Annotated in this window: 89 protein-coding genes and 2 tRNA genes (1 of these 91 running past the window's edge); 33 read left to right on the top strand and 58 right to left on the bottom strand. The window is 41.2% G+C overall.

What is annotated here, in order from left to right:
• Positions 1 to 825: the 3' portion of a TolC family protein gene (locus K7X70_RS22525; RefSeq protein ID WP_222539163.1), read on the top strand. The gene continues 570 nt to the left of window position 1, outside the view; only the last 825 of its 1,395 coding nucleotides appear in the window; the start codon falls outside the window, past its left edge; the stop codon is at positions 823 to 825.
• 17 nt (positions 826 to 842) lie between these two features.
• Here K7X70_RS22525 and K7X70_RS22520 read toward each other — a convergent pair whose 3' ends face one another.
• The 5 genes from K7X70_RS22520 to K7X70_RS22500 form a co-directional block, all read right to left on the bottom strand.
• The gene (locus K7X70_RS22520; protein WP_222539162.1) at positions 843 to 1,262 is read right to left on the bottom strand and encodes a DUF2141 domain-containing protein; all 420 of its coding nucleotides are present in this window, start codon (positions 1,260 to 1,262) and stop codon (positions 843 to 845) included.
• A gap of 102 nt (positions 1,263 to 1,364) precedes the next feature.
• Complete coding sequence (locus K7X70_RS22515) at positions 1,365 to 2,393, bottom strand: NAD-dependent epimerase/dehydratase family protein (protein WP_222539161.1); 1,029 nt, start codon at positions 2,391 to 2,393, stop codon at positions 1,365 to 1,367.
• A gap of 170 nt (positions 2,394 to 2,563) precedes the next feature.
• Positions 2,564 to 3,880, bottom strand: a complete 1,317-nt coding sequence (chrA, locus tag K7X70_RS22510) for a chromate efflux transporter (protein WP_222539160.1) — start codon at positions 3,878 to 3,880, stop codon at positions 2,564 to 2,566.
• A 351-nt stretch (positions 3,881 to 4,231) separates the two neighbouring features.
• Complete coding sequence (locus tag K7X70_RS22505) at positions 4,232 to 8,158, bottom strand: Dyp-type peroxidase (RefSeq protein WP_222539159.1); 3,927 nt, start codon at positions 8,156 to 8,158, stop codon at positions 4,232 to 4,234.
• Positions 8,159 to 8,289: 131 nt separating this feature from the next.
• Positions 8,290 to 8,994 (bottom strand): peptidase associated/transthyretin-like domain-containing protein, encoded by a 705-nt coding sequence (locus tag K7X70_RS22500; protein ID WP_222539158.1) that lies wholly within the window; start codon positions 8,992 to 8,994, stop codon positions 8,290 to 8,292.
• 165 nt (positions 8,995 to 9,159) lie between these two features.
• Here K7X70_RS22500 and K7X70_RS22495 point away from each other — a divergent pair, with 165 nt between their 5' ends.
• Positions 9,160 to 9,480: a hypothetical protein gene (locus K7X70_RS22495; RefSeq protein WP_222539157.1), complete on the top strand. Its 321-nt coding sequence runs from the start codon at positions 9,160 to 9,162 to the stop codon at positions 9,478 to 9,480.
• Positions 9,481 to 9,581: 101 nt separating this feature from the next.
• Here the strand turns inward: K7X70_RS22495 and K7X70_RS22490 are convergent, their stop codons facing one another.
• The 8 genes from K7X70_RS22490 to K7X70_RS22455 all read right to left on the bottom strand — a co-directional run bounded on the left by K7X70_RS22490 (position 9,582) and on the right by K7X70_RS22455 (position 27,234).
• Positions 9,582 to 12,950: a DUF7379 domain-containing protein gene (locus tag K7X70_RS22490; protein ID WP_222539156.1), complete on the bottom strand. Its 3,369-nt coding sequence runs from the start codon at positions 12,948 to 12,950 to the stop codon at positions 9,582 to 9,584.
• Between the two features lie 9 nt (positions 12,951 to 12,959).
• A complete protein-coding gene (locus K7X70_RS22485) occupies positions 12,960 to 13,730 on the bottom strand; it encodes a hypothetical protein (RefSeq protein WP_222539155.1) in 771 nt (256 codons plus the stop codon).
• Between the two features lie 22 nt (positions 13,731 to 13,752).
• Positions 13,753 to 18,375, bottom strand: coding sequence for an nSTAND1 domain-containing NTPase (locus tag K7X70_RS22480; protein ID WP_222539154.1), 4,623 nt, complete (start codon positions 18,373 to 18,375; stop codon positions 13,753 to 13,755).
• 289 nt (positions 18,376 to 18,664) lie between these two features.
• Positions 18,665 to 20,299 carry a RagB/SusD family nutrient uptake outer membrane protein gene (locus tag K7X70_RS22475; protein ID WP_222539153.1) on the bottom strand — a complete coding sequence of 545 codons (1,635 nt, stop codon included), beginning with the start codon at positions 20,297 to 20,299 and terminating at the stop codon, positions 18,665 to 18,667.
• 29 nt (positions 20,300 to 20,328) lie between these two features.
• Positions 20,329 to 23,298, bottom strand: a complete 2,970-nt coding sequence (locus tag K7X70_RS22470) for a SusC/RagA family TonB-linked outer membrane protein (protein WP_222539152.1) — start codon at positions 23,296 to 23,298, stop codon at positions 20,329 to 20,331.
• Positions 23,299 to 23,599: 301 nt separating this feature from the next.
• Positions 23,600 to 24,037 (bottom strand): tail fiber domain-containing protein, encoded by a 438-nt coding sequence (locus tag K7X70_RS22465; RefSeq protein ID WP_222539151.1) that lies wholly within the window; start codon positions 24,035 to 24,037, stop codon positions 23,600 to 23,602.
• A gap of 80 nt (positions 24,038 to 24,117) precedes the next feature.
• The gene (gene glpK, locus K7X70_RS22460) at positions 24,118 to 25,620 is read right to left on the bottom strand and encodes a glycerol kinase GlpK (protein ID WP_222539150.1); all 1,503 of its coding nucleotides are present in this window, start codon (positions 25,618 to 25,620) and stop codon (positions 24,118 to 24,120) included.
• Positions 25,621 to 25,671: 51 nt separating this feature from the next.
• The gene (locus K7X70_RS22455; protein WP_222539149.1) at positions 25,672 to 27,234 is read right to left on the bottom strand and encodes a glycerol-3-phosphate dehydrogenase/oxidase; all 1,563 of its coding nucleotides are present in this window, start codon (positions 27,232 to 27,234) and stop codon (positions 25,672 to 25,674) included.
• 546 nt (positions 27,235 to 27,780) lie between these two features.
• On the opposite strand from K7X70_RS22455, the gene K7X70_RS22450 reads away from it, so the two are divergent.
• Positions 27,781 to 27,853 (top strand) — tRNA-Lys (locus K7X70_RS22450).
• A gap of 227 nt (positions 27,854 to 28,080) precedes the next feature.
• Complete coding sequence (locus K7X70_RS22445) at positions 28,081 to 28,704, top strand: phosphoribosyltransferase (protein WP_222539148.1); 624 nt, start codon at positions 28,081 to 28,083, stop codon at positions 28,702 to 28,704.
• Positions 28,705 to 28,850: 146 nt separating this feature from the next.
• On the opposite strand, the gene K7X70_RS22440 is transcribed toward K7X70_RS22445, so the two are convergent.
• The 5 genes from K7X70_RS22440 to K7X70_RS22420 all read right to left on the bottom strand — a co-directional run bounded on the left by K7X70_RS22440 (position 28,851) and on the right by K7X70_RS22420 (position 32,978).
• Positions 28,851 to 29,528, bottom strand: a complete 678-nt coding sequence (locus tag K7X70_RS22440; protein ID WP_222539147.1) for a potassium channel family protein — start codon at positions 29,526 to 29,528, stop codon at positions 28,851 to 28,853.
• Positions 29,529 to 29,691: 163 nt separating this feature from the next.
• Entirely contained in the window at positions 29,692 to 30,648 is a 957-nt protein-coding gene (locus K7X70_RS22435) for an MlaD family protein (protein WP_222539146.1), read from the bottom strand.
• A complete protein-coding gene (locus K7X70_RS22430) occupies positions 30,645 to 31,415 on the bottom strand; it encodes an ABC transporter ATP-binding protein (RefSeq protein ID WP_222539145.1) in 771 nt (256 codons plus the stop codon). The genes K7X70_RS22435 and K7X70_RS22430 overlap by 4 nt, the downstream gene beginning before the upstream one ends.
• Before the next feature lie 9 nt (positions 31,416 to 31,424).
• On the bottom strand, positions 31,425 to 32,180 hold the full coding sequence (locus tag K7X70_RS22425) for an MlaE family ABC transporter permease (protein ID WP_255607572.1): 756 nt from the start codon (positions 32,178 to 32,180) through the stop codon (positions 31,425 to 31,427).
• A 159-nt stretch (positions 32,181 to 32,339) separates the two neighbouring features.
• Positions 32,340 to 32,978: a nitroreductase gene (locus tag K7X70_RS22420; protein ID WP_222539143.1), complete on the bottom strand. Its 639-nt coding sequence runs from the start codon at positions 32,976 to 32,978 to the stop codon at positions 32,340 to 32,342.
• Between the two features lie 141 nt (positions 32,979 to 33,119).
• On the opposite strand from K7X70_RS22420, the gene cfa reads away from it, so the two are divergent.
• The gene (gene cfa / locus K7X70_RS22415) at positions 33,120 to 34,280 is read left to right on the top strand and encodes a cyclopropane fatty acyl phospholipid synthase (protein WP_222539142.1); all 1,161 of its coding nucleotides are present in this window, start codon (positions 33,120 to 33,122) and stop codon (positions 34,278 to 34,280) included.
• A gap of 49 nt (positions 34,281 to 34,329) precedes the next feature.
• Here cfa and K7X70_RS22410 read toward each other — a convergent pair whose 3' ends face one another.
• Positions 34,330 to 35,517, bottom strand: coding sequence for an acetate/propionate family kinase (locus tag K7X70_RS22410; protein ID WP_222539141.1), 1,188 nt, complete (start codon positions 35,515 to 35,517; stop codon positions 34,330 to 34,332).
• 268 nt (positions 35,518 to 35,785) lie between these two features.
• Between K7X70_RS22410 and K7X70_RS22405 the strand changes: the two genes are divergently transcribed.
• A complete protein-coding gene (locus K7X70_RS22405; protein ID WP_255607571.1) occupies positions 35,786 to 36,877 on the top strand; it encodes a class I fructose-bisphosphate aldolase in 1,092 nt (363 codons plus the stop codon).
• 56 nt (positions 36,878 to 36,933) lie between these two features.
• On the opposite strand, the gene K7X70_RS22400 is transcribed toward K7X70_RS22405, so the two are convergent.
• On the bottom strand, positions 36,934 to 38,313 hold the full coding sequence (locus K7X70_RS22400) for an MBL fold metallo-hydrolase RNA specificity domain-containing protein (RefSeq protein ID WP_222539140.1): 1,380 nt from the start codon (positions 38,311 to 38,313) through the stop codon (positions 36,934 to 36,936).
• Between the two features lie 175 nt (positions 38,314 to 38,488).
• Here K7X70_RS22400 and K7X70_RS22395 point away from each other — a divergent pair, with 175 nt between their 5' ends.
• Complete coding sequence (locus K7X70_RS22395; protein ID WP_222539139.1) at positions 38,489 to 39,442, top strand: 1-phosphofructokinase family hexose kinase; 954 nt, start codon at positions 38,489 to 38,491, stop codon at positions 39,440 to 39,442.
• Entirely contained in the window at positions 39,439 to 40,404 is a 966-nt protein-coding gene (locus K7X70_RS22390) for a 2-hydroxyacid dehydrogenase (RefSeq protein WP_222539138.1), read from the top strand. The genes K7X70_RS22395 and K7X70_RS22390 overlap by 4 nt, the downstream gene beginning before the upstream one ends.
• Here the strand turns inward: K7X70_RS22390 and K7X70_RS22385 are convergent.
• Positions 40,401 to 42,893 carry a cation-translocating P-type ATPase gene (locus tag K7X70_RS22385; protein WP_222539137.1) on the bottom strand — a complete coding sequence of 831 codons (2,493 nt, stop codon included), beginning with the start codon at positions 42,891 to 42,893 and terminating at the stop codon, positions 40,401 to 40,403. The genes K7X70_RS22390 and K7X70_RS22385 overlap by 4 nt on opposite strands.
• 180 nt (positions 42,894 to 43,073) lie before the next feature.
• On the opposite strand from K7X70_RS22385, the gene K7X70_RS22380 reads away from it, so the two are divergent.
• Complete coding sequence (locus K7X70_RS22380) at positions 43,074 to 44,123, top strand: response regulator (protein ID WP_222539136.1); 1,050 nt, start codon at positions 43,074 to 43,076, stop codon at positions 44,121 to 44,123.
• On the opposite strand, the gene ppsA is transcribed toward K7X70_RS22380, so the two are convergent.
• From ppsA to K7X70_RS22355, 5 genes are all read right to left on the bottom strand, one after another.
• Positions 44,107 to 46,497, bottom strand: a complete 2,391-nt coding sequence (ppsA, locus tag K7X70_RS22375) for a phosphoenolpyruvate synthase (protein WP_222539135.1) — start codon at positions 46,495 to 46,497, stop codon at positions 44,107 to 44,109. The genes K7X70_RS22380 and ppsA overlap by 17 nt on opposite strands.
• 74 nt (positions 46,498 to 46,571) lie before the next feature.
• Positions 46,572 to 47,411: a universal stress protein gene (locus tag K7X70_RS22370; protein ID WP_222539134.1), complete on the bottom strand. Its 840-nt coding sequence runs from the start codon at positions 47,409 to 47,411 to the stop codon at positions 46,572 to 46,574.
• Positions 47,412 to 47,431: 20 nt separating this feature from the next.
• Complete coding sequence (locus K7X70_RS22365) at positions 47,432 to 48,322, bottom strand: universal stress protein (protein WP_222539133.1); 891 nt, start codon at positions 48,320 to 48,322, stop codon at positions 47,432 to 47,434.
• Positions 48,323 to 48,359: 37 nt separating this feature from the next.
• Positions 48,360 to 49,673, bottom strand: coding sequence for a L,D-transpeptidase scaffold domain-containing protein (locus tag K7X70_RS22360; protein WP_222539132.1), 1,314 nt, complete (start codon positions 49,671 to 49,673; stop codon positions 48,360 to 48,362).
• 66 nt (positions 49,674 to 49,739) lie between these two features.
• Positions 49,740 to 50,582: a universal stress protein gene (locus tag K7X70_RS22355; protein ID WP_222539131.1), complete on the bottom strand. Its 843-nt coding sequence runs from the start codon at positions 50,580 to 50,582 to the stop codon at positions 49,740 to 49,742.
• Positions 50,583 to 50,774: 192 nt separating this feature from the next.
• Between K7X70_RS22355 and K7X70_RS22350 the strand changes: the two genes are divergently transcribed.
• Together K7X70_RS22350 and K7X70_RS22345 are read left to right on the top strand one after the other, a co-directional pair.
• Positions 50,775 to 51,809, top strand: coding sequence for a lysylphosphatidylglycerol synthase transmembrane domain-containing protein (locus tag K7X70_RS22350; protein WP_222539130.1), 1,035 nt, complete (start codon positions 50,775 to 50,777; stop codon positions 51,807 to 51,809).
• Positions 51,810 to 52,014: 205 nt separating this feature from the next.
• Positions 52,015 to 53,055: a response regulator gene (locus K7X70_RS22345; protein WP_222539129.1), complete on the top strand. Its 1,041-nt coding sequence runs from the start codon at positions 52,015 to 52,017 to the stop codon at positions 53,053 to 53,055.
• Between the two features lie 12 nt (positions 53,056 to 53,067).
• On the opposite strand, the gene K7X70_RS22340 is transcribed toward K7X70_RS22345, so the two are convergent.
• Entirely contained in the window at positions 53,068 to 53,589 is a 522-nt protein-coding gene (locus K7X70_RS22340) for a YciE/YciF ferroxidase family protein (protein ID WP_222539128.1), read from the bottom strand.
• A 184-nt stretch (positions 53,590 to 53,773) separates the two neighbouring features.
• Here K7X70_RS22340 and K7X70_RS22335 point away from each other — a divergent pair, with 184 nt between their 5' ends.
• Genes K7X70_RS22335 through K7X70_RS22325 form a run of 3 tightly spaced genes read left to right on the top strand, consistent with a single transcriptional unit; the run spans position 53,774 to position 55,718 of the window.
• A complete protein-coding gene (locus K7X70_RS22335; protein WP_222539127.1) occupies positions 53,774 to 54,133 on the top strand; it encodes a hypothetical protein in 360 nt (119 codons plus the stop codon).
• A 51-nt stretch (positions 54,134 to 54,184) separates the two neighbouring features.
• Complete coding sequence (locus K7X70_RS22330) at positions 54,185 to 55,045, top strand: universal stress protein (protein ID WP_222539126.1); 861 nt, start codon at positions 54,185 to 54,187, stop codon at positions 55,043 to 55,045.
• A 37-nt stretch (positions 55,046 to 55,082) separates the two neighbouring features.
• Complete coding sequence (locus tag K7X70_RS22325) at positions 55,083 to 55,718, top strand: 2,3-bisphosphoglycerate-dependent phosphoglycerate mutase (RefSeq protein ID WP_222539125.1); 636 nt, start codon at positions 55,083 to 55,085, stop codon at positions 55,716 to 55,718.
• A gap of 4 nt (positions 55,719 to 55,722) precedes the next feature.
• On the opposite strand, the gene K7X70_RS22320 is transcribed toward K7X70_RS22325, so the two are convergent.
• From K7X70_RS22320 to K7X70_RS22280, 9 genes are all read right to left on the bottom strand, one after another.
• Positions 55,723 to 56,442, bottom strand: a complete 720-nt coding sequence (locus K7X70_RS22320) for an LOG family protein (RefSeq protein WP_222539124.1) — start codon at positions 56,440 to 56,442, stop codon at positions 55,723 to 55,725.
• A gap of 12 nt (positions 56,443 to 56,454) precedes the next feature.
• Positions 56,455 to 58,983, bottom strand: coding sequence for a magnesium-translocating P-type ATPase (mgtA, locus tag K7X70_RS22315; RefSeq protein WP_222539123.1), 2,529 nt, complete (start codon positions 58,981 to 58,983; stop codon positions 56,455 to 56,457).
• Between the two features lie 103 nt (positions 58,984 to 59,086).
• The gene (locus K7X70_RS22310) at positions 59,087 to 60,208 is read right to left on the bottom strand and encodes an ABC transporter permease (protein WP_222539122.1); all 1,122 of its coding nucleotides are present in this window, start codon (positions 60,206 to 60,208) and stop codon (positions 59,087 to 59,089) included.
• Positions 60,205 to 61,308, bottom strand: a complete 1,104-nt coding sequence (locus K7X70_RS22305; RefSeq protein WP_222539121.1) for an ABC transporter permease — start codon at positions 61,306 to 61,308, stop codon at positions 60,205 to 60,207. Before K7X70_RS22305 ends, K7X70_RS22310 begins: the two co-directional genes overlap by 4 nt.
• Complete coding sequence (locus K7X70_RS22300; RefSeq protein ID WP_222539120.1) at positions 61,305 to 62,048, bottom strand: ABC transporter ATP-binding protein; 744 nt, start codon at positions 62,046 to 62,048, stop codon at positions 61,305 to 61,307. Before K7X70_RS22300 ends, K7X70_RS22305 begins: the two co-directional genes overlap by 4 nt.
• Position 62,049: 1 nt before the next feature.
• Complete coding sequence (locus tag K7X70_RS22295) at positions 62,050 to 62,970, bottom strand: ABC transporter ATP-binding protein (protein WP_222539119.1); 921 nt, start codon at positions 62,968 to 62,970, stop codon at positions 62,050 to 62,052.
• Entirely contained in the window at positions 62,967 to 63,935 is a 969-nt protein-coding gene (locus K7X70_RS22290) for an HlyD family secretion protein (protein ID WP_222539118.1), read from the bottom strand. Before K7X70_RS22290 ends, K7X70_RS22295 begins: the two co-directional genes overlap by 4 nt.
• A gap of 13 nt (positions 63,936 to 63,948) precedes the next feature.
• Positions 63,949 to 65,298, bottom strand: a complete 1,350-nt coding sequence (locus K7X70_RS22285; RefSeq protein ID WP_222539117.1) for a TolC family protein — start codon at positions 65,296 to 65,298, stop codon at positions 63,949 to 63,951.
• A 21-nt stretch (positions 65,299 to 65,319) separates the two neighbouring features.
• Positions 65,320 to 65,520, bottom strand: a complete 201-nt coding sequence (locus K7X70_RS22280; RefSeq protein ID WP_255607578.1) for an SHOCT domain-containing protein — start codon at positions 65,518 to 65,520, stop codon at positions 65,320 to 65,322.
• Between the two features lie 246 nt (positions 65,521 to 65,766).
• Here K7X70_RS22280 and K7X70_RS22275 point away from each other — a divergent pair, with 246 nt between their 5' ends.
• The 4 genes from K7X70_RS22275 to K7X70_RS22260 are packed head-to-tail and all read left to right on the top strand — an operon-like array spanning position 65,767 to position 69,111.
• Positions 65,767 to 66,402, top strand: coding sequence for a PIG-L deacetylase family protein (locus K7X70_RS22275; RefSeq protein ID WP_222539115.1), 636 nt, complete (start codon positions 65,767 to 65,769; stop codon positions 66,400 to 66,402).
• Positions 66,399 to 67,541, top strand: a complete 1,143-nt coding sequence (locus K7X70_RS22270) for a glycosyltransferase family 4 protein (RefSeq protein ID WP_222539114.1) — start codon at positions 66,399 to 66,401, stop codon at positions 67,539 to 67,541. The genes K7X70_RS22275 and K7X70_RS22270 overlap by 4 nt, the downstream gene beginning before the upstream one ends.
• Positions 67,542 to 67,551: 10 nt before the next feature.
• Positions 67,552 to 68,736, top strand: a complete 1,185-nt coding sequence (locus tag K7X70_RS22265) for a glycoside hydrolase 100 family protein (protein WP_222539113.1) — start codon at positions 67,552 to 67,554, stop codon at positions 68,734 to 68,736.
• A 51-nt stretch (positions 68,737 to 68,787) separates the two neighbouring features.
• Positions 68,788 to 69,111, top strand: coding sequence for a DUF6799 domain-containing protein (locus K7X70_RS22260; RefSeq protein WP_222539112.1), 324 nt, complete (start codon positions 68,788 to 68,790; stop codon positions 69,109 to 69,111).
• Positions 69,112 to 69,174: 63 nt separating this feature from the next.
• On the opposite strand, the gene K7X70_RS22255 is transcribed toward K7X70_RS22260, so the two are convergent.
• The 4 genes from K7X70_RS22255 to K7X70_RS22240 form a co-directional block, all read right to left on the bottom strand.
• Positions 69,175 to 69,594, bottom strand: a complete 420-nt coding sequence (locus tag K7X70_RS22255) for a hypothetical protein (protein ID WP_222539111.1) — start codon at positions 69,592 to 69,594, stop codon at positions 69,175 to 69,177.
• Positions 69,595 to 69,648: 54 nt separating this feature from the next.
• The gene (locus tag K7X70_RS22250; RefSeq protein WP_222539110.1) at positions 69,649 to 70,527 is read right to left on the bottom strand and encodes a universal stress protein; all 879 of its coding nucleotides are present in this window, start codon (positions 70,525 to 70,527) and stop codon (positions 69,649 to 69,651) included.
• 103 nt (positions 70,528 to 70,630) lie between these two features.
• Entirely contained in the window at positions 70,631 to 71,059 is a 429-nt protein-coding gene (locus tag K7X70_RS22245; RefSeq protein WP_255607569.1) for an Hsp20/alpha crystallin family protein, read from the bottom strand.
• 53 nt (positions 71,060 to 71,112) lie between these two features.
• Positions 71,113 to 71,787, bottom strand: a complete 675-nt coding sequence (locus K7X70_RS22240; RefSeq protein WP_222539109.1) for a BON domain-containing protein — start codon at positions 71,785 to 71,787, stop codon at positions 71,113 to 71,115.
• Between the two features lie 326 nt (positions 71,788 to 72,113).
• Here K7X70_RS22240 and K7X70_RS22235 point away from each other — a divergent pair, with 326 nt between their 5' ends.
• Positions 72,114 to 72,674 carry a chemotaxis protein CheB gene (locus K7X70_RS22235; protein ID WP_222539108.1) on the top strand — a complete coding sequence of 187 codons (561 nt, stop codon included), beginning with the start codon at positions 72,114 to 72,116 and terminating at the stop codon, positions 72,672 to 72,674.
• A 92-nt stretch (positions 72,675 to 72,766) separates the two neighbouring features.
• On the opposite strand, the gene K7X70_RS22230 is transcribed toward K7X70_RS22235, so the two are convergent.
• The 4 genes from K7X70_RS22230 to K7X70_RS22215 form a co-directional block, all read right to left on the bottom strand.
• Positions 72,767 to 72,964 carry a hypothetical protein gene (locus K7X70_RS22230; RefSeq protein ID WP_222539107.1) on the bottom strand — a complete coding sequence of 66 codons (198 nt, stop codon included), beginning with the start codon at positions 72,962 to 72,964 and terminating at the stop codon, positions 72,767 to 72,769.
• A 97-nt stretch (positions 72,965 to 73,061) separates the two neighbouring features.
• Entirely contained in the window at positions 73,062 to 73,598 is a 537-nt protein-coding gene (locus K7X70_RS22225) for a serpin family protein (RefSeq protein ID WP_222539106.1), read from the bottom strand.
• A gap of 119 nt (positions 73,599 to 73,717) precedes the next feature.
• Positions 73,718 to 75,388 (bottom strand): phage tail sheath family protein, encoded by a 1,671-nt coding sequence (locus tag K7X70_RS22220; protein WP_222539105.1) that lies wholly within the window; start codon positions 75,386 to 75,388, stop codon positions 73,718 to 73,720.
• Positions 75,389 to 75,683: 295 nt separating this feature from the next.
• Positions 75,684 to 76,724 (bottom strand): linear amide C-N hydrolase, encoded by a 1,041-nt coding sequence (locus K7X70_RS22215; RefSeq protein WP_222539104.1) that lies wholly within the window; start codon positions 76,722 to 76,724, stop codon positions 75,684 to 75,686.
• Between the two features lie 281 nt (positions 76,725 to 77,005).
• Between K7X70_RS22215 and K7X70_RS22210 the strand changes: the two genes are divergently transcribed.
• From K7X70_RS22210 to K7X70_RS22160, 11 genes are all read left to right on the top strand, one after another.
• Positions 77,006 to 77,887, top strand: a complete 882-nt coding sequence (locus K7X70_RS22210) for a heparin lyase I family protein (protein WP_255607568.1) — start codon at positions 77,006 to 77,008, stop codon at positions 77,885 to 77,887.
• 78 nt (positions 77,888 to 77,965) lie between these two features.
• Positions 77,966 to 78,703: a FadR/GntR family transcriptional regulator gene (locus K7X70_RS22205; protein WP_222539103.1), complete on the top strand. Its 738-nt coding sequence runs from the start codon at positions 77,966 to 77,968 to the stop codon at positions 78,701 to 78,703.
• Between the two features lie 143 nt (positions 78,704 to 78,846).
• Positions 78,847 to 80,916 (top strand): heparinase II/III domain-containing protein, encoded by a 2,070-nt coding sequence (locus K7X70_RS22200; RefSeq protein WP_255607567.1) that lies wholly within the window; start codon positions 78,847 to 78,849, stop codon positions 80,914 to 80,916.
• Positions 80,897 to 81,241, top strand: a complete 345-nt coding sequence (locus tag K7X70_RS22195; protein ID WP_438268968.1) for a cupin domain-containing protein — start codon at positions 80,897 to 80,899, stop codon at positions 81,239 to 81,241. The genes K7X70_RS22200 and K7X70_RS22195 overlap by 20 nt, the downstream gene beginning before the upstream one ends.
• A gap of 79 nt (positions 81,242 to 81,320) precedes the next feature.
• Complete coding sequence (locus K7X70_RS22190) at positions 81,321 to 82,154, top strand: alpha/beta hydrolase (RefSeq protein WP_255607565.1); 834 nt, start codon at positions 81,321 to 81,323, stop codon at positions 82,152 to 82,154.
• A 25-nt stretch (positions 82,155 to 82,179) separates the two neighbouring features.
• Positions 82,180 to 83,466 carry an MFS transporter gene (locus K7X70_RS22185; protein WP_222539100.1) on the top strand — a complete coding sequence of 429 codons (1,287 nt, stop codon included), beginning with the start codon at positions 82,180 to 82,182 and terminating at the stop codon, positions 83,464 to 83,466.
• 11 nt (positions 83,467 to 83,477) lie between these two features.
• Positions 83,478 to 84,230 carry an SDR family NAD(P)-dependent oxidoreductase gene (locus tag K7X70_RS22180; protein ID WP_222539099.1) on the top strand — a complete coding sequence of 251 codons (753 nt, stop codon included), beginning with the start codon at positions 83,478 to 83,480 and terminating at the stop codon, positions 84,228 to 84,230.
• 107 nt (positions 84,231 to 84,337) lie between these two features.
• A complete protein-coding gene (locus tag K7X70_RS22175) occupies positions 84,338 to 87,541 on the top strand; it encodes a SusC/RagA family TonB-linked outer membrane protein (protein WP_222539098.1) in 3,204 nt (1,067 codons plus the stop codon).
• 25 nt (positions 87,542 to 87,566) lie between these two features.
• The gene (locus tag K7X70_RS22170; RefSeq protein WP_222539097.1) at positions 87,567 to 89,156 is read left to right on the top strand and encodes a RagB/SusD family nutrient uptake outer membrane protein; all 1,590 of its coding nucleotides are present in this window, start codon (positions 87,567 to 87,569) and stop codon (positions 89,154 to 89,156) included.
• Between the two features lie 34 nt (positions 89,157 to 89,190).
• The gene (locus tag K7X70_RS22165; RefSeq protein ID WP_222539096.1) at positions 89,191 to 90,474 is read left to right on the top strand and encodes a hypothetical protein; all 1,284 of its coding nucleotides are present in this window, start codon (positions 89,191 to 89,193) and stop codon (positions 90,472 to 90,474) included.
• Positions 90,474 to 92,774, top strand: a complete 2,301-nt coding sequence (locus tag K7X70_RS22160; protein ID WP_222539095.1) for a polysaccharide lyase 6 family protein — start codon at positions 90,474 to 90,476, stop codon at positions 92,772 to 92,774. Before K7X70_RS22165 ends, K7X70_RS22160 begins: the two co-directional genes overlap by 1 nt.
• An 83-nt stretch (positions 92,775 to 92,857) precedes the next feature.
• Here K7X70_RS22160 and K7X70_RS22155 read toward each other — a convergent pair whose 3' ends face one another.
• The 9 genes from K7X70_RS22155 to K7X70_RS22115 all read right to left on the bottom strand — a co-directional run bounded on the left by K7X70_RS22155 (position 92,858) and on the right by K7X70_RS22115 (position 107,965).
• Positions 92,858 to 95,026: an alpha-N-acetylglucosaminidase gene (locus K7X70_RS22155; RefSeq protein ID WP_255607563.1), complete on the bottom strand. Its 2,169-nt coding sequence runs from the start codon at positions 95,024 to 95,026 to the stop codon at positions 92,858 to 92,860.
• Complete coding sequence (locus tag K7X70_RS22150; RefSeq protein WP_222539094.1) at positions 95,026 to 96,159, bottom strand: family 20 glycosylhydrolase; 1,134 nt, start codon at positions 96,157 to 96,159, stop codon at positions 95,026 to 95,028. The genes K7X70_RS22155 and K7X70_RS22150 overlap by 1 nt, the downstream gene beginning before the upstream one ends.
• 56 nt (positions 96,160 to 96,215) lie before the next feature.
• Positions 96,216 to 97,115: a DUF1735 domain-containing protein gene (locus K7X70_RS22145; RefSeq protein ID WP_222539093.1), complete on the bottom strand. Its 900-nt coding sequence runs from the start codon at positions 97,113 to 97,115 to the stop codon at positions 96,216 to 96,218.
• Positions 97,116 to 97,126: 11 nt separating this feature from the next.
• Complete coding sequence (locus tag K7X70_RS22140) at positions 97,127 to 98,776, bottom strand: RagB/SusD family nutrient uptake outer membrane protein (protein ID WP_222539092.1); 1,650 nt, start codon at positions 98,774 to 98,776, stop codon at positions 97,127 to 97,129.
• An 11-nt stretch (positions 98,777 to 98,787) separates the two neighbouring features.
• Positions 98,788 to 102,084, bottom strand: coding sequence for a TonB-dependent receptor (locus tag K7X70_RS22135; RefSeq protein WP_222539091.1), 3,297 nt, complete (start codon positions 102,082 to 102,084; stop codon positions 98,788 to 98,790).
• A gap of 256 nt (positions 102,085 to 102,340) precedes the next feature.
• Positions 102,341 to 103,543, bottom strand: coding sequence for a FecR family protein (locus tag K7X70_RS22130; protein WP_222539090.1), 1,203 nt, complete (start codon positions 103,541 to 103,543; stop codon positions 102,341 to 102,343).
• A 101-nt stretch (positions 103,544 to 103,644) separates the two neighbouring features.
• Positions 103,645 to 104,262, bottom strand: a complete 618-nt coding sequence (locus tag K7X70_RS22125; protein WP_222539089.1) for an RNA polymerase sigma factor — start codon at positions 104,260 to 104,262, stop codon at positions 103,645 to 103,647.
• Positions 104,263 to 104,764: 502 nt separating this feature from the next.
• Positions 104,765 to 106,546 carry a PAS domain-containing sensor histidine kinase gene (locus K7X70_RS22120; RefSeq protein WP_222539088.1) on the bottom strand — a complete coding sequence of 594 codons (1,782 nt, stop codon included), beginning with the start codon at positions 106,544 to 106,546 and terminating at the stop codon, positions 104,765 to 104,767.
• A gap of 78 nt (positions 106,547 to 106,624) precedes the next feature.
• Positions 106,625 to 107,965, bottom strand: a complete 1,341-nt coding sequence (locus K7X70_RS22115) for a hypothetical protein (protein WP_222539087.1) — start codon at positions 107,963 to 107,965, stop codon at positions 106,625 to 106,627.
• A gap of 166 nt (positions 107,966 to 108,131) precedes the next feature.
• Here K7X70_RS22115 and K7X70_RS22110 point away from each other — a divergent pair, with 166 nt between their 5' ends.
• Positions 108,132 to 108,284, top strand: coding sequence for a lmo0937 family membrane protein (locus K7X70_RS22110; protein WP_157262315.1), 153 nt, complete (start codon positions 108,132 to 108,134; stop codon positions 108,282 to 108,284).
• A 174-nt stretch (positions 108,285 to 108,458) separates the two neighbouring features.
• Here the strand turns inward: K7X70_RS22110 and K7X70_RS22105 are convergent, their stop codons facing one another.
• The 5 genes from K7X70_RS22105 to K7X70_RS22085 form a co-directional block, all read right to left on the bottom strand.
• Positions 108,459 to 109,295 (bottom strand): DUF6266 family protein, encoded by an 837-nt coding sequence (locus K7X70_RS22105; RefSeq protein WP_222539086.1) that lies wholly within the window; start codon positions 109,293 to 109,295, stop codon positions 108,459 to 108,461.
• Between the two features lie 200 nt (positions 109,296 to 109,495).
• Positions 109,496 to 110,194 carry a class I SAM-dependent methyltransferase gene (locus tag K7X70_RS22100; RefSeq protein ID WP_222539085.1) on the bottom strand — a complete coding sequence of 233 codons (699 nt, stop codon included), beginning with the start codon at positions 110,192 to 110,194 and terminating at the stop codon, positions 109,496 to 109,498.
• A gap of 99 nt (positions 110,195 to 110,293) precedes the next feature.
• On the bottom strand, positions 110,294 to 111,157 hold the full coding sequence (locus K7X70_RS22095) for a helix-turn-helix domain-containing protein (protein WP_222539084.1): 864 nt from the start codon (positions 111,155 to 111,157) through the stop codon (positions 110,294 to 110,296).
• Positions 111,158 to 111,176: 19 nt separating this feature from the next.
• A complete protein-coding gene (locus tag K7X70_RS22090; protein WP_255607560.1) occupies positions 111,177 to 112,805 on the bottom strand; it encodes a serine hydrolase domain-containing protein in 1,629 nt (542 codons plus the stop codon).
• A gap of 101 nt (positions 112,806 to 112,906) precedes the next feature.
• Positions 112,907 to 113,716, bottom strand: a complete 810-nt coding sequence (locus K7X70_RS22085; RefSeq protein ID WP_222539083.1) for a helix-turn-helix transcriptional regulator — start codon at positions 113,714 to 113,716, stop codon at positions 112,907 to 112,909.
• Between the two features lie 248 nt (positions 113,717 to 113,964).
• Between K7X70_RS22085 and K7X70_RS22080 the strand changes: the two genes are divergently transcribed.
• Together K7X70_RS22080 and K7X70_RS22075 are read left to right on the top strand one after the other, a co-directional pair.
• Positions 113,965 to 114,037 (top strand) — tRNA-Lys (locus K7X70_RS22080).
• 249 nt (positions 114,038 to 114,286) lie between these two features.
• On the top strand, positions 114,287 to 115,300 hold the full coding sequence (locus K7X70_RS22075) for a site-specific integrase (RefSeq protein ID WP_222539082.1): 1,014 nt from the start codon (positions 114,287 to 114,289) through the stop codon (positions 115,298 to 115,300).
• The last annotated feature ends 43 nt before the right edge of the window (positions 115,301 to 115,343 follow it).

The raw sequence follows: 115,343 nt of genomic DNA, 5'->3' as shown, positions 1-115,343 counted from the left end.
TACCTGACTTTTGCCGAAAAACGGGCAGAAGGAATAAAAAAACTGATTAAGGCGGGAGATAAAGCAGCAGTAGACAGTATAGAGGCAGGAATTGTCATTAAAAACAGGCAGTTAAATTTAACAGAGGCCGAGCTGAAATTGGCTAAAGCGAAACTAGAGCTTTCCAATTACCTATGGATTGAAAACATTCCGATGGAATTAAAGGAAACGATGGTTCCGGAAGCAGCGCTGGAAAACGACCTAAAACCTGCACTCAATTTTGATGCGCTGATCCCCGACAATGATGTTTTAGCCAGCCATCCCAAGCTGATGGCCATGCAGCAGAAAATAGAAATCCTAACCATTGAGCAGAAATTAAAGCGCAATATGTTATTACCGAAATTAGATGTTGGCTACAGTTACTTGTCTGATCCCTCCTATTTTAATGACTTTCAATTGGGCAATTATAAGTTTGAATTGAAGTTTAGTGTACCCCTTTTCCTGAGGAAAGAAAGAGGTGCTTTGAAGCTGGCGCAACTTAAAATATCCGACAGTCAGCTGGACCTCAATCTGGAGCGCTTACAACTGAAAAACAAAATTACTGCGCAGCAGGCGGAGATCAAATCTATACAGCAGCAAATGGCGATTACCAATTCACTGGTCAGTGATTATGATCAGATGCTGCAATTTGAAGAAAGGTTATTTTTAATGGGAGAAAGCTCTGTATTTCTGTTAAATTCCAGGGAAAACAGCCTTATAAGCACCAAATTGGCCAAAATTGGGCTGCAAAACAAGTTCTTAATTTCTAACGTAGACCTGTTTAGGATAAGGGCAAATACAGAATAGAGTGGTCTTATCACTACTTAGTAGTGCATTTTGATCACCATATTGGTTCCCTGCTCCTGCTTAAACTTCGTATCTTCAAACTTTGGCGCAGACAATTTAGGGATGAAATTTCTAGAGAAAGCGTAGCCTTCTTTAGGGATGCCCAGCATATTCGTATTACATTTTCCGTCGCCATTTTCATCATGATAAAGTGCCACTGCATATTCTCCGGCAGGCAAATCATTAAAAGTGAAAGTCTCCGTTCCTGCTTTTACCTCCTTGATCATCGTTTTATACTCCTTCCCCGGTTTAATAAACGAGGCTTTGCTGTTGTACAAACTCACTTGAATTTTTCCTTCCAGATGGTTGATATTGGTGACCGTTATTTTTAATGGCCCTTTTTGTGCGTAGCCGAACTGAACGGCAAAAAGCAATGCGATTCCTATGATATTTTTCATATAAGTTTTCATTTTTTGATCATTTATTTAATTGAGAATCTGCTCCATTGTATATTTAGAGCAGCATCTTTTCTATAAAAAGCGGGTCTTTGCGGTGATTGGCTAAAGCTTATTGAAGAACCGTGCAGACATCTTTTTGTCTTTGTGCAGCAAAGCATGAAAAGGTTCTGATTTTTTCAGCAGATGACGTTTAATAGAACCCCTAAATACGGAGGCCATTGTTTTCTTTAAGGGTGATACGGATTGCTTTAACTTTGTAAAATAATGTTCCAATGTATCCCTTCTGAAATGAAGCAGTTCTTCCAATTCATCACCATCCGCATAATATCCGCAATGAAAATTCTTCTCCGCGAAAGCGTTTGAGGGGAAATCCAGGGCTCCTAAACCGAAGGCTTCAAAGGATCGGGTAAGGAAATCCTGATAACTGATCCGGCAAAGCGCTCCGCCACCAAGGTTAAAAGTCTTACCAGATAATTCGCTGCGTTTTGCCAGTCCATTGACGAAAGCTCTGGCAGTATCTTCGGGTGTTAAAATCTCCATAGAAGTGGCCAAAGGCATGTGGAACATGATCCCTGAGGGCTTGTGGTTACCTGTACCCATAATTGCAGCCAGTCTGAAAATACAAAAATCCAGTCCACTGTTTCGAATGTGCTGTTCCGATTCTATTTTGGTGACCGCATAATGGTCTTCCAGACTTGGTGATAAAGGGTCTGAAGTTTTAATCCAGGGCGTATTTAGACGATCTCCATAAACAGAAATCGAGGAGCTGTACATCATAAATGCGTCCGGAGAATATTGCTTTAAAGCCTGGATCAGGTACCTTGTCCCATTTACATTTACATCATAAGCCAGTCCTGGTTGTTCATCTGCTAAAGGTGGTATAATCGCCGCCAAATGAATCAGGAAATCCTTTTCTACACAAACTTCTGCGACCTCTTCTGCATTGGTCAGGTCCCCATAAACTACGTTTACCTGTTTTTCATAAGGAGACAATAGTTTAACAGCGTTTTTCGTCTTTTGATCAAAGGCAGTGATCTCATATTTATCAGCTTGCAAGACCAGTTGTTTCAATACTTCAAAACCCACAGTTCCTGATGCTCCTGTCAATAAAATTCTCTTTTTCACTTTCATAACCACTAATTAATTTTGTAGACAAGAATTTATTTTTCATTCCTAATCATTTATTAATAAGCATTTATTATTCCAAAAAACTTAAAGCACCAGTATAAGGGTTCATTTTTGACTCTTACATCCACCGTCAATCCACTTAACATCAACTAGATACCACATCAAAACACCCCCTAATAAATAATATGCCCATAATGCAGCAGGCCAAAGATTAAGCTCATTCCAATGATGATCAGCTGATTTACTTTATATTTTTTCATTAGGATCAAGCTGATGATCACCCAGATGACAGCGGCTATATCCAGGTTTTCAAATCTGACTCCTCCGGGGAAAACAACATCTTTCCCCAGGAATAACGTGAGGTTAAGAATCACTCCTACTACCGCAGCAGTAACAAAACTGAGGACATTGGAGACTGCGGTATTTCCATGCACTTTTTCAATGATCGGTCCGCCTACAAATATGAAAAGAAATGAAGGTAGAAAAGTGTGAAAGGTAGTCAGCCCCAAGCCCAGCACCCCCATGGAAATGGAGGCATCAAAATGATGGTATGCCGCCATGAATCCTACAAACGCAACCACAATGATCAAAGGTCCTGGCGTGCTTTCGGCCAATGCAAAACCATCGATCATTTGCATTTTACTGAGCCAATTAAGCTTGGTAACCGCATATTGCGCGACATAAGGCAGCACCGTATAAGAGCCTCCAATGGTCAAAAAGGCCGTTTTAGAGAAAAAGAGAGTCAGTTCTCTCCAAAAGGCAAAATCACTCGTAAAGTAGTATAAGAGAAAAGAAGGTGCCATCCAGATCAGTATAAAGACCAGGATTTGCAGGACCGCAATTTTCCAATGAGTTCCAGTTCCAAGGGCCACTGAATCCTTGTTGAAATGGTACTCATTTTCGGGAACCAACACCAGCTGTTTATTGCTGTGGTCCTGACGAATTAAATCAGGCCATAAAAAGTGAAGGGCGATGGCTAATCCGATGGTTCCCAGAATGATAAATACCATAGCAGTATTAAAAAAGAAAATGCAGGAAAAAGCGATGGCTGCGAGCACTACATGATAAGGTGTACGCAGTGCTTTTTTACCGATGCCCAGCAGTGCCACGATGATCATGGAAATTACGGCCGGCTTAAAGCCATCAAACATGGCAAACATCAAAGGCTGATTTCCAAAATAAACATAGCAGATGCTCAGCAGCAGCAGGATCAACATGGCGGGCAGCACAAATAAGATTCCTGCTGCCAAACCACCTTTTTTACCATGAAGCTGCCAGCCCATATAGATGGCCAGCTGCTGCGCTTCCGGCCCCGGCAGCAGCATGCAAAGGTTTAGTGCATGAAAGAAACGGCTGCTGCTGATCCATTTCTTTTGATCTACGAGGTAATCGTGCATGATATTGATGTGGCCGACGGTTCCGCCGAAGCTGATCCATCCTAATTTAAACCAAAATTTTAATGCTTCTTTGAATAAGGGTTTTATGGTCATGTTAATTTTTTCTGCCCATAGCAATACCCCTTCCCCCTAATGGGATTTTTAAGCTGATGCTAAAATTATGCAGGTTACGAAAAAATAAAACTGAGCCGCTGTTTCCGGAATTAGCGGTAGTTTTAATTGATTATTTGTTGTTTCTGGCCTGAAATTAGGCATAAACATTGGAATAACAAAAGAATCAGGAAGGTATTTTAAGCTTGATTTTAAGGGTAAAATGCAGCCTCACAAGACAACAACGGCGCTGCGTTTTACACGGATATCACTATAGCCCGACCGGGCCTTAGAGCGTTTTAAAACAGCAGCTCAAAACCGAATGATTTTTGAGCTGCTGCAAGGTGTTTTTATTTATTCTGCTGCCATTTTCTTATGGAATGGACATCCAGTTATTGCATTTCCTTCTTTTTTTATCTCAATTGGTGTAGAAACCGGCCTTCTGCGGTGCTGATCCTGTACGAGTGGGAAAACAGAAGTAAAGAAATTAGACCAGCCACCGGTCCTAACCCTCAACAGGTTGTATTGTTCTGGCGAGACTACCGCTTTCTCGAAAGTATCTGCATTGGCCACGGTAATCGTTAAAATATTGGATGATTGTCCAGCGGCAAATTGCTGCATAATTCGAATGATCTTATCTACCGGAAATTCCTCGTCTATGTTAAAATCGGTAGGTGCTCCATCGGTCATCAGTTCTGCACCTTTTCCCTGAAATCCAGCCAATGCTTCTTCAAAGCCGGCATATTGAGGTTCGATTGGTAAATCCGCCGGACTTGGCGCTGCACTTAAATCTCCGGCTACCGTTGTTCCCAGTCTGCGGCCATCGGCACTTGCGCCATTCCAGGCTCCCATTTCCACATGGTTTTCAAAGGTTCCTACACCTGGCTGAATCTGAATTCCAAATGGAAATTCTTCGCTGCCATAGGCCTGTGCCAGGTCTTTCAGCCTGATGTACATTTGCGGCAGAGGATTGGTAAAAGTTTGCACAGAAATCCTGGCAATGCCTTCTACAATTTTGTTTCCAAAAGTATCAATTCCTTCATGCCCCCTGCCGTAACGCGGTAAGGAAAGTGCAATTTCCCTCAGGCGTTTAAATCGGTCTGAGCGACCAGTGATGCGGGATTCTCCGGCCAGGTTACTGATAAAAGGCTCGGTCATTTTATGACCCCAATCGCAGCATAGGCATTCCAGTAATTCTGGTAATGTAGTCACTGCATTTTTATCATCAAACACCATTGTTTTAATGGCATATAAGGAATTGATGGTGGAACTTAAGGCAATGTAACAAGGTCCATAAATACTGTATTTTGTACCACCGCTATAGAAATCCTGTCCTTTTGCCAAACAATCATCCATCAGCACATTTAATATTGGCGAAGGGCAGAATTTTGTATTCGCACCATAGCCCATCAATTGTCCGTTGAATGCTTTACGATTCAGCAATTCAAAATGTTCAAAGTAAATCCGGAGTAATTCGTCGAAGCTTTTAATCTGATCAGCGGGTTTCGAATTGAGGGAAACCGTTTGTCCGAATAAATAGGATTGCCCGGCAGAAGAATAAGTCCTTCCTTGGTTTAACGCACATTCCAAGGGTTGCAAGGTAGAGAATCCGCCTAGAGAAAACCAGTTTTCTCCTGGGAACTGTGGTTCATAACAGCCATCACAGGCATAGTTCTGTGCCGATTTCATTGTCACCGCAGGATTCCAGTTTTTCGTTTCCTCTTTTAAGTTGCCGCCTACGCCGTCGCCGCTATGGTAAAGTCCTTCAATGATTTTCTCATCGTTGAGCAGGATGGGATGCGCTCCGCCCGACAATACCGCATGTGCTGCCGCTTCCAGTAATTCCTGTGGAATGTCTTTTCTGGTACGCAGGGAAAGGCATGGCGCATTTAAAGGGAGCCTTCCTGAAGCATGAATAAACAGCTTTGTGAGCTCATTATATGCAGGTTTTGTTGCTTCAAAATCCAGTGTTCCATCGGCAATAGTCCCACCCACAGTAATTTGCTGGATCCATTGCCCCAGGGAAGCTCCTTGTGGATATGGGCCGGAACTGCCTCCCATGGCTAGATTTCCAAATGGCTGATGATCTTCCATAAAGATGCGGTTCTGCTGTACTTTCTCATCAAGTTTGATGTAGAAAGCGTCGATAATTTCCTGTGCTTCTGCTGAAGATATCTCTCCTTTCTCATAGAAAGGCAGTAAAAGCTGGTCCATCCTACCGATCGCTGTCGGCTCCCCATTCAGGTGCAGACAACTGTGCAGAGTAAAGATAAACTGTACAGCTTCCAGAAAAGTATCTGGCTTATGATCGGCCAGTTTATACATCCGGTAGGCGATAAATTCCAGGTTTTCTTTTTCCCAGACCTGTCCATCCGACATTTTTGCCGCGGTTGCTCTGGCCAGTTTCCCATAGTTGCGGAAGTATTCAGAAATCCCTTCCAGCGACAAGTATGCCGAACGGTAAAAGTCGCTTTTCTCCCGGCTTGTGGCTTCTTTTTCGTAGGCCAGCACCTCCTCTTTCATTACTGACAGGCCTTTATGAAGTGCTTTCTCATAATGTGGGATCACGTGACCTACTCCAGATGCCTCAGAAAGATTGCTTAAAAATCCATCCATACGCTCTTTTTCAGAAAGATATTTCATCACATAACGTCCTTCTCCTAAAGACAGGTTTGGCATGGCGCCCACAATAATTTCTTCCGGGGAGATCCGGTAGGTATCGGAACCATAGACCACTTCTCCTTTATTTTCAAGGAAGGAAGAGTATGGGACTAAAGTACCATCTTTCATCCTTATTTTCCTTCCTCTGAAACCGTAGGATGGATCACTGAAGAGGTGCAAACTGAGCCTGACGGCCCAGCCTTTCCTCACCATAATGGATTCTTTCATGATGTCGGCAGGCTTGTCTGCCCCTTCATATTGATCCATATAATAGCGGAGATCTTCTTTAATTTCTTCCTGTTTGCGGTTGAAATACCAATTGTCCTGCCACAGGGAAAAGATATTTTCCAGCAGGCTGAGGATTCGGTTTGATGGCGGACTAAAAAATTCATTGCTTCTGTTGATGCCCGTAGACATCGTGAAAAGGTAATTTTGGTGGCTGTAATACATCAGGCCATTTGGCGATGCATCCTGATAATGTCGGTCTAATCTTGACCAGTCTACGCCTGGAAACCTGGACCAGTCTCCATCCTCTACAGCACTAAAATCATTGGAATAACCTTTGATAATGTTCAGTTCCAGATCTTCTATGCTGGGAATATAAAATAAGCCCCCAAGATCTGATTTCAAATGATTGAATAAACGGTCATTCATAAAGCCATGATCTGCACCGATCTGGTTACTCATAATATTTTCAAGGATACTTGCTTCTTTAGAGAAACCCGCGAAATAAATCCCTTCTTCATCGGAAAGGGTGACTGATTTAGGTGCTCTAAAGCCATTGGCCGATTGTTTGGCCCTTCCAAAAGGGAGGCCTAGGCGGAGTACTGGTGTAGTATTTCCATTTTCATCCTGAATCCTTGCTGATTTGATATGACTTCTCGAATCACGGTCTGGAATGATGGTATCATCAGTTTTCCGGCCAATCAAGTCTTCGATCTGATCTTCTGTGAGCATATTGATCTGGTTCCAGTTGATTACGAAACGCTGTGCCAGCACAAAAGAACCTCCAAAATGCGCCATATCTTCCCCACCAATCAAGGTATGTTTGGCTACTGTAATCGGATCGGAAGGATTGTTCAGGTTTTCCGAGAACCGGCAGCCCAGTACCTTGCCTTTATGTCCGTCTTTTTCATTTGATTTTGAGGCTGCTTTTTGTGCAAAATGATCTTTGGTATCTTCTTTTAATCCTTTAAGGATCAATTCCAAGACCAGATCGCAGGCCTTTTCATCGTCACTTTTAATGTGGAACCAAATATCGCCCTGCGCATTGTCAAATACACCTTTAGAGGCATCGAATACTTCGGAGGTAAAAGGATCCTCTTTTTCAGGAAAATTGAGGCGCATTCCTTTGGGTAAGGTGCTGCCATCTTCTTCACAGATTGCCGCCCAGTTTTTAAACGAAATCCCCAGGATTGCGGAAGTGTTTTTACTGGCCAGTGCTTCATTGTTGGTGATTTCTTGTCTCAGGTCTGCCATTAAATGGGCAAGCTGAGTTTTGTCGACTGCCTTTTTCATCCAGAAGGTACTGAAAATAGCATAAGGAGAGGGGTAAACTAGTCCACGCTGGCAATGTTTCCAGACTTCATCCAACCTTGCGTCGAAATTTAGTGTTTTCATAATTGAGAGTTTTTAGGAATGATTAGTTCAATGCGTTAACTACGTATTTCAAGTAAAAATACGTAGTTAAATTAATCATTATTTTCCCTAAAAAAACGGATACCACTACTGTGTTTTAAAAACAAGTAGATCTACCTGTATTTTAAACTAGGCAGTTTTTTCTGTGCTTCCGGAAGCTGTTTGAATTCTTTGTAGGCATCCATAATGTATAATTTCAGTTCATCATGGCCCATCTTTTCCAGGGCTTTAAAGGTTGGCCTGTACATGACCATAAAGCCATCCAGCTCTGCACCTTCCAATGGGCAAATTGCTTTCACCGAAAAATTATTGAAACGCTGGTCAATCGCTCTTTCATTCGGTTCTTTTTTCATCCGGCGTACAAATTTCCTGGCATACCTTCCTTTTTTACTGAAATAAGTTAAAGGGCTGAACGACAGTGGGCGGTTCACATTGAAAACAAAAGCTTTCGCAGCGCGATAGGCATCCGCATATTCCTGTTCCGGATTAAAGGCTGTTCCTTTGATTTCTATGGTCTGTAAATCGTATTTATTCTGCTGTAAATATCGCCTAACTGGTTTTAAATTGACTAGAAACAAAGTATCTATCCGGTAACCAGGCTGCATAAAAACTAAGACATCATTTGGCATTGCAGGAATCTTAAACTCCCCTTTCTTGTTGCTGATTGTTTTTTGGTGGTTGCTGATATTGAATATTTCCACATATTCCTGTAATTCCAGCGTATCTCGATCTGCAACTGTCCCTTTAATTTCCTGCGCCAGTACGGAGCTTGTCAAAAGAAAAGAAAGGCAGAGAAAAAAGAAAAATTGAGCGCGCATAAAATCTTTTAACTTATTTTAACAAAAAGCGCAATGTTTTATTCCGCTATTTCTCCGGGATATTACATTCGGGATAAGTCCTTTTGCTTGCCAAAGACGTCTGAACGCGTAAAAAAATAAAGGAATTATATAATCTTCCACAAAACTGGTATATTCGTGGCAATTATGGGTTACGCAAAAGAAAGAGGAAAGCTGGAGAAGCTATCAGGAAAAATTGTTGGTCTGGATATTTATAATGAGAAAAACTTCGCTATTCTCGTTGACAGCCATGAAAAATACTCGCATACCATCAGGATTCTAAAAAACAAAGAGCCTGAATTGTTTATGGATTTATATACCAACGAGTTACAACAAATCAAAGAAAGCAGAAAAGCAGTTAAAGAAAGTGAAACAGATGAGGCTCGTCAGTCGACTTTCATTCTATATAGAGATACACTTGTAAGTGTGATGGAAAAAACCATTAACATTACAAAAGAGACCAATTAATTGGTTTAATGAAAAAATAAAAAGCCTCAGATAAATCTGAGGCTTTTGTGTTTACAAGCATGTTATTCTTTGGAATGCTGAGCTTATCATTCCAGGATAAATTAACGGATGATGTCCAGCGCTTCTTTTGTTAAAAAGTAATTCAAATGATCACATGCTACGGTATGTAATGTCGGTTTGTGTTCCGCCCAAGCCTCCGCTCCTTCCAATACGCTGATACTTTCATCAGTAACCGCAATATCGTTGGGCTTTCTAAACAGCAATACGTCTAAAGAATCATAGACCCCACGGGTCTTGATCCGGGCAAACAGCTTCCCTATTCCGCTGGCAATCTTATCGAAATCAGGAACAATTAACCGGGTGTCTCCAGCAATGATCGTATAGGGAATTTTTGGACTGGCTCCGCTGTTTAGATGTCGGTAAAATTCACTTTCCGCATCCATTTGTTTGAGGGTATGCTGAACGCCATTCAGCAATTTCCCTACTCCTGAAAGCAGGAACATCCAAGGCTTCAAAAATGCGGCACCGTTCATGGCGTAAGTCAGCAGCACCTCTGCCATATCCCTCACATCGGCCCACGGGGTGCCATTATTTGGCGTTCCCAGCATCACCAGATGATCTACCACCTGGTCGCCATCCAGTTTTTCAATAAAGTAACGGCTCAGCAGGCCACCCATAGAATGGGCGACTATCGTTAGCCGTTTATGATCGCCTGGTTTAATGCCAGCTTCATTTAACCTACTTTTAAGTAAAGCAGCAGTATCTTCGAGCGGTGTATTTAAATTTTCATAATCAAAGGCCATTATCAAGTCAAAAGCATCCGATAATTTACTGCCATCTGATCTTGTAAAATGAACACTTTTCAGCATGCCTTCTGTATCTCCGATAATGCCATGGATAAATAGCAGGATATTTTCAGCAGCCGCGACCTGATCAGCTACCTCTTCAACATGATAGGTCACTTCCCCGGATTTGCTGACCATTGCTACTGCCAGACGCGGATAATTATAACCGAATCCCAAAGTATCTCCAATTACCTTTTGAAAATAAATCTTAATCGATCCGAACAGACTTTTATCGGTAACCAGCGGATCTGCACCTGTTTGTGAGGGCAAAGTATCCACTACAATATTCCCCTGATTATTGGTATATCCTACAGGATAATATAAGCCAAATTCCGTATCAAATCCTACCGGAACCACACGTTCTTCGGCCATGGATCTGGTTTTATCCGGTACAATGATCAGGGGATTTTCTGTATTAACCACTTCTGGATTTTGGACTTCCGTTAGCTCCAGTGCATCAAGTACATTTCCCGTTCCAGTAGCAAAAAGCAAATCAAAAGGCGCAGTATTCGAATTTTTTCTGAGCAGATCTGAAGCGATCCCTTTCTCTGCAGATTTGAAAACAAAAGAAGAACTGCTGAGCTTAACTTTTGCTTCGAGTTTAGCCGGGTTTTCAATTTTGAGTCCATTGATTTGGGTAATTTGATCCGCCGACAAAGGGACTTCCTGTAATGGCCTGGAAATACAAAAACCAATGAGCTCGGTTTTCCAGTCGTTCAGAGGTAATGTCTTCAGTATTTGACTGCCAAAGCCCCTGGAGTTGATCTCGAACTCCTGTCCCTCTTGCATTTGCTGTGCCAATTCAATCCCTTCGACATCATAAATCCCTAAGTCAATTTTATCTGTGGAAACGAAAACTTTTAGATACTCTGTGATCTGCTGATAGCCTAGTTCCATGAACTTATCCTGGAGGTGCAGTGGAATCACATCGGTTGGCACAGCACCCATATTGAAAGTCAGCCATGCGGTTCTCCCCGCGCCTACTGTGATGGCTTCAGAGATTTGAGTGACGCTATAATCTACCCCAAGGTAAGTACAGCAAAACCAAAGCGGCCCCGGGCTGTTATTGCTGATGCTTAATCGAAAAGCCGGTTCTCCCCAATCCTGATCTTTTCTTTTGTAAGGGAAATCATTGATCGCTTTAATCGGTATCTTTTCAAAATTATCCAGCTCGGAATTAAAGGGCAATATATTCCGGTAAAGCGTTAGCTGGTAAGTATCGGAACTAAAAGAGGTAGTAGGATTATCGAGCATTTTTAGCTGTGTCCATTTACTGACCGCTTCTACTTTCTGAAAGAAAATATTTGCTGTTACCTCATTGTTAATCTGCAACGGCTTAAATACCGGAATATTGGAATCCGGCAAAGCCAGATATACCTCTCCTTTGCTTTGATGAATAAAATACTGCCCAGTCTGATCACTCAGCTGGAAATATATAGAATCTCTATTTCCGGCCGTAGTTTTCAATAGCGTTTGCAAGGCCTGATCCAAATCTGGGGCAAATGACAAACTGAAGGCTGGCATACGCAGTCTCTTAACAGCTGCAGTATGTATCTGATCTTTACTCCCCAGTTCCAGTTTACTTTTAATCGTGGAAATATCAGCTGAAATTGCGCCAGTGACAGCGGTTTCGCAAAGTCCATCCACAACGACTATATCGCCTGGATTTACATCATTCAGACGCCCCGCTTTAATGCACCAGCTGCCCAGCTCCGCATCATAATATACCGCATACAAGGGATTGGCGGCAGCATTTGTTTGTGATAAAAACAAATGCTCTTTTTCGGAGCCTGGCCAAGTTCCGTTAAAACTCAGCTGAGGTTCCTGATTGCTCACAATATTGCCCACCAGGACAGAAACATGGTCAATTAGGTTTTTATAACTGATCAGTCCATCATATTTGTACAATGTTTTCAACAGAGAATAAGTAAAGACTCCTCTGTTTAAACCATCTATAACCAGCTCTTTAGAAGTCTGATCATCCCTGGAAGCTGCAAAATGGATGTTTTTACTTTGTTTCACAGTAATCCGTTGCTGATCATCAGAAATAAGGTAGCCGGGTTCAGCATCCACCAGTTCTCCATACCCATAATAATCTTCTATTAGGGCAGCGGCAGTAGATGGCGGCATCATCCTCGACTTGAGTTCAGAATTGTTTTCAAAAGCCTTTACAATTGTTCCTGAATGGCAGCAGTCGGTAAAAGCAAGAAAGGTCACTTCTGGTTTGTTCTTAAATGTTTTCCAGGCAAGGAAACTAAATTCCTTATCCGTGACATCCCTCCCATTGCCCACCCGACTATCGATACAAACAAATGACTCATTATAGCCATCAGATTCTGTCCAGAATTCTTTTGGGGCAAGGGTAAAAGAACCATGACCACTGTAATAAAAGAGGCAGAAATCTCCAGCGGCAGCGGGTTCAAAAAACTCAAAGCTTTTCAGGAAGTTACTCCGTGTTGGCTGCGTTCTTTCCTGATCCGTTAGTTTGCTGACGAACAACTGCTGATTATTCTGCTGAGCGAAATGTTTTAAATACTCTTCAACAGCGATGATATCCTGGATACATCCCGACAAAGGTTGCACCGGATACCCATTAATACCGATCAATACTGCGTAAATGGCCATGGTTCTTTTTTATTGATCTTCCAATTGCTTTAATTCTTCATCTAGAAAGCCCTGAACTTTAAACGGTTCTTGCTCTAGAATTTCGGCGATACTTCTTTTTTCCAGCTTTTCTGAACCAAATAGCGGATGTACCAACCCCATCACATTATAGAGTGGTGTGAGCCCGTTTTGCGTTAAAAATTTCAGGGTGCTTCCACTTTCTCTGGCTACAGAAAGACCTAAAGCTGCATCTGTCAGCTTTAAATCACCTGCGGCTACTCCGGCCTTTGCCTTCAGATCCAGACTTCCGTTTTTACTATTGGAGATAATGATGGTGGCCGCATCTGCCTGAATTAATTCTGTGACTACCAGCCAGTTTTTATCCCAGTTGCTGTTTTGATACTTCTCTTTAATTTGCGATTCAATCTCTTTTAAATTCACAATCTGAAGAGTCTTATATCCGGAAATTTTAAAGACCACCCCTTCTTCACCGGTAAATTTAATCTCAAATCCAGCATCTGCGGCAGTCAATGCACTGCCCACTGTAGGTGCAGATCCGGAAAGCTTGATGCCGATAGAAACCTTATCGCTGGAGGTATAATCCAGGTCTGAGGCTGAAGGATCTGCTTTTATTTCGGGTGTAATGCCTTCCGCTTTCAAAGAAGAGTAAACGGTAAACACACCGGAACCATCCAATTTGCCAATCATGCCAATTTCCAAAGGTTTGCCTGGATCCCAGGTTGCTCTGTAACCAGTTTTGGCATTCATGTGTTTCATGTAAAATTTGTAAGGTGTTGCCATAATGATCTATTTTAAGGTTAAATTATTCTTGTCGTTTTCCCGTTAATGGAGGTAAGCGGCTATCTCTGATGGCCATTAATACCGCTTTATGTGTATAATTCACAAATAATCGATCGTCTTTGAGGTAGTAAAGTCTTCCACCTGGCTCATCATATCGTAAACTTCTGGGCATGGTTCCATAGAAATTAAGCTTGGTCACTACTACCCCATTTCTATCCAAAACTGCTATTGTTTTTCCATTTTTATTAGAGGTACTCACTGCCAGATGCTGCGCTCCCATATAAAAAATACTGTCGATTTTTTTGTTCGCAGATCGGCGTGTCCAGAGCTTCTTTCCGACAATAGTTTGAAAAGTGAGGGAGTCACTGTTAAATCGAATCATGGTACTGTCGTTATACAAATCATTAAATACCGTTCTGTTTTGGCCAGGATTTCCGGGGATTTTAATGCGCTTTTCTTCGAGAAATATCGGGTTTAAGGACAGGTATTTGAAGCAGCTGACACTATCATTACTCGCGACCATAAATCCATTTTCATAGAAGAAACAATACTTATGCCTTGCTATAAACCGTATGGGCTGCAATCGGTTATTGAAATTCAGGTCAATAAACACTCCTCTGTTTATTTCAGGAACTGCGATGGCCTTTCCGTATTTTTTAGAATAATGAATGGCCCAATTCCTTAGGTCTTCACGTGCTGTTTCCACCTTATTTCTCAAGTTATAAAATACGGCTCGGTCTGGCTTTTTATAAAAGATGACACCATCAGCTGAGGCCTTGTACCACTTCCTGGAATCCTCCTTTAACTGGAAAGCTGCCGCATTTTGTACTTCAGGAACGGTGTTTACTATGCGATTATTCCTAAGGTCGATCACGATACCCACATTGGGCTGGTCGCCGAGTACCAACAACTGATTCCGCTCTTTTAACAGTTCTAGTCGGGGGTTATTTTCTCTATTCACAAAGCCAGAAAGACAAGAGCCGAACTGGTCTTTCAAAGCCCAGTGAAGATGGCGGTTATTTGGAGAAATGAACATCAGAGTATCACCAGAATATCCTGCAAACTTCGACTGCTTATTGTTGTTGGAAATCTTTTTTGCCAGTCCAGTCTGAATGTCCAATAACACCTGACTATTGTCATTATAAACCAAATAGTTATCGCCAGATAAAGCGCTAACCGTAGCAGGTCTCTGATATTCCTCTGTCGGTGGAGCCAGTGAGTAAGCGATCCGAATCTGCTCTCCAGATTGCAGATCCAGGCGGTTTAAGTACTTTTCTGTAAAAGAAAGCAGGTATTTACCATCCCTGGTTAGGCGGCTGGAATCTATTTGTTCTGAGATATCCAGTGAATTTCTTTTAAAAAAATGATCTCTGTTCAGGTCCAGCCACATGCAGTTTCCTGCAGCAGCGATAGCTAATCTATCGCCATTGTCGGAAATTTGGCCCCAGATTTCCCCTGCTGGCTTAAGCTCCCTGATGATGCGGGTGTTGTTATTTTTATAGTCTAGCACTTCAAATCGATCCGGAAAAGCAAAGAGTATTTTATGCGCATTTAAATTGACGCTGAGTAAACTGGCATTGTAGATTTTCTGTAGTTTTCCGTTATGATCAAAAATAAAGTGTCCTTCTTTGCCGTTTTTCCTGGCAGTCAATAATAGCTGCTCGGATTCCGGGAGATAATACACGTTTTTATAGCCCTGGTAACGAAAATCCAGATCTCCTTTGATGGGGATCTGGCGTTCCTTTTTACTCTGTAAATCTATCACTGTTACCGTTTCAAGCTTGGCAACATCATCCATACGAGTTCCTGGCGAACTTAAAAGCAGTAAATACTTCCCATCTGCAGAAAAAACAGGATAAGTTCTTCCTGATGCGAGTTTAGATTGCCAGAGGATATTGCGCCAGGCATCCAGCAGCTGCCGCTGCCCCTTTTTATCAATAAAGGAAGCAAACTGCTGGTTTCCAGAGGTCAAAACTTCTCCATTTACACCAAGGCTTTGCAGTGTTTTACCTGCCGAATCGAGCAGTACCATCCATTCCTTTCCATACCTCAGCAATACGTTCCCGCCCATAGGATAATAGTCCAGCAAGGGTCTGTCCAAGGAAAGTTCTTTGTAAGAAAAGGCGATTTCCCGATCAGATTTAGCGTATAAATCAGACAGCTTTTCTTGAAGGGGAATGGAATTACTGTCCAGCGAATAAGCATATTCTAACTGCCGGATCGCCTCTGTGGGCGTGAATGTATCTGATTTCGTCAGCAAATTTAAGGCTTCGGTTTTGTTCACCTGATCCTGCAAGCGTTCTTTTTGAAACCAGAAAAACAGCGCGGTACCGAAAGCGGCGAACAACGCTGCAGCAACCAATAGTTTTGCTGTCTTATTTGATTTCCTTTTCAACCTGATCGAATCGTCAATAAATACTTTTTCGGTCACATTTAAATAATCGGGCAACTCCTTTGTCACCAGCTCCAGTCTGGGATCTTTTGCCCATAAATGACCATTACGATCTTCCCCTTTATTGTTGTTATAAATCTTTGAAATGTCTGAGATGCGGTACAGCAATTTGATCTTATCTTCATTATTCAATTTCTGTAATGGATCTCTTATTTTAAGCCAGCCGAGAATTAAGGAAGTTCTCAAAAAAGCATCATGAACCGGTTCAATAAATCGCTGACCATTTTCATCTGTATCGGAGCTTAACAGCCTGTAGAACACCAATGAGCTGGCAATTTCTTTTATCTTTTGTGTTACTGCTGCGCTGGGGTACTGCAGCTCATCAGGCACATCGTTTATTGCTTCGATAAAGATTCTGCGCTTCGCCAATTTGCCGCCTTCCAGGGAGATCAGTCGAAAAATAAGCTTTTTGAAGAGTGTACGTGCTGCGTCTGTCGTTAATTTTTCATATTCCGAGGTTACTTTGACATCCAGAATTCCTCCGATACCGCCAAAATTATTGTATTCTAGTTCCAGCAATTTTCGATCGTCTTTACGCTCATAAAGCTCACTTAGAGTGAGAGAAAGTAAAGGTAATGATCCCGGGTTTTGAAAAGCATCGTCTATAATTCTATTGATAAAAGCCTCATTGGCTTTCTGGGAACCAGTAATAGAGGTAAATTCCAACACCTCCTGTAAAGCAGGCTGTTCTACAATTTCCCTGATCTCCGATCTTAAAAACAGCGGTACCAGAAACCGACTTTTCAAAGTGTCCCCCAGTTGAAAAAGCTTTGAAGTTTTAAACTGGCTTTCAAAATCGGAACGAATGGTAATGATCACCTTATGATTTTTAATCAGGTTGAGAATAAGCAGTTCAAAACCTTCTCTTTCCTTTTCATCATTACATACGGTAATCAATTCCTCGTACTGATCTATGAGTAAGATTTTTGGTTCGGCAGCATTTTCTATTTCTCTCAGGTAATCTGCATGGCTGGTATAAGGGGTTTTTCCTGGCCTGAGCTGATGACCATGTTTTTTATAAACAGAAAGGATTCCTGCTTTAACCAGGGAAGTTTTACCACAGCCCGAAGCGCCGGTGACGATGGTTAATGGGTGATTGGAGATGACTTCTTTGAGTCCTGGCCGGGCCACACCTCCTTCTTCCCAACCTTCCAGCACTCTTTCCCGCCCATAAAAGATAACGCTGTCGTTTTCTGTATAGGCATCCAGGCCTTTGTAAGGATTTTCATTGGTTTGCTTTTTAAGCTGTAACTTCCCCTTTGAAAGGTGTCGCGGAGAAAGAAACACAAATTCCCCTTTATTGGCTGCTCCAAGGGAAAAAAGCATGGGGATCTGTTGTTTATCAACGGCGATTTTCCGTTCATAGAGGTGTTCAAAAATCTGCTCTCTGATAAAGAACATCAGTTCTGTGGCAGTAATGACCCCATCAGGTGGGGTACTGCCATAACTCAGGTCGGCAGAGCCGTTCTCCAGGGCATCAATCAGTATTTCTGCAAATGGCGAAAGCGATTTTCCAGCTTCCTCTCTATTGCCCAGGCGCATGGTGTCTAAAGCCAGCTGATCGTGCGCCGCAGAAGTCATTACCTGCCAGGCTTTATTTTGAACATATTGCCTGAAACGTTCGTAATAGATAGTTTTAGGGACTTCCAAGCCGATGCCCCTGGTTTGCTGTGCCCAGCGAAACGCACCAGAATAACAGCAGTCCAGGATCACCAGTAAATGATCAGATTGCAGGACATTTAACTGCTGCATTACCGTACTCATCTTTATAAAAGTATCCCAGTTGCCGGGAACAGAATTTTTCGCCAGCAGGTAACCTTCAGGATCACCATCCCCATTAACCGCGATGCCATGGCAGGCAATATATATTAGGATCCGCTCCCTTCTTTTCACTTTAATATGTTTCAGAAAATCCAGGATTTCATGATCTTCCGGATCATATAATGGGTTTTCAATCCAACCTTGAATTTTCTCATTTCCCCCCTCATTAGGGTCTTTTCCCATCACTGGTATAGATTCCACTACAAACCCATGTTTTTCTTGTAACACCTGTTTGAGACGCCCTATATCATTCCTCGGGCTGTTCAGGTTACTGATGGCGGCAGAAGAATATTCATTGACCCCTATAAAATAGGCCTTGCTGCTGGTAAAGAATGTATTGATATTGACCGGCGGACTGGTTTTCTCATTCATAGCTTTAGATTCAGAAAAATGAAAAGCAAATCAGATGACATCCAATACGGGATTTTGAGCGTTAATTTTCAGTATTTGGTTTGCAGAAATAAAGCTAGAGGGTAAAAAAGCTAAAAACAATACCTAATGGTTGGTATTTTTATCGAACAAAAAATCCCCCAGAATTCAAATAAATTCTGGGGGATTTCTGTCAATTCAATACATTATTATCGAAAATACAGGGGTATTGTGACCAGGAAACCCGAGACTTGGAGTCAATACAATCCCCCTTCAGGTTCTTAGCCTAAAACTATTGATAACCTGTATTCTGACTAAATTCATCTTTATTGCTCACTGCATCAATCTGAGTTCTTGGAATTGGCTTAACCAGATTAAAATCTTTGATGTTCAGCGCATTTGGATTATATGCTTTTACACGTTCCAGAAGTTTTCCGGTTCTTTTCAAATCGAACCAGCGAATTTGTTCTCCTGCAAACTCCCTGGCACGTTCATCGAGCACGAAATCAAGTGTCATTTGTCCGGCAGAAACCTGCATATCAGCTACCTTTCCTGTTTTTGCCGCCCTGGTTCTGAGTACATTGATGTATTTAGCCGCATCTCCTGGGTTTTGCAATCGCAGGGAAGCTTCTGCGGCGATCAAGTATAATTCCGCGAGACGAATCACGAAAACATCCCTGGCACTTTGGGCCTCATTGATACTGCTTCTGGTAGGATCATCAAACTTGTTCAAAGTCACATAATGCAGCTGGTCTTTAACCGTCCCATTCGCATTGTAGACTGCATTTCTATCATAGATCTTATATAATTTCCCTGTTGGTGCAAACACTTTCTTCGTTGCAAAAATGGCAGTATCTCCCAGTTTCATTCCAGCTGGCCTGCTGGTTCCATTGGCATACCATACGGTTTTAAATGAGCCATCATAACGGGCGTCATCGTCACTATATAAATCGAGTAAAAAACGGGTAGGCATGTAGCGGTCAAAGGGTCTTCCATTTAAGATATCGCGTAGCATTCCTGGCTGGTCATCATATTTCATGGCAAATAACATGTGACTGCTGTTGCTGCCCCTACTATGTCCTAAAGGGTTTAAGATGGGATCTACCAAGTCATTTAAAGAGAGATTGGTAGAATAATTAACGGCATAAATGACTTCTTTATTTTTCAGGTTCTGCATTTTCCAGAGGTCTGCATAAGCGGGCAAAAGTGAGAAACCATAAGTTCCATCGATCACATTAAGTGCCATATCTTTTGCTTCCTGATACTTATTCTGCGTGAGGTACATCCGCGCTAGCAGTGCTTGTGCAGCAGGTTTTGTGGCCCTGGCATAATCTTTTGTGGTCGCTGGAAGGTTGCTCACTGCAAACAATAAATCTTCGATAATCTGCTTATTAAATACGGATACAGGTGTTTTATTGGCAGTCGTAATTACGCCTTTAGTTTCTTCGAGGGTGAAATGTACGCCACCCCAGGATTCCACAATGTGCCAGTTGTAAAAGGCACGGAGAAATTTAAGTTCTCCCTCGCGGATTGCTCTTGTGGCAGGATCCAGACCCGCGCCACCAATCCTATTGATTCCTGCATTGCATAGATTTACCGCCGCATAAAGCTGCTGCCATTCTGTGGTGACCGTCGCATTTGTCCCTTGCAGGTTGATGTATTGTGTTAAATCTGTGGTGACATCTCCTGCGCCGCTCATCCATAAATCGGTTCCCATTTCGGCCATGCCATATCCTTCTTCTTTCCCATACCACCATCTCTGATAGGAATAAGCGGCATTGACCAGGGTTTCAAAGCCTGCTGGAGTCGTGAACACGCTTTCCGCTGTGATTCCGGAAAGATCTTTTTCTTCTAACATCTTTTTACAGGAAGACATGGCTGTGAATCCGGTAAGCAGTATTAATCCTTTAATGATATAATTTTTCATGAGTTCTCTTTTCTTGATAATAATTCCGTTTAAAAGCTGGCGTTCAGACCAAAGGTGTAGAGCTTCGTCATTGGTGCTCCTTCTGACCCTCCTCTTTCCGGATCATACTCCTTTAACAGGCTTGATTTGGTATAGGTAAGCGGATTTCTTGCGGTAAAATAAAGCCTTAAGCTTTTGACAAAGCTTTTTTCCAATGTCTGTTTAGGGATGGAATACCCGAGGGTAATGTTTCTGATCCTCAGAAAAGAACCGTCTTCATAACCTAAACTCGAAGAGTATAAAGTGGAAGCCAATGAGGTATTTTTATTTGGTCTCGGGTAGGCATTTGTTGGATTTTCCGGTGTCCAGTAATCGATAATCGTGGAGCTGTTATTGACACCCTGCGGATCGTAGCGGCGGAGAAAATCAGCATACAGCATCTGCCCCATTCTGGCATATACATACACATTTAAGTCCCATGCTTTATAACTGAACGTATTTTCTAATCCGCCGCTCCAGCTTGGGCGATTGGTTCCTAATATTTTACGGTCGTTGGTACCGTCTATTTTACCATCATCATTCAGGTCTCTTACCCTGATATCGCCTGGTTTCTGTCCATATTTCAGGGCTTCAGCTGCCTGGTCTGCCTGCCAGATTCCAATCTTTTCATAGTCGTAAAAGGATTGGATCGGAGAACCCACAAACCAGTTGTTCAGCACATCTGCCTGAGCACCGCCAGCCAGTTCAATAATACGCTCTTTATTTCTGCTAAAACTCAGACTGGTAGTCCATTGGAAGTTTTCGCTGAGGATATTTTTTGAGGCGATATAGATTTCCAGTCCTCTGTTGCCAGTTTTAGCCACATTCTGAATCACACTCCCATTTCCTGTAGAGGGCGGCAGACTTCTGTTCAGGAGTAAATCATACGTTTTAGAATCATAGTAATCAACGGTAGCAGAGATCCTGTTTTTCAGAAAGGAAACCTCTAAACCAAAGTCGCTGGTCTTGGTTTTTTCCCAGCTCAGCTGTTTATTCCCTGTTCTTGGTGTGTAGGTGTACGCTGGTGCCGCTGCATCATCATAAGCAAAGGCAATTTTCGACAAGCTGCTTTCCGTAGAATAAGGGCTGATATTGTCACTTCCTGCGATCCCGTAACTGTATTTTAATTTAAGGTCAGAGATGACTGTATTGTCTTTCAAAAATGTTTCATCACTTACTCTCCAGGCAATCGCACCTGAAGGGAAAAACGCCCATTTGTTGCCCTCAGCAAGCTTCGAAGAACCATCCGTACGTCCGGTTAAGGTCAGCAGGTATTTTCCTTTGTAAGCATAGTTTAATCGCCCTGCGAAGGAAAGCAGGTTATTCATTATATAAGCAGTGCTTACCGCCTGATTGATGGTATTTCCGAGCCCATAAAACAACTGCGATTTGAGCAGCTGATTCTCACCGGAAGCACTTACATTATCGGCCCTGTTGAACAGCATACTATTGATTCCGGTTAAGGTAAATGCATGTTCTTTGATCTGCTTGTTATACGTCACAAAGTTTTCAATATTGATCAAATGTCCGTTGGAAGCCGCATAAGTTGCTTTAGGATTGGAGCCATTACGATCCAGGGAATAACGATCGGCATAAGTCCCAAGGCGATCTGTGTTTAAGTTTGCACCCAGATTAGAACGAAAAACCAGACCTTCCATTGGTTTCAGTTCCATGTACGCCGACAAAATCGTCCGGTTAATGACCGACTCACTCGTATAAATATCTGGCTGTTCATCCGCCAGTGGATTCACAAATGTTCCAAAAAGCGGATAAAACATAAAGCTTCCGGCATCGTCATAAATCGTTCCTAATGGCGCTACCTTATTGGCTTGATTTAGGGGATCTCTGCGATTTTCCTGCTCATAATGCGTGAATTGAGCCTGCAATCCTGTGGTAAATATTTTCCCAATAGATTGATCTACGTTTAAACGCGCAGAATAGCGGTCGGACTTATCTTTCTTTAACACTCCTTTTTCGTTCATGTAGTCTAAAGAGAAGTAAACCTTAGTTTTCTCTGTTCCTGCACGCACACCGATCTGATGGTCTTGCTGGTGACCATCATGGAATAACAGGTCTTGATAATCTAAAAACTGATTATTTTGAATCGCATTAAATTCAGCAGTGCTAAAAATCGAGGCATCATCTGCCGGACTTTTCCAGGTTCCGGTATTTCTGTTTGCTTCTCTTTTCAGTGCAATATACTGCTGGGCGTCCATCACAGAAGGGTACCTGGATACTTTTGATACGCCATAATAAGAGTTTAAAGAGATGGTAGCCTCCCCTGTGATTCCTTTTTTGGTGGTGATCAGGATCACTCCGTTTGCCCCTCTCGACCCATATATCGCGGTAGAAGAAGCATCTTTCAGAATGTCCATAGAGGCAATATCATTAGGATTTATATCCTGAATGCTGGAGTACTGCACCCCATCTACGATGATCAATGGTCCGTTTCCTGCAGTGATCGACCGGGTTCCGCGGATGTTGATGTTTACGCCCGAAGAGGCAGCACCACTACTCCTGGTAATGTCTACCCCAGGAACTTTCCCCTGAATAGATTCCAAAGGGTTGGCGGAAGGCACTTTTGCAATTTCATCACCTTTGATGGACACTACAGAACCGGTCAGATCCCGTTTTTTTACGGTGCCATACCCCACCACAACCACCTCATTCAGGTCGTTTTGTTCCGGTGTCATTTTGATGTTGAGGTTGCTCTGCGTACCCACATTCACTTCTTGTTTTTGAAAACCTACGTAGTTTAGCAGGAGTACCGGATTGCTGATATTTGCAGGGATGCTTAAGCTAAATTTGCCCTGTGCATCGGTACTTGTTCCGCGGGAAGTTCCTTTGACCTGGACGGTTACGCCGATCAATGTTTCCCCATTTTTGGCATCAGACACCTGGCCAGAAATCTTCCGGTCCTGGGCGTAGACTGCGCTGCAAAACAGGCACAGCAGGGCCAGTGATAAATAAAATTTGCTCATATATTTGGTTAGGTTAATTTCTTTTGCCTTTAAACAAGTCTACAAAGAATCAAACACCAAAAATTAAAATGAGCGATAAAAAACTGTGCAATCGTTCCCGAAACAAATGAAACAGAGCGATTTAAAGGAGATTCATAAATCCAGCAGCCATTATCCGAGGGATGAAGAGATTTACTCCTGGTAAAAACAACAGGAATTTAGGCTGGTCAAAAAAAAGCCCCCCAACAAGCATTGAACTTATTGGGGGACTCATGTCCTGGCTTTCTATGGGCTTTCCAGAAAGCTGTTCTTTTTCAGATGGTTATTTTGACTTCTCTTTTAAAAGATGTAATTCTTTCTTTAAAAGCTCAATTTCTGCCTGTTGTTCTTTGATAGCGGCTACCAGCACAGGGATTAGATGCTCTGACTGTACCTCATTGTATTTTACTACTTTAGAATCATTTTTTCCGGCATTATATTGTTTGGACACTTCGGTTACCATTTGCGGAAATTCAGGGAGTACATTACTCACTAAAAAGCCGTATTGACCACCTGTTGGCAGCTCCAGATAATTGAATTTTTTGGTGTCGTAGTTAAAAGTAACCGGTTCCAGGTTTTTCAGCTGCTGTGTGGCAGTTGAGATCTTATCTACGTTTACTTTTAGCTCTTTTTCATTGATTTTTTGTGCGCTTGCGCCCATTGCACTTGCTGTTAAAACAAGTCCGAATACAGCGGTTTTCACTAAGATTTTATATTTCATGATATTAAAATTTTGGTAAAACAAGATGTTAATTCTCCAGTCCTACTCCCTCCTTTTTCCATTTGGACAAGTAGGATTTTTTATTCTTCAGACCAATTTCTTGATCTTTCTACTGCTTTTTTCCAGTAGTGAAGGTAGTTTTTCGCCTGATCTTTTTCCATTGATGGCTCAAATTTCTTTTCTATATTCCATTGTTTCTTGATCTCATCTATGCTGCTCCAGTACCCAACGGCAAGGCCGGCAAGATAAGCGGCGCCCAATGCAGTGGTTTCCAGAATCTTTGGTCTGACTACATCACTGCCAAAAATATCTGCCTGAAACTGCATCAATGCATTATTTTCTACTGCTCCACCATCTACTCTTAATTCTTTAGATTTCTTTCCGGAATCGGATTCCATGCTTTTCAAAAGATCATTTACCTGGAAAGCGATTCCTTCCAATGCTGCGCGGGCGATGTGTGCTGCAGTAGTTCCCCTGGTGATGCCGAATATTGCGCCACGTGCATATTGATCCCAATATGGCGCACCTAAACCGGTAAGCGCTGGTACGAAATAAACACCGCCATTGTCTTTTACTGAAGCCGATAAAGTTTCACTTTCTGCAGAAGTTCTGATAATCCCAAGACCATCACGCAGCCATTGAATTGCTGCTCCGCCTACAAAAACACTACCTTCTAAAGCATAAGTAACTTTGCCATCAATTTTCCAGCCTACGGTAGTCAGCAAGTTGTTTTTTGAGAATACAGGTTTATGACCAGTATTCATCAGCATAAAGCAACCGGTACCATAGGTATTTTTGGTCATTCCTTCCTCCACACACATCTGTCCGAATAATGCAGCCTGCTGATCTCCTGCGATTCCAGCAATAGGAATTTTGGAAGCAAAAAGTGTGGTGACTGTATTTCCATATACTTCAGAACTTTGTCTGACTTCTGGGAGCATGCTTTCCGGAATGGTCAGCAATTCCAATAGTTCTTTATCCCATTCCATGGTATTGATGTTGAACATCAACGTTCTGCTGGCATTGGAAACATCGGTGATGTGCATGGCCCCACGGGTAAATTTCCACACCAACCAGCTATCCACGGTACCAAAACACAGATCTCCATGCTCTGCCCTTTCCCTTGCGCCTTTCACATTGTCCAGAATCCATTTCACCTTAGTTCCGGAGAAATAGGCATCAATGACTAATCCTGTTTTTTCTTTTATTTTATCTGTCCAGCCTTGTTCTTTAAGCTCGTCGCAATATTTTGAGGTACGTCTGTCTTGCCAAACGATCGCATTATATACCGGAATTCCGGTTTCTCTATCCCATACAATCGTTGTTTCCCTTTGATTGGTGATACCGATTGCGGCAATATTTAATCCGTTTAAATCAGATTTGGCAATGACTTCAGCGGCGACAGAAGACTGCGAGTACCAGATTTCATTTGCATCATGTTCTACCCAACCTGGTTTCGGAAAGAATTGCTCAAATGGTTTCTGCGCTACGGCAACGACCTCACCATCATGGTTAAAGATAATGGCACGAGAACTTGTGGTTCCCTGATCGAGGGCTAGAATGAATTTTTGATCTGGCTCCATTTTATAGGTGTTATTGGAATTAATAAGTTTAAAATTATCTCTGGTATTGATTTAAAATATGGTGTAGGTTTTGGCGAGGTGCTTAAAGTCCTCCACTTCTTTCTCTACCCATGCCTGATCGCGGTTCAGCTCTTCAGCAATGATTCTGGCCACTTCCGGTGCTGCTGCAATGGCTGCTTTAACATCCAGGAACAACAGTCTGAAACGACGTCCCACCACATCTTCTACCCTTCGCGCATATTCATTTCTAACGGCCCATACCACCATTGCTTTCGTATATGGATAGGCTGGCACCAGTCTTTCCCCAAGTGCAGGGTTTTCCTGGATCAGCTTTTGTATCCCTGCAAGATCAGTTCCATAAAAATGAAGTGGATCTGATTTATCGGGAGAAGCCACATACCCATGAATGTGAAGCTGCTCTGTTTTACAAGGTTTTGCAGGCAGGTATCCTTTTTCAATCGCTTTATCTACCGTATCCTGAGCCATCCTTCTAAAGGTAGTCCATTTACCACCGGTGATGGTGATCATTGCAGAATCTGAAACGATGATTTTATGACTTCTGGAAATTTCTTTCGTTTTTGAGCCCTCCTGTTTTGGGGCTGCCAATGGGCGTAATCCTGCAAAAACAGCAAGTACATCTGCACGTGTTGGTTTTTTCCTAAAGTATTTTGCTGCTGTAGAAAGGATAAATTCGATTTCCTGATCTAAGGCCTGAGGTTCTAGCTCCGGATGATCTCTTAGTGTATCAGTAGTTCCTACAATCAGTTTATCATGCCATGGTACGGCAAATAGCACCCTTCCATCGTCAGTTTCAGGAATCATCAGCGCATTGTCTCCTTCCATAAAAGAACGATCAAGCGTAATGTGTACCCCCTGACTTGGGCGTACCAGATGCGGTGCTTCCGGTCTGTCCATTTGAAGAATATTATCTACATAAACACCGGTGGCATTGATGACCACTTTTCCAAGGACATCATAAGTGTTTCCGGTTTCAATATCTTTCACTTTTACGCCGTTTACTTTCTTACTACTGTCTTTCAGTAGACCTTCTACCTTCATGTAGTTGAGTACCGTTGCGCCATTTTCTATCGCAGTCTGGGCGATGTTTAAGGCAAGTCGGGTATCATCAAACTGACCGTCATGGTAAACCACTCCACCTTTTAATCCTTCTCTTTTAATAGAAGGTAATGCGGCAATGGTCTTTTCTTTATTGATATATTTTGAGGCACCCAGGCTGAGCTTACCTGCTAGCAGGTCGTAAAACTTCAATCCTATGGTATATTTGATATTGTCGAACCAGGTATAATTTGGAATGACGAATGATTCATTTTTAGTCAGATGAGGGGCATTTTTCAATAGCAATCCTCTTTCATGACAAGCTTCACGCACCAGGCCGAGATCACCTTGAGCCATATAGCGAACACCGCCATGCACTAATTTGGTTGCCTTACTAGAGGTTCCTTTGGCAAAATCTGCCTGTTCCACTAACAGCGTTTTATACCCACGTGTAGCCGCGTCCATTGCGATTCCCAAACCTGTAGCCCCCCCGCCAATGATGACCACGTCCCATTTTTCGCCGGTTGCTAGATTCTGTATCAATTTAGTTCTGTCCATAGTAGCGCTTTTAACAAAATGAAACTTTCAATTAGTTTCGTTTTCTTTCACAAATTTGTCTTTTTATCGTTTCATTTCCAAATTATTATTACGTTATTTTCGGGCAAAATGCGTTAATTCATGTGTAATTGAACAAAATGCGGGAAAATTTACCTGGGCTTTACATTCTTGATCGGCACTGGATACGTATAAATTTAACATTGGTTAAGAGGATAATGAAGAAGAGTGGTAATTTGTTTGCTGTATTAGCTAATTTTCGGTCAATTATTTTCTAAGAGGTATGTTTAGACAGGTTGGATAAGGCTGGAATGTAATTATTGTTTTTTTACTTATGATTTTGTCGGGGTGTATAAACAACGATTCAAGTTTATAGGAGCTGTATTCCGCTCCTATTAGAAACAATTGGTCATTTGTTGTAAAAATATTTCAGCTGTACCTCAGCGCATTACGAAATTTCTTTAATTTTTGTGCACTTTTTTAAGTGTACGATATACTGATTAATGAAAATTTTCTATCTTTGCACTCCCGAAACAAGGGAACATAATTGATTCCGTAGCTCAGCTGGTAGAGCATTACACTTTTAATGTAGTGGTCCTGGGTTCGAATCCCAGCGGGATCACAAAAACACCGTTAATCATCTGATTAACGGTGTTTTTCTTTTATGGGGCTCCTTGGCTTTTCAAGTCGCCACCTCCAAATACCCCTCCTACATTTGTTTTTTTTGTTGATCATCCATGTCATGTTCAAGATCACTCCTTCAAATGACCGTCGACACCATAAAACCTATTCGTAAATAGTAATTTGGATTGATCAATGCAAGTGGACTTTTACAAAATCACATGCACCATGTTTAAAGATAGAACAGAAGCTGGCCAGCTATTGGCCGAAAGGCTCAAAAAATACAGAAACGATCCAGGTATTGTCCTGGCTGTACCTAGGGGTGGTGTTCCCCTAGCCTATTTTGTCGCCAAAGAACTAGGTTATCCCTTAGAACTTATCCTGGCAAAAAAAATTGGACACCCTACGAATAAAGAATATGCCATTGGTGCGGCGAACCTTTCAGACTATTTTATTATACATCCTGGAGATGTTTCCGAGGATTACATTCAACAAGAACTGTTGGTGATCAGAACACGGCTTAAGGAAATGTATAAAAAATTTATGGGAAATAAAGCGCCTGAAAATATAGCAGGAAAAACAGTTATTATTATTGATGATGGAATGGCAACTGGCAATACCATGCTAGGAACATTAAAACTGATTCGTAAGGGGCAACCTGGAAAAATTATTATAGGCGTCCCAGTATCATCGAAAGAGGCTGTCGAAAAGCTATCTAAAGAGGTAAATGAAGTCGTAGTCTTATTGACCCCAGAGGCATTTTATGGCGTAGGCGCCTTCTACGAAGACTTCAATCAGATCAGTGATGAAGAAGTGACATTTTACTTATCTCAATTGCAAAAGCCCCGCTAATTTTTTGTTGCTTAGTAAATTTGAAATGAACTTGTGCACCTTATTTAGTTGTGATTTGACCATTGATAGAAATGCAAAGGAAAGATTTAAATAGAGGGATTCAGCCATTAGTTTTTTAGTTAACCGTTTATTAGTCTTGAATAAATCTATTTATCACTTAGTTTGTTATTTGTAACCAGCCTCGCAATAACTACAGCAGGATATAAGATACCAATTGCAGAAAGTAAAACTGAAAGCATGCGAGAGGCCATTCCATCGGGATAAATATCGCCATAACCGACAGTGGTTAATGATACCAGGCTATAATAAACATAAGTTGCATAATCAGTATCGTCATTTCGCAAGCTAATATTACCGGCTATTGATTTACCGGTTTGAATTTTTAGAATCTCAAAAGCAAAAGCACCCATTAAAGCAAATAAGAGATAGACATTTACTGCTCCTATAACTCTGAATACATTAAGTTCTGAATTCCGAAATAACAATCTTATATTAATAAAAATAAATAAGCTCATATTAACAACCCCAACTAAACGCTCTATCAAATAGTATTCATTAGGCGTGTCATTAAATCTAATCGTTAGCAAAATCAAATGCGCTAAGAACAGAAATGACGATAAATAAATAATCCAGTTGTCCTCGCTTGAAAAAATTCCTATAAAATAGAGCGTCAAGAATAAAATATTTAAAAATAAAATATCTACTATACCACTATCCAATAAAATTGGCATAATAAATACCATACAAAAAAGCATTACCAACAAGGTGATAAAACTGGTATCTGAATGCCAATAATCCTTTACTTTATTGATGATCCGTTTCAATAGCTAAAAATTAGATGATTAAAAATTAATAAAAAAACATAAACTAAACACTCACAAAGAAATAACTATTTAATCATAAACCGATTAATGCCAACATCTAATAGGAAACACTAAATGGACATCATAATTAAATAGAACAAATAACCGTTAAAATATTTAATTCTTACATGGGGTTCATCAATTGCTTTTGCTTTAATTTTTCCTGTTTTTTAAAGTACCCTCTAAATAAAAAATTATGCTTTAAAGCCTCCATATTTTGGTTAAATCCCGCAGTACCTTCTTCGATATTAGTTAAACTGGCATCCAGTTTTTTAAGCATTACAGTATCCTTAAGTAATCCATTAACCAGTCCGGAACGATTTAGCTGACTGGTTAGTTCCTCAGCATTATCGCTGACCGCTTTAAGTTTCCTTAACACATTATTCAAACCGGATGCAAAAGTCGTATCCATTAAAAGCATACCTGCGGTCCCCTTTCCTTGTCTAGCTAGGGTAACCATATCATTAACACTGCCTGCAACCTCATTAACTTTGATACTGGCCTGATTGAGATTTGATAAAGTTGATTTTAATTTTACTGAGATTTCTCTATCAGTTAACACCTCCCAAATTTTGCTTTCATTAAGTCGCAAAACTGATGATTTTAGTCCTTCCGAAATCTGTAATATATTCGCATTGGTGACCGACAGTGTTTGAAACATTTCGTCTATTACAACTCCCTTTTTTGCACTTATGAAATCACCATCTGCTACTGTTTGTAAATTTCCACTACCGGGCATGATCTGCATTATTTTATTCCCCATCAATCCCTCAGTACCAATCGATACTATCGCATTTTTACGAATATATGGTTTTAGATCCTGATCAATCAGCATTGAGACTTCAATAGTACTATCATTTAAAATCTTGAAGCCTTTCACAGTTCCGGCCTGAATACCTGCATACCATACATTATTTCCTTTGGTCAAGCCATTTAAATTGGAGAAACGTGCTTTGAGTACAAAACTTGCCCCAAAAAGACTTCTGTTTTTACCAATCATATAAAATCCAATAATGGTCAGGATAAGTGCAGCTAAGACAAAAGCACCCAATCTTATATTATTTCCGGTCTGGTTTTTCATATCTGATCTTTGAAAAATTGGCTTATTTTTTCGTCTTTTGACTCACTTAGCTCAAAATAACTCCCCTGAACATAACATTTTCCATCTAACAATAAAGCGATCCGATCGGCTGTATACTTTACACAGTTCATATCGTGCGATATAATAACTGATGAGGTGTGATACTTCTTTTGCATCTTTAAAATCAAATCATCTATTTCCCTTGCGGTTACAGGATCCAATCCTGCGGTGGGTTCGTCATAAAAAATAATCTCTGGTTTCAAAATCAGCGCCCTCGCCAAAGCAATACGCTTGGCCATTCCACCAGAGAGCTCTACGGGCATCATTTCAGCAGTGTCTGCCAAGCCAACATTATGAAGCACTTCTGCTACCATTTCATCCAACAAAAGCTGACTTATCCCCTTGCAGTGTCTCAGTACAGTAAACTCCAGATTATCACGTATAGACATACTATCGAACAATGCATTACTCTGAAAAAGAAACCCCAATTTTATCCTTAATTTGTCCAATTCAGATTCTTTTAGTTCTTCAATATTTTCCCCTAATACAGTAACACTCCCGCTATCAGGCTTTATCAGACCAACAATACACTTTACAAGGACTGATTTTCCTGAACCTGATTTACCTAGAACAACCATATTTTCACCTTTAGCTACATCAAGGCTGAAATCATTAAGGACAATATGCTCACCAAATTTCTTATACAAATGTCTTACAACAATTACTGGCTGCCTTACTTTTATATCGCTATCTGTATTTGAGTCCATCATATGAGTTTAACTAATCAAATCTGTAATCTGTACCGTTAAAAGATCTATAATAAAAATTAACACCGAAGACAATACTACAGCAGAATTGGCTGCATTTCCCACTCCCCTGGTTCCTTTATTAGAATGGTAACCTTTATAGCATCCAACAATGCCAACTGCAAATCCGAAAAAAAAAGTTTTAATGAGTGCCGGAACTAAATCACTAAAATCTAGTCCGTCAATAACCTGTGAAAAAAAGAGGCTAAAACTTGTAACTCCATTAATATTTACGCCGATATAAGAACCTATTAGTGCTATAGCATCACCGATTACAGTCAGTACAGGCAGCATCAGTGTGGAAGAAAGTACCCGCGTAACCACCAAATATTTAAAAGGATTGATTCCACTTACTTCCATAGCATCTATCTGCTCTGTAACCTTCATTGATCCCAGCTCTGCACCTATGCTGCTTCCAATCTTTCCAGCAAAAATTAATGCGGTAATCACCGGGCCAATCTCCCGAATGATTGCGATTCCAACCATTACCGGCAACTGAGCTTCAACTCCATAAACAATTAATGAAGGTCTCAATTGCATAGTAAGCACCAGCCCCATGATGAAACCAGTTAAACCAACTAGGGGAAGAGATTTATATCCAATAAAAAAGCACTGCAGCAAAAATTCCTTAATTTCGAAGCCAGGAAATAACCTCGTTGTAAAGAGTCTGAATGCAAATCTTGAAATACCTCCTGTTTCACTAAGGAATTCCTCGTTACTTGTCATCACCATATCTATTTATGACGCACATCAATATATTTATATAACTGTTTTTTAATAAAGATTTTATTTTTACTTAAATTTCTGTGTTATTTAAGTTTTTTAGATGACGGCTATCATCAAGTTTCTTGATGCTCATCACAATGATGATTTAAGGACTGATATCTAGCAGCACTCCATCCGGTCAACAAAAAGTGTATTATTTTTTATCCGGGATTGTGGTTTAGGTTTTTCATTCCCATACCCAATTATAATCGCTAAATGAACCTCTTCGGCAGTAGGAACCTCCAATTTATAAAAAACAGGGGTTTTTTCGATGTATTTTGCCAACCCAACCGGACAACTATCTAAGCCAAGTGATTTAGCTGCCAGCATCATGTTTTGTGCACACATGCCGATATCTAGTCTAGCCCATTCACTATTTCTGGGGCCAGTGATAAAGACAACAATGGGAGCATCATGAAATATGGCGTGCTCGCTGTTCATATCAAGCGGGCTGGATGAAAAATGCAAAAGCGTTTTGATGGTTTCAATCGGATGTTTTATCGCAGTTTTCAGGATCACCTTAGAGGCAATTTTTGCTATTTCTTTAGAAAAAGAAGCGATCGTATCTTTATGTGTTACAATATAGAATTTCCATGGTTGCCCGTTCATGGCCGATGGAGCCATCCGACCTGCATCTATTATTTTTTCAATAATATCATCGTCTACCATATCAGGAAGATACTTCCTTACCGATCTTCGTTCATAAATCACATGCATTATTGGATTTACTGACACGTCATTGGTGATTACTTGTTTCATGGCGTTTGAATTAATTTACTGTTTTCAAAATAACAGATTGTTAGCTAAGAAACCTATGATGGCAATCAATGCTACCGATGACAACTGTCATTCTCCTATGCTCAAATTTTCACGTTATTTGACCTCCAAAGCAGCAATAAAATGAGCAGCGATAAACAGTTATTTTCAACATCTGGTTCGTTTTCCTCTAATTATGAACAGGAAGTGGTTTGTGATTTATTGAGCAAAGCGGGCATCCAAGTCAATGGAGTGAATTCCTGGGATATCGTGGTAAGTGATCCCCGATTCTATCCCTCCGTGTTCAGGCAGGGCTCCCTCGGTCTGGGTGAAACTTATATGGCTGGATTTTGGGATTCAGTGTCTCCAGACATAACATTATATAAGCTACTCACAGCCGACCTGGAAAATCAGGCCAAGTACAATTTAAAAATGGTTTTATACCGCATCAAGGCCTATCTTTTCAATAGACAATCCGTTCAACAGGTGAGCCGGGATATTCATAGGCATTACGACCTGGGTAACGACCTATTTGAGGCGATGCTAGACGACCGGATGATCTACTCCTGCGCCTACTGGCAGGGTGCCAAAACACTGGAAGAGGCACAGGAGAAGAAGCTGGACCTGATCTGCAGAAAACTGCATTTGGAAGCCGGTCAACGATTGCTGGACATTGGCTGTGGCTGGGGGGGCCTGGCGGGCTATGCTGCCGAAAAATATGGCGTGGAAGTACTGGGTATAACTTTATCAGAAGAACAGGCAAAACTGGCCAGAAAACGTTATGCTCATTTACCCGTGACAATTGAGCTACAAGATTATCGTGATTTAACAGGTCGGTATGACCGGGTGGTATCTGTAGGCATGGTAGAGCATGTCGGCTATAAGAATTATTCCCTTTATATGCAGACGGTTGACCGGGTATTGAAAAACGACGGTATTTTCCTGCTGCATGGAATTGGATCCAATACCTCTATGAAACATACTGATCCCTGGATCGACAGGTATATCTTTCCGAACGGTATGATGCCTTCTATGCAACAGATCACCAAAGCAGCAGAAGGTCATTTTGTGATGGAAGACTGGCATAGTTTCGGAAACGATTATGAACAAACATTGAGGGAGTGGCGGAAGCGATTCAAGCAGGCATGGCCAAGCCTGAGCGCCAAATATGGGAATACCTTTTATCGGATGTGGAATTATTACCTGTGCTGCAGCACTGCATCTTTTCAGGCAAAAAAGAATCAACTCTGGCAGATTGTATTCTCTAAGATGGGAAACCATAGAATCTATCAGCCGGTCAGATGATCAGCTCTGCATTTTCTGCATTTCCCCCTGCGTTAAGATAGCCCTCTGGTTAAATACCAAGATTTAAAAGGTTATGGGTATGCTGAGCAATAATTTGTTCTTCATCACTTTCAAATACGCATACAGTTACCCAACTTTTTTCTGCAGAGATAATTTCCGCATGATCTGAATTGACTTTCTGATCAAGAATAATTCCCAAAAAATTCAAATCTTGGCAAATTCGTGCCCTGATTTCAGAAGAATATGATCCTATACTGCCAGTAAAAACAAGGGTATCCAACCCGCCCATAGCCGCAGCCAGTGCACCAATAGCCTTCTTTGCCTGATAACAGAATAAGTTAAGCGCTTCTTTAGTTTTCGGATTGCTTTTTTCCTGAGCCAGCAACTCCTGTACATCCCCTATTTCCCTTATTGGTAGCATAACATCAGACTTACTGAGCAACTCGTCTAATTGACTTAAATCGAAACCGTACACTTTCATTAATGCTAAAATAACACCAGGGTCAAGATCACCAGAACTAGTACTCATTACCAATCCTCCTGCCGGACTCAAAATCATAGTAGTATCTATGCTGATCCCTTTTTTTACAGCCACCATACTTGCTTCAATATCTAAATGGGCAATGATGATCTTTTCCCGCGCCGGATGGAGAATTTGCTCTATTAATTTTTCCATAATAAATTCATAAGAAAGACCATGAAACCCATATCGGATCAATCCTAATTCCTTATATTTTTCATCTAGCGGATAATATCTGGCGTTTGGGGGCATATCCTGATGAAAATAAGTATCAAAACAAGCGACCTGTTTTACGCCCACAAAAGCGGCGTCAAATTCGTTAATGAGTTCAATCTCTTCTGGCAAATGATTTGGAGCTAAATAGCTATATTTCTGCAAATCAGAAAGTAACTCTTCAGTGATCAACGTGGGTTTAAAATGTATCGGACCACCCTGAGTAACCCGATGGCCAATCCCTACTAAGGGAAACTCAAGTTCGTGAAACTTAAGCCATTTAATAAATTCGGCAACAACACCTTCTCTATCCTGTTGATTTAAAACCCAATGGTCTATGGTTTCACCTGCAAAGTCTTTGACAGACCATGATAAAAATTTCCCTCCAGAAAATTTAGCCATTCCAGAACACTGCATTTTCTTGGTTAGGGCATCAAATAGCTTAAATTTGAAACTGGAGGTCCCCATATTAAGGGCAAGAATACTACCATTTGTCTGTACCATAAGGTTTATTTCTTTAGGATCAGCCTTCCCAAATATAATTAATGATTTGTTTGTGCCGTACCCAACAAAGATTCGAAAAACAAACTGAAAAGCGCATGATAAACATCACCCAAACAAATGACAATCAACACTATGAAAAGCAAACTACAAAGGTTTAAACGATGAGTATCATAATGCGAATGAATTGCTGAAAAATAAAGCCCGAATGTCTTGAATCACCAGGTTCAATGATCACCATCATTTTTTATTTGTAATCTATCATAGAGATTTGAGTACGAATCCATTGATCATGAACTACCATCAAATAACAGCGCTGATTGGGGAAAACGAAAATCTTTTTTCACACCGATGCGAAACGATAACAAAAGCAAACCTTCATTTACCTGGTGCTGACTTTATAGATCGGATTTATATCAACTCTACCAGGAATATCCAAACATTGCGGAGTCTGAATAGCATTTACAATTCCGGAAGACTTTCCGGAACAGGCTATCTTTCTATTTTACCCGTTGATCAGGGAGTTGAACATAGTGCCGGTGCATCGTTCAGCTCAAATCCTATTTATTTTGATCCTGAAAACATTGTTCGTCTGGCCATTGAAGGCGGCTGCAATGCGGTTGCCAGCACTATTGGGGGACTGGCCGCGGTGGCAAGAAAATACGCGCACAAAATCCCCTTCATTATAAAACTTAACCATAATGAGCTGTTGACCTATCCAAACAAGTACGATCAAGTGATGTTTACTTCTGTAAAAAATGCATGGAATTCAGGTGCTGCTGCAGTTGGAGCAACCATATATTTTGGATCTTCAGCATCAAATGAACAGCTTATAGCCGTTTCCCAGGCTTTTGAACAGGCACATCAACTTGGCATGGCCACCGTATTGTGGTGTTACCTCCGAAACGATCATTTTGTTCAGGATGACATTGATTACCATACCGCTGCAGACCTAACCGGTCAGGCAAATTATCTGGGTGTAACCATACAGGCAGACCTGATCAAACAGAAATTACCCGAGCTCAATGGCGGTTACAAAGCGCTATGCCGATATGGAACGAAATATGGAAAATACACAGAAGAAATGTATACTCAGCTGACCACAGTACACCCGATAGATCTGTGCCGGTACCAAGTGATGAACTGCTTTATGGGTAGAGCTGGACTGATCAATTCAGGTGGCGCCTCTACAGGCAAAGATGATCTAAAAGAAGCCCTTAGAACCGCCGTTATCAATAAACGCGCAGGTGGAATGGGCCTCATCACTGGAAGAAAATCGTTTCAAAAACCATTTCATGAAGGTGTAGCACTACTTCATGCGGTACAGGATGTGTACCTGGAACAAAAAATTGATATTGCCTAAAATTAGGATTCCCTTCCATCCCTTTGATGGGCAGTACAATTTAGAATGACCTTGCTTTATACCGTAAAAAGTAGCGTATCCTGATGCTGTTTCATGATCTTCACAGGAAGGTTTAATTCTGTTTGGATTTTAACACGCAATGCTTCCTGTGCGCAGGGTTCTCCATGAACCAGCAATATTTGTTTTGGAGGCTTTTCAAATTTCCTGATCCAGTTCATCAGTTCCCTCTGGTCAGCATGAGCAGATAACCCCTCAATTTCTATAACCCCAGCCTCAACTACATAATACTTACCATGAATTTTCACTTCATGTGTTTTGTTGAGCAAGGCACGGCCTCTGGTACCCTCTGCCTGAAAGCCAATAATCAGCACTGTATTTCGGCTATCCCCAACATAATGCTTTAAATATTCCAGCACTCTTCCACCTGTCAGCATCCCACTGGCTGCAATAATAATTTTACTTCGCTTATCTTTAATGTAACCCATCGTGTTGATGTAATCCTGGTTAATCGTAATCTGGTTATTCAATTCCAGAAACTCCTCCTTGCTGATGCTCAGGAAATCATCCGCATAATGCAGGGAAATAAGGGTCGCAGCAGCAGCCATTGGACTATCCAAAATAATGGGAAGGTCTAAAGGTATCTTCCTTTGTCTTTTTAATTGATTTAACATATAAATCAATTCCTGCGCACGCCCTACTGCAAAACTGGGAATAAGTACATTTCCCTTTCTGGCGATAGTTTTATGAATCAGCTCTGCGAGCTCATCGTAAGGATTTTGATCGCCATGGAGCCGATCTCCATATGTGGATTCCATAATGACATAATCCGCTGATGTAAAATAATCCGGAGCAGGCAAAATTGCGCTGTGAGGTCTCCCGATATCCCCCGAAAAGATAATTATTTTTTCAAAACAGGTCAATTCAATAGAGCAAGCTCCTAATATATGCCCACAGGTTTTGAAACGGAAATGGATATGGTCACTAAGCGGGATAAAAGCATCGCATTCAACGGGTTTAAAATGCTTAAAGGACGCGATGGCGTCTTCGGTAGTATAAAGTGGCTTAGCTGGATGATGCTTAGTATATCGGTGTTTATTTGCATGATCAGCATCTTCCTCTTGTAGTTTTGCACTGTCCATTAAAATGAGCTCCGAAAGTTCAGCTGTTGGTTTAGTCATATAAATCTTTCCCTTAAACCCCATTTTTACTAACAAAGGGATATACCCGCAATGGTCCAGATGGGCATGTGTTAAAATAATCAGATCAATTTCAGCAGCCGGAATAGGCAATGACTGCCAGTTTTGTTCCCGCAGCGATTTAATTCCCTGAAACAAACCACAATCAATAAGAATATTGAGTTCTGGAGTTTTCAACAAATGTTTTGATCCGGTTACTGTCTCAGCAGCACCCAGGGATTGTAAAATGACTTCATTCATAATACCATTGATTAGACCGCATAAAGATGATGCTACTTCTCTACAAAAACAATGACTTTCAGCACCTTAGGTAGTGACCAAAAACACGAAATGGTATGCATAGCCTCATAGTTATTTTACTGCATAATGAAGATATTTACGGATAGCGAGTTTAAACGCACTAAAATTTCAACACATGGCAACTATAGTCACGATAACTTTTAACCCGGCTATTGATAAAAGTACAACCGTACCTCTACTGATTCCTGAGAAAAAATTAAACTGCAGTGCCCCTACCTATGAGCCTGGTGGGGGTGGAATTAATGTAGCAAGAGCGATCAAACGGCTTGGAGGAAATGCCACAGCAATTTACTTATCCGGGGGCTATACCGGAAGGACATTTACTGAATTACTGCTAAAAGAAGAAATTGATATTATTTCTATTAAAACTGAGGGCCTGACAAGAGAAAATCTGGTCGTAAAAGAGATCGCCAGCAATCAGCAGTTTCGCTTTGGAATGCCCGGAGATCCTGTTGCAGAGAAGGAGTGGAAAAATTGCATTAAGGCCTTATCCAAAATTCCAGATGTAAAATATATCGTGGTAAGTGGCAGTCTTCCGATAGGAATACCACTAGATGTTTTTGACAGTCTGTCCAAAATTGCTCAATTCAAAAAGGCAAGACTGATCGTTGATACCTCCGGCGCAGCATTAAAATATGCAGTCACAAATGGCACCTTTCTGATTAAACCAAATCTGAAAGAACTAGCAATGCTCGTTGGTGCAACGCAGCTCAGCATTGATCAAGTCGAACAAGCGTCAAAAGAAATCATCAGCCAATATCAGTGCGAAGCCGTGGTCACTTCCCTTGGATCTGAAGGAGCGATACTGACCACGGTTGATGGGGCTTACAGGATCACAGCTCCTAAAGTAGCCGTCCAAAGTACTGTTGGTGCCGGGGATAGTATGCTGGCGGGTATTACCCTCAGCCTTTCGAACAACAACAGCTTGATTGAATCTGCAAAATATGGTGTAGCCTGTGGAACTGCAGCGACAATGAACCAAGGAACCGAACTCTGTCATATAAACGATGTAAGGAATTTATACGATCAAATTGTAAAGAACTCACAACTTAAATCTATAATCAAATGAAAGCAATATGTTATAGCACAAAAGCAGTTGAGAAAGATCTGCTGATCAAAGCAAATGATAACAAGCATGACATCACCTTAATTTCCGATGCATTAAAAGCGGAAACTGCCTGTTTTGCAAAAGGAAATCAAGCAGTAATTGTTTTCACAAATGATGAGGTCACCGCTCCTATTATCCATAAACTATCAGGCCTTGGTATTCAATACATTCTTACCCGATCAGTGGGGACTGACCACATTGATATCGAAGCAGCAAAGAAACTTGGAATTCAAGTGGCCAATATACCGGCCTATTCACCAGAGGCAATTGCTGAACACACGCTAGCACTCGCCTTAGCGCTAAGCCGCCATTTAATTCAGGCAGATCAGCAATGCCGGGAGTTTAACTTTTGTCTGGATCACCTAACAGGTTTCAACTTCTTCGGAAAAACTATTGGACTCATAGGCCTCGGACATATTGGTACTGCTACTGCTGCTATATTCAATGGATTGGGTTGTAAAGTGCTGGGTTATGACATCAAGCCACAAAAAATAAAGCATGTTGAAATAGTAGCTCTTGATACCTTATTACGGGAGTCGGACGTCATTTCGCTACATACTCCACTAACCCCAGCGACCACACACATGATTAATGAGGATACCTTACGATTAATGAAAGATGGGGTGATGATCATCAATACAGCCCGTGGTGATCTCATTAAAACAACAGCTGCTTTAGCTGCTTTAAAAAGCAAAAAAATTGGCTACTTAGGTTTAGATGTTTATGAATATGAGAAAGGTTTGTTTTTTGAAGATCATGAAGTCGACGAAATCAGAGACCCATTGTTCTCAGAATTATTGAGTTACCCAAATGTACTGATAAGTCCGCACCAGGCATTTTTAACAAAAGAAGCACTGGAAGAAATAACCAGCCATACCATAAACATTATGGACCGCTGGAGCGAGACTGTGGCAGTACCTTAAACCGTTTTTCTCTTTCTCCATTTCATCAGCTCATACCAAATGACACTGAGAAATCCCATGCCTGTACTTACGCCCAACTGAGCCATAGAAAGAGATTGGAATTCAAAAAAAGCAGATAAGAATCCATTATAAATTAACAGTCCACAAATAGCAATAGTGAGCAAAATAATTCCTAGAACCAAATTGTTTTTATATTTCAACGTCGCCAGGATACTGTAATAGAAGGAACGATTGATTAAGGTTAAAAATATATTGGCGGAAATCAGAACCGTAAAAACCATAGTCCTTGTAGTGTTTTCACCTAAATCATGGAAAACTGCATATTGGTAAGTCAACAAGGTACCAACGGTGATCATCACTCCTTGTACAACACTCGTCATCAATTCCTTAGCATTAAAAAAGGTGCTAGTGAACGGTCTGGGCTTTTGTAACATGGTGTTTTTCTCCATCGGTTCATTTTCATAAATAATGGAACAGGTTGGCCCCATAATCAATTCCAGAAAAATGATATGTACGGGGGAAAAGATATTCGGATAAATCCAGCCCAGCGCTAGTGGGATAAACACCGTAAGAATAATAGGGATATGAATAGAGATGATGTACTGTATTGCCTTTTTAAGATTTGCATAAATCCGTCTGCCCATCCCAACTGCAATGACCATTTTTTCCAGATCATCGGCAACCAGCACTAGTGAGGCTGCCTGTTTAGCAATTTCTGTCCCCTTTTTTCCCATCGCAATGCCAATATGAGCGGCCTTAAGTGCAGGCCCATCATTGACTCCATCACCTGTCATGGCTACAATTTCATTGTTTCCCTTAAGTGCATTAATGATCTTAAGCTTGGCTTCAGGAAACATCCTTGTAAAAATGGAAGTGTCAGTTACCCTTTGTTTCAATTCAGAATCCGTCAGTCGCATCAGTTCATCACCGCTAATGCTATTTTCAGCACCCCGAAAACCAACCTGACGGGCAATCGCGCAGGTAGTCAGCGCATTATCACCCGTTACAATTTTCACCTTAATTCCCGCAGTATAAAAGCTCTCAAAAACAGCAGAAATATTTTTCTTAGGCGGATCATAAAAAGCAACCAGTCCTTTAAAGCTAAAGTCAAAATCCTGTTGTTTCTTCGGGAAATTATCGGTTGTAAATATCGCTTCACCGACGCCCAAGATGCGATAACCTTGATCGGCTAGTTCCTTTACCGCTGTTTCAACACTCCTTTTTTGATCTTCATCCAAATCAGAAACACGCAGCAATGCTTCAGGAGCTCCTTTTGCAGCCACCACACGATCCCCCTGCTGGTTTTGAAAAATATGTGTCATCATCGGCGGCTTTCCACCTAAGGGGTATTCATGTCTCATTTTATATTGTGGCCTTTCATCCAATGGCGTAATTGTTGAATAAGCCTCATGTAAGGCAATCTCCATAGGATCAAAGGGAATCGGCTCACTAGCCCACATCGCCGTCCTAACCAGCATCTTCTCGGCCAGACTAAGTTCATTTTCTAGCTTTGAAATCTTTCCATCTTCAATGGTATATAGCCCTGCCAGGCTCATCTTATTTTCTGTAATGGTTCCAGTCTTATCTGTACAGATCACAGTAGCGCTACCCAATGTTTCCACGGTTTTCATTTGCTTCACCACAATCCCCATTTTCATTAATCTCCAGGCCCCCAAGGCCATAAAAGTGGTAAAAGCAACTGGAATCTCCTCCGGTAAAACACTCATGGCAATGGTAAGGGCCTTCATCAAGCTATCTAAACCATTTCCGGAATTATAATAATTTATAGCCCAGACTATTGCAAAAATAACAGCACCAGCAAAAACCATTTTTTTTACAAAATTACTGATCTGTATTTCCAGTGGTGTTTTCTCTTCTTTAATCTGTTCCAGACTTTCGGCAATTTTACCCAATTTCGTTTCATTTCCAATTGCGGTTACCTTAACAATCGCTAATCCACTGGACACTGTAGTACCCGAATAAACCTGATGATCAGCCAGGCTCCGATCCTTATAAACGGACATCGATTCGCCGGTGAGTATCGACTCATTCACAGAAAAATCATTGGATTGTACAATTTCGCCATCTGCAGCTATAAACGTCCCCTCCTCAACCACCATATAATCGCCAAACACCAGTTCTTCTGATTTAACCTGAATAGTTACTCCATTTCTGATCACTTTGCAATCCGGCTCAGTTAACTTTTTAAGTTGCGCCAACGCATTTCTACTCCTCGAATCCTGATACAAGGAAATCACTGATATGAGCACAATGGCAATGGCCAGGAAAACACCATCCCCCACACTTCCATTCACAAAATAAATCGCTGATGCTACAAAGAGTAAAATGACCATTGGTTCTTTCAACAAGCCTTTCAAAACATCTAAAAATCCATTCTGCTGTTGATGGTTAAATGAATTACTTCCATACACATTTCTTGCAGCCATCACTTCTTCTGAAGTCAATCCCTGTATTTTTTCTGATTCCATTGATTACAATTTTACTCGATTAAATTTACAATAATAGTTGCAGATAAAAACCATTAAGTTTCTGGGTAAAGCTTAATGAAGACTTTAAAACAAATGAGCAAATTAACTGTTAACTTAATAAGTTTTAATCTCTAACCACCCTATTTATAGACAGTTAAATAATTGTGTTAATTCTTAGACATGAAAACTCTACTAATTATTGAAGACAATAGTGACATTCTTGAAAGCTGCAGTGAAATCCTCGAGCTTTCAGGCTATAAAGTATTTCAATCTGACAATGGAAAATTCGGTGTGGAGCTGGCCACACGACATCATCCAGATCTGATCATGTGTGACATCATGATGCCTGAACTAGATGGCTATGGGGTATTGTATTTATTAAAGAAAAACAAGGATACCGCTGAAATCCCGTTTATTTTTTTAACGGCTAAAACGGATAGGATCGACTATAGAAAAGCAATGGAAATGGGGGCTGATGATTACCTGACAAAACCATTCAGTGATATGGAATTGCTAAATGCCATTGAAACAAGAATCAACAAATCTCAGCGACAAAAAACCTTTTATACCAATACCTTTCAAAATCATGACCTGCTGAATATGACTGAAGGAAATGGAATGAAAGCGCTTAAGGAGCTAATCCTGAACCGGAAAATACGTCACATCAAGAAAAAACAGGTGCTTTATTATGATGGAGACCTTCCCCAAGGCCTATATCTCATTGCTGAAGGCCAGCTAAAAACGGTAAAAAAAGTATTAGACGGACGACAACTGATTACTGGCCTATACAAGGCAAATGATTATATTGGTTTAGATGCACTTTTACTGGATGAAGTTTTCACAGAATCTGCTGAGGCTACAGAAGATACCTCTTTATACTTCCTGCCTAAGGAACTTATTATCGAACTCATTAACAAATACCCTGAAGTAAGCTATCAGTTTATTAAAATATTGTCCAATGAAATTCAGGAAAAAGAAGAACAGCTATTAGAGCTGGCCTACCTCTCAGTCCGCAAACGCATTGCCCAGGCTTTACTTCGCCTGAGTAAGAAATCACCTATTCCCTCCAGCATTCAGATCTCCAGAGAAGAACTGGCTGAACTGGCTGGAGTGGCCATAGAAACCGTAAGCAGAACCCTGACCGATTTTAAAGAGGAGGGTCTTATTGAGAAAAATGGCAACCAACTGGTGTTGATAAATATGAGTAAAATGATTAAAATGAAGAACTGACTTCTTGTTTTAGCGCTTTATTAATCGTCGCAATCCCCTTGATCAAGGCATCCGCATTAAATGCGATGCTACTGATTCCATTTTCGACCAACAAATGGGTAAAAGACTCCGAATCACTGGGAGCTTGCCCGCAAAGTCCGACTTTCTTATTCAATAATTTAGCTTTCCGGATCATTTGAACAATCAGAAATTTGCTGGCGGCATTTTCCTCATCAAATAAATCAGCCACCAGTGCCGAATCACGGTCGATGCCTAAAGTCAGCTGTGTAAGGTCATTTGAACCAATAGAGAAACCGTCGAATACCTCCGCAAATTCTTCCGCCAGTATGATGTTACTAGGTATTTCTGCCATCACAAAAATTTCAAGCCCATTGTCTCCTTGTTTCAGCCCAAATTCTTTCATCAATTCAATTACTTTCTTCCCCTCCTGAACAGTACGGCAAAATGGGATCATCAACTTCACATTGGTCAGACCAATTTCATTTCTGACCAGCTTCATCGCCTCACATTCCAATCGGAAACCTTCCCGGTAACGCTCATGATGATATCTGGATGCTCCCCGGAAACCAAGCATAGGATTTTCTTCCTTGGGCTCAAACGATTGTCCGCCGATCAATCCCGCATATTCATTGGATTTAAAATCACTCATCCGAACAATAACTTCTTTCGGGTAAAAAGCCGCAGCGATAGTCGCAACCCCCTTTGAAAGCTGATCTATAAAATAGCTTTCCTTGTCAGCGTATAACCTTGTGAGTTCCTCAATTTCTAATCTTTCCTTTTCATCGCTGACCTGATCCGGCTTAATCAGCGCCATAGGATGAATTTTAACGCAATTGCTGATCAAAAATTCGAGTCTCAGTAAACCAACACCATGATTGGGATAAAATGACAGCTCAAAAGCCTTTTCAGGATCAGCAATGATCAGCTGCGCCTTAGGACTCGCAGGAAGATCAACATCTTCAATATTTACAATAGTTTCTTTCCAGCTTAACTGCCCCTGATAGGCAAAACCCGTCTTACCTGCAGAACAGTCCAATGTAATTAAATCCCCATCTAAGATCTGCGTGGTTGCATTGGTCGTCCCCACAATCGCAGCAGCCCCCAGCTCTCTGGCAATGATTGCAGCATGGCTGGTTCTTCCCCCTCGATTCGTAACTATTCCCGCCACTTTCTTCAATATTGGGTCCCAATCTGGACTTGTCGTATCTGTAATTAAAATATCGCCTTGATTGAGCTTACCAGCTTCCTTCGGAGAAGTTAGAATTCTCGCCGGACCACTCACAATCCTGCTGCCAATCGCTTCGCCTCTTGTTAATTCTATACCCTTTTGCTCCAAATGGTAGGACTTCAACTGCAAGATTTTTCGCTGCGAATGGACGGTTTCAGGACGCGCTTGTATGATATATAGCTGATGACCAATCCCATCCTTTGCCCACTCAAAATCCATCGGTACTTGATAGTGTTCTTCAATAATCAGCGCCCATTTAGCCAGCTTTTCTATTTCTATATCCTCCAATACAAACTTATCTTGTAAATCTGCTGGCGTATCGTTGTTTACCGTAGAATTGACATCGTCATCCAATTCGGCGTAAGCCATGGTTTTATGTTTACTGCCCAAATTCTTTTGTATCACAGCCCGGAACCCTTTCTCCAGACTAGGTTTAAAAACCAGAAACTCATCAGGAGTCACTGTTCCCTGAACAATGTTTTCTCCTAGTCCCCATACCCCGGCAATATGTACAATGTTCCTGAATCCAGATTCCGGCTCCAGGGTAAAGCCAATGCCTGAACAGCCAATGTCTGAACGGATCATTTCCTGTATCCCAACAGAAAGAAATACTTTGCTATGTTCAAATCCTTTATCCTCACGGTATTTAATCGCCCTGTCCGTGTACAATGAGGCAAAACATTGTTTAACGGCATGAAGAAGCGCATAATTCCCCCTAATGTTTAAATAGGACTCATGGAGACCAGCAAAACTGGACTCAGGAAGGTCTTCAGCGGTAGCACTGCTGCGGACAGCGACTTCTTGTGACCCTTCATCGAACATGGCATCATAAGCACCTAGAATAGCCATACCAAGCTCATTGGTCATCCGGCCAGACATCATCAGTGCCCTGGCCTTTGCTCCTATCTCTTCCAAATTCTTGAATTCACTTTTATCTAATGATTTCATGAGCTGAGCTAGTGCTTCCTCCAGTTGGTTACATCGAATAAAGTACTGATAAGCCTCCACAGTAACTGCAAAACCTTTTGGTATTAAAATGCCTTTAGGCGTTAAATTAGTGAACATCTCCCCCAAGGAAGCATTCTTTCCGCCCACCTTAGCAATGTCTTTCATGCCTATCTCACTAAATTTTTTAACATATTCCATGGTACGTTCGTTTATAGGATAATAAAATATAACCAATGATTTTTCGTCTATCTAAATGGGTTCAGCATTCGGCATTAATGGTGTGCGATAAACAAAGGTTTATCCAAGCCGTTCATTAACACGTCTGCTAAACTATGTTTAACCCATCTGGAGAATTTATTCCTTCTGTAAGCACCCAATACAACCAAGTCATTTTTTCCAGAATCATTTAAGTAAGCCAGTATATTTTCTTCGACATTTCCATTCAATAAGCTATAATTTACATTTGGAAAACATCGATTCATAAAATCAACCATCAATATGTTTCCGGGAAGTTGTCCCTCTTCTATATCTCCTTCATTCACAGAAACTAGGTCGACAGGAAGGTCTCCCCAATCCTTAAAAAGATAACTAAACATTTTGATCGCAAAGATGGAAGACGGACTACCATCATATAGCAACACTATTTTTTCGGGAATTTTAAAATGATCAGGAACTACAACTACCGGACATTGTACATCTGCCAAAATCTCTTTAATAAACCCAGATGGTTTTTTTTCATCAATCCTTGTAAATTTCTCGTGTTTGTTTACAATGATGAGGTCAGCAAACATACTTTCATACTGCAGTTCTTCTACTGCAATACTGTTATCCCGATGAATCTCATATTTAATTTGTGCCTCCTCACATAATCTTTGAAACTGATATACAGACTCATCTCTTTGCAATTGATCCTTTTCATTCCGGACTTTCATATCGGCTTCCGGATCAGACGAATCTTTTAACACCTTTCTTAGGTTATAATTGTGATAAAAGAAAGCGTCAAGAAAAACACCTGTTAGACAACTGTCAGATTTTTTTGCTAGTGCAACAGCGTAATCGAAGGTACTTTTACATAATTTGTAGCCATCAAAAACAGCGAGAAAATTTTTCATATGCTTAGTTGATTAAGATTTCAGGATACAGGTTTTAAAATTTCCATATATTTCGGGGAGAAAACCAATAATGGAATTTTTGTATGTCTTGAAAGCTTTTGAGTATGGCTTCCCTTAAATATTTTCCCCAATAGATTGTGCTCGCGATGAGCAATGGCTATCAGGTCAACATCCTCTTGTCCAGCAAGCCATTGCAATCCATGATCAACATCTATATTCCAAACATATTCATACTTTATGCCTGAACTTTTGATAATGGGCTTTATTTTATTGAAAAAAGCATCTATTTTTTCCTGCACCTTGCTCTGAGCGTCGACCTCCTTATTTGTAATATGAACAATCGTAATATGCGCATTTAAGGGTGAGGCCAGACTCAGCAAAAATTCAAGAACCTGCAAATCCTCGAGATTTAGATCTGTTGCGAATGCAATTTTTCTAATCTTCTTAAACTCTGCCTCATAGGGTACCAGCAATAAAGGCACTGTTGCCTTTTCAATCATTTCTTTACTATTGCTCCCCAGAATAAATTGGGTGAGGCCAGAAGCGCCGGCAATTCCCATCACCAGCAGGTCTGCCTTTTCCTTTTTAGCAAGTTCAGCCACTACCTCACTCACACTGCCAACACCACTTTCATAGTCTAAATTAGGACAATATTCCTCTTCTTCAAGGGAGCATGATGGATCAGTCAATGATTTAACCATGACGTCCAAATCGCTGTTAACCTCTTCTTTGATCTCTGCATAATCCATCAATGGCCAAGCCACTTGTGATGCCATTGGTGCTTCAGCAGGGACTTTAAATGCATTACACAATAGAATATCCGCCTTCAACTTCTTAGCTAATGCTAAAGCATAGCGCGCAGCATTTTCGGCTGGTACAGAGAAGTCTGTTGGTATTATAATCTTTTTCATAGTCCGTTATATTTAAATGTTAAGTTGAATCATACCCCTATTTATATTTTTTTTGCTTTTGCATCGGAAGATTGCCCCAGCCGTAAAAAGCCAGTTCCAGCGCTTTGTCCATTTTATAGATGTCATCATACTCCACAATACCATTTTCATCAATTGCGCAGGTTAGGTAAGTGATTTTTAATGGAATCGGTCTTTTGAGGTTAAATGTCTTTTGCTGAGCATCAGCAATTGCCTGATGCAGTAAATCGTACTTTTGCATTTGTCCATCTACATTGAGCAGTATTTTAGCGAGCTTTTCGCCCTGCTGAACCTGTATATAGCCAGGGCTTAATGCCCGCATTTCAGTTTCAAAAAGCTGCTGTTCCAGAGCATCATTTATATAGATACCAAAGGTATTCTGAAATTTAAAAAACACGCCCCCATATACCTGATCAGCAACAGGCCGAACCACGGTTGAAAACCGGCTGACTGAGCGATGTAATACAGGAGTTGGGCTGCTAGGCCTGCCCAGTACGACCTTAAATAAATAGCTGGTATCCGGCAGCTGTAATTTCAACGTATAGGAGGGAATATTTACCTGAATAAAAGTAGCTTCCTGAATGGCCTCCCAACGAAGCCGTTCCATATTAATGGCCAGCTTTCTAACCAGACCTTCCGGGGTCTCATAACAATCATCTGCATACTGACATTTTATCAGTTTCATGTAGTCCTGCATCAATACATATTCTCTAAGTTTTGGCTGAACATTGAGCACGGCGGCCATAAAATCAGGCTGTCTCAACGCATCCAGTAAAATATCTTCCGCACAAAAGCCCTGCACCTCCCCCTGATCTAATTTGGCAGGCGTAAAAACCGGATTAAGTTTTCCAAAATGCAAATGGTTCATGATAGTAATCAATGCATCGCTTAGCAGCATATCAAACCATGCTTTCTGACCAGCGTTCACTTTCGATGGTTTCTCTAGAATATCATGCATAGTACTATACAAAAGGTCATTGGGATGGTAATCAGCGCGGTTCAGCCCAAATTGCAACACACAATCCAATATCAGTAAAGCCTCCCAGGTTTTGAGTATGTCCTTTTCAGGTGTGATCCATATCGGTTGAAATTCTGAGCGACTATAAAGCCGCAGTACGGATTTTGGAAAATGAAATTTCTTAGTCTCCAGACCTGACTGGAGCACTTTCCTGATGACCGATGCAACCGCTTTATCCTGACTGAGCTGAGACTTAAACGCTGATGCTGAATTCACCACAGAGGCCGCTGTTCGCGTGCACAGTGGCAGCAAGAACACCAATAGAAAATATAGCTTAATCTTGATGGCAAAACAGGTATTCCTCAACAGTGTCATAAGCGAATCTTTTAGTCACACAAACTAACTAACTTACAATCAATTAAATAATGACAATGATCATCCTTAGTCATGACTTTCAGCACGGTAGGAGATAAATGGAATACGACCATAAAAGCTATACTCAGCGGCATTGGAAGGGAGTAAAATTTTCTCTAAAAACGAGCGCGACTGGTGTGTGAAAAATGCAATGACTGAGGGATCCAAACGCTTGGCTTCCATGCAGATATCCTGAATCAGCGTATTCAGTGTATTTCTTTTACTGTTGATCACAGCGACTTCATAGTTCAATTGCTTCTCAATACTAGCCTCCATCAGGTCTTTGTCTAATGTAGCTTCGTTCTTATAATTCAGATGCAGCAGCATTAATTTTGCATGAAGTGGCTTAGCAAAATCAACCACTTTTAACAACTCGGCCTTATAATCAGTCATGTCTGAAGCATATAGCACCGAACTGCATTCCTTTTTCCGATGAGCAGATGGGATACAAATCACAGGAACCTTAGCATGCAAAATTAATTTAGAAGTATGCGTTCCAAATAGTTTAGCTACCTTTCCTGCCCCCCTGGTACTGATACAGAGATAATCACATGGAGAGTCCGCAGTGAATTGCAATATTCCTTCAGTCACATCTTTGTGCGCTGTTAAAACCAATTGAAAATCTACCTCAGTCAAATTCATCGATTTGATGATTTTTTTTATAAAAAGTGTAGTTTCATGCCTGATCTGTTGGAGTAAAGATAATTTATACACCTGATAAGCATTGTCAGACCATATCAATGGCTTCAATACATGATACACATGTAGGATAACTAAGGATGCTTTTCTTTCCTTCGCCAAATAAATTGCAAAGCGTATTGCAGCACTCGAATTTGCTGACTGATCAGTAGTGACCACTATGGTTCCCATATTTTTCTGTTTAAATTCCTAAATTTCAGGGTTATTATAAACATTACAAATGACCTGGCTCACGGATTCCAGTGATTAAGAAACAATTACCGTTCATGATGAAGATCACCTATAGTATTGAGCGCTGTCAACAGAAAAAAGATAGATTAACACCAAATTTATCTATTGATATCCAAACAATTACACATTGGAATGACAACGGACAAAAAATCCAGACTTTTCAGTTTCCCAAGAATAACATTCTATTTGATAGCCATTACGGCATTTTATTTTGGAATCCGTTATGTTGGAAAATTTCATGATGTTAGTGCGCTTATTGTTCAGATAAATCCTTTTTGGCTAGCCTTAGCCTTAGGCTTCCAAGTGCTTACTTATGCCGCTAATGCAATCATCCTATCTGTTCTACTGAATGGGGAAGGAAAGATCCTGCGCTCCACCCTGTTTGAAATTTCCTTGGTCACCCTATTCGTAAACCAAGCCTTGCCAACTGGAGGATTAAGTGGGAATGGATACCTATTTAATCAACTTGTTAAACGTAAAGTAGCCATATCGAAAGTCTATAACTTGCTCCTCACTCAAACCATCTGCTATTACCTGGCGGTTATTTTAATGCTGAGCATTTCTTACCTCTGGTATTTAAACTATGTTACCATTAATAATCACCTGATTAACTATACGGTGATCGTTGGTTACCTTTATTTTATAGGCCTTGGAGTATTCATCATATTACTAAGCACCAAAAGTTCAGTCCGTTTCCTGAAAAAGAAACTCATTAAATTTCCATTTTTCAGGAAATACTTAAAAAAGAATCAAATTCCGTACCTACCAGACGACCAGCCAGGGCTGTTCAGGAGTTTATTAAACCACAAAAGAACTTCGTTAATCGTCATGCTGATTCATGTTTTAATTATCCTACTGGATATCTGCACCGTATATTCCATTTTACATGGCTTTCATTTAGATCTCCCTATCTCTAAAATATCATTTGTAGTTATCTTGAGCCAGATTATAGCCGCACTCCCCATATCTCCAGGCGCATTAATCGCCTATGAAAGTGCGATGACCTATTTCCTCACGAAATTAGGGATTCCTATACACGCCGCTCTAATTGTTACTTTGTTATTCCGGTTTCTTACGTTCTGGCTCCCAATTCCAGTCGGAATGCTGCTCTATAGCAAACTCTCAAAAGCCAAACATGCTCCCAATTTAAACCATGACCAGGCTTAATTAACAGGGATAAACTTCACACTTAGTTTACATTGTTATACAGATGCTATACAATTGTTTTACGATTATTATACAATTTTCAAAATCCAACCAAAGCCTTTCAAACATAGAAATATTATAACTAGATTCGTTAAACAAACCAGCAAAACAATTTTTCAATGCCAGCAAAAAGTTAACAAAAAATTGTACACCTAATTGATCACTCATGAAAATGTATAGAATTCTCATAATTGAGAGTGAGAGCGCGTCAAGAGCCAGCATGGCAACACTGTTAAAAATGGCCAATTACGAAGTTAAAGAAGCTGCTAATGGAAAACAAGGCGTTGAACAAGTCTTAGCATTCCTTCCTGACCTCATTTTATGCAATACTACCCTATCGGATATTGATGGATATATGACATTCCTACTGATTAAACAACAGATCCAAATTCCTTTATTTATATTCCTAACCTCTAAAAATGACCCGAAGGAAATCAGGAAGGGCATGACCTTAGGAGCTGATGATTATTTAATACAACCCTTTGAGGATATCGATATACTGCAAACTATTGAAATGAGACTAAAAAAAGCTACGGAGCAGAAAAAACAGCAAGATCCAATCGTTCATTTGGAAAACACCCAAAATGGAATTGAAGCTTTTAATAAAATAGTCACTGAATCCAGACTTAGACGTTTTAAAAAAAGCCAGGTCCTTTATTATGAGGAGGACTTAGCAGATTCCCTATACCTCATCGCCGAAGGCGCTGTAAAAACTATAAAAACAACAGCAGACGGGCGTGAGCTGGTCACCGGAATTTATAGGGAAAATCAGTATTTTGGAATCAATTCCTACTTTTCAGCAGAAGCATATCATGAAACAGCTGAAACCATAGAGGAGACCCTGATCTATATATTTCCCCGAAAGATTCTGGATCCCTTGATCAATCGATTTTCTGATCTATCAAAAAAATTCATCGAAATCATCGCAATGAATAACCTTAGAAATGAAGATCAACTCATTGAATTTGCATATTTTTCAGTACGAAAACGGATGTCTCAATTGCTGCTCCGATTGTATCCTAAAAAAATCAACTGCCATAAGGAATGGATAGACATCTCCAGGGAAAACCTGGCTGCAATGTCTGGAATGGCTACAGAAACCGTTAGCCGGGTTTTAAGTGATTTCAAAAAAGACGGCTTAATCATGAGAGACTCCAATAAAATTATGATCATAGACCCCCTCCGATTGGCAGCACTAAAAAACTAATTGGAAACACCATTATCCTGGTAAGGAAATAGGTGATTTTGCCTTCATATTGATTTCATATTTTGCCAACTGAGAAAGCCGATCGTCAATGTGCTTTTCATTAATTTCCGCTTCATGAAATATCCCAGCATCTACCGCCAATTCCAATAATCCCGCATGAGCTGATGCGGTGCCATAAGTCGCTATTTTATAATGATTAATTACCTGCACACAGGCCAATAAACATGCATCTTTGGTCTCCGAATTGCTGCAAAAGGAAAGACATTCATCCGTATCATTTATCAAAGCGAGCATCACTGGATTACTGATAGCCATTATTCCGATTTGCTCTTTATCTATGAAATTTTCAATTCCCGTAATGTGCTGATCAATAAAATCATGGTATTTTAGTAATACCGATTTTAGCTGTAATGACTCCGCTTGGTTCGTCCATTTTCCCAAACTGCTTTTTAATTCAACTTCGGCACTGATGAATCTGCTAATTTCATAATCTAATAGATGATGAAGGGTAGTGATATTATTTTTTGCTTCCATGGTCTTTTCAATTTATGCTCAATAAAGATAATACCTATCTCCTATTGTACACTTGACACCGGTCAAGTGTACAAATGATATTCATCACCATAATCCAGCGCCAATAGTGTTTACTTTGCATATGGAAACCTCAAATCGCAAACTAAGAATTTTCTATCAGCAGCTTTCAAAACTGTTTTATGCAATGGCAGCGATAGACGGCACCATCAGAGAAGAAGAAGTAAATGAATTGAAAAATATAGTTAAAAAGGAATGGCATTCCGTTGAAGATAAACTCGACGAATATGGAACAGATTTTGTTTATTATATCTTAATCACATTTGACTGGCTTAGCGCAAACGACTGGAATATTAAAAAAGTAATCTCCGACTTTAAAATCTATAAAAGAAATCATCAACGGCTATTTACCCCGCCCATAAATAAACTCATTCTCAAAACCTGCTATGCCATAGCCTCAGCATTTGCATTGAGGAATAAATCAGAAATGGTGCTGTACAGCCAGATTGTAGCCGTCCTCAGCGACCAACCCTCAGAAATGAAATGAAACTTTTAAAATCTGCCCTATGCAGGGTATCAATTTGAAAAATCTCCTATCATGAAAACAATATTGTGTCTTACTGATCTTACAGCAAACTCGAATCATGCCGTTGACTACGGATATCAAATAGCAAAACGGCTAGAGGCCGAGCTGATCATTTGTAACATCATAAATATACCTGCTGAAATCACGCAGTACGAAGTTGTCATGTGGCCACTTAAAAATTTTGAAAATATTGAAGCAGAAAATAGGGCGGAATTAGAAGCGTTAACAAAAAGTGTTGAGCAGAATGACCTGAGTGCTGGATTTCATCCTCCAGTACATTACATTTGTGAAACTGGGACCGTAACGGATACTGTCAGGAAGATGCTGAGCGAGAAAAAAATAGACCTCATACTGACCGGCACACACACGCCTGGTATACTGAAGTATTTACTTTTTGGCAACCATGCCAGCAATCTGATAGACTCCTCCCCAGCACCATTGTTATTTATACCACCACAAGTAAAAAGCAGTCAAATCAATTGGATTGGCTTTGCCACAGACTTAGACCCTGAAGACTTTTCAACGGCCTGTCAGCTGATAGAATTTATCCGTTGTATTGATGCTGAAATTATCCTGATGCATATCAATCATCAAAAAAACAATGAGGAAAAGCTACAGCAACAGCTGCAAAATCTTGTACTGCAACTCAAAGCGCAATGTTCTTACCAAAAGGTTTCCTATCAATATAACAATGAAGGTTCAGTATTAACTGGTTTGGAAGAATTATGCACTAAAAACGGCGCACATGGTTTACTGACGGTTGTCCATAAACACCACAATTTTATAAACGAATTATTTACCGGCAGCTATGCAAAAAAAATAGCCAAACGGTTATTCCTGCCCTTGCTGGTGATCCGGGCAAACAACAAATGAGGTCAGTAGTAATTACATCCTTGCTATAGAAACGACGATGACAGCAGCTAAATCGAATGGAAATACTCCCATTCTGATCATTCTAAGACATGGACAATCCATATGGAACCAGGAAAACCGCTTTACTGGGTGGCAAGATGTTGAGCTCAGCGATAAAGGCATCCAGGAAGCCACATTAGCTGGCATCAGGCTGAAAAATGAACACATTGATATTGCATTTACATCCAACTTAAAACGGGCACAGCATACTTTAGATATTATCCTTAAGGAAATCGGACCAACAGCAATACCGGTACTGAAAGACAAAGCATTGAATGAAAGGTCTTACGGAAACCTGGAAGGTTTAAATAAAAGCGAAACTGCCTTGAAATATGGTGAAGCACAAGTCACCATTTGGCGTCGGTCGTTCAATACCGCAGCACCCGGCGCTGAAAGTCTTAAGGATACGTACAATAGAGTGGTCCCTTATTTCAAATCAACAATTGCAGCGCAATTAAACCTAGGTAAGACCGTACTGATTGTAGCCCATGGCAATAGCTTGAGGGCATTGGTGATGTATCTTGAAAACCTGAGTCCCGAAGAAATCATACAAACAGAGATCCCAACCGGTATTCCCATAAAATACAGCCTTAATACAGCATTGCAAATCGTTAAAAAAGAAGTCCTGGTTTGATGTGTTAGCGGCTTTCCAATAGCCACTTGAATGGTTTTGATTTTCTCTCCGGATGTAATCCATATTGTGCTATACTTCTTTTTTTGATAAAATCAACAGCCTGACCAATATCATCTGTCACCAGGAACAGCTCGGTATCCGCAAGGGACACCGTACCCTCTTTTTGCAAGCGTTCAATATGCTCCAGCAGTTGCTCATGGTAAACCTTACCAAAAATCACAATTGGGAAATTGTTAATCTTTTTAGTTTGTATTAGGGTCAGTGCCTCAAAGAATTCATCCAGTGTCCCATAACCGCCAGGCATCACCACGAATGCAAAAGAATACTTAACCAGCAATACTTTACGGATAAAAAAATGATGAATATAAACCCATTTGTCCAAATAAACATTTGGCTTTTGTTCGATAGGGAGCTGAATATTGCAGCCCACAGATCTGCCATTCACATCTTTAGCACCCCTGTTTGCCGCTTCCATCAAGCCTGGCCCTCCTCCTGTTAATATTGTAAAACCCAGTTTCGCCATCTCTCCCGCCGCTTTTCTGGTCAGCTCATAATAGGGATGTCCTTCTTTAAACCTCGCTGAGCCAAAGATCGTAATACAAGGCCCTATGAAATGTAGTTGTCTAAATCCACGGATAAATTCCCTCATGATCTTGAGGGTAAATAATAAATCCTTCCATCTCGACTGTGGACCTTCTAGAAAAATAATCTCCGATTTACTCATAATATATATACCTTAAGCCCTCATCATCTTTTTATAGAACCAGTGTTTCAATAGCTCAGCAGCAACGATATAAGCAGCAATTATAGCCAGGATGAAGGGATAAAAAGAAAGCGGTAAACGCACAAACCCAAACCAATATACGGCAGGTGTTAGCGGCAATAGCAGAACCACCAGCAAAATCCCAACCGTGGCTACTGTAAGTAGTTTACCTGGTAAACTCTTAAAAAAAGGAAGCCGGGTACGAACCACCAGTACAATCATGGTAGCAGAGATGACTGACTCTGTAAACCACCCTGTTTGAAAAACCTTTTCATCCGCTTGCAACACATGGAGCAATACATAAAATGTCAAAAAGTCAAATGCAGAACTCAACAATCCAAAGATAATCATGAAGCGTTTGATAAAGCTCAAATCCCAGCGCTGTACTTTCTGAATATTAACTTTATCTACCCTATCTGTGGCGATGGCCATCTCAGGGAAGTCGGTCAGCAGGTTCGTTAATAGAATTTGCTTGGGTAACAATGGCAAAAAAGGCAGGAACAAAGAAGCACCTGCCATGCTAAACATATTTCCAAAATTTGCACTGGTAGCCATAAATATATACTTCATCGTGTTTGTAAAAGTGATACGGCCCTCCAGCACTCCCTTGATCAGCACATCTAAGCCATGACTTAATAAAACAATATCAGCAGCTTGTTTTGCGACATCTACAGCCGTATCCACAGATATGCCTACATCAGCAATATGCAGCGCCGGAGCATCATTGATCCCATCACCTATAAAACCGACTACATTCCCTGCCTTTTTCAAGGCCATTATAATTCTTTCCTTCTGATTCGGTTCTACCTCAGCAAAAATATTGGTCAGCACCGCTTGATGTACTAAGGCTGCAGTGCTCATTTTATGAATTTCCGACCCCGTAAGCATCACAGGATCCTGAAGTCCAACCTCCAGCGCGAGACTCCTCGCCACCAGCAAGTTATCTCCAGTGATGATCTTCAGTGCTACGCCAAGCTGGTTAAGTTCAGTAATGATCGCCCCGACATTAGCCTTAGGAGGATCGAAGAGCGTGATGAATCCTAAAAATATCATCTCCTTTTCGTCCAGCCGACTGAAGTTAGGAGAATCCACTCCATCTTTATACGCAAGTCCAAGTGTACGAAAACCTGAATTACTGAATTTTTCATACAAATTCATCAGCGCTTTCTCCTGCCCCGCTATATCCGCCAGATCCCCATTCGGTAATTCCACACGGGAACAAACAGACAATATACTCTTGAATGCCCCCTTAGAGATGACAAGAAGTTCTGTAGTTGACCTCACCTGTATGGTTAATCTTTTACGAATAAAATCGTAGGGCACCTCAGATAGAACCTTAAAATTGCTGTTCTCAGCTTTGTAACTCCTACAAATGGCTTCATCTATCGGATTGTGAAAACCCTTTTGTAATGACGCATTCAGCCAGGCATAACGCATTACTTTTTCACTAGAATCACCATTCGCATTCAAAGCACCCTTCATGTTTACCTTTCCATCGGTTATCGTTCCTGTTTTATCTGAACATAAAATATTCATACTGCCCAGATTTTCAATGGATGACAATCGTTTTACGATGACTTGCTGCCCAGCCATTCTCTTCGCTCCGGCAGCCAGATTTACACTCACTATTGCCGGCAATAACTGTGGGGTCAGGCCAACAGCTAATGCCAGAGAAAACAGGAATGAATCCAAAACAGGCTTATGCAGTAAAACATTTGAAGCAAAAATAATGAATACCAGCAAAAGCGTAAGCTCCATCAGCAGGTAACCAAATCGGCGAATTCCCCTTTCAAAATCTGTTTCTGGGATTTTGGACTGCAGTTTTAAGGAAATCTTACCAAATTCTGTTTGTTCCCCAGTATGGATGATCAAGGCCCTTGCGGTACCGCTAATGACGTGTGAGCCCATAAAAACAGCATTACTCCTTTTTGCAAGCCCTGTAGTGGCCGGTAAAACGCCGCATTTTTTATCGACCGGATAAGTTTCACCAGTAAATGCAGCCTCATCTATAAACAACTCCTGAGATTCCAGTAATAAAGCATCTCCCGGCACAATATCTCCCGCAATTAAAACCACCACATCCCCGGGCACGATGGCCTCGACAGGCAATAGGACTTCCTTACCCGCCCTAATGACTTTAGTCTTCAGCTGAACCATTTTCAGCAACTCCCGAACAGCATTAGTCGCAGCCCTCTCCTGCCAAAAACCCAGGATACTACTGATCATCACAATGATTAAAATGATCAGGGTATCGGGTATATCCCCTAAAAATGCCGACAATAACGCCGCCCCAATCAGTAGTAAGGTGATCGGGCTTTTGAACTGGAGCAAAAACAATAAAATCCCAGCATTACTGCGATTGTCTTTCAACGTATTTGCCCCATACAATTTCAAACGAGAGGAGGCCTGTTTTGAATCCAATCCATTCAAATTTCCAGATACCTGAATCAAAGCCTCAGGCTGACTTAAACTCCAAAAACTTTGAATTGAGGGCTTTCTCATAATAAGTGTAATGACCGGTATTCCATATGCCATCCTAAAGTTTCAAATAAAAAGCTAAAAAAAAGGTGACTGCCATCACCCAAACCAATGACTAACAGCACTGTTATCCTGACCTTTTTCTATAGTTAAGAATAGCCCATCCATTAAAAAATAAAGCGAAGCCAAACATCGCTAAGATATGGTACCTGATGTCTACAAGCCCGCTGCCTTTTAACATAACCATACGCATCACCTCTATAAAGTAAGATACCGGATTAAACCGCGTAATCATTTGCGCCCATGCCGGCATACTTTCTATTGGCGTGTACAGTCCACTGAGGAGGTTAAAAATCATGGTGACAAAAAATGAAACCAGCATGGACTGCTGCTGCGTCTGGGCATAAGTAGAAAGCAGCAGCCCTAAACCCAAAATGGCAATCAGGTAAACGGTAGCAAAAACATAGATTGTCGCATAATGTCCAAGCGGAACGATCCCGTATACCAGTCTCGCCAATATCAGACCCAACGTCAATACCGTTATCGCCAGGATCCAGAAAGGAACCAACTTGCCAATAATAAACTGCGTTTTTTTGATAGGACTCACATTGATCTGCTCTATCGTACCCATCTCCTTTTCCCTCACAATATTGTTTGAAGCAAAGGAAGATCCTATCATTGTGACCAGCATCACCAAAATTCCCGGCACCATAAACATCCGGTAATTCATATTTGGGTTAAACCAGTTCGCAGAAACGACCTGTATAACAGGCAGCCTGTTGTACCTCAGCTCCTGTATCCATTGCATCCTCACTGACTGGTTATAATCCTGCAAGATCCCCTGCATATAAGCGGCTCCTAAACCTGCTTTAACACCATTAATTGCATTCACCGAAACCAGTAATTCCGCTTCATTTTCCTGTACCAGCCTGCGTTCAAATTGCGCAGGAATTTCCAGCAGCAAATCCGTTTTATCCTGCTCAATTGCCTTGATTCCCTGTGCATAGGTGGAACTGTAATCCCGAAGCCTGAAATAACCGGAGGAAATGATCTTATCTACCAACTTCCTGGAATAAGCCGAACGGTCATGATCTACTACCCCTAAGTTGATGTTTTTAACCTCATAATCTGCAGCAAGTGGAAGGATCAGCAGCTGCACCATAGGCATAATAAACAAAATCCTAAAGATTGCAGGGTCGCGGAATATCTGCAGCAATTCCTTTCTTAATAAAAACTTTAAGGTTCTCATAACCTGATTTTAAATTTATAAATACTGATGGTCAACAAGGTTACCGTCATTCCAATTAGGATGAGGGTTTCTTTCCAGATGGCAGCAAAGCCCAGCCCTTTTATCATCACGGCCTTGACAATAATAAAATACCATCTGGAAGGCACAACGTTAGAAATCAGCTGCAAAGGAAGGGGCATATTCTCAACAGGAAACAAAAAGCCACTAAACAAAAGTGTGGGAAGGAACAAACTCATCATTGCGGTAAACATCGCTGTCTGCTGAGTTTTTGCAGTATTTGAAATCAGAATCCCTACCGATAAGGAAGTGATGGTAAATAAGATACTCTCCGCCATCAGTAGCCATAAACTACCGGTTATTGGAACTTCCAGTGCATAAACACTTATCAGTAAAATACTAATGATATTAAGCATAGAAACCACCAGATAGGGAATGGTCTTTGCAATAACGATCCTAAAAGGTTTCAAAGGAGATACCAAAATCACTTCCATCGTGCCGATTTCCTTTTCTTTTACGATGGCTATAGCCGTCATCATCGTACAAACCAGCATCAGCACCAATGCCATCACGCCAGGTACAAAATTATAAGCTCCTTTTAACTCCGGATTATAGAGCATACGAACCTGGGTTTTTATGGTATATGGCAGCTGTTGATGATCATTCAAGCCCTGTTGATAGTCATTAATGATCGCTCCCGCATAATTAGTCAGCATATTCGCCGTATTCGGGTCTGAAGAATCAGCAATCAACTGTAGCTGAGCATGATTGGTATGCAATAGATCCGATCTGAAATTCCGGGGAAACACTACCGCCAGCCTAATCTTACCCTCGCGAAAAGTAGCCTCAATTTCTTTGTAGGAATGTACGTTTTTATACAGGCTGAAATAACGGCTGGAGGAAATTCTTTCGATAATGCTTTTGGAAGCTTCATCTTTGGCCTGGTCAAACACCGCAATATTTGAATTTTTAACCTCATTGGTCAATGCAAATCCATACAGGAGAATTTGAACAACAGGCATCCAGATCAGAATGAACAATGTTCTTTTGTCCCGCCAGATGTGCAGCCACTCCTTCTTCACAAAAATCCAGAATTGTTTCATAACGTCCTTTTTGCCTTCCTTGCCAGCCTTAGAAATACTTCGTCCATTGACCGGCCTTTAAAATCTCTCATCAAGTGCTGCGGCGAATCAAGGGCCTCTATCCTGCCGTCTACCATAATAGATACACGATTGCAATACTCCGCCTCATCCATATAATGTGTGGTCACAAAAACCGTAATTCCTCTGGCAGAAGCCGCATAAATCATACGCCAAAATTCCCTTCTCGTAATGGGATCAACACCACCAGTTGGCTCGTCCAGAAAAACTATTGCAGGGTCATGAACAATAGCGATAGAAAAAGCCAGTTTTTGCTTCCATCCAAGAGGTAGGGAACGAACTAGGCTTTTTCTTTCTCCTTCAAGCTGCAATTGTGAGAGCAATATGCCCGTTTTCTCCTTGATCTGCTGATCATTCAGACCGTAAATACCTGCATAAAAACTGATGTTTTCAATGACGGTAAGGTCTTCATATAAAGAAAATTTCTGGCTCATATAGCCAATATTCTTTTTGATATCCTCATTCTGCTGGTATACATCAAAGCCCGCAACGCTGGCGGTACCAGAACTGGGGAGCGATAGGCCGCACAACATCCGCATGGCCGTGGTTTTACCAGCACCATTTGCCCCCAGGAAGCCAAAAACCTCTCCCTTTGTGACCTCAAAACTAATTTTATCTACAGCCGTAAAATCACCAAAATTCTTGGTCAGCTCTTTTACAGAAATCACTTTTTCCCCTTCCATTTCAATTTTTCATAAGCGCCATAAAACAGTCTTCAATACTGGCCTGGATCCGAAACATCTCTACATCGGTAAAACCTCCTTTTTTTACGATCCTATTTAAATTCGCTTCAATCCCTTCCTCATTTTTAAAGGTTACATGGTGATATTGTCCAAAAGGATAACAGCTCTCCACAGCTGGATCCGCCAGGATAGCCTCCATTAAGGGATACATTTCTTTTGCCCGGATCGCCCACAGCGTATTTTTAAATTCTGAAATTATTCCATTTGGCGTATTCACAGACAAGAGTACCCCTTTCTGTATTAAACCTACCCGGTCGCAAAGTGTGGCTTCATCCATATAGGCTGTTGACACAAGTATGGTGATCCCCTGAACTTTTAGCCGATGCAGCATCTCCCAAAATTCCTTGCGGGATACCGCATCCACTCCTGTGGTGGGCTCGTCTAAAAATAAAACGGTGGGCTTATGAATTAATGCACAGCTGAGTGCCAGTTTCTGTTTCATCCCGCCGGATAACTGACCAGCCCTGCGATCTTTGAAAGGCTCAATCTGACTGTAAATTTCTTTTATTAACGCATAGTTCTCCTGAATGGTGGTATTGAAAATTGCGGCAAAAAACTCAAGGTTTTCCTGAACTGTTAAATCCGGATACAACGAAAACTTTCCGGGCATATAACCAACATTGCTACGGATTTTTTTGTAATCTTTAACCACATCAAAGCCATCCACCGTTGCGGAACCACTGTCTGCCAAAAGTAAAGTCGTCAAAATTCGAAACAAAGAGGTTTTCCCTGCACCATCGGGACCAATGATGCCAAAAATCTCCCCCTGCTCTACGGATAGCGATACGCCATCCAAAGCGGTGACTTCAACTTTCTGCGCTTGATATCGTTTAATGATCTCTTCGACTACAATTGCCTTCATGACCCTTTATTAAAACTCAATTCTCCATACATACCAATTTTCAGGAAGCCATCATTTTTGACCCTGACCTTAATGGCATACACCAAATTAGCACGCTCTTCTTTTGTCTGAATGGTTTTTGGAGTAAACTCCGCTTTATCTGAAATCATACTCACTACCCCCTTGTATTTTCTGTAGCGATCAGCGGTACTGTCTACCATAACAGTTACCTCCTGATTAATTTTCAACTGTGCCAACTGTGTTTCCGTAATGTAGGCCCTTAAAGTAATCCAGGAAAGATCTGCAATTCTATATAATGCCTTGCCCGCCGAAGTCACCTCGCCTGCCATCGCATATTTGGTCAGCACCGTACCTTGAACCGGATTTACAATAATGCTTCTTTTTAACTGATCATTTATCTGGGCAACAGATTGAGATAAAGGTCGGAATTCACTGAGAATAGCTCGGTTCTGTGTCCCTGTTACAGCTTCCTGCACTTTAATCTGCTGATGGTTTACTGCAATCTGTTGTTTTAACAGGTAAATCTGCATATTGAGATCATCCAACTGCTTAGTTGTCGCTGCATCTGCTTTAACGAGATTCTCCGTTCGTTTGAGTTCATAATAAGCATTGGCCAGCTGAATTTTAAGTACCTCCTCCTGGTCTTTTAACAGCTGAACCTGAGGGGCAACATTCATCGTCTTTTCCTGCAAGGCGCCTATAGAGGCCTCAACCTGTGCCTTTTGCAGCCTCAAAGGAACAGGATCAATCATCCCCACCATGCTGTCCTTTTTGAGGACATCCCCTTCCTGAATATGCAAGTCAATAATCTTTCCAGGAAGCTCTGCAGATACGATCACCTCATCAGCTTCAAATGTTCCGGATGCATCCGATATTTTTTCGTCAAAATTACAGCATGTAAATACAGTCAGGATGCTAAAGGCTAGGTATACATGAATTTTCAGTGGATGTATTTGATTTTTCATGGCACTTATTGAGTTAATTATTGCTTTTCTCATTCCCAGTGATGTTCTTGTAATTATATAAAGCCTGCAGCAGCAGGGTTTCATGTAAAATTCTATTTTGACGTGCCTCATTTTCAGCATTCATGACGGTGATATAGTCATGTGTACTAATTACGCCATTCTGGAGCTTCGCATTGGCCGCATTTTTTACCGATAATCGCAAGGCCACGATCTGATGGTCAGTGTCCAGTAATTCCTGATAGCGGGCAATTACGGTCTTCTGCTGTATTTGTGCGAGACTGGTATTGAACAAAAAGGTCTCCGTTTGAACATCAATCATTTCATTTCCAATCCGCAGCAAACCCAGCTGATTCTTGTGACTATAAAGACTTCCAAAATTCCAGGTTAGCTTTACACCTCCTAAATAATACCATGAAAACTGATTACTCAACATGTTTAATCCCGGCCGGCCATAACCTCCCTGAGCAAAAAGCCCCAGTTTTGGCAGCAATTGCAGATTTAGAAGCTTACGCTGATCTTCATATACCTTTCGCTGATAGCCGTATAAAGCTAACTCAGGACGTTTCAATACATCATCCAAGATGGGTACTGTTGGTTTTTCAAAAATCACATGCTCATCCAATGTCTGGTGAATGAATAGTGAAAGCATAGCGATATAAGCTTTCCTATTAGCCATCAGCGAAATGCGATCTTGCTGCGTCTGTAGGAATTGGGCCTCAAGTTCGTCAAGACTGCTTCTATATGCAGTTCCGTTCGCAATAAGGGCCTTTGTCTTCCCTATCGCATTTTGCACATCATTCAGTAAAAGGCCATTTTGTTTCAGCTGCTCATCTATGAGCAGCACACCAAAAAACAAATCGTTAATCCTGCTATATAACTGGTATAATTCAACCTCCAGGCTTTGCTGCTGAACAGCTGCCGTAGTTTTGGCGACCTGCTGTTGATTTTTTATCATTCCCGCGTCGTAAATGACCTGATCAGCTTCAAAATAAATCTTATATTGATCTTTACTGTACTTGGGAATGTTAAAACCAGGTAAAGGAAGTGTAAATGGGAAATTGGTTACGGTAGACTGATAGCTGGCTTGTCCGTTCATACTCAACATAGGCAAATAACCTTTTGATGCATTTGCGATATTTAACTGAGCAGTTTTAGCAATCAGGTCCCGCTGTTTGGATAAAGGATAGTTACTTCGCGCAAGTTGGTAGAGCTCCTCGATTTTTAAAGTCGGTTGCTCCTGCCCCCGAGAGGAAAATCCACTTGCCAATATCATCAGGATGGTAACGACCAATGCTTTTATATAGTTACATGGCGTCCTAAATGGGATTTCCAGGCTATCCCGAGGAATTGTGTGACTTTCCATTTGTGGCTAAAATTTTTCAGGTCAGGAAGATTTCAATATATCAGCTTCAAGGATCTTCTTTTTTTCCTCATATTCCTCCTTTGTAATCTCACCAGATGCAAAGCGCTTTTGTAAAATATGAAGGGGCGAATCCTTCCTTTTCCGTTGACCAGGGACATCATAAGGGGTGGCGAAAATCCAAAAAATCAGGATGAACCAAAAAAGCCACCATATAAAATTCATTCCCCAAAAACTATAAGTATAAAACATAGCGGTAAGTATTTCTGCTAAAATTCGGGGATTTTTTTAGGATAAAGCATGACCTCCAACACCTCAACTGATGACCTTCATCACTTCAGCAAAACGCGAAACAAAAAAACTTAACTCATTAAGCGTCATGACCATAATCACGCATCAGCATGACACCAATCATCCTCAGTTCTGAAAATTCTAAGAACTTTACGAAACGGTTAACTTGTTCATTCAGTTATGTGGTCTAGAAAAAAAGTTGTAGTAATTGTTGCGCATCCGGATGATGAAATCCTTTGGGCAGGAGGAACATTACTTGGACACCCGGAATGGGAACTATTGATCTTATGTTTGTGCAGAAAAAATGACCCTGACCGTGCGCCAAAATTTGAAAAAGCTGTCGCTGTTTTAAATGCTGAAGGGATCATGGAGGATCTCGATGATGGACCATTGCAAAGTCCACAGGACATCAATTACATCTCCGATCTAATCATGGGAATGCTCCCAACCAATACTTTTGATTTGATCATGACACATAACCCTCTGGGGGAATATACCCGGCACCTACGACATGAAGAAATAGGAAAAGCAGTACTAAACTTATGGTTGACCAACAGATTATCCTGCAATGAATTTTTATTTTTTGCTTACGAAGATGGAAACAGAATGTATTTTCCCAAGGCATCCAACCAGGCAAACCTCTATTATACCCTGCCGGCTAAACTCTGGCAGTTAAAATACAAGATCATGACAGGTATTTATGGCTTCAGGCGAAACAGCTGGGAAGCAAAAACGGTCCCAACCTCAGAAGCATTCTGGAGATTTACAAAAAAAAAAGAAGCCATTGCCTGGCTTAAAGAAAATTCCGTATTATGAAAGTACTTGTCCTATATGATTATCCGCCAACACCCGGAGGATTGGCCACACAAGGTGACCTGCTTTACAAAGGTTTACTTGCCAATGGCGTTGATGCGCATGCTGTACATCTGGAGTCAACATTGGAGAAAGAATGGTATTATAAATGGTTCAAACCTGATGTAGTTGTTGGAACAGGTTATTGGGGCCATACTCCGCAATTGGTCCTCCATCCCCAGAAATTCGGCATCAAAGCGGTACCATGGCTGGTGGCTGATGGGTATATAGGTAATTATCAGGAGGTCCTCAATAAGCTTCCCCTGATTCTGGTGACTTCAAACTGGGTAAAAGAAATGTATGTAAGAGATGGGATTAAAGGCGATAATATAGCAGTACTTCCTGTTGGTTGTGATACTGATACGTTTAAGCCATATGCAAAGAATGACCCCAAAATACTTGCAGTCAGGGCTGCCTTAGGTGTGAGCCCGGAACAGCAAATGATTCTGACGATTGGTGGAGATGCGGCCTCCAAAGGCGGAAGGGAAGTTATGAATGCCTTGGCCGCTGCCGGACAGCAATTGCCGGCTTGGAAGTATATCTGTAAGGTATGGCCCCAAACCCGAACAGCTCTGCAAACCAATTCCGACAAAGAACTGGCAGAACAATTAGGCATTGACCAAAATGTATCTTTTCATACCTGCATCATTTCCAGACAATTCATCCCCTATCTGATTGGCGCTTGTGATATTTATGCCGCACCATCACGTTTGGAGGGATTCGGCATGCCACAAGTGGAGGCTGGTGCCTGCGGCAAGCCAGTAATCGGCATCAATGCGATGGGTATGCTAGATACGCTGGTACATGGTCAAACTGCATTACTAGCCAATGTAAAAGAAAGAATTGTGGTCAATGAGGTTTATCTGGGACAGGAAGCAGGGTATGAAAACAACCACAGGATCGTTTTTGATGAACCGAGAACTGTAGATTACCGGGCCAATATTGAGGATATCAAAGACAGTCTGATTCAATTAATGAACAATCCAGACCTGCAAAAGCAGTTAGGAACAGCAGGACGGAATAGGGTCATCATAAATTTTGACTATCGCGCCGTTGCGGCTAAGTTTATACGCATCGTAAGAGAAAGGCTAAATATAAGTTAATAGCGCTGTGATGAAAATAAAAAACTGGCAAGTTATAGAAAATGCAAAACAAGGGGCAATAGAAGTGCTGCTCCATAATATTAAAGGCCCATTTCATGGACTTCCCCGAACTGCAGCCTGGGGATATCCAGAACCCTATACAAGAGATTTAATGTTATCGGTCCCAGGAATACTGGTTTCTGGGAATCAAGTACTCATTGCTTCAATTAAAAGAACGCTGGAAGTACTTTCAATGAATCAGTCTGATAAAGGACACATTCCTTCTATGGTGCACGATCCGAAGAATCGTGGCGCAAGTGACACCACACCCTTGTTTCTATTGGCAGTCGGCATGTTTAGAACATTTAGTGGAGACCATACCTTTCTCGAAGAGGCCGTACAAAAATCACTGACCTGGATGGAATACCAAAGCCCTTCAGATGAATACCTCGTCGCACAGCAACCCACCAGCGACTGGCGCGATGAGCAATGGGTATTGGGTTTTGGATTATATGTGAATACGATTGTATACAGCTATCTGCAGGTACTAAATCAGCAGGTACGGGCGGCCCAGCTGAAGAAAGCAATGCAGCATTTTACAATTACCTCAATGACCAATCCACATCATCTTCATGAAGGAATGGTTGTAAAAAAGAAACCCTACTACGCACTTTGGTCTTATAAAATTTATAGCAGTGAAAGATTTGACCTACTGGGAAACAGTATCGCTATTCTTTCTGGATTGGCTTCCGCTGCCAGGGCCAAAAAGATGATCTGCTGGATAGAAGAAGAATGCGAAGAATTGAAAATAAAAGGAGCATTAGCCGTTAATCTGGCACCCAATTTCTTTCCCTTTATACAGCCTGAGGATGCAGATTGGAAAACACGTTATGCCATTTTTAACCAGCCTGGAGATTATCATAACGGTGGCATCTGGCCATTTATTTCTGCCCTTCATATTGCAGCACTTGTGACCGCCGGAAAGTATAAATTGGCCAAAGAGAAATTATATGCGCTTACGGAGCTGATCAGCATTTCAAGGAATAAAGAGTTAAAATATGGATTCAATGAATGGTATAAGGCACAAACAGGCCAGCCAATGGGACAAGACTGGCAAACCTGGTCGGCGGCACTGTACCTCTACGCTGTCAGTTGTGTGGAGAAAAACTCAAGCCCATTTTTTTCAGCTCTTGATCACCATCACCCCGTCCAATGATGACTGTCATTGCATCCAAATCGGCTTTTAACGACCTTTAAATAAAAAGTTATGAAAAAGCTATTGATTCTACTTGTGGTGATATTCGCCATGACATCGGTAAATGCACAAGTCACTAAACCGATGCAAAAAAAAACAGTTCAAAATAAGAGCATGACCTGTTATGTGATGAAAGATGGAAAAATGTATCATTCCATGGCAAATAAAGAAATGCTGATGGAAAAAGAGGTTACCCTAAAAAATGGCGATAAAATTATGCCTGATGGAATGGTAAAGATGAAAGATGGTAAAGAAATGATGCTTAAAAATGACGAGTGTATAGATGCAAAAGGCAACTTCCATAAGTCACATATGGAACATCATAAAAAAGCATAACGAAAAATTGGAAGAAAATGTCGGAATGAATTTACCCGGCATTTTTTTCTTCAATTTCAAACTTTAGCACTGTAATAGCTTGCGTTCATCTAACAGGACTCCCACAATATGATATAAACCGCTTTTAATCAATCGGTATTCATGGATCAGATCAATCACATGATATTCTAAATAAGCCTGCTTTGTTGCCAAATCTTCTGGATTTTCCTTCAGCAGGTCTTCTGCCAATAGCTCCAGTTTGTTGAGCTGCTGGTCCAGCAACCCTTCTACCTGGTATTTTTCATTCATCAATACTGAGAGTTTACTCCCCAATGGAATTATTATTTTTTTATGCTCCTTAGCTGACAGTTGTAAAAAGTGTTCTTCCATTATTCTATTGAGAAAAACCACTTCCACATTAAAAAAATCCAGGTGAGCTTTCCATCGCCTGGCATTGATGTAATAGGCTAAAGCCTTTGGAGAAAGTTTAGTTAGTGTTTGCATTGGTTTAAGTTTAAAACTTTATCAAAGTGCTTTTATTATCATGATCAAAAGCGGCTAAAAAATTGGGTGTAAATTTTCCGGAATGACCAACAATGGGATCTTAATGTGTTTTGCCAAAGTCTGGGTGTGACTCCCTACCAAAAAACGATGGAGCATCCCAGCTTTTTTATGCACCATAACCACCATATTAATTTTAAATTCGGTACTCAAAAGCTGAAGTCCATCATCAATATCAATCTCTGTAATGTGCTTAATATAGATCTTTGAATAATTAATTTCCTTAATCAAATTATCCAGAAATAAATGCTCTTTTTGATGATGTTCCTTTTCGTCGACCCATTCATCCTTGACATTCGTAATCACTAAATCCGCATCGAACCTAGCCGCTAAACCTGTAAGAGATCGGATAACTTCTATGTCCTTATGACTAAAATCTGTAGCAAACGCAATTCTTTTTATAGGAGCGAATTTCAGTTCAGCAGGAATCAGCAGAATTGGCACTTGCGCATGATTAATTAAATGATGACTGATACTTCCAAGGAAAAACCTGGTCACCTCCCCCATTCCAGACATTCCCATCACCACCATGGTTTCACGAACTTCCTTAACCAATTTGTGTATCAAATCTGAAACGGTTCCCACCTCACTTTCACAAGATATTTCAGGCGGCAGGGAAGATTTAGTATCCGGGTCATTTTTAAAAAGGACTTTAAGCTGATCGGCAAACAAATCCAATTGCTTAATTGTCGACTCTTGCATCGCAGCATACTCGTACAAGGGCCAGGCAACCTGTGGAATTGCCAGAGCTGAAGGAATAATAAACGCATGACATAAAGTTAAATTACATGATAAAACCTTATTTAGCTGCAAAGCGTAATACGCTGCATTTTGTGCAGGTTCCGAGAAATCTGTAGGAATCAGAATAGTTTTCATTTCATTTAATTGATGTGCAACTTAATCCTTCCGATGTAGGATACATTCTTAAAATGAAAATGCAGGTTGGTTAGTCCAGCATTTTCATTTTTTACTAGATCATTTACTCGATACTGATCTGCTTTTTATTGTGTAGCGTTTTAAACGACTTTTTAAAACTGAGCTTCAACAATCCATCTTTATATTTTGCTTTCACATCTTCTTCTTCAATATTATCTGGAAGACTAAAACTCCTTGAAAAAGAAGAACTGGAGAACTCTTTTCTCGTATAGTTCTTTTTTTCCTCTTTGTGTTCAGTGCTGGTTTCCGCACTAATCGTCAGTAGCCCATCTTCTGAAGTAATTTTGAAATCTTCTTTTTTAAAGCCCGGAGCAGACATTTCGAGTTCATAACTATCCTCTTCATCGCGAATATTTACTGCTGGAAGAAATTCAGTAGACATAAACGGTTTGTTAAAAAAATCCGTGTTGAAAAAATCTTCCATCGCTGAACGTAAGGATGGAAAATTAGTTGATTTTACTAGAGTTGTCATAATTGATATAATTAAAGTTTAAAATTTTAAATTTTCAGATTGCTCAATATTCATTACTCATAAAAAGCATATTCAGGTGCATCTAACCGAAGTCGGCTATCGACATCCAATACTCCAGGTGCAGACCAGGCAGCATTTTCCGCGTCATCTTTTTCAGTAAATGAACGTACAGTTCCAGTGAGTATCACTTTATTTCCCTCAACATTTACGGTGATCTTTTTTGCATCAAGCGCTGCATTTCTTTGGAAAGCTGCAATGATTTGTTTTTCAATATTAGTAGAGGCAAGCTTTGGCTTTACGCGGATTAAATTAATAACCGCAATGACACCTGTTAAATTCTCAACAGCGGTCTTAGCATTTTTCCTTTGGTAATCCCATTCCACTTCTCCTTCCAATCGAACAATTCTATCCTCCACTCTCGCAATTATTTTTTCACCATCCAAATCACTATGCCATTTTAATGCATTCACAACGGCGGCGGCAATATCTGCATCGGAACGTTCGTAGGAAGGAGAAACTCCAATTTGTATGTCTTCGGCAATCGCTTTGACACCTTTAACCCGTTTCGCTGCTTTTTCAGCTGTTTGTTTTTTAAAAAAAGAATCTACCTGTCCCGAAAGTGTGACTACCCCATTCTTAACCGCTACGCCAATTTCTGAGGGTTTTAAAGCAGGTTCCCATCCTATTTCCTCCATTACATTTTTTTGAATTTCAAAATCATTTTCCATGGCTATAATTTTAGTTTAAATTGATTTTACAGTTACCTAAATTTCTGTGTTACGCGCGGTCTTTCAAGTGACCACTGTCAACATGCCAAATGATACTCATCACAGCTGCGATTTATACTTAAAAACAGAAAATTGCACCTGTCATGATGTGAATTACAGAACCATGCTTAAGATCATGCTGAACAATGATCCTGAACACCGAAAATCTATCCACAAGCAGTACCTTTGGAAAAGCATAAACTACCGATCTATGAGAATTACACTTGGAAGTACTGGCTTAAACAGCTGTATGATTGACAATATTTCATAAACTTAAATGATTGATCATGGAATACCCTTACTCACTGATTACAATAGGTGCTTCAGCCGGAGGTCTTCGGCCGGTCATCGAGATTATTTCCAAACTACCATCACATAAACATGCCTTTATTGTTTTTGTTCCTCATCTTTTTGCAAGTCACAAAAGCAACCTTAATACGATCCTTGCAAAGTTTACGTCTATGTGTGTTAAGAAGGCAGAACAAGGTGAACACCTTAAACCCGACCGCATTTATCTGCTGCCTGAAAACAAGATCATGACCGTTAAGGATGGTTGTTTATTACTGCGGGAACGCAAACCGAATGAGATTATCAATAAAGCCATAGATATTTTTCTTTCCTCGGCGGCCCTTGACGCAAAAAATAAGGCAATTTGTATTATATTATCCGGTGCAGGGAATGATGGTCTTTTAGGTGCGCAAGAAATACATAAACACCACGGTCTGGTAATTGTGCAAGATCCTAAAACAGCTGAGTTTCCATATATGCCTGAGGCAATTATATCCGGTGATAGCCCAGACGCAATTCTTACACCGGAAGAGATTGCCAAACTAATTGTAAATTATTAAAATACCATAAGATCCAAAACTCATATGAATGGGATCTTATGGCATCAGGGTGAAAATGATAGTTTTGGCGGCCTCTCCGCTGTCGGCGGAATCTACTTCTTGTTAAAGTCCTTAACCATTTGAAACTTTTGCTTAGCCTGATCTACATGAGATCTACTGTCTACTGCCAGACCAATACCTGCGCCGCAAGTTGGGCAGCTAAATTTCACGCCCAGAATTAACTGTCTCGCATCAAATGGAATATCCCCTTTACATACCGGACAAGGGATAACTTGATTCACTGTTATCATAATTTTTATAATTTTGAGAGGTTTAACTTCGTATCTGGTGATCCTTCACCATTACACATTGATTAGCCTAATTTATATATTTTCGCTAAGAACGATATTAATTCTGTTTAAAGATTTCAGTAAGAAATCCGATCTTCCTCTCATCCGACCATTTTTTTGAAGAGATGGAAAAGTTGTAGGCATACTCATTTCTACTCCCATTTAATAGAATGGTATGCACATCTTTCGCCTCCACTTGCCAAAGAACATAGCCCTGATCTGATTGATCAGTGATCAGCTTTGGCTGAACCTTTCCATATTTTGTCATGTAGTCCTTTTCCCAATTGTAAATGGCCAAAGGAAATGACTTGTCATCTAATCCTTGTTCATAAAATGGATAATCTTTTTGAGGGACTTTAGCAATGGACAGTACAGTTGAATCCTGATCTCTAAAAAAATATTGCTTACTGGATTCATCACTGCGGAACTTTTTCCATTTACCTTGAAAAGTAACATTGCCGTATGGAATTAAAACCAGGGTGGTTTGATCGAGCTTCTTATTGTACGTATCACTAACAATAGTGGCTATTTTCTGGGCACTCAGCTCCATAGATAACAATAGCGAAGCTGCGAAGAGTATTTTAGTAAATTTCATTTTATTCAAATCATTATATTCCATAAGTTACATGAATTCAGCAATTGCACGGAAATCTAAAATAACCAAATGCATGGAGCTAAACAACCCAATTGTATAGCTCTGAAATAATTCCCGAATTAAGATGGCTGCATTTGCTGCAGGAAAGTGAGGATGATAAACTCAGCAGGTCTTACAATAGCCACTTTAACCGTAATGATCATCTTACCGTCCAGAATATCTGTTGCAGTCATCGTAGAGCCAAGCCCGATCTGTACCTCAAAAGCCTGTTCCGGACTTGCTCCCGCCAAAGCACCTTGCTTCCAAAGATTGGTTAAAAAATTATTGACCACAGACTTCACTGTTATCCAGGTATTGTTGTCGTTTGGTTCAAAAACATATGATTTCGCTGCAGCTTTTATAGACTGCTCGATCATCATCAAGGTCCTCCTCACTTGAATGTATTTCCAGTCCTGACTGTTTCCATCTAAGGTTCTCGCTCCCCATACCAATGTTCCAAGACCCTGGAATCGACGGATCACATTGATAGATTTACCAGAAAGGGCATCTATATTAAAGCTTTCCTGAGCTTCGCTGGTCATGATCACCGTTGGACTGTTCACGCTATTGAGGGATAAATTAGCCGGAGCTTTCCATACCCCGCGCGTATGATCCACCATGGCATATAAACCTACTATGGCCGCGCTTGGTGGTAATTCATTGAAAAGCATTCTTCCCTGCTCCAATAGGAAACGGTAATAGGGGCTGGAAGATTTCAACTTCAAATGATACTGCTTCTTAAGATCAGAAAAGACGACCTTAGCTTGATTTAAAGCCATAATTTTCTCCGAAACTTCTTGTTCAAGCTTCGCATTTTCCCCTTTTGAATTTAAAGATATTGACCGGGACAAGGAATCTATGGTAACCTGAAGTTTTATTTTCTGCTCCTCATATTGATCAGAAATCTCTTTTAGCATCGGTTCAAATACCGAACTCAGGTCGTCAGAAAAGTTTTCAAAAGTCAGCTCATTTTCATCCACAATCGAAGTCTGAAGCCATGGGTAATAGGCCGCTCCATAGTTTAAAAAATTAATATCAATATCTGCTCTGAACTCCTCAGCCACCTGATCAGGTTGCTCATCAGGCTGGTGATTTCTCAAATCAAACACCCCAAAACGACGCTGTGTTTCGGCACAATGCGCCAATACAGTTCTATAAATCGGGTAAGCTTTCTTTCCGAGGGCAATGATATCTGGTATCACAATCAGCGTAGATTCATGGTCCTTTTTAAGGATATCTAAAGGACCCTCCTGATCTTTAGCAGCCATAAAATCTGTCTCTAGAACTTTTTTTGGCAAGGTTTCTCCATTTGTACCTTCAGGATCACCATAAGTCCCGACCGACAAAATCACACAAGAACCACCGCCATTTGCATAAAATAATCGAATGCTATTATAAAAATAAAGTTCATGATCATCTGCGTAAGACAGCAGATAATTCTGCTTCCCAAGCTGAACTTTCTGTATTCTTTTCTCTTTACGAGGTTCATCAGCATTCAGTTGTCCTTTTGATGGAGCAGGTTTAGGAACCTCCTTGGTTACCGTAAATTTAGGCTTAAAGGCAGCACCGAAACTTTCCACATATTCGGCAAAGGAATCAATTTTTGTAGGTACCCGGAGGAGGGATTTGCCATCTCTTTCTGCTTTGAAAGTATAGCCAATAAATGCAGGGATAGCGGTTTCAACTTCCACTACGGAGTTAGAAAAAACATTATCTACGATGTAGACACCTGGAGTCTGGTAATTTTCCATAAGAGCGTTAAGTTATAAATTCTCAATAATTGCTTTTAAAATCAGCAATGCTAAGTTAATAAACTTCTTTTTTTAATAAAAAAATACAATGATCAATCTAATGGTAAAGCTCGTTAGGGCGGCAAGCCCTTATTCCGGCTGCAGGATGTCCCTCATGAGCTTACGCTTTTGGAAAGCAAAACTTATGAAACCGGCTTGGTATCACTCCGTTATCGCCTCAATAAAATCGGACTATAGCTGAAGAATACGCTAGTTTATAGCGTATTCTTGAAGAAAACAGGAATCTTTGAGAAGATTAGATTCCTAAAAACTTAAAAGGTTCTGCCGCTTTAAAATCCCGATTTGACAATCCATTTAAAGCCACCCCTTTATTCAAGGTCAATTTCATAGACTTCGCTCCTTCCTTTAAATCAAATTGATTCAGGTCTACCCAAAAAGTTCCAGGCGTCAGTACATTTTCAAAATAATAGACTTTGTTCTTTTGATCTGCCACAGATCTCCATCGGGTGGAAGAAATATTCGGTTCAGCTTCTGAACTGATGCCAAAAGGAACAGAACAATTCCGGATCACACTAAATACACTCGCCACTGCAATTCTGACATCATCCGTTTGTGGAATCGCCTTGATATAATAAGAAGCCCTTACAAAACGATCCGCAGCACGATTGGTACCCGGCAGCATAATGGTTCCAGGGATACCTGCCCAATATTTATCTAAGGCCAACTGCTCGTTGAATATCGGTGAATTTGTCATTACCGTATAAGCAGCATCATGATGAATCACCAATTTTCCATTGATATATTCAAATATGGCATTATCACCGGAAGCATCAGAGATGGACAAATGAAGCGTGGTGAATTTCTTAGTACCAGGCACATAATCGCTGACCACCACAAAAGGTTCATCCTTTAATGCAGTTACTGCTTCGTTTACACTGGCAAAATTATCCAGTACATATTGTGCCCAGGCCGAAATACTGATCCCCTTCTTTTTACCCTCAGGTTCAAATTTCGGATAACTGGACTCTACCAGCCACAATACATTGGCCACTAGTCCTTTTTCATTTAAACCGTCAACTGTGGCAATGTCCCAGGCGCTGGAAATGACACTGCCATACCTGGAAGTCCATTTTAAAGACTGCGGACCCACTTCTCCAGTGCGGGCAATTCCTCTCGGAAATACCCATAAATTGGCGGAGATTTCGTCTTTCCAATCCATACTTCGTGCAGTGAGCACCATGCCATTTGGACCCTTATACACCACACGTGTACAAGCTAAAGCTTCCTTTTGAATCAAAAGAAATGCTACAAAAACAAAAGAGAAAAGATACTTCATATTGATAGAGGTTAGTTAATCACTCAAACGCATTTACATAAATTTAAGGAATTAAATCTTATAAGCTATTTTTTAAAGCCATTTACACCAATAAGAAATACTATAAAGAAAATTAACAATAGCACAGGCAGTTCAGGCTAAGCAGTTCCCTCCCTATGACCTTCTGGAAACGCAAAACTGAATATGATCACTAAACTAAATGAGATCGATAAATAGAATAGGAGATTTAATTAAAACCCCATTTCATATTATATATATTTGGTTAACCAAATATATATAATATGAAATTGAACCTATCCCTCCTAGCCCTAGTTGCGTTTTGCTACCTGAGCCTGGCCTGTAAAAAGAATATAGCCCAGACTCCCCCGATTAAAAAAGAGACCGCTGCCGTTTTAAGTCCTGCTGCCACCTTAACTGCTGATGGTAAAACAGACACATATACGCTGATCAACAAAGTTTTTGGAGGTACCGGGGATGTGGTGGAAGTCCCAGACTGTGGCCATTTAACTTTCGGAAAACACATCCGGCAAGTTTTTGACAAAGACCTCAATGCTGATGTATTTGTATTTTCCCTGCATGTGAGTCCGGATAACGACCGCTGTACCCCAAAAACAGACCGTCAGCGCATAGAAATTAAAACCTATGATAAATCACCGGATTCCCTGATTGCTGCATTGAACAACACCTTTACTTATAAATGGAAGATGAAACTGGATAAAAACTTCCAGGCCTCCCCTTCATTTTCTCACCTGCACCAAATTAAACCAGGCGATGGTGATGCAGATATGCCCATCATCACCCTAACGGCCAGAAATAAAAAAGCAGGCAATAAATTAGAGATCATTCACAATGGCGGTGGCGATGACCAAAGCAGTCTGGGAAAACTACATGAAGTATCCCTTAAAGATTTCGAAGGGCAATGGGTTGAATTTACGGAGACCGTTAAATTTTCTGAACATGGCAGCTATGAGCTCAGGGTCACCAGGCTTGCTGACCAGCAGGAATTGCTCAATTTTAAAAAAGAAGACCTGAATCTTTGGCGCCAGGGAACCAGCTTCTGCAGACCTAAATGGGGCTTATACAGGAGTTTAAATAACAAAAGCTATTTAAGAGATGAAGAAATCCGTTTCAATGATTTCAGCATTCAAAAGCTCGGGAAATAAAAAGGATGAATATTTTGCTAATGTAATTATGTTTTATATATTTGGTTTACCAATTAATTGGTAAACCAAATATAACGTATGAAAGCTTTTATTGAAACGATTAAATCAATCGAGATAGAATCGCCTGTTGACAAAATTATTGGTCAGCTGAAACTTCTGATTACTTCCGGACAATTACAACCTGGCGACAGGCTACCTGCTGAACGAATGCTGGCCGAAAAATTTGGCGTGGGCAGAAGCTATGTGAGAGAAGCCATCTTAAAACTAGAGTTCTATGGTTTATTACGCACCAATCCTCAAAGTGGTACCTATGTAGCTGGATTAAGCATCAAAGTATTGGACAATATCATTACTGATATTATAAAATTCAATAAAGATGATTTCAATGCCCTGCTCGAAGCCCGCTATTACTTAGAGCTTGATGCGGTAAAACTGGCTGCCGAAAGAAGAACAGAACAAGACCTGATCAGTCTGAAGGAAGCAATGATCGATTATGAATCTAAAATTGACAGCGGGCAAAATGCGGTAGAAGAAGACATGATCTTCCACATTAAAATTGCAAGGGCCACTAAAAACCCAGTCATAGAATCTATGATTCTGATCCTTATTCCAGACCTCATTAAAAACATAGTAGAAAATAAGATATGCGGTGAAAATCGTGGCATTCAGGCAAAAAATGAGCACCGCTTAATTTTTAAAGCCATCGAAGACCAGGATATTGATGCTGCAGAAAATGCGGTTGCCGCACATCTTGATGATATGTTCCAGATCAGCAGAGCAGGATTTGCTGCGCAAAAACTAATTCAGAAAATTTAAACCTATGATTTGATTCTTCTCCTGATTGATCAGGACCAATCTTTTCTTTAATTCATATTATGAACTGCTTTAAAAAGTTAGTATTAGGATCCTTGTGTCTATATTTTTCATTGCCTTCGGTCGCCCAGGTGCATCCTGGTCTCATGATGACCAAAGGAAATGTACCTGCAATCAGGAAAGGAGTTTCGACCTATCCTATTTTAAAAAGCTCCTATGCAGTGGTTAAATCTGATGCTGATCTGGCTTTAAGTCAGCCAATAGTAGTCCCGGATCCCGCAGATGCCGGAGGCGGTTACACACATGAACAGCATAAAAAGAACTATACCCACATCTTGAATTGCGGGATCGCCTACCAAATTTCCGCGGAAAAAAAATACGCCGATTACATCCGCAATATATTATTGAAATACGCCGCATCGTATGAGCAATGGCCACTCCACCCTAAACGTAAACAAGGACACCAGGGCGGCAAAATATTCTGGCAGAGTTTAAACGATTTTGTCTGGCAGGTATATACCATTCAAGGCTATGACCTGGCTTATGAAGCGATTTCTGCGAAAGACAGAGCAACGATTGAAAAACATCTTTTCAAACCAATGATGACGTTTTTCACCGTCGATTGTAAAGAGACTTTCGATAAAATCCACAACCATGGCACCTGGGATATTGCTACTGTAGGGATGACCGGATATGTATTGAACATCCCTGAATACGTACAAATGGCGATTAAGGGATCTAAAAAAGACGGAAAAACCGGTTACTTAGCACAGGTAGATCAATTATTTTCTCCAGATGGATATTATACCGAAGGCCCTTATTACCAACGATACGCATTATTGCCATTTGTTATTTTTGCAAAGGCGATCAACAATTACCAACCGGAACTGCGCATCTTTGAATACCGCAATCAGCTGCTTGCAAAAGCCATCAATACCTCGCTGCAGCTCACCTATACTAATGGTGTCTTCTTTCCAATTAATGATGCCATTAAAGACAAAACTTATGAATCACCAGAACTGGTATATGGGGTTGATATTGCTTACGCTGACATTAAAGCACAGCCCGAATTACTAGACATCGCTCAAAAACAAGGTCAGGTAGTCGTTTCAGATGCAGGTTTGAAAATAGCTGCTGCGCTACATGAGAATAAAACAAAACCTTTTGTATACGAATCACAATGGATTGGCGATGGCGCGAATGGCCAGGATGGCGGTTTAGGGATTTTAAGGTATGGTAAAAACAGCGACCAGCAATGTCTATTGCTAAAAGCCGCTTCCCAGGGAATGGGACATGGACATTTTGACCGCTTGAACATCTTATATTACGACAATAACGTGGAGGTTTTCCCTGATTATGGCTCCGTACGATTCATGAATATTGAAGCTAAAAAAGGCGGTGATTACCTTCCTGAAAATACAAGCTGGGCAAAACAAACCATCGCCCACAATACCCTGGTAGTGGATCAGACTGCTAATTTTAAAGGAAACTGGCAGATCGCACAGGAGCATCCTGCGGTTAAACTTTTCTTTAATGATCAAAAGAACCAGCAGGTGGTCAGTGCAATGGAAGAAAACGCCTACCCGGGAGTCAGCATGAAACGGACTTCAGCACTGATCAAAGTACCGGCATTAAGCAAACCACTCTTATTGGACATTTTTCAGGCCTCATCTTCAACACCTCACCAATATGACCTTCCATTTTGGTACAAAGGGAATTTAATCGATGCTTCTTTTAAAATCAATGCCTATACCAACAATTTAAAAACACTGGGCAGCAAATATGGCTACGAACATATCTGGCTGAATGCGGAACAAAATGTACCCGAAACCGGAGGATATATTAGTATCCTCAACAACAAACGCTTTTATACTACACATTTTGCCACAGACTCCCCTATTCAGGTAAAACTGCTTTCCCTGGGAGCCAATGATCCGGAGATGAATCTGGTAGAAAGCAAAGCATTTTTACTTTCTCAAAAACAAGCCAGCAATCAAGTATTCTTTACCATAACCGAAGCCCATGGACAAACAAATCCAGTCAGCGAAACTACGGTCGGCTCCAAGAGTGTGGTCAGCGACTTGAAGGTTGACAGTGCCGATGCGCAAAAAGTACTGGTTTCATTTAGAGTGAAAGGGAAGGTTTACCATTATCAGATCAACTACCAGGATAAGAACAATTATATACAACTAACAAATGCAGATGATACAAAGTAATTTATTTCAGATTGAAGAAGAAACCACCTGGGAGGACCTGGGGAATGGTGTGGCCAGGAAAGTTTATGGTTACGATGACAGGATCATGCTGGTAAAAGCAAGATTTGAAGCAGGGGCTGTTGGGGTGTTACACGAACATCACCATACGCAGGTCACTTACGTAGACAGTGGTGTTTTCGAAATGACCATTGGTGAAAATGTGCGCATCATCAGAAAAGGTGATGGATATTATGTACCTCCTCATGAAATACATGGATGTACCTGTATTGAACCCGGAATATTAATAGATGTTTTTACCCCACATCGGGAAGATTTTCTGAAATAATAAAATAAATCAACTTACTTAAAATCAATAAATTATGAAAGCAATATTCATATTATGTGGACTGCTATGCCTAAATTTCATGAGCTATTCGCAAGAAATTGAGCCTAAAAAAGTTCAATATCCTAATGGATTTACAGAACAGCTGAATGTCGTTTATACCAAAGTTGGCGATTGGGAAGGCAAGCTGGATCTTTATTTACCAGACATGAGCAAAGCCCCTAGCCCAGTGGTGATCAATGTACACGGAGGTGGCTGGAATAAAGGCACTAAAGAATCTCAAACAGGCTTTAGCCGTTTCTTTAAAAATGGTTATGCAGTGGCCAATATTGAATATCGGCTAACTGGCGTTGCCACAGCTCCGGCAGCTATTGAAGATACCAGATGTGCCTTAATTTACATCATCAACAATGCGAAAAAGCTAAACATCGATCCGAATAAGATCGTCATCATGGGCGGTTCCGCTGGTGGTCACTTGGCTTTAATGGCTGGACTACTGGAAAACAACCCGGTATTTGACACCAATTGTAAGTCAGCTGCACCAGTTAAAGTAGCCGCCATTATTGACAAATACGGAATTACTGATGTCTGGGATTGGGCTTATGGACCGATTAAAACCAGTAAATCAGCCACCAGCTGGCTGGGCGCAAAAGCCAAAGATGACGCTTTTACCAAATCAGTATCTCCTTTATATCAGGTTAAAAAAACTAGTCCACCCACCTTTATTGTACATGGTGATGCAGATCCTATTGTCCCTTATCAGCAATCCATTGCTTTAAAAGAGCAGTTTGACAAAATGGGCGTAAAAAGCGAATTGATAATTGTGAAAGGTGGTCTGCATGGCAAATTCCCTAAAGAAGACAACAGCATGGTCGATACAAAGATAATGGACTTCCTGAAGAGCTTAGGAATTTAAACATACTCCAAAATTAGATTAAGAAATGAAGATCAAAGGATTAAGATGGTACATTATAGCGCTGATTGCCCTTGCAACGGTAATCAATTATATCGATAGAAGTGCCATTAATATTTTATGGCCTTACATCTATAAAGACTTCGGAATTGCCGATGAAGACAATAAAAATGCACTCGCATTAATCACTACTTTTTTCATGATTGCGTATGCGCTTGGGCAAACATTTACCGGGAAAATGATGGATGCCCTGGGCACAAGGTTGGGAATGACCATTTCTATCCTGAGCTGGAGCGTTTCCATCGCTTTACATGCTTTTGCAAGAACCCTGTTTTCCTTTAACATCTTCCGCTTCATGCTGGGATTTAGTGAAGCTGGAAACTGGCCGGGGGCTACAAAAAGCAATGCGGAATGGTTTCCCGTAAAAGAACGTGCAATTGCACAGGGGATTTTTGGTGCGGGCGCGGCCATGGGATCCGTGATCTCTGCACCGATTATTGCCCTGCTCTACCTGGCTTTCGGCTGGAAAACTACTTTCGTGCTGATTGGCGCACTGGGCCTGATCTGGGTGATTCCATGGTGGTTTATCAACAAAGCCACCCCGGATAAACACAGCTGGATTACGGAGAAAGAAAGGGTTTATATCCTGGATGAAGACAGCAATGCGGCAGTAGCAACGGAGCTCGCTCCTGTCTTAACCTGGAAAGAATTATTGAAGTTCAGGAATACCTGGGGAATCCTGATGGGCCGGTTTTTCATTGACCCGGTCTGGTGGCTTTTTGTCACCTGGCTGCCAACCTTCTTAAAGGAGCAGTTTATGTTCGACATCAAGCAGATCGGTGCCTTTACCTGGCTGCCTTATTTATTCGCCGCAGTAGGCAGTTTGATGGGCGGTTATTATTCTTCATGGCGCATCAAAAGCGGCGTGAACGCGGTAAAAGCCCGAAAAGATGCCATTGCCATCGGCTGTGCCATTATGATCAGTGCTTTGATTGCCATCGTCTATTTCCTGGCTACACTCAAAGAAAACCCAACACTGGCCATGCTGCTGATTGGTGCTACCCTATTCGGATTTCAATTTCTGATCGGCAACATCCAAACCCTGCCCAGCGATTATTTCCATGGAAAGAATGTAGGTACAGTAGCTGGAATGGGCGGAACAGCAGCCGTTGCCGGTACTTTATTAACCACCTGGGCAGTGCCCATTATTACAAAAACAAGCTATGAATCCTTCTTTGTACTGGCCGCTGTACTCGTGCCAATTACCTGGATTTGTATTAAATACATCACCTCAAAAAAAATAATCATTTCATAAATAAATTAATTATGCGTCTAAAAAATAAAGTAGCAATTGTAACTGGTGGATCAAGAGATATAGGTAGAGCAGTTTCGATCGGCTTAGCTGCACAAGGAGCCAAAGTAGTGATCAACTACCATGGCAGTGTCGAGAATGCAGAAGAAACCCTTAAACTGATACAAGAAGCAGGCGGAACAGCCATTATCGTGAAAGCCGATGTCACCAAATCTTCCGAAACCCTGAATCTTGTGGAGCAGACCAAACAGGCATTTGGTGAAGAAATCAATATTCTGGTAAATGTTGCCGGTGGAATGGTAGCGAGAAAAACAACGGCAGAATTGGATGAAGAATTCTGGGATAAAGTGATGGACCTCAACTTGAAAAGTGTATTCCTGATGTGTAAAGCAACTATTCCTGCGATGCCTGCCGGTTCTTCGATCATCAATTTATCTTCCCTTGCCGGTAGAGATGGCGGTGGCCCGGGTGCCAGTGCCTATGCCACTGCAAAAGGCGGTGTGATGACCTATACACGCGCCCTTGCTAAAGAGTTAGGCGCAAGTGGGATTCGTGTGAATGCCGTTTTACCAGGTATGATTGCCACCACTTTCCATGATACTTTTAGCAAGCCTGAAGTGCGGGTGAATGTCGCTAAAGCCACCCTGATCAAACGTGAAGGAGAATCTAAAGAAGTAGCAGACCTGATCATTTACCTTGCTTCTGATGATTCCAGCTATATCACCGGAACAAATATTGACATTAACGGAGGTTTATTCTTCTCCTAAATATGAAATGGTCAGCAATTTAATTTGCTGACCATACTCGCAGTTTTCTACCAGCCCAAACTCAGGTAGACATCAGCAACTGACCTTCTAACCAAATAGAAACTAATATGAAAAAATTTTATTTGCAATCCATTCCGCTTGCAGTAATATTTACTTGCCTGCTGTTTATGAATACTGCTCTTGCGCAAACAAAAGTAAAGGTTCAGGGTGTAGTAAAAACTGAAACGGGAGAAACCTTGCCAGGTGCCTCAGTAAAGGTAAAAGACGGGAAACAGGGCACCATGACCAATCCCAAAGGTGAATTTACCATTACTGTGGAAACCGGAAAATTGCTGGTCTTTAACTACGTCGGTTACCAGCCACAGGCCCATCCTGTGACAAAGGCGGAAAACATCACCATCACACTTCATGAAATTAAGAACGTCATGGATGAGGTAGTCGTGATCGGTTATGGAAGCCAGAAGAAATCTTCCGTGACCGGGGCAGTCAGCAAATTGAAAAATGACAACCTGGATGAGATTCCTACTTCCAGGCTAGACAATGCCCTGATCGGGAAAATTGCCGGAGTAACCATCCAGAATGTAAGCTCAGAAGTTGGCGCAGATCCTGTAGTCAGGGTGAGAGGATTCAGCTCCATCAGTGCAGGTGCTCAGCCGCTGGTGGTGGTAGATGGATATCCCGTTCCTGATGGGCTTTCTTTCGTGAACCCACAGGATGTAGAATCCATCGAAGTGCTGAAAGATGCGGCTTCCAGTGCGATTTATGGCTCCAGAGCAGCAAATGGTGTGATATTAATTACCACTAAAAGTGGCGTTTCTGATAAACCCAGATACACTTTTAAAACTTATTACGGCTTTAAAAAGCCTTACGAGCTGAACCCGATCATGACTGTGACCGAGTATACCAATCAGCTTTTTGCAGATGCCGCTTTACGGGAAAATGATCCGACAGTACCTGCTAATTTAAAAAACCTAATTACCCCTGCAGAAAGAGCCGCATATGTGATTGAAAATCAAATTGCAGGCGGCCCTACCGACTGGCAGCGGGAAGCGCTCCAGGAGGCAGCAATTAAAAATATTCAGCTGGGTATTTCCGGTGGTAAAAAAGACCTGAAATACTATTTGTCTGCCAGCGGACAAAAAGACGAAGCAGTATTGAAATACAGTGAAAATACCCGATTAAACGTAAAAGCAAAAGTAGATGGTGCGCTCAGCAAGAAAGTCACCTTCAGTTTTAACTTCAACCCTTCCTATATCAAAACACAGCGGCCAGCCGTTAATTTTACCGATTACTTTAGGTTTGGCTCTTTCCTGCCTGTGTACCATGATGATTTTACCGCAGCCTATGTGCAGCAAAACTCACAATGGGCAAATGTGAATGCCGGGGATTTTGTACAGGCAAGACACTTTAATGGCCTGAATTATTCCGGCCTGATGCCAGATGGAACTACCTGGAACAGCAACGGCCCGGTGGAACCTTTTGCCACCAGCAACAATACACCAGCCTCGATTGCCGGAAGAGAAAACAGGTCGCAGGAAAACTATAGGATGCTTGGCGGTGGAGACCTAAGTATCAACATTTTAAAAGGACTGATCTTCAAGACTTCTGTAGGTGGATATTACACCAATCAGGAGAACTCCACCTTTACTTTATCCAATGCCCGTAAAGATGGAGATGTAAACGAAGCGACCATTTACAACAAACAATACCTGGATTTTTTATGGGAGAATACCCTGAACTATACCTTAACAAAAGGCAATCACCATTTCACCGGATTGCTAGGTTATACCACTCAGCAAACTAAAATCAAGGAAAGTAACCTCGTGGGCAGAAACTTCCCGACAGACAACTTTAAGACTTTAAATCAGGCCGGACAAATTGATCAGGCACTAACGAAAACCCTGGAAGACCGCGTGGGTTTAATTTCCTACCTGGGCAGGATGACTTACGATTATAAAAACAAATACCTGTTTTCTGCCAGTTTCAGAACGGATGGCAGCTCTTATTTTGCTAAAGGACAGAAATACGGTTCATTTCCGGCGGTTTCTGCAGGTTGGGGCATCGGAAAAGAGGACTTCATGAAAAATGTAAACTGGGTAAGTAACCTGAAATTAAGGGCCAGTTATGGTGCCACAGGGAACAACAACATCCCAAGTTTCTCTTTCGTGAACCTCCTGTATCCAGGTAATTATTCATTTGGTTCAGGCACCGGATCGGTAGGTTTAGGCCTATCTCCAAATAGCGATGTTCTAGCAAATCCAGACATCACCTGGGAAAGAACCTTTGAGTTCAATTCAGGGATCGACTTTGGCTTCTTTCAAGACCGGTTTTCGCTTACTTTAGAGTATTATAATGCAGTGACCGACCGCCTGCTGTATAAACAATCCACACAGTCTTTCAGCGGATCATTTGAATACATTAACAATGCCGGAAAGATCAGAAATCAAGGTCTGGAGTTAGAATTCAGCGCCAATACGATCAAAAATAAAAACTTCAGCTGGACCACCAGCTTTAACATTGCAGGAAACAGAAACAAATTGCTGGAACTGGGCGGCGAGCCTTTCCAGTACAATTATGGCGAGCGCAATGAAATCTATGCCGCAATCGTAGGCAGACCAGCCATTCAGTTTTTCGGTTATAAAACTGATGGCATCTGGACTTCTCAGGAAGAAATCAATGTCGCTAAAGCCAGCGGACAAACCTCTACCCTTTCCAAATATTTCGCTGCCGGAGGTTTAAAATATGTAGACGTCAATGGCGACCAGAAAATTGATGTGAACGACCGGGTCATCATTGGCAGTCCTTTTCCAGATTTTACCTGGGGCATCAACAACGCCTTTAAATACAAAGGTTTTGACCTGAACATTATGATCCAGGGCGTACAAGGTGGAAGCGTCATTAATGGCGATGCCAACTATAATGAGTCCAGAAAATACAATAAGAACTTTACTGAAAACCGCTGGATCAGCGCAGCCTATCCTGGCGACGGCAAGACTCCTTATTATACCAATGGCGAAAACTGGCTGCTCACAGATTATGTGATCGAAGATGCTTCTTATGCCGCTTTACGAAACATCATCATTGGTTATGCCCTGCCTAATAAAATCGCTAAAAAACTGGGTGTAAACGGTGTAAGACTCTACAGTTCTATTGATAATGTACTGTACCTAATGGGAAAAAGCTATAGGGGAATTAACCCGGAAGCCAGAACCACCAGTTCAGCTTATGCTTCCCCATTGGTGAGCGGCTACCAGCGCGGGGCATTCCCAATTGCCAGAACTTACACTTTTGGATTAGATGTTAATTTCTAGGTATAACCCAATTAAAAAACTGACCATGAAACACTTAAAATATCTACTGCCCTTTGTTGCCCTTGCTTTTTTCACAGGAGGCTGCAAAAAAATAATTGATATTGATCCCATCTCTAATTTGGGGGTGGAAACTTTCTACACCAATTATGACGAAACGAAAGTTGGACTCACCGGGAGTTATAATGGCCTGCAATTGCCATTAGAAACCGAATGGATGCTCACGGAATTGAGAAGCGACAATACAAAACAAGGGGTGCCCAATAGTTCGGCTTCCATCAATGTAGAATTCAATGAACTGGACATGTTCACTTTAAACTCTTCCCATGATAAGGTTTACAGGTACTGGCTGCATACTTATAAAAACATCCGCTCCATCAATTATGTACTGAAAAGTCTGGGTGTATCGTATGAAAACGGCGGTATTCAAATTGGAGAAGGAACGGCAAAAATGACGGAAGCCCAGAAAAACCAACTAGCCGGAGAAGCCTTGTTTTTAAGAGCTTACCATTACTTTAACCTGGTGAGGCTGTACGGAGAGGTATTTTTAGTGACCACACCGGTAGATCCCAAACAATCTAAACAGCTCAATAGAACTCCGGTTCAGCAATGTTACCAGCTGATTGTGGCCGATCTTGCTAAAGCAAAAGATTTGATGGCTCAGGCTGCGTATCCGGCCATTTCCGATGCGGATCGTGGCAGAGCGACCAGCTGGGCGGCAAAAGCACTGCTGGCAAAAGTCTATCTGACTTTAAATCAGAAAAATCTGGCCTTGCCCCTACTGGATGATGTCATCCAGAACAGCGGTCATGGTTTACTGAACTCCTTCGCTGATGTGTTTTCCATCAACAATGAAATGAATAAAGAAATTCTGTTTTCAGTAAGGTTTAAAGCTGGTGGATTTGGACTGGGTAACAGCATGGGTAATTCCTTTGCCCCAACTTCCAGCGGCAGTGCAGTGATCAATGGCGATGGATTGGGCTATAATTTTCCAACAACAGAGTTGGATGGACAGTATAAAATATTAGCCAGTGCTCCGGTAGATCAAAGAAAAGACCTGGCGATTGGCAAATATGGCGCGAAATTATATGTGAAGAAATTCATCTCTCCAGTACTTGTGAAAAATGATGCAGAGAACGATTTTCCAGTGATCCGTTTTTCTGATGTGCTGTTAATGAAAGCAGAAGCGATCGGTTTTGATGGCCCTTCCGGGACTGCTGTTGGCCTGATTAACCAGGTTAGGGCACGTTCAGGCGCGGTAGATTTTACCACAGGTGATTTCTCGACTGGTTTTTATAAATACCCGACAGATGGCGGTCAGGCGGCTGCAATAACCGATAACACGAAGTTTTTAGCCGCACTTTTCAACGAGAGACGATTGGAATTTGCCTTTGAAAACCAGCGTTTCTTTGACCTGTTGCGCAGTGGACAGGCTATAGAAATTATAAAAGCACATTTTTCAGCAGAATTCCCTACGCATTACAAGAACATCGTTCCAGCGATCACACTCGCTCAGTTGCAAAGTAATGTGGTACAAAGCCGAATGTTACTGCCGATTCCACAAAAGGAAATCGACAGCAATGATCAGCTTAAAATCACTCAAAATGAGGGTTACTAAAATCAAAATGATGGCTATTAAAAATTGTAATCAAATGAAACAGATGCTAAAATTAACGTTACTGGTCCTTTGTATTTCCGTATTCCCGGCCTGCAAAAAAGATCAGGTAGCAGGAAAAGGTACGGCTGTAGTGACTGCGAAAGAATTCAGCTATAACATGGCTATAAAGGCGGTTACACCAGATGAAGCAGTCAATGGCGACATCAGTTCTGGTACTGGAATTAAGCAGATCTACGGTTATCTTGTTCGTTCAGGCAAGACCGATTCCCTGGTCTATAGCAATCCGCAGGAAGCAATGAACCAAACCAGTTTTCATTTCGTGATCCCTACGATAAACTATGCTTCCGCAAACCTTGAAAAGGTACAGGGGATCAAGTTAATGATCAGGGATCTAAACAACGGAACTTCTGAAGGTTTTGTCAAAGTAACCTCTTTTAGTCCGCCGATGCCCACCTTAAAAAATATCCCAACGAAATTACTACCGGATGAAAGTGGAAAAATCCGCATCACGGGAACCGCTGCTTCAGAAAATGGGATTAAGGAAATCGCTATTTATGACGACTATCAAGGGATTGATGCCCTTGTTGAAAAGATCGACTTACCCAACCGGGAGAAAACCTATGAATTGAATTATACCTACACCTATCGTAAAAATGCGTCCCGCGTAAAGGTGGTCATTACGGATCTTTACGGGCTGTCTGCCAGTTCGATTATTAACCTGCCATTACTGAGTTACAACAGTTTTAAAGGCATTGAAATGATGGCGAATGGCACCGCAGCCATCCCATCTGCCAGCAGCTTTTTCACAGGTGAAACAGGTACAGCATTTGGCAGCTGCAACGTAAATGGACAGGAGCAAAAAATAGATTTTGTAGGCTACTGCACCAGTACTTTTGTCTATACGCTTTACAGTCCTGCGAATACCAGTACCATCTCCAAAAACTTCAAATGCGGCAGTCTGATCTGGGAGCCAAACGTCGCTGATTTAAAGGCTACGAAGTTCCGGGTATTAGTGCCGGGTACCGCAGCAATAGATCAGGTTTACGCGGCATATAATGCCAACTTAATTACAGAGCTCAGTGATGCGTTCTTTAACGGGATTCCTGTTCCGGCAGGCAATACAGCAAAATTTGACGCCATTGTGGCCAATCAATCCACGGCCATATTCAACCTGAGCACTGCCTATTTAATTTGGATTCGGGTACCTAAAGCTGACGGTTTAAATTACACCAACCAACTCCTTAGAGTAAAAGAGGTTAACATCGCTGCAACAGCCGCATTATCAACTATAAAATTTGACATCTTAGTTTCTAAATGATGAAAAAATTCCTATTCCTTTCCCTGATGTTTTATGCGATGAATTCCTGTGCGGGAATAATAGTCGACAATGCGGAACAGCTTCGAAAAGCAGTTCAAAAGGCAAAACCCGGTGATACCATTGTACTGAAAAATGGCACATGGAAAGATGCTGCTTTAAACCTCGATGGCAAGGGAACCGCCCAGAAACCTATTGTGATTATGGCGGAAAGCCCAGGTGGAGTGCTGCTGACAGGCAGTTCTTACCTCCAATTGGCAGGTGAATATTTGACGGTAAAAAACCTGCATTTTAACCAAGGTTTTACCCCTAAAAGAGCGGTAATTTCTTTTAGGGCAGACAGTAAAAATCTGGCCAACCATTGTCGGGTGACCGGCGTGGTGATTGAAAATTATAGTCAGCCGGAACGCTTCAAAACAGATACCTGGGTGATATTTTATGGGAAAAACAACCGGATAGATCATTCTACATTTGTCGACAAGCTGAATTCCGGACCGGTGATTATTGTGGAGCTGGACGATGAAAGAAGTCAGCAGAATTACCATCGCATTGACAGCAATTATTTCAACGGCCGACCACGCTTCGGCTCTAATGGTGCCGAAACCATCCGTGTAGGTGTCTCCAGGTATTCCCTCACTCCTTCCAGAACCACCATCAGCCATAATTTCTTTGAACGCTGCAATGGAGAAGTGGAAATTATTTCCATTAAATCCGGAGAAAACAAGGTGAGTTTTAACACCTTTTTTGAAAGCGAAGGCGGAATGGTATTAAGACATGGCTCAAATAACACGGTAGAAAGCAATTTCTTCAATGGGAACAACAAACCATTTACAGGTGGAGTCCGGATCATTAACCCCGGTCACAAAGTGTTCAACAATGTATTCTTCCAGCTTAAAGGGAAACAATTCAGAGCGCCTTTGAGCATCATGAACGGTGTTCCCAATTCTTTAATCAACCGATATTACCAGGTGAAAGATGTGACAGTAGAAAAAAACACCTTTGTCGATTGTACACCCTTTCTCTTTGGCGCAGGAAAAGATGCGGAAAGGACACTTTCCCCGCAGGAAGTGGCGTTCAGAAACAACCTGGTTTTAAGCAAAGATTCCAGCATTTATGAGAATTTAAATGATGATAATGGGATCAAAATCACCGACAATGGACTTATCGAAGGGGCCAACCTTCGCGGAAAAAACACTGAAAATCCACCTGCAGGTTTCCATAAAATAAAACCAAAATACCTGCGTATAAAAGGGTATGAACTGCCTTACGATGCCAAATACGGAGCAGACCTGAAGCAGCTCTCCTTTATTGAGGCGAAAAATACTGGTGCAGTATGGTTTCAGCCAGCAGTAAAAACTACTGCCCGCAAAGCCAAAAGTTTTCAGCTGAGGAGTGCTCAGTCTGAAAACTTTAAACAGCTCAGTCTGCAGGCCTTATCCGGTGATACCATTGTATTGATGGACACCGGTTATTATAAAATGAAGGAGCCAATTCAAATCAGCAAAGCACTGGTAATTATGGCGGCTAAAAACCTGCATAAAAGACCTACTCTCGTGAATGCAAGTTTCAATAGCCTGCCTGCGTTTTTGACCATAGAGAATGGCGGTCGCCTGACCGTTAAAAACATCGCATTTAAAGGAACACTGGAAAGTTATGGAGGTGTGGATGCAGGGATTAAATCTTCGGAATCCCCTATGAACCAGTCCTATTATTTAAATGTAGATGGCTGTGAGTTTTACGATTTCAATGAAAGTTCACAGAGTGCCATTGCGGGCGCAAAAGGGACATTAGCAGATAGTTTAGTGGTGAGCAACTCAATTTTCCACCACCTTTCTGGCACAGGCATCAACCTGTCTTCAGAAAAAGACGACAAAGGCATTTACAATGCTGAATTTGTGAACATTACCAATTGCCTGTTTACAAATTTACTGGGAAGCGCCATCAACGTTTACCGTGGAGGAAATGACGAAAGCACCTTAGGGCCATTTGTCAGCATCGATTATTGCAGTTTTAACGAAGTTGAAAACAGAGAACAAGGCGCGGTGGTGAAATTGATTGGCGTACAGCAGGCGAAAATCACCAATTCCAGTTTCTCCAATTCCGGACAGGGCGGTCGTTCTATACAGTTTCAGGAATATAGAACGGATCATATTCTGGTTGATTATTGTAATTTCTACAATTCGGGAAAGATTGAATCTTTTTATAATAACGCTGCCGGTCCGCACATTTACAATGATGAACCGGGATCAGTAAAATTGGCGTCTGCATCAAATGAGCGACAAGCACTTGGTGCAAAGTTTTAATAAACAACAGTGATTCGGTGAGTAATTCCTTTTAAAAATTACTCACCGAATTAACTTTCTATCTTTCAGTTTCCTGAACAAACCTACTCTTCAACGATCATTCGTTTAATCAGCCCATCCAATTCTGTATTGGTCAGTGCTTTTGCAGGATACAAATCCTTTCGTTTCACCCATTCTTTTTCCATTTTGAAGTAATCCGGTTCGGGCGTGTTCTTTGAACTCATTACTGCGATTTGCCAGTTTATAAAAGCCTCCCATCTCGCCAGGTAAATCGTGCTCAACAGCCCAGACCATTCTTTATGCGCATAATCATGAAGATCTGTCTTAGGATTGTTATCGGGACCCCAGAAAATGATCTGCGTTTTTGCATTCAGTAAAGCATTCTCTTTATCTGATTTTGAAGTAGCAAAGTCCAACGACTGCTGCAGCCACCTGTTAACAGAAAAATATTTACTCGTACTCAATAAAGAATCCTGCTGCAGGATCAAGTGTTTGAACTTCGCACTGCTGGATTTAAATTCCTGCAAATTTTTGGTTTTTATAGCCGCCATCATTGAAGCATATACTTTATCTGCTCTATTTGCTTGCAGCTGACGCAGGAAATCAATCCGATCCGTCCGGTAAGTCTCCAGACCTTCAAATTCTTTTCCGGCGGCCACAAACATCCTCACTCCCTCTTCAAATTTCGCCACATCATAGTTTCTTTTCCTGGTTCCCCAGGAAGAAACAGAGCGAATGTCCATCGCTGGTCTGGCACAAAAAATAGATTCAGAAGGCCCTTCCTGACTTACTTCAGGACTGCTATAGGCTGTTTCTAAAAACAAAGCCCAGGCCTTGTCCATATTTGAACTCCGCTTTCCATAGCGGTAACTGGTATAACCGCCAATCCAGTTTTTAAGGTCCAGATGATCCTGATGCCAACCCAGTTCCAGCATTAAATCATAGGCAACAGGGTTGTTGTAAATCCCTTCAGGGATAATCCCAATGCCCTTTAAAAAAGGACCGTAAGCACTATTTTTTGCACGGTATACCTCGTCTGCAAAGCGCTGCAACTTGCCATAAATTCCGTTTTTCTCTCCGAAATTGCTCACATTACTCCAAACAAACGGTGTATTTTCATAACCATGACGCTTCTCCCAATTGTTGGTATTCTCGCCAAAAAGTTCTATCACCAAAGTTTTATCTTTATTCAATCCTGCCAATAAAGCATCTGCAGGATTCTGCTGCCAGCCTTGTAAAACCCAGGTAGCAGCAGGATAATTTTGCTGCATGACTTGCTGAATGTGCTTACCCGAAGCGGCAAGATCTGCTCCTTTCGAAGAACCACCTTCATGAAATGGATCTCCACCGAAGAAATGCAAATCAGCACCGTACAACTTCTTCATTTCCGAGTAATAGATATTGGCTATTTTATCAAAATAAGGATCCTCAGGAAGTAGAAAATCCGGACGTTTAAAACCTCCAGCCCATAGTCCCTGATCAATTACTTTAATCGCTTGTTTATCTTTCAAATTCGAAGGGATCATTCCATAGAAACCATGCATCACCGGTTCCATGCCCAGCTGTTTCATTCGTTTGATGATCTTTTGCTGCAACACAACCTGCTGATCTATCGTTGCCTGACTTACCGGGCCACCCCAGCCTTGCAGGTTCCCCATCAACCACCAGGCACCAAAAGCTGGACCTGCCACAAAATCAGTAATTTCTTTTTCAGTGTAGCCTAGTTTTCGCAGCGTATTTTGCCATACTGCCTCCATTCCTACTGGCGCTAACATCAGGTTGACCCCGTTTAAAGCCATCCAGTCTAACTCTCTCTCCCAATCTTTCCAGGTGTAAAAACTCATGGAATAACTGATGGTGCAGTAATTCAGCGCATAGCGATATGGATAGGGAGAAACTACCCTAACCTTATTTTTGACTTCAGGAAGTTTGTCTGAGTCCGGCGCACTTAGGTTATCCCCAAAATGAGACATACTTCTATGGCAATAATACTTCAGGTACCAGTTTAAGCCCTCCGCAGCAGCATTTGCGTTACTCGCGGCAACGACTACTTTCCCTTTAACAGAACTCAATTCAAAAACCTCATTTCCATCTGCAGCAGGGATCACCTTAAACGCTAAAGCCTTAGTCAGCCAGGGAAACCTTCTGGCAGCTATACCTTTTACCTCTTCATAAGGCGCAGTCTTTGCGGTAAGTCCCGCAAGCATCAGCAAAAACAACATTAAACTCCTGTATCTTTTCATATTCTTCATTAATTACTTTTTAGTGTTCTGATTTCCGCGAATAACTTTTTAAAAGTATTCACCGTCCCATCTTTGTCGGCCTGTTTACCATGATACGCCAGAATAAAATCCTTTGAATTCCCCCACATCGTATGAAACATGCCTTGCATTCTATTAGAAATAGTGCTTGAAAATTCCGCCCTGTTTCCATTTTTTCTGATCGCCCTGACCAAGTCCAGCTGCGCCAGGCCAACCTCCGCTTTATTGGAAGGTGCAGCAAGGACATTAAAGCCCTTGATCGCAAAATAAGCAGGTGTTGGCGCTGCATCTTCATATTTCCAGTCGCAGATCATAATGTCCTTGGGGATCAGGTCGATTGCCCGGTGTGTATGGTTCATACTCGCTTGCCAGGCCAACAAATTCGTTGTTTTTCCATCGATTAAACGATCGCTCCACATCCACATTTCACATCCTTTTTGTTTCAGGTGATCATGTAAAGCAGTTACATAAGTGGCAAAAATTTCCGCCTTATCCAGTCCTCCGCAACGCGGACATTTCTCATCACCAATGATCCACACCTCATCCAAACCTACATGGAAAGCATCAGCACCGCAAACATCGATCAACTCATCTATAACTGGAAATATTATTTTAAATAAATCCGGATGTTTAGGACATAGGCTTTTAGCATAAAAATCAAACATCGTGTTTGCCGGTTTCCAAGGCACTGGAGGGTTCAATGCTGGCGATTCATCAAACTGAGGATAGTTTTTCAGCAGTGGCAGCATGGATACATCTTCAGATTGATGCCCTAAAAGGTTCATTTTCGGAATGAGCCGGATACCTGCCGTTTTACAGGCTTTCAGGATTTTCTGCAGGTTTTTCTTCGACAAGGCGTTGTGCCCTGCCAGTTCAGGATGCGTCTCAAACTGATATTTGTAATTGATGCGCAGCACCAGCGTATTTACCCCTTCTTTAGGTAAAACATCGGTAATGAAATCGCAGAACATCGGTACATCCTCAGGATCAGGGGTAGACAATAATAAAGCGCGGACAGGAAAAAGTTCAGTCACCGGTGAAACCTGCTGCGCAGCTTTCTGGGCAAATACAGCTGTAAGCCCCGCAGTAAGCAGCGCAAACAGTAAGAGATATATTTTCTTCATGATGATAACATAAAAAAGGAGGTTTCGTGATCCGAAACCTCCTGATGAATACAGATCTAAAGTTTTTTCAGTGTTTCCGTCATTTGCGCTCCATATCCATAATAACTGTAATTATAGAACAAAACGAAGGTATTTGTTAATGGGTCAAAAGTGCTGGTCGTACCCTCCCTATTGGTCAATAGATTGCCTACATCTTCTAAATGCCCGGACACGATCACGGTATTGTCTGCCGGATTCACTTTTAGTCTGAACTGATTACTGCAGCACCAAGGACCAAGATTCGCAATCAGATTGACCTCATAAATATGATTTCCAACCTTCGTGATGGTTTTCTTAACTTTTGTCGGATCCGTTCCATACCCATCACCATTTCTTACTCCGCTGGCCATATAAGTGCCGCTTACGAAATCAGGAACGGTCAGGCTCACTTGATAATACGCCGTTTTTAAGGCCGATTTCACCGCCACATTCGGACTCGCATTTTTAATAGAAATTGGAATCAGGTACTTTCCTTCTTCTTTCAGCAGCTTAGGATTAATCCCAAATTGAGGGATATCACTGATCCGTTCATTCTTTTTGATGGTGGCTTTCATCGAACCTTCGGTATAAGATCCAGCAGGAAGCAGTTCATAAGGCGCTCTTCCCGCTGCTTCCTCCAGCGCATTTAAGGAATCCAGCTTTTTATGATCGATCATAAATTCAACCTGGATGTCTTGTGCAGCAGGCGCTTTGCCCTCCAAATACGCGCTGTAGGGACGATAATATACCGTATCCTGCTGACCAGGTTCCCGGCTGATCACCTCCACCAAATTAAAAGGATTTCCTCGCGGAGCTTGAGGCATATATAATATCGGATCGTTCGCAATTCCGGGCAAATTAATTTCTTTCTGACAGGCGCCGATCACTATGACCAGCAGCACAAATAATAAAGTCAGTTTATGATTTCTATTTTTCATGGCTTTAAAATTTAATAACCTGGATTTTGACTGAACCCTGAACTTACTCCACCCAGCTTGTCTATTTCCGACTGTGGGATCGGCAGGAAATACTGTTTCACCTTATCAAAGGTTCTCTTTTCAATGATCGGATAACGGTAAGTGGTATCGCTTCCAGCAACACTGATGGAGACCCCGCGCACGATCTTATTGTCTACCGTTTCTGCGATCTTCCACCTGCGCACATCCCAGAATCGTTGTCCTTCAAATGCCAGTTCAATCCTTCTTTCATGCCTGATTTTCTCACGCATTTCTTCCCTGCCCAATCCTACAGGCAATGGCGGCATTCCTACTCTTGCACGCACTGCATTTACGGCATCATAAACCTGTTTATCCGGACCTATGGCTTCATTATACGCTTCTGCATAGTTGAGGTAAACTTCCGCTGTTCTCATCAGCACCCACCTGCGTGGAGAATCTCCGGAACCATTGATCAGGTTTACCGATTCCAGCAGGTATTTTCTCTGCCAGTAATTGGTGGCTGTCTTGCCGGGTTCAGGCGCATCAATCCCTAGCGGATCAATTTTCCGACCTTTCCAGGTGCTTCCAGGATACAAAACTGATTGATAAAAACGTGGATCACGGCCAGTATAAGGATGATTTGGATCGTAACCGGAACCCGATTCATCCGGGCGTTTACCCGTTGCTTTAAGCTCATAATCGTCTACTAATTCTTGTAAAACTGTGACCCTCGCATAGCCGATATATCCCGTTGGATTCATTTCCCGATCAATTCCCGCATCCCCGAAAGCGCCTGGTGCCGGGCGGCCCCAAATTACTTCCTGATTGGTAAACTGAGTGAAAATCTCCGAGTATTTAGGATGCAGTAAGTAACCTGCACCCAGCGCAGCATCCAACGCGATTTTATTCGCATCTGCCGCATCTTTCCACCTTGTATTGATAGCAGAAGGATTAAATAAAGGGCTGGCATAATACAATAATACGCGTCCTTTTAGCGCTAAAGCGATCGTTTTAGAAGCTCTGCCAATTTCAGCCTGCCGGTCTGAATAATTTGCCGGCAGCAAGGTTTCTGCCTCCGAAAGGTCTTTTAATATCGAGGCCACCACTTCATCTACGGAGTTCCGCTTAAAGAAAATCGGGTCGTCTCCTAGAGGATTCTGAATAGATTCAAATAGAGGTACTCCTCCCCAGCCGCGTAACAATTCAAAATAGTAGTACGCCCTCATGGTCAGCACTTCTCCTCTTAATCTCTTTTTACGCTCCGGATAGTTATTGTCTTCAGGAATTCTCATATAATTTGCGAGGACAATATTGCAGCGCCTGATCTGGGTAAAATAATCCTTCCAGCGCCCCCTTAATGGAAATGCGGAAGGTGTAAAAAATCCGCTGTTGAAGTTCCCTGCATCGGCACCATCGGCGGTAATGGTGGCCTGGTCCTGACTTTGATCTGTTTCATCCGTTGCGCTAGACATCGGCCAGAACGTCCGGAACATATTAGGTACTGAATTGTAGATATTGTTGACAAACAACTCTGCATTTCCGATATCCGAAAACACCTCTTCTTCTGATATTTTGGCATTTGGCAAACGGTCCAGGTAATCTTTTTTACAAGCCGCAAGCCCAATTACGACTAGTACGAGTAAAATATATAGTTTTTTCATGGTCTTAATGATTAGAAGTTGACGGTTAGTCCTAGGTTATAGATGCTCTGAATGGGATAAGAAAGTCCTGAAAACGACCCTCCCACATTAGATTCAGGATCCACATTGATGTCCTTCAGGTGATCCCAGGAATAAAGGTTCATTGCATTGACGAAAATTCTGGCAGTCTTGGTGCCTACTTTTCGGGTCCAGGTAGAAGGCAGGCGATAGCCCAATTCCAGGTTCTTTATTTTCAGGTAATCCGTTTTGCGAACCCAGAAAGTAGAGTTGATGAAGTTATTTCCGTTCTTACTTTCATTACCATGCAATACCGGAAATTTCGCATTTACCGGATTCTCTGGTGTCCATCTTTCCAGGTGATGTGGTCTGATCCCATCGCGATAGGTGTATACAATCTGATCGGAATAAATTTGTCGGCCGCCCATAGCCCCCTGTAACAGCACACTCAGGTCGATTCCTTTATAGCTTAAGCCAAAAGAAGCGCCAAAAACCTGATTGGGTACGTTTAGGGTAGGAATAGGAATCCGGTCTTCCGGGCCAATAGCGCCATTTCCGCTAATGTCCCTATATTTTAAATCGCCCGGAATTACCGTGGTAAAACTTTGAATCGGGCTATTGTTGATCTCTGTCTGGTTCTGGAAGAAACCTAAAGATTCGTAGCCTAAGGAATAACCAACGGGCAATCCGATCTGAGTTTGCCATGGATACTGAAGTTTAGGCTCGTCAATTTCAAGGATTTTATTCTTCGTGAAGGTATAATTCAAGTTAGAGAAGAGGTAAACATCTCCAATATTGGTATTCAGTTTCATTTCTATTTCAAATCCCCTGTTCAATACCGCGCCTTTATTTAAGCTGAGTGCGGCATCAATTCCAAAATAATCAGGAATCAGGTTGGGTCCTGTCAGGATATCTTTTCGATGTTCGCGGAAAACGTCTACGGTTAAGCGGATCTGATCTTTTAAAAATCCTGCTTCCAGGCCGATGTTACTTTTCGTGGCCTTCTCCCAAGTAATATTGGTATTTCCTACCCTGCTTTCCGAGTATCCGCCTACCCCTGTTGGATTATTGCCAAAGGTATAACCTCCGCTTCTAGCAAATTCAGAAACAAAAAGATAACGGCCATCACCAATATTATCATTGCCGACCAAGCCATGCGAGCCTCTTAATTTCAGATAGCTGAACACCTTATTGTCTTTCATGAAAGGTTCGGCAGAAGCGAGCCATCCGGCAGAAACAGCTGGAAAGAATCCATATCTTTTGCCTTTAGGGAAGTTTTCCGAGCCATTGTAACCGGCATTAAATTCGAAGAAATAACGCTGGTCGTAATTGTATTTCAGCTGTCCGACCAGACCTTGATATACTCTGGGTAAATCACCGGTTATGGTTCTGTAATTTCTATTAAACAGCATCAATCCACTAACGTTATGGTTCTTAAAACTTCTATCGTATAGCAATTTCACATCAAAGTAATTGTACCTGGTGGCATTGGTGGCGCCATCCTGACTTAAGGATGTTTTCGCGTAATGCTGCACATAAATAGGTTTTCCGCTGAGCTCATCCTCTCCTTTATAGCGGAAAGATGCCGGCATTTGATATTGTGCAAAATCAATGCTTCCAAAAGTCTCAAAAGAGAATAAACTCTTAATTTTCAGCCCTGGGGTGATAAAATCAAGCTTTCTGGTGGCGGCAACATTTCCGAAAGTATTGGAGAAATTGGTATCAGAATAGCCGTTCCTGGTGATGATTCCATAAGGGTTAATAAAATCTGCGCGAAGGTTTCCTGAGGCCAATGAACCATCTGGATTAAACACAGGGGTTAAAGCATTGTGCATCTGCGAAAGCACCACAAAGAGATAACCGTTGTCATTTCTGTCTGCATGCGGCATGGTTCTGTTTTCCAACCTTGAAGCCAGATCCAGCTGTAAATCGGTGTTTTTATCAAGGGTCACATCTATGTTAGAGCGGAAATTATAGCGGTCATATTTGTACTTAACCCCATAGATATTTTCGTCTGCCACCTTAAAATTTGTCTCTTGTCTGAGGTAAGATCCGGACACAAAATATTTCACCGCCTTAGTTCCTCCGTTTACATTTAAATTTACTTGTCTTTGGGGCGTGTAATCTCTGATCATTTCTTTGTACCAATCTATGTCTGGATACAAATAAGGGCTGGTTTGATCTTTAAAAAGCTGTAATTCCCGATCGGTATACACTGGTGCTATGCCATCGTTTCTTGCGGCTTCATTTCTCAATAATCCGGAATTATAACTATCCAGAAATTTAGGAAAACGGCCTGGCTTCATCAGGGCATTCTGCGCATTGACCTGTATCGTTGGCGATCCATCTTCCCCTCTTTTTGTGGTGACTAAAATCACGCCATTGGCCCCTTGTATCCCATATAAGGAGGTCGAGGATGCGTCTTTCAGGATTGATATCGATTCAATTTCATTGGGGTCAATATCTCCGAAGTTCTGATCTCCCCGAGGCAATCCGTCGATGACCACCAGAGGTGCTGTATTTCCGGTATACGTGCTGATTCCGCGGATAAAAAGTGAGGAAGCGTCGCTGCCTGGCCTGCCAGAGCGCTGTGCGGTAACCAAACCTGGAATCCGCCCTGCGAGTGCATTGCTAATATTAGCTACCGGACTTTGCTTCAGTTCTTTTGTGGAGATGCTGGATATGGCACCCGTTAGACTGACTTTAGTTTGTTTCTGACCATAGCCTGTCACCACCACTTCCGAGAGTCCGGAAGTTTCCTGTTCCAGAAACACATCCAGTACTGCGCGTCCATTGACGGGGACCTCCAACGTTTTAAAGCCAATGCTGGAAAAAATAAGCACCCCATCTTTAGGAACAGTGATTTTAAAGCTGCCTGAAGCATCTGTCAGCACTGCTTTTTGTTTATCAGATTTCAGACTAACCGTGACGCCAGGTAATGGCCCGGTTTTATCGGCCACATTTCCTTTAACGGTGATCTCCTCCTGGGCGTTTGATACCAAGGCTTTAACGGTATTTTTGATTTCTTTGATCAGGACGATTTTGCCCTGGATCTTATACGTCAGCTTCTGGTTGCTGAAACATATTTTGAGCGCTTCTTCCAGGCTCACTTCATTTACATTAATGGATACGCGGTTACTTTTTTCGATTAATCGCGTACTCGCTACAAAGTCATATCCGCTTTGAAGCCGGATCTTTTCCAGGACTTCAACTAGTGGCGCATTCCGTTCCACTAAGGAAATTTTCTGTGCAAACGTGTTTGCATTGGCGGATATGACGAAAAACAGGATGAGGGCAATAGTTATTTTCATAACCAATAGGAGTTTTTGGGGACGCCATTTCCCCGGCTTGCCTGGGTTAAAAGCAATTAAATTCATACATTTGAATGATTTGGGTTAACGATTGATTCGATCTGTCGGTAATTTTTGTCCGGATCTTTCCGGATGGGGTTGGCTCAAATGATTAGACGTATTCCGACTGGTACTCGGAATGCGTTTTTTTTTAGCGCCCTGATTTGGTTTAGCAGCGTAAAATTTTCTTCATGTTTGGTTTGGTTAGGTTTAGAATCTATTTTTTAGTGTTGGTTTCTTTTTTGAAAATAGTGACGCTTTTACCCTTGATGGCATAGTCGATATCCTCCGTTTCTTTCAAATAGTTTAAAATTGAGGAAAGGTTGTTGTTGCGGGAAACAGCGCCCCAGAATTCCAGATCGCCTATAGCCCCTTTGATCTGAACATCTACCCCGTACCATCTGGAAACTTTACGCATGATGCTGCTCAGTGTTTCATTTTTAAAGACAATTTTCCCGTTCATCCAGTCCAGCGCTGCAGATTCATCTGCTTTTTGCACCTTCAACTCCTGCCCTTTTAATACGGATTGTTCCCCCGGACTCAGCAATACCTTTCCTTTTGCGTTTAGGGAACGTACACGAACGGAGCCTTCCAATAAGGTGGTGGTGGTGGCCAGTTCATCCGCATAATGATTGATGTTGAAATGGGTGCCTAGAACTTCTGTCTCCTGTCCGGCAGTTTTCACGATGAAAGGTCGTTTTTTATCTTTGGCAATTTCAAAATAAGCCTCACCTTTCAATTCCACCACGCGTTTACCTGCGGCAAATGTGGTCGGAAACTTGAGTTCAGAAGCAGCATTCAGCCAGATCTTACTGCCATCTGGCGTCACCAATTCATAAACACCTCCTTTAGGCGTTGTGATGGTATTGTAGGCGGTATCATTGTGATTTGCCGACTGTAGGAAACAGGTCAATTTTCCTCCCAGGATTTTAGCATAGCTTTCTCCGTTTTTACTGACGACTTCACCTTCACTTGCATTTTCCAGGTCAATAGATTCCCCGTTGCTGAGTGTAAGTCTGGCCCTGGTACTTCCTGGGGCAATATCTCCGGAAGCCAGGATTTTATTACCGGATAGTTGATGAGTTGAATTTGCGCTAAAGAAATACCAGGAACATGCCGTGATCAGTCCGAGAACAGCCGCGGCTCTCAGGTAAATGCGCCATGAAGATGACTTTAGAACCAGCTCTTTATTGATTTTTTTATGAATCGATTCCCGGTTATGATGTAACACCAGATTAACCGCTTCGCTATCTTGCAGCTCATCCTCTAGTCCTTCTTCCGATTGCAATTGAGCAAGAATCAACTCGTTCAATGCTGTCTCCTCCCCATGCAAATGAAAATGATCCATTAACTCCTGGATTTCTTCCCGGGTACATTGTTTCAAAAGGAATTTGTGGTATAGTTTTTTTAAATCCTGCATAGTATTTAGCTTCGCTCTATAACACTATACGCTGGTAAAATCAAAAGTCTATGCCCTGATTTAATTTTTTTTGCTGAAGATCACTTGAATTTCAATAAAAGCTACAGAAACAGCCTTCTGAGCATTTCTACGAGGGTACTCATCATCAAAACCGAAAGCAAAAAACGTTTGGAATTGATGACTTCTGTCCGAACAAACTGTAAAGCTTTAGCCATGTGATCTTTGATGGTGCCTACTGAAACACCGAAATGCCAGGCGGCATTCTCATAGCTTTCATGTTCCATTTTTATACGACGAAAGACGAGAGCTCTTTGGGGAGGAAGTTTACTGATGGCTTTCTCTAAGGCATTATTAGTTTCTTTTAAGGCGATGCTATCAGTAATCGGGTCATGGAGCTCAGTCATCTGCAGCGCCAGCTGATCTGTCAGCTGCTTATCCCTTGCTGCTTTCCGATAAAAATCAATTGCACAGTTTTTGGCGATATGAACTAAAAATCCTTCGAATGATCTTTCCGGATCAAGAAACGCTCTTTTATTCCATACTTTCAAAAAAACATCCTGATGCAATTCTGCGGCAATTTCAGGAATGTGTACAAGTTTTTTAAGGTTATAATAGACCTTGCGTTCGTAAGCCTGATACAATACATTAAATGCCTTTTGATCTCCAGATTTTAGCTGTAACAGCAGTTCTTTCTCATCATCTGGCAGGATTTTAGGCATAAACAAGTCTATATTTGAGGGTTAGGTCTGAATCAAATATAATACAAATTTCATCTTTATGATTTAATTTGGTACAGAACAGTGACAAATAGACCAGTAAATAAGGGAATACCAATCAGGCAAAATGAAAAGAAATAATCATAAAATGTTCCGCTGACCAAATCTCCTCTTAAAATAAAAAGGAAGTTTTTATTAAAAAACTTCCAGGAGATTTTGCTAAAAAACAGCGCTAATAGCACGAATAATAATGGCATACATGTCATTGGTTTATTCGTCAACATTAATAAACTGGACAGCCAGATATTGATCCACAGATATTGTGAATCTTTATGCAGTTTTATATAATTCCTTCTTAACGGTCGCGATTTAAATGGGGTTAATAAATACAGCCAGTAAAGCACAGAAAAGACGGTTAAAATGGAGGATAAATTGAGCGTTTTTAGCATTTTTACGTATCGTTATCAGGTAGCTTAAAGATAGGTAAATAGCGTGAATAATATACCTATACCTTACCATTTAAGGGCAAGCTGAAATAAAACGTGGAGCCCCGTCCTGGTTCGCTATCTACCCATATCCTACCATTATGACGTGCAATAATCTCTGCACTCAAATACAATCCGATCCCGAAACCTGAAATATGGCTATCACTTTGTACGCGATAATACCGTTCAAAAAGCTTGTCAATGTCCTGGGCCTGAATTCCGATTCCATAATCCCGTACGCTCACTTGCGCCATCTGATCTGCCAGTTCACACTTCACATCAATTTGTTTAGATAAGGGTGCATATTTTATAGCATTACTCAGCAAATTGACGATCACACTGCTAATTTTATCATAATCCGCATAAACGAGTAAATGATCACAGCCATGAAAAATGATGTCTTTCCCATCTTCGATCATTTTACTTTCCTCCACAGCCGATTCCACCAGGTTATTCAGTGAGAAATGAGTTGGAGAAAGTACAATTTTTCCGGACTCCAGGCGGGAAACATTTAAAAATCCGTTGATCATACCGGTCATCTTTTTCACTTGTTTACCAGCCAGCACTAAAGAACTATTGATGAACTCATTACCTACACCGTTCACCCTACGCTGCAAAATTTGAATGTAGCCATTTAGTGAGGTTAAGGGTGTTTTCAGCTCATGACTCACCATCGCAATGAAATCATTTTTGCGCTGTTCATCCTTTTTAATCGGAGTAATGTCCATGACTACCCCGGTAAAGGAAGAAAATTCACCAGACTTATCGGCTTTTAAATTTCCAATGGCCCTCAGCCAGCGCAGTTTCTGGTCATGGAATCCAACTACAGGATAGGAAACATCAAAATCGCCATTACCACTAAGCGCATTTTCGAATTTTTGCTCTACGTAGGATCGGTATTCCTCGGTGACCTGTCCTAAAGCATCATCGATTGTAATTTCATGATCTGGATGAAAGCCAAAAAGTTCCCGCAGGCGAGTGGAAGTGATAAAAGCTTTGGTTACAGAGTGGATATGCCAGGTGCCAAAATTAGCGGCCTCAATGGTGAGTCGTAAAGCAATTTCTTTATCTTCCAACTGATCAAAAGTCTCCTGCAAATTCTGTTTAGCTTCCAAAAGTTCTTCATTGGAGGCCGTCAATTCCTCATTGGCGGCATTTAACTCTTCATTAATCGCTGCCAGCTCATCGGAAATCTCCCGGTAACGCATTTCACTTTTTGACAAATCTTTCACTCTCGCCGCTACCCTTGCCTCCAGTAATTCATTCATCAGGCTGAGTTCTGTCTGACTTTGGTCCAATTCATCATTTACCGCTTTTAGCTCTTCATTAGCCGCAGACAATTCTTCATTAAGTGCCTGCTCTCTCTCCAATGCCTGTTCCTTTGCATACACTTGCTGTATGATTCTACGGTTCATCACCCGGTCCGTTACATCAGTGGCCAGGTGCAGCACACAAATGACCTGACCTAAATCATCCTTAATCGCTCGATATTCAAAATCAAAGTAAAAAGTTTTCATCTGTCCGCCCACCATCAAATCGGCAGCGGTCTCCGCTCCGGAAAGGGTAATCCCCTCCAGCCATACACGCTTAAACATTTTGGCAAATGGCTGTCCTTTAAGCTCCGGGAGTGCTTCTTCTAAACCTTTCCCAATCACAGAACTGTCTTTTCCCCAAATATCAAGCATGGCCTGATTTGCCATCTGAATTACTGCCTCCTCACCTATATGAATAGCGGTTGCCGTATTGCCCTGGCTCAAAACCGAAATGAGCTGATCCTTATTTAACAGTTGTATCCCGTTCATATCAATAGGTGTTTCCTTTTTAAATAACCCGTACAACCATCATAAATGATGATTTGTTTGTGAATGTTATAAAAAAACTTAGGCAGATGCTGAAAGACGGTCTATTTTTTTCTGGAATTTCGCCACGTATTGACTCCATTCCGGTTCATTTTCGTACCGCTTTTTTGCGTAGCTATAAACTGCCTCCTGGAAATGGTGGCCCCAGATTTTATCGATAGTTGCAATGCCGGAATCCAATGCTTTCAGGAGTACCGTATCCTTGGATACATTGGCAATTTTACAATATTTATCTAACCATAAACCGGGTCCTAATCTGACATAATCGATCAGCAGTTCCTCCGTAATAAATTCAGGGGGCACACTGCTCATTTGCGATTCATGATAATGAATGACCTCTTTAATCAGGTCTTTGTCCAGGTATTTGTCGGGAACAAATGACAGGTAAGTTTGATGCTTTGCGGCTAGATAACAATGCGCTTTAGTGAGCAGGGAATCAGGAACATACCTGATATTGATGCCATTTTTTATTAAGGCTTGCTCAATTCGCTCCTGACTGATGAAACTTTCAGGAAAATAGGAAAAACAAAGCGCGCCATATTTTGCATACGCTTTTTCAAAAACCCGATGCGTTTTAAATTCCGCTGGAATCCGGTTTAAAATACTCCAGTTTTTATTTAATTTTCGCAGCCAATAGTGCTCGTCTTTCGCCGGTAATTGGGTTGCGGTCGACAAGACATATTCCCCTTCATTTAAATCGAAGATTAAATCTTCAAAGGTTGGTGTCGGATTGGCTAAAAGTTTGCCGAGCTGATCGGAACATAGCCAATCTCCGTCCTCATCTTCATAACAGTTATTTTCAGGAGGGTTTTCACCGGTTTTATCATTGTAATAAAAAAGGCTGGCCTGATGGTCATTTAGAATGGTATAGTGGTCGTTGATGATCAATACCGGCGCAGTGACCAGCCCATCAGCTCTAAAATATCCGTGGTTGTAATGACTGATAAATACTTCTGTTACAGTAACCTCTTTTTTAACATACATGACTGAGCCACCGGCTACTAAACTCTGACAGTTGATTTGACCGGATACATAAAGAAAAGCACCATAATCGCCCTCCTCATTCAGCAGCGAGCCTTTGATGTGCAGGTTACCGAAAATGATCAATCCTTCCACACGTTCATCGGATGACTGTAAAGGAAGATTCGGAAATTGTTCCTTCCATTTCTTATCATGCATGGTCCAGCCATGGTCAATATCAAGCCTAAAATGATCTGCAAAACTCACATCTCCATGGCTGACAATAAAAATGGCATCCTCCTCAAATTCTTCTCCATGATATGGGGAAATAGCCTTCCAGGAATCCTGGAAATCCGGAATTGCTAAGAGTTCTTTAAATGTTATAAAATCGAAATTGTTCATAATAGCGCCCCAATATACTACCCTTCCCGTAGAAATCACAATATCAAATTTCCTTGAGCATCAGGAATTTTAGTGATCGATTACTAAATAATCCAGCACCAAACCAAACCAAAGCCCTTTGCCTTTGTTCATAGACAAGAACATTAACTTATAAAATCTACATACCATGGGAAATCTACTTTATACCATTGCAGTCATCCTTGTTATCATTTGGGCGATCAGTTTCTTAGGAGGCTACTATACTGGAGGAATCATTCATATCCTGATTGTAATTGCGATTATAGCGGTTATTTTGGGAGTGATCAGAAGGGCATCTTAACACGCAATGCTTAATCTATAATCAGTGTGATGTTTTAAATGACATCCACTGATTATTTTACCCATTTAAAGCTTTTTCCTTTCTTTGTTTCTTTAATTTTTTGACAAAGCAATCTCATCAACAGGCTGAAAAAACAATTTTCCTCCCTGTTTTACATGGATTTGGTCCCTGATTTTAGGCTGATTTCCCCGGCAGTTTCGCCAGCTTATCCTTTAAAACCAGGTATTCTTTTTCCAAATGTCGGAAGGCCTTAGATTCGACGATTCCCTCCGCGTAATCCATTTTTTTTTGCTGATATTGAACGGCAATCAAATCAAAACGTGCTTGAACCTGGTTGTATTTTTCCTTTTCTGCTATTTGCATTATGGTTTCCTTAACGCCATTCAAGTTTCCCACATAAGCACTATCAGAAATTAGCTTTCCATTTGCAGATTTAAAACAGATATAAATCTCCATCTGTTCAGTCATTTTCCAATCCCTGTTTAATGGCAGAAAACAGCCTCCATCTGCTCTACGACCAGCATTTAAATAGCTACTCGCCTTTTTTTGCCCTGGATGGCAGACCATCACCATGACCGAATCGTCAATATCACCATTCTCAACAATTGCAGTATCCCAGGTTAGATTAATCCCATCCTTGCCTTTGCTGACGTGGAGATGCTTTGCCATTTCCAGGCTTCCCTTACTCAGGACTACTTTCGCATAATCGACCGAAATATTGGGGTAGCTGCCTTTTAAAGCCTCTTTTTTATTGTAGGAGGTCGCTATATTGTGCGGATTTTTAAACGTTCCTTCTGCCTCCAGCTTAAAGCTGACATTGATAAAATCGGCCATTGGGTTTAACAGCTGCATCGTTACGGCCATCGCTTGACGGTTGGCCAGTTGTTTTAAGCTTGGTTTCCCTGGCTTTCCGATCCTGCGACAGACCAATTGTCCATTTAACATATAAAAGACTGTGTTTCCTATTTTCCCGGAAGGGTACCCAAAAGGGCCTGCAATGAATTTCGCCATGATAAAAGTGTTTATTTACGTGAATTAACAACCACTAAGATACTAATAAACAAAGACCAAAACCCTTAGAATCAATATTTATACTAATTTTATTAGCACTTATCCAGTTAGTTAATACAAGATCTAAACCCTGTTTCTAAGCAAAAAAAGCACTAATAGCCCTAGCAACCTCCAGTTAAAACACTTATAAGAACTATAAATCAGGGTTCAGTAAACGATGACTTTTTCTTCGTTAAATTCGTAAAATTATCCGTTCTTCTCAACATTGGCTTTCTTCCTACAAAGCGAATTACGGCACCCTGACCAATATGATACTTTCCTTCTTCTAGCGCAACAATACGCTCTTCTAACAGCAATGGTTCGTAATTTTCGAAATCAGCCTTGATCTCTGCGATAGAAAACAGCATGTCTACCTCTTTGGGACCACCAACATTAGGATTTATCGCATTAAAATCAAGGTGTGCTTTACTGAATGCCTCCATGATGATCAGGCCGCCAGGTTTAAGATAGCCTTGTAATTTCTTATGGAGCATTGATTTCCGATCTGCAGAAAAGTGGGCGTAGATCAGACCGATCACGTCGAAAGACTCCTGCTCAAACTCCAATTTTTCCAGATCTCCTACAATGTAAGTAATAGACACCTGTTTTTCTTTTGCCAGTTCAAGCGCTTTTAATTTCCCTGTTTCACTTAAATCACATGCTGTCGCCTCCCAATTTAACGTTGCAGCGTATACGCCATTCCGACCTTCCCCATCAGCGGGCATCAAAATCGAGCCTGGTGCCAATTTTTGCAGCCATTCTTTGAAAAAAAGGTTGGGCTCCTTTCCGTAAGCAAACCCACTTTCTTCATAACGGTTATCCCACCTCTTTTTATCGGCATCACTCTTTGATTCATTCATAATATTCTGATTAAAATTGTACTACAAATTTCCGTTATAAAAGAAATTACGGAGTAGGACAAAATTTGAATTCTATAGGATGTCTGCCGAATTCAGCTATTATTTAAAGTTTTTTCTGAATGCTTCAGGTGAATATCCGGTATGCTTTTTAAAGAACCTGACGAAGTAGGAAACATCTTCATAACCGAGTTGGGAGGCGATTTGATTCACTTGATTGGTAGTTGCTAATAGGTATCTTTTGGCTTCCAATAACAGGTGATCAATGATCAGTTCTGAACAAGTTTTGTGGAGTGTAGTTTTTGTGATGGCATTCAGCTGATAAGTGGTCAGGTTCAATTGCTCGGCGTAGTAAGAGACCTGTTTAAACTGAGTTGCGGAAAGGCTGATCAGCTCCTGAAATACTTCCAGGCGTTCCTGCATATAATCATCATTGATATTGCCGGGGCTTTTAACTGCATCGCTTTCCCTTAAAAGCGAAATAAAAAAAATATCCAGATAAGCCTGAATGACTTCCCTATATCGTTCTTGCTGGTCCTTATTTTCTTTATAGATATTTTCCAGGATGAACTTGATGCGGTTCATCTGCGCTGCGTCAAATTGATAGAAATTCCTGCGACTTACTTTCCTGATTACTTCTTTAGCTGATACTGCCAATGGGGTATAAAAACCGGGGCTGAATTTCATCAAATACCCCTTACTTCCATTTTTTAAAACCAGATCATGTACTTGCCCGGGGCGCATAAAGAAAACGGAATAATCCTCGATTTGATAAGTTACAAAGTCGATCCGATGCGCTCCTTCTCCTTTCTCCAAAATCAATATATAAAAGAAACTATGCCGGTGAAGTTCTTGTATCATATCCTTCCCGGACAGAAATTCCTCCATATCCACTAGGTCAAAGCTGCCGGAAAAAGCAGGTTCTTTAACTGAATCATTGAGGTGCCTTACCGGAATAGTTTCCATTATCGTTTTTTAAATCTGACTACTTTCCAACTACTGCCGGCAAAATGTAATCTTCCATCATTTTATCAACCTGGGTATGTCCATAAGCAGTTCCATAAGCTGTAGCGGTGATCACGACCACTAAAGGCTGGTCTTTAAAGACAAAGATTTTATTTCCTCCGTTTCCTGCACAATACGAAGTTTCATACGCTTTTCCATTCAGCTGGTACGTTTTGTTCCAGAATAGGTAACCGTAATACTCATCTTTTTGCCCTGTTACCGGAATTTGTCTGCTTAGTGATTTCTCGACCCATTGCTTTGGAAGTACTTGTTTTCCTTGCCAAAGCCCATTGTTTTTATACAATTGTCCAAATTTAGCAAAATCCAAGGCATTCATACGAATTCCACCAGCCGTATTTACGACATGCTGAGGGGTATACTGCCATTTGTAACGAGTGATATTCAAAGGCTTGAAAAGCTTCAAATCTGCATACTTTTCCAGGTGTTCTGGTACTATTCTATCAAGTAAACTGCCCACTAACATCGCACCAGCAGTAAAATAGTGCCATTGTCCTTTGTACTTAACCGTATCTACAGGTAGGTCTAGTGTAAATTTCACCCAATTATCTGTTGGATACATGTTTTCTTCATTGCCAGGAGAATCACCGTCGGCATCATCACCATCAAAATCAGCGCTCATGGTTAGCAGTTCTTTAATCGAAGTATTTGCTTTTTTTGGAGAATAATGGTCGTAAGCTTTGAGATCATAAAATTCTCCTAGTGTTTGATTTTCAGATTTCAATAATCCATCTTTTATGGCGATCCCGGTTAAGGTGGAAGCAAAAGTTTTCCCCACAGAACGGACATCATGGAGACTGTCGCGATTGGCATTGTTAAAGTATTCTTCCAGGAGGATTTTTCCGTTTTTTATTACTACCACACTTGTGATGTGCTTAAAAACTCCTGCTTCAACATTTGCTTTTAAAGTCTTGATTTTATCTTGATTAAAAGATTCTTTAGAGATCGGCAATCCATCATAAGCTTTTACAGGGGCTAGTTTTACGTTACCAAAATCTACTAATGGCTTCCGGTTGACCATCAAATTTAGTGTACCTGCGGCGATTACATTTCCTACAATTACGGTGGTCGATTTGAGATATGGCCTCAGCTCTATTTTCAATACATGCTTCCCATCACTGAGCGCGCGTTCTCCCCCATTGAACATGAATCGGTTCCATGCCGACTGGCTCCAATAGGCGCCCTCATTTTCGTTATCTATTAAAGGCTTAGTCCAGACGGTGAAGGTATTTTGTTCGTTTGCGCGCGGTGCTCCCGGTAGTAGATTGCTTTGGTAAACTAGTTTTTGATCTACGTAAAAGGAAAATTGATAATTACCGGACTGCAGCAAGGAATTTGAATCCAGTGTTGGCGCAAGCTGCTTTAAATAACTGGTCATCGTATTTCCCAAGCACACGGTAATGAACAGATTGCTTTTGTTGGTCAGCTGGTAGTCGTTCAGAAATTGAGCATTCCCCAATTCATTTAATTTAACAGGTTTAGCACTGAAAACAATTTTCCCAATATTTGCCTTATGGATAGGGTCTTGAATTACAGCCTGGTTTTCAACCGCTTTTCCCTGTGCTTTAACCGCGGCATTAAAAAACATCATTGCGCATATGAGGAATGTGAATGATCGTATAATAGAAAAGTTTATCATTTTTTCTTTCAAAATTAGGGAGTAGTTGGTATCAAAAATAGAATAAAATTAACCTATCTGGGCTCAGCGAAAAGTTTTCTATAAGCCAATGGGGTAATTTGATGTAAGGATTTAAAGCTGCGTATAAAATGGCTTTGATCGGCGAAACCACAGTCTAAAGCGATAGCAGTTAAGGAAGATTCTCCTTTTACAATCATGGAAAGGGATTGCTGCACTCTTATTGCCCGAATATACTGTCCGATGCCACAGCCGAAATATTTTGAGAAATCCCTGGAAAGATGAACCGGATGAATATCAAGTTGTTTCGATAGGTTGTAAAGGGACCAGTCATAAGACAGATCGTCGTTGAGCAGCTCTCTAATTTTCATTACCCAATGAGGGACATTTCCCGAAAAGCGGGTTTCATTTTTATTGGCTTTGGTAAACAGTTCAATAAGTAAGGTGTCTATCGCCAGGGAATCTGTATTTTGCTTACTTTCTTTGAAGATATTATACATCAAAGCCTTTAATTGTGGATTATACAGGTTAATGCTCCCTTGTAGGTTACTGATATTCAAATCAAAGTTTTGAAACCAATCTGGCTTAAATTCAATATGAAAGCCTCTGGTGAAACCTTTTGGTTTTATATTGTAATGTGGTTCCTGCCAATTATGAAACAGTAAGGCTCCGGCAGTGCAGTGATAGATTTCCTTTTTATTCCCCTCCAAAACTCTCCCATCGAGTAGAAAAGTAAAATAAGCATTTTCGTGATAATGCCAGTCGACCTTTTCCTGGGTGTATTCTGTATCAGTCAGCGTAAGACTCCCTAAAGTTTTGGTTTCATTGGTATTCCCGAAAAATTGGCCGGTTTGGAGGATTTTCATTGTTAAAATTTATAGTATTTTTTATTGTATTACTGGGTTTTTCTGGGTTTAATGGCTGTAATCCACGTAAAAGAGATGCTTGTCGATGGGATTTGTTACGTATAATGAAAAATAACTGTAATTTTTTATAGCTATAAATCAATCGATTAAAGAGAAAAAGCGGGTTACAGCGAAATTAAACGGGTTTACAGTAGTTAAATCTGCATTATTTTTATACTTTTGCAATCCCGAAACAAGGGAACATAATTGATTCCGTAGCTCAGCTGGTAGAGCATTACACTTTTAATGTAGTGGTCCTGGGTTCGAATCCCAGCGGGATCACAAGAAATAGTAACAAAACGTTTAAAAGCCTGCAAATCAATTGATTGCAGGCTTTTTGTTTTTACCCAAAACTACAGTTTATTCAATAAATCACATATAAAAAGTGAGTGATTCGGTGAGTAAATTGAAGTTTCCCCGACTCACCGAATAAACGTGTTAACATTCTGATATTCAGAAAGTTCATTCATTAAACGACTTGACATCCATTAACTGCAAGGCTACATTTGTTTAACCTTAAATCAGTTGATTATGAAAACGAATTTCAGTATGCTATTCTACATGAAAAAGCAAAAAAACTATGCTTGCGGTGACTCCCCTATCTATTTAAGGATTACTGTAGAAGGAAATCGTGTGGAAATTACTACAGGACAAGAATGCAAACCGGAACACTGGAATCCCAAAACCGGAAGATTAACCGGAACTAAAGAAGATACAAAAAGGTTTAATGCCTATCTGGACAACTTACAGGCAATGGTTTATCGGGCACACAAAGATCTTACCCAAGCTGGTGTTGCTGTTACCGCAGAAAGCATCAGAAACAAATTTCAAGGTAAAGACACTGTAACACATACATTATTAGAGGCTGTTAAGAATCACAACAAAAAAATGAAAGCTTTGGTAGGTAAACAGTATGCGATTGGAACTTTAAAAAGATTTGAGATACTGGAACGCCACCTTCAAGCCTTTATGCTCGAAAAACACAAGGTCACTGATGTAGAGGTCAAAGAAATAAACCACGCGTTTATCAGCGATTTTGAATTTTATCTTAGAACAGAAAACAGCTGTGCGAACAATACCGCTATACGATACCTTAAAAATTTCGGCAAGATCATACGCATTTGTTTAAACCTGAAATGGATCGACAATGACCCTATGTTTGGCTATAAACTAAAATCTAAGCCTGTAGAACGGCCTTTTCTATCTGAGGAGGAAATCCAACGCATTGCGCAAAAACAGTTTAGTACAGCTAGGCTATTACAGGTTAGAGATGTATTTCTGTTCTGCTGTTTTACCGGACTTGCTTATGCTGATGTTCAAAAACTAAAGCTATCCAATATCACCAAGGGAGTTGATGGAAACCACTGGATCTTCACCAACAGAAAGAAAACCAACATCCGTGCGGCTATTCCTCTGTTACCTTCTGCAATGACAATTTTAGACCGATATGCCGAGAATGAATATTGTGTTGTTAAAGACAGAGCGATGCCAGTGGCAAGCAACCAAAAGATGAATGAGTATTGTGCGCCCGTAAAGGTTTTGTAATGAATGTCTCTTTGGCAAGAGACTAGACTAGGTTCCAAGTCTA

The organism is Pedobacter polysacchareus (genome assembly GCF_019802255.1).
Taxonomy (GTDB): domain Bacteria; phylum Bacteroidota; class Bacteroidia; order Sphingobacteriales; family Sphingobacteriaceae; genus Pedobacter; species Pedobacter polysacchareus.
Note: the sequence above shows the minus strand (reverse complement) of the source record. Positions and strands in the feature narration are given on the sequence as shown.

Excerpts from the sequence above, each read along its gene's own strand:
- K7X70_RS22195 (WP_438268968.1), top strand. The coding sequence starts at position 80,897 with ATGCAGATGATACAAAGTAATTTATTTCAGATTGAAGAAGAAACCACC.
- K7X70_RS22240 (WP_222539109.1), bottom strand. The coding sequence starts at position 71,787 with ATGGAAAATGATTTTGAAATTCAAAAAAATGTAATGGAGGAAATAGGA.
- K7X70_RS22300 (WP_222539120.1), bottom strand. The coding sequence starts at position 62,048 with ATGGAAGGGGAAAAAGTGATTTCTGTAAAAGAGCTGACCAAGAATTTT.
- K7X70_RS22140 (WP_222539092.1), bottom strand. The coding sequence starts at position 98,776 with ATGAAAAAACTATATATTTTACTCGTACTAGTCGTAATTGGGCTTGCG.
- K7X70_RS22245 (WP_255607569.1), bottom strand. The coding sequence starts at position 71,059 with ATGACAACTCTAGTAAAATCAACTAATTTTCCATCCTTACGTTCAGCG.
- K7X70_RS22215 (WP_222539104.1), bottom strand. The coding sequence starts at position 76,724 with ATGAAGTATCTTTTCTCTTTTGTTTTTGTAGCATTTCTTTTGATTCAA.
- K7X70_RS22365 (WP_222539133.1), bottom strand. The coding sequence starts at position 48,322 with ATGAAAAAGATTATAATACCAACAGACTTCTCTGTACCAGCCGAAAAT.
- K7X70_RS22100 (WP_222539085.1), bottom strand. The coding sequence starts at position 110,194 with ATGAATGAATCAAAGAGTGATGCCGATAAAAAGAGGTGGGATAACCGT.
- K7X70_RS22115 (WP_222539087.1), bottom strand. The coding sequence starts at position 107,965 with ATGAACAATTTCGATTTTATAACATTTAAAGAACTCTTAGCAATTCCG.
- K7X70_RS22520 (WP_222539162.1), bottom strand. The coding sequence starts at position 1,262 with ATGAAAAATATCATAGGAATCGCATTGCTTTTTGCCGTTCAGTTCGGC.
- K7X70_RS22160 (WP_222539095.1), top strand. The coding sequence starts at position 90,474 with ATGAAAAAATTCCTATTCCTTTCCCTGATGTTTTATGCGATGAATTCC.
- ppsA (WP_222539135.1), bottom strand. The coding sequence starts at position 46,497 with ATGGAATATGTTAAAAAATTTAGTGAGATAGGCATGAAAGACATTGCT.
- K7X70_RS22225 (WP_222539106.1), bottom strand. The coding sequence starts at position 73,598 with ATGAAATTTACTAAAATACTCTTCGCAGCTTCGCTATTGTTATCTATG.
- K7X70_RS22105 (WP_222539086.1), bottom strand. The coding sequence starts at position 109,295 with ATGGCGAAATTCATTGCAGGCCCTTTTGGGTACCCTTCCGGGAAAATA.
- K7X70_RS22265 (WP_222539113.1), top strand. The coding sequence starts at position 67,552 with ATGAAAATAAAAAACTGGCAAGTTATAGAAAATGCAAAACAAGGGGCA.
- K7X70_RS22285 (WP_222539117.1), bottom strand. The coding sequence starts at position 65,298 with ATGGAAAGTCACACAATTCCTCGGGATAGCCTGGAAATCCCATTTAGG.
- K7X70_RS22370 (WP_222539134.1), bottom strand. The coding sequence starts at position 47,411 with ATGAAAAATTTTCTCGCTGTTTTTGATGGCTACAAATTATGTAAAAGT.
- K7X70_RS22150 (WP_222539094.1), bottom strand. The coding sequence starts at position 96,159 with ATGAAGAAAATATATCTCTTACTGTTTGCGCTGCTTACTGCGGGGCTT.
- K7X70_RS22435 (WP_222539146.1), bottom strand. The coding sequence starts at position 30,648 with ATGAAAAACCAGACCGGAAATAATATAAGATTGGGTGCTTTTGTCTTA.
- K7X70_RS22270 (WP_222539114.1), top strand. The coding sequence starts at position 66,399 with ATGAAAGTACTTGTCCTATATGATTATCCGCCAACACCCGGAGGATTG.
- K7X70_RS22110 (WP_157262315.1), top strand. The coding sequence starts at position 108,132 with ATGGGAAATCTACTTTATACCATTGCAGTCATCCTTGTTATCATTTGG.
- K7X70_RS22495 (WP_222539157.1), top strand. The coding sequence starts at position 9,160 with ATGGGTTACGCAAAAGAAAGAGGAAAGCTGGAGAAGCTATCAGGAAAA.
- K7X70_RS22465 (WP_222539151.1), bottom strand. The coding sequence starts at position 24,037 with ATGAAATATAAAATCTTAGTGAAAACCGCTGTATTCGGACTTGTTTTA.
- K7X70_RS22220 (WP_222539105.1), bottom strand. The coding sequence starts at position 75,388 with ATGGAAAATTACCAGACTCCAGGTGTCTACATCGTAGATAATGTTTTT.
- K7X70_RS22485 (WP_222539155.1), bottom strand. The coding sequence starts at position 13,730 with ATGGCAACACCTTACAAATTTTACATGAAACACATGAATGCCAAAACT.
- K7X70_RS22425 (WP_255607572.1), bottom strand. The coding sequence starts at position 32,180 with ATGACAAGTAACGAGGAATTCCTTAGTGAAACAGGAGGTATTTCAAGA.
- K7X70_RS22135 (WP_222539091.1), bottom strand. The coding sequence starts at position 102,084 with ATGAAAATAACTATTGCCCTCATCCTGTTTTTCGTCATATCCGCCAAT.
- K7X70_RS22515 (WP_222539161.1), bottom strand. The coding sequence starts at position 2,393 with ATGAAAGTGAAAAAGAGAATTTTATTGACAGGAGCATCAGGAACTGTG.
- K7X70_RS22350 (WP_222539130.1), top strand. The coding sequence starts at position 50,775 with ATGACAACGGACAAAAAATCCAGACTTTTCAGTTTCCCAAGAATAACA.
- K7X70_RS22310 (WP_222539122.1), bottom strand. The coding sequence starts at position 60,208 with ATGAGAACCTTAAAGTTTTTATTAAGAAAGGAATTGCTGCAGATATTC.
- K7X70_RS22205 (WP_222539103.1), top strand. The coding sequence starts at position 77,966 with ATGAAAGCTTTTATTGAAACGATTAAATCAATCGAGATAGAATCGCCT.
- K7X70_RS22090 (WP_255607560.1), bottom strand. The coding sequence starts at position 112,805 with ATGATGTTTTTTAATGCCGCGGTTAAAGCACAGGGAAAAGCGGTTGAA.
- K7X70_RS22165 (WP_222539096.1), top strand. The coding sequence starts at position 89,191 with ATGAAACAGATGCTAAAATTAACGTTACTGGTCCTTTGTATTTCCGTA.
- K7X70_RS22430 (WP_222539145.1), bottom strand. The coding sequence starts at position 31,415 with ATGGACTCAAATACAGATAGCGATATAAAAGTAAGGCAGCCAGTAATT.
- K7X70_RS22235 (WP_222539108.1), top strand. The coding sequence starts at position 72,114 with ATGGAATACCCTTACTCACTGATTACAATAGGTGCTTCAGCCGGAGGT.
- K7X70_RS22120 (WP_222539088.1), bottom strand. The coding sequence starts at position 106,546 with ATGAACGGGATACAACTGTTAAATAAGGATCAGCTCATTTCGGTTTTG.
- K7X70_RS22410 (WP_222539141.1), bottom strand. The coding sequence starts at position 35,517 with ATGGTACAGACAAATGGTAGTATTCTTGCCCTTAATATGGGGACCTCC.
- K7X70_RS22420 (WP_222539143.1), bottom strand. The coding sequence starts at position 32,978 with ATGAAACAAGTAATCACCAATGACGTGTCAGTAAATCCAATAATGCAT.
- K7X70_RS22380 (WP_222539136.1), top strand. The coding sequence starts at position 43,074 with ATGAAAACTCTACTAATTATTGAAGACAATAGTGACATTCTTGAAAGC.
- K7X70_RS22250 (WP_222539110.1), bottom strand. The coding sequence starts at position 70,527 with ATGAAAACTATTCTGATTCCTACAGATTTCTCGGAACCTGCACAAAAT.
- K7X70_RS22095 (WP_222539084.1), bottom strand. The coding sequence starts at position 111,157 with ATGGAAACTATTCCGGTAAGGCACCTCAATGATTCAGTTAAAGAACCT.
- K7X70_RS22490 (WP_222539156.1), bottom strand. The coding sequence starts at position 12,950 with ATGGCCATTTACGCAGTATTGATCGGTATTAATGGGTATCCGGTGCAA.
- K7X70_RS22330 (WP_222539126.1), top strand. The coding sequence starts at position 54,185 with ATGAAAACAATATTGTGTCTTACTGATCTTACAGCAAACTCGAATCAT.
- K7X70_RS22390 (WP_222539138.1), top strand. The coding sequence starts at position 39,439 with ATGAAAGCAATATGTTATAGCACAAAAGCAGTTGAGAAAGATCTGCTG.
- K7X70_RS22355 (WP_222539131.1), bottom strand. The coding sequence starts at position 50,582 with ATGGGAACCATAGTGGTCACTACTGATCAGTCAGCAAATTCGAGTGCT.
- glpK (WP_222539150.1), bottom strand. The coding sequence starts at position 25,620 with ATGGAGCCAGATCAAAAATTCATTCTAGCCCTCGATCAGGGAACCACA.
- K7X70_RS22075 (WP_222539082.1), top strand. The coding sequence starts at position 114,287 with ATGAAAACGAATTTCAGTATGCTATTCTACATGAAAAAGCAAAAAAAC.
- K7X70_RS22360 (WP_222539132.1), bottom strand. The coding sequence starts at position 49,673 with ATGACACTGTTGAGGAATACCTGTTTTGCCATCAAGATTAAGCTATAT.
- K7X70_RS22145 (WP_222539093.1), bottom strand. The coding sequence starts at position 97,115 with ATGAAAAATAGAAATCATAAACTGACTTTATTATTTGTGCTGCTGGTC.
- K7X70_RS22475 (WP_222539153.1), bottom strand. The coding sequence starts at position 20,299 with ATGAAAAATTATATCATTAAAGGATTAATACTGCTTACCGGATTCACA.
- K7X70_RS22170 (WP_222539097.1), top strand. The coding sequence starts at position 87,567 with ATGAAACACTTAAAATATCTACTGCCCTTTGTTGCCCTTGCTTTTTTC.
- K7X70_RS22210 (WP_255607568.1), top strand. The coding sequence starts at position 77,006 with ATGAAATTGAACCTATCCCTCCTAGCCCTAGTTGCGTTTTGCTACCTG.
- K7X70_RS22385 (WP_222539137.1), bottom strand. The coding sequence starts at position 42,893 with ATGGAATCAGAAAAAATACAGGGATTGACTTCAGAAGAAGTGATGGCT.
- chrA (WP_222539160.1), bottom strand. The coding sequence starts at position 3,880 with ATGACCATAAAACCCTTATTCAAAGAAGCATTAAAATTTTGGTTTAAA.
- K7X70_RS22500 (WP_222539158.1), bottom strand. The coding sequence starts at position 8,994 with ATGCGCGCTCAATTTTTCTTTTTTCTCTGCCTTTCTTTTCTTTTGACA.
- K7X70_RS22255 (WP_222539111.1), bottom strand. The coding sequence starts at position 69,594 with ATGCAAACACTAACTAAACTTTCTCCAAAGGCTTTAGCCTATTACATC.
- K7X70_RS22325 (WP_222539125.1), top strand. The coding sequence starts at position 55,083 with ATGACAGCAGCTAAATCGAATGGAAATACTCCCATTCTGATCATTCTA.
- K7X70_RS22130 (WP_222539090.1), bottom strand. The coding sequence starts at position 103,543 with ATGCAGGATTTAAAAAAACTATACCACAAATTCCTTTTGAAACAATGT.
- K7X70_RS22200 (WP_255607567.1), top strand. The coding sequence starts at position 78,847 with ATGATGACCAAAGGAAATGTACCTGCAATCAGGAAAGGAGTTTCGACC.
- K7X70_RS22275 (WP_222539115.1), top strand. The coding sequence starts at position 65,767 with ATGTGGTCTAGAAAAAAAGTTGTAGTAATTGTTGCGCATCCGGATGAT.
- K7X70_RS22455 (WP_222539149.1), bottom strand. The coding sequence starts at position 27,234 with ATGGACAGAACTAAATTGATACAGAATCTAGCAACCGGCGAAAAATGG.
- K7X70_RS22305 (WP_222539121.1), bottom strand. The coding sequence starts at position 61,308 with ATGAAACAATTCTGGATTTTTGTGAAGAAGGAGTGGCTGCACATCTGG.
- K7X70_RS22470 (WP_222539152.1), bottom strand. The coding sequence starts at position 23,298 with ATGAGCAAATTTTATTTATCACTGGCCCTGCTGTGCCTGTTTTGCAGC.
- K7X70_RS22280 (WP_255607578.1), bottom strand. The coding sequence starts at position 65,520 with ATGAATTTTATATGGTGGCTTTTTTGGTTCATCCTGATTTTTTGGATT.
- K7X70_RS22185 (WP_222539100.1), top strand. The coding sequence starts at position 82,180 with ATGAAGATCAAAGGATTAAGATGGTACATTATAGCGCTGATTGCCCTT.
- K7X70_RS22345 (WP_222539129.1), top strand. The coding sequence starts at position 52,015 with ATGAAAATGTATAGAATTCTCATAATTGAGAGTGAGAGCGCGTCAAGA.
- K7X70_RS22230 (WP_222539107.1), bottom strand. The coding sequence starts at position 72,964 with ATGATAACAGTGAATCAAGTTATCCCTTGTCCGGTATGTAAAGGGGAT.
- K7X70_RS22260 (WP_222539112.1), top strand. The coding sequence starts at position 68,788 with ATGAAAAAGCTATTGATTCTACTTGTGGTGATATTCGCCATGACATCG.
- K7X70_RS22445 (WP_222539148.1), top strand. The coding sequence starts at position 28,081 with ATGTTTAAAGATAGAACAGAAGCTGGCCAGCTATTGGCCGAAAGGCTC.
- K7X70_RS22180 (WP_222539099.1), top strand. The coding sequence starts at position 83,478 with ATGCGTCTAAAAAATAAAGTAGCAATTGTAACTGGTGGATCAAGAGAT.
- K7X70_RS22125 (WP_222539089.1), bottom strand. The coding sequence starts at position 104,262 with ATGCCTAAAATCCTGCCAGATGATGAGAAAGAACTGCTGTTACAGCTA.
- K7X70_RS22505 (WP_222539159.1), bottom strand. The coding sequence starts at position 8,158 with ATGAAAACACTAAATTTCGACGCAAGGTTGGATGAAGTCTGGAAACAT.
- K7X70_RS22290 (WP_222539118.1), bottom strand. The coding sequence starts at position 63,935 with ATGAAAAATCAAATACATCCACTGAAAATTCATGTATACCTAGCCTTT.
- K7X70_RS22340 (WP_222539128.1), bottom strand. The coding sequence starts at position 53,589 with ATGGAAGCAAAAAATAATATCACTACCCTTCATCATCTATTAGATTAT.
- K7X70_RS22085 (WP_222539083.1), bottom strand. The coding sequence starts at position 113,716 with ATGAAAATCCTCCAAACCGGCCAATTTTTCGGGAATACCAATGAAACC.
- mgtA (WP_222539123.1), bottom strand. The coding sequence starts at position 58,983 with ATGAGAAAGCCCTCAATTCAAAGTTTTTGGAGTTTAAGTCAGCCTGAG.
- K7X70_RS22295 (WP_222539119.1), bottom strand. The coding sequence starts at position 62,970 with ATGAAGGCAATTGTAGTCGAAGAGATCATTAAACGATATCAAGCGCAG.
- K7X70_RS22400 (WP_222539140.1), bottom strand. The coding sequence starts at position 38,313 with ATGAATGAAGTCATTTTACAATCCCTGGGTGCTGCTGAGACAGTAACC.
- K7X70_RS22480 (WP_222539154.1), bottom strand. The coding sequence starts at position 18,375 with ATGAATGAGAAAACCAGTCCGCCGGTCAATATCAATACATTCTTTACC.
- K7X70_RS22395 (WP_222539139.1), top strand. The coding sequence starts at position 38,489 with ATGGCAACTATAGTCACGATAACTTTTAACCCGGCTATTGATAAAAGT.
- cfa (WP_222539142.1), top strand. The coding sequence starts at position 33,120 with ATGAGCAGCGATAAACAGTTATTTTCAACATCTGGTTCGTTTTCCTCT.
- K7X70_RS22175 (WP_222539098.1), top strand. The coding sequence starts at position 84,338 with ATGAAAAAATTTTATTTGCAATCCATTCCGCTTGCAGTAATATTTACT.
- K7X70_RS22155 (WP_255607563.1), bottom strand. The coding sequence starts at position 95,026 with ATGAAGAATATGAAAAGATACAGGAGTTTAATGTTGTTTTTGCTGATG.
- K7X70_RS22335 (WP_222539127.1), top strand. The coding sequence starts at position 53,774 with ATGGCAGCGATAGACGGCACCATCAGAGAAGAAGAAGTAAATGAATTG.
- K7X70_RS22190 (WP_255607565.1), top strand. The coding sequence starts at position 81,321 with ATGAGCTATTCGCAAGAAATTGAGCCTAAAAAAGTTCAATATCCTAAT.
- K7X70_RS22320 (WP_222539124.1), bottom strand. The coding sequence starts at position 56,442 with ATGAGTAAATCGGAGATTATTTTTCTAGAAGGTCCACAGTCGAGATGG.